This is a genomic window from Syntrophaceae bacterium (assembly GCA_013177825.1).
In the GTDB taxonomy this organism is placed as follows: Bacteria; Desulfobacterota; Syntrophia; order Syntrophales; family PHBD01; genus PHBD01.
On record JABLXX010000001.1, the window covers coordinates 803,114 to 918,456 of the forward strand.

Sequence of the window (115,343 nt, forward strand, 5' to 3'; positions counted from 1 at the left end):
TCTGGGGAAGGGGGATCCCCGGGGTCGCTTCAGCGGAAACGCCGGAACTACCAATGTGTACCGGATGGCCGGTCCCTTCTGGGCGGCGGCGGTCCTGCTTCTGGACGTGGGGCGGGCCGTGGCCGCGGCGATTCTGGGAATGATGTTCCTGCCCCCGGAACAGGTCCCCTGGCTGGGGCTCGCGCTGGTGGCGGGCAACCGGTTCCCCTGCTTCCATGGTTTCCGCGGCGGAAAGGGCGTGGCCGCCTACCTGGGATTCGCAGGAGCCCTGGCACCCTGGGCGGCGGTCCTGGCGGCGGCGCTCTGGGTGTTTGTCTTCTCGGTCGCTCGGGTGCCCTTTGTGGCTTCCTTTTTCATGATCGCCGCCTTGGCGGCGGGGGAAGGACTGGCCGCCGGAGGGTCTGCAGGAACCGCGGTCGCCGTCACGGCGACGGTTCTTCTGATCCTGGCGGGCCACCGGCGGAACCTGCGGGAAGTCCGGGGAGGACAGAAGGCGGAGGCTTCCGCGATCGAGTCGGAGACAGGAAAAACCGGCCCGGAGGCGGGCTGACGGGAGGAACATCATGAAGAAAGGGGACGTGCCACAGGACGACATCCGCCATTTCCGGACCGCCCGCAAGGCGGCCTATGCCGTGGACGAGGAGGGGCATTACACGACCGTTCCGACCACCGGCTGGGACGTGGAGGAGGTGATCCTGTACCAGGCCATCGAAGAATTCGAGGAGCAGGCGGAGGCGTGCCGGCAGCGCGTCGCCCTCGGGGAGGACTCGCCCATCGCCTATTTCATGTTCAAGCGCTGCATGGATCCGACGGTCCTGGCTCAGGCCATGGGCCTGCCGCGATGGCGGGTCAGGCGCCACTTGAAGGGAAAAGTCTTCGACCGGCTGGGAGAGGGGATGCTGAGGGAATACGCCAGGGTCCTGCGGGTCCCCCCGGACGCCCTCAAGCCGTTCCGGCCCGACGTGCTGGAACGGGAGACCTACGAGCTGCCCCCCGGTCTCTCCACCGATGATCGGGAGGCCGGACGAACCCCCGGCCCGGAATCGACGGCCCGCAAATCTTCCCGAAGGAGCATCCCTTGAAGCACGTCATCGACTTCGAACACCGTCATTACGGGCACTGCGAGAGCGGCGTCGTTTCGGGTCTTCTCCGGCACAGCGGGCTCGACCTCTCGGAGGCGATGGTTTTCGGGCTCGCCAGTGCCATCATGTTTGCCTACATCCCGTTCCTCCGGATGAACAACATGCCCACCATCTCCTACCGGATCCTCCCCCGGACCATCATCAGCGGCATCCAGAGCCGCCTCGGCGTTCCCTTCCGGAAGCGGACCTACCGGGACCCCCGCCGGGCGATGGAGGAACTGGTCGATTTCATGCGGAGAGGTCAGATCGTGGGGCTCCAGACCTCGGCGTACTGGCTCACGTACTTCCCCCCGGAGATGCGATTCCAGTTCAACGTCCACAACCTGATCGTATTCGGGGTCGAAGACGGAGAGTTCCTGGTGAGCGATCCCGTTTTCGAGCATCCCGTCCGCATCCCGGCGGCGGACCTGGAGAATGCCCGTTTCGCCCGGGGCGTCATGGCCCCGAAGGGTTTCGTCTACCACCCCGAAGGGGTCCCGTCGTCGGTCGACCTGCCGGTCCTGATCCGGAAAGCGATTGCCCGGACCCTCTTCATGATGCTTTCCTCGCCGCCGCCCTTCGGGATCCGCGGGATCTTCTACCTGGCCCGGAAGATCGAACGGATGGAGCGGAGCAAAGACGGCCGCTATATTCGCCTGTTCCTCGGGCACATGGTGCGGATGCAGGAGGAGATCGGAACCGGGGGGGGAGGCTTTCGCTTCATGTATGCCGCTTTTCTCCAGGAGGCGGCGGATATCCTGCACTCGGCCCTCCTGGGAGAGGCGTCCTGGAAAATGACCGAGGCAGGGGACCAGTGGCGGACCTTCGCCCTGGCTTGCGCCCGGATCATCCGGCAGCGCGACGGTGCTCCGGATCTGAAGGAAATCGCTGCACTGCTCCGCCGCTGCGGCGAGGTGGAGCGGGACGTGTATGTCCTGCTGAAAAAGGGAATCTGATTTCAGCGCGGGGGATTGTCGATGCGCATCGCCCTGGTCCAGCCGGCGGGGTCCAACTGGGTCCGGGGCCGGCGGGACATGGCCGCCGTGGCCAACCGGATGGCTCCGCTGGGCCTCCTCTCCATTGCCGCCTGGCTCGAGCGAGAGGGGCACGAGGTGTCCGTCTTGGACTGCCTGGGGCCCGGTGCCGCGCCGGGTGCGGAGGCGGTAGTCCGGAGCCTGCTTGGATTCCACCCCGACCTGGTGGGATTCTCCACCACAACATCCAGCTTTCTCGACGGCCATGCCCTGGCGGTGCGCCTGAAGGAGGCCGATCCGGGGATCCGGACCGTCTTTGGGGGCGTTCACGTATCGGCCGTCGGCGGGGCGCTCCTGGAGCGATTCGCGGCCATCGATTATCTCTGCCCCGGCGAGGGGGAGGTCACGCTGGCGGCACTGGCCGGTGGCGGGGATCCACAGGAGATCGACGGCCTCATCCGGCGCGACGGGGAACGCGTCGTCGCCAACCGGGACCGCAAACCGCTGGAGGACCTGGATTGCCTTCCTTTCCCCGCTTATCACCTGCTCCGGGGGTTTCCGAGGGGCTATAACCTGCCTCTCTTCAGCCACATCCGGACGCCGGGGGCCACCCTGGTGACAAGCCGCGGCTGTCCCTACCGCTGCAGCTACTGCGACCGGTCCGTCTTCCGGCAGTCCTACCGCATGAACTCGCCGGAATACATCCACGAGCACCTGGGCCACCTGCGGCGGCATTTCGGCGTGCGCCATGTCAATATTTACGACGATCTTTTTACGGCCCATCGCCCGCGGATCGCCGAACTCTGCCGGCTTCTGTGCTCCCGGCCCCTGGGGATCCAGTTCAACTGCGCCGTCCGGGCGGGCCATACGGACAGGGAACTGCTCAAGATGCTCAAGGAGGCGGGGTGCCTGATGGTTTCCGTGGGTGTCGAGTCGGGGGAGCCGGAGCTCTTGGCCCGTCACAAGGCCGGGGTGACCCTGGAAGAGATCCGTGAGACCGTGGCCATGATCCGGGAGAGCGGTCTTCGGGCAAAGGGGCTGTTCATGATGGGACTCCCCGGCGAGACCGAGGAATCGATCCGGAAGACCAGCGACTTCTGCCTGTCCTTGGGACTGGACGACATGAACATGGCCAAGTTCACCCCGTTCCCGGGAGCGCCCGTCTGGAGCACCATCCGGGAGGAGGGGACCTTCGAGGAGGACTGGCCGCTGATGAACTGCCTGAACTTCGTCTTCGTTCCCCGGGGCATCGCCTCGCGGGATCGCCTCGACGAGCTGTACAACCGGCACGTGAAGCGGTTCTACACCGATCCAGGCTGGCGGCGCCGTTTGATTCGCCGGACATGGCAGCACCGCTGGAGCCTCTGGTACCTGTTCATCCACCTGCCCCAGTTCTGGACGGCGAAGAACTCCTTTGAACCGAAGGGAGAACCGCCCTCGTAACCCGCGGCAAATCGCTCCGCCGTCTCATCGGCCGACAGGGGCGCTATTTCGTCCGGTTCTCGATAATGTATGCGGCCAGGGCGTTGAGGGAGGCAAAGACCTTGACTCCCAGTTCCTTGTTGTCGATCTTGACCCCGTAATCCTTCTCGATCATCATCACCAGTTCGAGCACGTCGATGGAGTCCAGACCCAGGTCCCCACCGACCAGCGCACCAGCTTCGTCGATATCCTCCGGGCCCACATCCATCAGGCCCAGTGTGGAAATAATCTTCGTTTTCAGTTCCTGCTTCAGATTGTCCATTTCCTTCTTTCTTCTCCTTGCCTTGAATAACGTTGCACCTTCGCGGGTGCATTACTCTTCTCCGTTCCGACCGTCCAGGGGCTTCGTGACGGTGCGGCCGTTCCGGAGGAAAATCTTTCCCATGGCCCTCCCGGTGACATGCTTCGTGAGCAGCCGGATGTACTGCGCGCCCGCGAGCCACGCCCCGGCGAGGAACATCAGGTGGGACAGCCCGTACGTCAGGGGTCCCCCGATGGCGACGATCAGGGGTTCCCGGAACCAGGCGGCCAGCACCCCGAAGACGGCCACCGCCGGCCAGCCGATGATGTAACTGAGGCCGACGAGGAAAAGGCCGGCCCATACCCGGGGTGAGGGTTTTCTGCGAATTTCCCGCAGGTCCGCGGGATGCTCGAGGGCGTCCCGGACATACTCCGTCCGGGCCAGGCGCTCCGCGATCTTCCGGATCATGCCCAGACCTGTCTTCTGCGCGTCACCGGGACACTCGGACGTTCTGAAAGGCGAAATCGAACTCCTGCCAGGACCAGAAAACCTTGCGGTGATAAACGTAGGGATGAATCGTCAGCTTGCGAATGGATCTCGTGCCCGGGACCTGCTTGAAGTGCATCAGGACGCTTTTGGTTGCCCGGCCTTCAAGGGGCACCCCCCTGCTCCCGGCACTGTACATGGTCGTCTTTTCGCTCCCGCTATAGAACGTGACTTCCGACACGTTGTGTTCCTTTCCCTCCGAATCGGTAATCCGGGACTTGGTCCAGCGGTAGGCCTGATCGTACAGAGCCACGCTGCGGATCGAATCCTCCGTCATGTTGGTGATGTCCACCCGGACCAGGAGGTCCTTGCCTGCTGATTTCACGCTGATCAGCTCGAACAGGACATCGTTGCCCTCGTGGGAACCGATGGCGTGCGGATTTCGCCGGACCGGAGCCGGTGCGGCGGGCTTTTCGACATCCCGGGACGGCTCCGGTGACGGCAGGATCCGGGCGAAGAAGCCGTCATCCTTGTCTTTCTCCTCGGGAGGAGGCTTGGCAGCCGGTGTGCGGTCAAGGGGTCTTCGATCTGCGGGTTTCCGTTCGGCCGGCCTGTAATCCGCCACCCGTTTCCCGTCGTTCGCGCTCTCCTCCAGGACAGTCCGCACCCGGAACGCCATCTTCACCCGGACGCTGTCCCCCTCGTTGATGAAGGAAATGAGGCGCACGGACAGGATCCGGGCCTCCGTCACGGCCTGGTGGGACGACTCGTTGGTGACGGTGAAATTCGTCACTTCCGTGGTGGATGTCGAGTGTTGTGTCTTGGCGTCGTTTCTTACCTCCGCCAGCTTGTCGATGATCGCCAGCGCCGAGGCCTCGGCCGGCGTCTGGGATCCCCGGGCCGTCGCCAGCGCGGTTTTGAAGATGATGGATTCACGGACCCGCTTGGTGTCGTGGACGGCCTGCTGGGCATCCCGGAAGGCCCGGTCCGCCTCTTCTTTCTGGGATTGAACGGTGGCCGCCTCCTGGGATATCTTGTCCAGCTCCAGTTCCCGGCGTTTCAGGATGGACGACTGACTTTCCTTGTCTGCCTGGGCCTCCCGAATCCTCTTCTGGAGGGAGGCGATGCGGTCCTGGTAGGACTTGACCTGCTCCCGGAGCCCTTCCTCGGCGGCGGTGTTCATCTGCGTGGTCTCGCGGATCATCCGGTAGGCGCGGTCGAGGTCATGTGCGGTGGGGGTATAGCGGTTCTCGACGAGGAAATTGTCCAGGTCCTTCTTGCTGGTCACGACGACCGCCCGGATGCCCCGGGAGGCCGGCGGTGGCTTGACGCGCCCCGCCTTTGGCGCCTGGAATGGATAGAGCTCGTAGCGCTTCAGCCGGAGATAGGTCGTTCCCCGGGCTCCCTTTTCCATTTCGTAGCGGAGGGGCTCCTCGTTGTTCCACTTGGCTGTACCCTCCTCGATGGCGCGGATAAAGTCCACCGACAGGACCGTGTTAATGACCTTCGAAAAGGATTGGATGTAGGTTCCCATGTAATGGGCCATCAGAGGGGAGGAGGCCTGATCGGCCAGGGCCTCCAGCGTATGGGCCTTGTCCTTGAAGCCCCGGGTGAACAGGACCGCCACGGCGGCCTCTCCCTGCTTCTCGGTCTGGAGCCATTTCTTGAGGGATGCCTGCTGGGCCTGGATGTCCTGGTTGTAGCGGGCGATCTGGCTGTCCAGGTTTTCGATGCCGGTCCGGATGGTTCGGACGTTTTTCTGCTGCTCTTCCCGTTCCGAAAAAACGGCCTGGTATCGGCTCGTCAGGTCGTCCCGTTTCTTCTTGGCCCGGATGAACTCGCGGTTCGCATTGGAGACCGCCTTCTTGTAGGTGGAGTCATCCCGCTCTTTTTCATCCTCCGCGGACTTCAGATTCGCCCTTTCCTCCTGGGACGTCGAAAAGCCCTCCCGCTTGTCCACCTCCGAGCGAATGGTCTCCCTGACTGCGCCGGAATCGTCGGAACGGAGCGTCACCCATTTGCTCAGGGGAATGGAGGTCGCAGCGAGGGCCGGTCCTGCCAGGAGCAGTATGAACAGGACCAGAATCCTTTTTCGGAATTCAGAAGGCATCGACGATGGTCCTTTCCTGTCTTGTACCCGGTAACGGGCTGGAAATTCGAAAAACCGCAGGGACCCAATACCCCTGTACGGGGGGTGATCCCTTCCTCCGGGCAGGGCGTAATCTAATGGATCGATTGCCTGATGTCAAATCATTTTCAGCGATTACGGGGGAACAATCCTGTTGACAGTGGTTATGGTGCATGTTAGGAATGACGACCTTTGGGAAAGCAGGCAACGGCGCGGTTTTGAGCCTCTGCCACGGGCCGGAGGCGCCAGTGGGCGGAGCGGGCCGCCGATACATTTTCGGGAACCCTGCGGCAATCCTTCGCAGGGACGTGAGGAGGCATGAATGACCTTTCAAGAGCTTGTCCTGGCCCTCGAGCACTATTGGGCCGGCAAGGGCTGCGTCATCCAGCAGCCCTATGACCTGGAGGTCGGTGCGGGAACCTTCAATCCGGCCACGTTTCTCCGCTCCCTGGGGCCGGAGCCGTGGAACGTGGCCTACGTGGAACCGTCCCGGAGGCCCACCGACGGGCGCTACGGGGAAAATCCGAACCGCCTGCAGCATTACTACCAGTACCAGGTGATCATGAAGCCCTCTCCCCTGAACATCCAGGAACTTTATCTGGATTCGCTCCGCAGCTTCGGGATCGATCCCCTGGACCACGACATCCGTTTTGTGGAAGACGACTGGGAGTCCCCCACCGTCGGGGCCTGGGGGCTTGGCTGGGAGGTCTGGCTGGATGGGATGGAAATCACCCAGTTCACCTATTTCCAGCAGGTGGGGGGCTTCGATCTCAAGCCCGTTTGCGCGGAGATTACCTACGGCATCGAGCGGATCGCCATGTACATCCAGGGGGTGGACAACGTCTACGACCTGAAGTGGAACGAGTCGGTCACTTACGGCGATGTGCATCACCGGGGTGAAGTGGAGTGGTCCGTCTATAATTTCGAGAAGGCCGATACGGCCATGCTGAGGACGCTGTTCGACATGTACGAGGCGGAGGGAATCCGGGCCGCAGGCCAGGACCTTGTCCTGCCGACGTACGACTGCTGCCTGAAGTGTTCGCACACCTTCAACATGCTCAATGCCCGGGGGGCCATCAGCACCGCCGAGCGGACGAGTTACATCGGCCGGGTACGCAACCTTGCCCGGCTCAGCGCCGAGGGATACCTGAAACAGCGGGAGACAATGGGATTCCCTCTGCTGGACCGGAAGTGGAACGCTTCCTGAGCGGGCAGTTCTGATCATGCCGTTGAACCAGGCTGGAAAAATAAGCCCGAAAGCCGAATATCCGGGATCCTGAGTCGTGGGGCGTGTCGTCCGGCGTGTCGGATGACGCGAAGGACAAAGGATGAAGGAAGTGAGGCGGTTGGGCGTTTCCCGTCAGCCTGTGGGGAGCGGTTACGCGGATACGCTGGATACGGGAGATAAACATGGGCAAGGAATTGCTGCTGGAAATCGGAACGGAGGAAATCCCCGCGGGCTTCCTGCCGAAAGCCATCGCCGATCTCGAAGAGATGAGCCGGAAGGCCTTCGCCGGCGAGAGAATTTCTCACGGACCGGTACGGGCTCTCGCCACGCCGCGCCGCCTTTGTCTGACCGTGGCGGATGTGTCGGAACGGCAGGAGGACCAGCTGGTGGAGAAGATGGGGCCGGCCCGCAAGGTCGCCTATGACGAGGCTGGAAATCCCACGAAGGCCCTGCTCGGGTTTGCCCGGGGACAGGGGCTGGACGTCGCGCAACTGGAGGTGGTTTCCACGGAGAAGGGCGAGTATTTCTGCGCCCGCAGGAGGATCGCCGGGGTGGAGACGGCATCGATTCTCCCGGGCCTCCTGGCGAAGCTGCTGGTTTCCATTCCCTTCAAGAAAACCATGCGCTGGTCTTCCTTCGACCTTCGCTTTCCAAGGCCCATCCACTGGATCGTGGCCCTGTTCGGCGGCGAGGTGGTGCCGTTGACCGTCGAGAACATCGTGAGCGGCCGGGAAACCCGGGGACATCGCTTCGTAAGTCCCGATCCGGCCCCCGTGAAGGGGTTCGATGACTATCTGGAGGTCCTCCGGAACAAGTGCGTGATCGTCGATCCGGAGGAGCGCAAGCGCATCATCCGGGAGGAGAGCCGCAAGGCGGCCGCAGCCGTCGGCGGGCAACCCCTGGAGAATGACGATCTCCTGGATACGGTGACGTTTCTGGTCGAGTATCCGACGGTCGTGTGCGGCAGTTACGACCCGGCCTACCTGGCCCTCCCCGGAGAGGTGCTCATCACCTCCATGATGTCCCATCAGAAGTACTTCCCCGTCGTGGACGCAGGGGGAAAGCTCCTGGCCCACTTCCTGACGGTGAACAACACGCCGGCGCGGGACCCCGCTGTGGTTACCCGGGGCAATGAGAAGGTCATTCGGGCCCGCCTCTCCGATGCCCGGTTCTTCTTCGACGAGGATCAGAAGATCCCCCTCGACCGGCGCGTGGAGGATCTCCGCAAGGTCGTGTATCACAGCCTGCTGGGGACGTCCTTCGACAAGGTGGAGCGCTTCCGGGCGCTGGCGTCGGTCATCGCCGGCCGGGTCTGCCCGGCAAAGAAAGAGACCGTCGACCGGACGGCCTGGCTCGCCAAGGCGGACCTGGATACACAGATGGTCGGGGAGTTTCCGGAGCTGCAGGGCGTCATGGGACGGGAGTACAGTCTGCTTGCGGGCGAGGAGCCCTCCGTGGCCCGCGGGATCTACGAACACTACCTTCCGGTGGTCGCCGGCGGTGACCTGCCCGGGACGGACGAAGGGGCCGTCGTCAGCATCGCCGACAAGCTGGACACGATCGTCGGCTTTTTCGGAGTCAACGTCGTTCCCACGGGAACGGCCGATCCCTATGCCCTGCGCCGGCAGGCCCTGGGCATCCTGAACATCATCCTGGAAAGGGGCTACGCCCTCGACCTCGGCGATCTCGTGGACGAGAGCCTCTCCATCCTGGGCCCCCTGGTGAAGCGGCCCCCGGCGGAGGTGAAGGCCGACGTCCTGTCGTTCTTCCAGGCCCGTTTCCAGAACCAGCTCATGACCCAGGGCTACGCCTATGACGTGGTCGACGCCGTCCTAGCCGCCGGGGCGACCGACGCCGTGCAGGTCCTCCTGCGGGTCAAGGCCATGGACGTCTTCAAGTCCCACGAGGCCTATCGGCCCCTGGCGACGGCCTTCAAGCGGGCGGGCAACATCATCCGCGACTTTCAGGGAGGGAGCGTGGATCCCTCTCTTTTCGAGGGCGAGGAGGAAAAGACGCTCCATGAGGCCTTCCTGTCCATGAAGGAAAAGGCCCAGTCGGGCATCTCCCGGCACGATTATATGGCGGCCCTTTCGGAAATGGCCGGGATCCGCGGACCGGTGGATGCCTTCTTCGAGAAGGTTCTGGTCATGGCGAAAGACGACCGGATCCGTTTCAACCGCCTGTCGCTGCTCAGCGAGATCTCCTCCTTTTTCCGGCAGGTGGCCGATTTCTCGAAGATTGTTACGGAGTCGTGAAACGGGGGAAGAAGCCCGGAAGGGACGGCGGATTCCCGCGTGCCTTGACCCCGTTTCCATGGGGAGCAACAATGCCGGTGCCCGCGGATCGGCCGCGGAGCCGGCCTTGACAGAAAAAGGAACAGCCGGTCTGCAGGCGTCCGATCGGGAATGCGTGCGGACCGGCGGGAGTGAATAATATGGCGTCGGATCCCGTCAGCAGCAAAAAAATCTCCGAGCTCGAAGAGAAGCTCATCCTCCGCAAGCAGCTTCAGGACATCACCAACCGCATCCATGCAGCCCAGAACCTGAAACAAATCCTGGTGGACCTGAAGGACGGCATCCTCACGCTGTTCGACGCCCATTCCGTCACGATCTATGTCGTGGACAAGATCCGCAACGAAATCTACTCCATGTTTCTCAGCGGAACGGAGCTCAGGGACATCCGCGTTCCCATCAGCAACAAGAGCATCGCCGGCTTTGTGGCCAACACGGGCAAGACGGTGAACATCGCGGACGCCTATGACGTGGAGGAACTCGGGAAGATCGACAAGAATCTGAACTTCGACCCGAGCTGGGACAAGAAGACGGGGTTCCGGACCCGACAGATCCTGGCCATGCCGGTTCTGTACAGCAATACCGTGATGGGGGTGGTCCAGATCATCAACCGCAGGGGCGCGACGGGCAAGTTTTCCGAGGATGAAGAGAATTTTCTGAAGGAAATCGCCCAGGTTCTCGGAGTCTCCTTCTTCAACCAGGAGCGGTTCGCCAGGAGGCGGAAGACCAAGTTCGACTATCTCGTCGTTCGTGGACTTCTGAAGGAGGAAGAACTGGATGGCTCCTGGGACGAGGCCCGGGAACAGAAGGAGACCATGGAAAACTTCCTGATGAAGAAGTTCAAGGTCTCCAGGGAAGACATCGGGAAATCCTACGAAGAATTCTACCGCTGCCGCTTCATCCAGTTCAACGACAAGCTCCCCATTCCGGGGGAGCTCCTGAAAAACCTCAAGCCCGAATACCTTCGCCGGGAGCTGTGGGTGCCCATCGAGAAGATCGACGGCCAGATTCATGTCATCGTCGACGACCCGAACAACATCCTCAAGCGGGACACCATCGAAAGCCTCCTGAAGACCAAAGCCGTCAAGTACGACGTCTCCCTGCCGGAGGACATCATCAAGTACATCGCCCAGTTTTTCCATTCCACGGTGGACGAGACCTCCATCTCGGAGATTCTGGGCAGGATGGACGCCCCGGATGAGGAGGCGTTCGAGGAGGGTGAGGAGGTCGTCACCGAGTCGGACAGCGCCATCATGCAACTGGTGAACAAGATCATCAACGATGCCTACCACCGGCGGACTTCGGATATTCACATCGAGCCGAACGTGACCAAGAAGAACGTGGAGATCCGCCTTCGCGTCGACGGCGACTGCGGTCTCTACCAGACCGTTCCCTTCAGTTATCGGAACGCCCTCGTTTCAAGAATCAAGATCATGTCCAACCTGGACATCACCGTGAAGCGGATCCCCCAGGACGGCAAGATCAAGTTCCGCCGTGCCGGCGGCGACGAGATCGAGCTCCGCGTCGCCACCATCCCGACCCAGGGCGGGGTGGAGGACGTCGTCATGCGCATCCTCGCCAAGGGGGAGACCCTTCCCCTCGAGGCCATGGGCATGCTGCCCCGGAATTACAAGGAACTGGTCAACTCCTGCGAAAAGCCCTACGGGATGGTCCTGGTGGTGGGACCGACCGGATCCGGGAAGACCACGACCCTCCACGCGGCGCTGAAGCACATCAATACCCCCGACCGCAAGATCTGGACGGCCGAGGACCCGGTGGAAATCACCCAGTACGGACTCCGGCAGGTCCAGGTCCAGCCCAAGATCGGCTTCGATTTCGCCGCCGCCATGCGGGCCTTTCTCCGGGCCGATCCGGACGTGATCATGGTCGGGGAAATGCGCGACTTCGAGACGGCCAAGACGGGCGTTGAGGCCTCCCTGACGGGTCATCTCGTCTTCAGCACCCTCCATACGAACAGTGCGCCGGAGACGATCACCCGCCTCCTGGACATGGGGATCGATCCCCTCAATTTCGCCGACGCCCTCCTGGCCATTCTGGCCCAGCGACTGGTGCGGACCCTCTGCAAAAACTGCAAGGAGGCATACCATCCGACCCAGGCGGAGTTTGAGGAGATCGTCATGAGTTACGGGCAGGAGGATTTCGGGAAACTCAATGTGCCCTACAGTGAAGGTCTGACCCTTTATCGGCCGAAGGGATGCCCCGCCTGCGACGGGTCGGGATACAAGGGCCGGATGGGGATCCACGAGCTTCTGCTGGGGACGGACGAAATGAAGCGGCTCGTTCAGAAACATGCCACCATCGAGGAAATGCGGGCTCTGGCCATGGACCAGGGGATGACCACCCTGCTCCAGGACGGCATCCAGAAAGCCATCCAGGGAGTGACCGATTTCAAGCAGGTCAGGAGAGTTTGCATCAAGTAGCCTGCCAAGGGCTTGAAATGATAAAAAGATTGTAACTGCTGGCCGTTTTTTGTATATTTTTGTGAATTTTTCTCGTGCATGAGATCTCGCAGCGCAGGCGGAATCAGGGGCGCACGCCGGGAAGAATCCACAGGCGGCCGGTTTAGGAGAGGCATGATGCAAGCGGGCAGGGGAGTGCAATGAGCAAGTGGAAGGGTTCGTTCGCGGCCGATGCCGCAATCGGCCTTGTTCTGACCGTCCTGGCGCTTCTGGCCCTTTATTTTCAATGGGGTCCCCTGGAACGGATCAATTACGGCGCTTACGACCTGGGGCTCTCCCTGCGGCAGAATCCCTCCGCCCGGACGGCTCCCTCTCCCGTCGTCGTCGTGGCCATCGACGATGCCAGCATCGCCGGTATCGGCCGATGGCCCTGGCCCCGCCACTACATTGCCCAGATGATCTGGTTTCTCCGGCAGGCCGAGGCCAAGGTCGTAGGGGTAAACATCATCTACTCCGAGCCGGACCTGAATCAGGGTCTGATCGAAATCCGGAACATCCTCAAGGAATTCGAGAGCGGCGCCGCCCAGGCCGGCCAGCTCTTCACCATGCTGAAGGAAGCGGAGAGCCGCCTCGACAACGATGCCCGGCTTGCCGCGAGCCTGGATGAGAGCAAGCGGGTGGTCCTGCCCCTGTATTTTCAGCTCGGAAACGCCTTCGGCGGCGAACGGAAGGACATGCCGGAGGTGCTGAAGCGGAATTCGGTATCCATTCCCGGCCTCGCCAGCGGGTTGACGGCCGTCGAGATCACGCCCCCCATCCCGGAGTTTGCCGAGAAGGCCGCGGCCCTCGGCCATCTGAATATCATGGCCGACCGGGACGGCGCCGTCAGGACCGAGCCTCTCCTGATCAACTACGAGAACCGCTTTTTCCCGTCCCTGTCGCTGCAGCTCACCCTGAAATACCTGAATTACGACATCAAGGACCTGACCGCCCGGGAAGGACTCCGCATCGGCCGCCTCGTGATCCCCGTCCAGCCGGATAACCGCATGTTTGTGAGCTATTCCCAGCTCCCCACGGTCTATTCGTTCGTGGACGTGGTCGGCAACAAGGTTCCGCCGGAGGCGTTCAGGGACAAGATCGTCCTCATCGCCCTCAATGCGGTGGGTATGGGAGCGCTCCAGGTGACCCCGCTTGGTCCGAACGTCCCGTCTTTTGTCGGGCTCTCGAACGTGATCACCGACATCATCAACAACCGTGATTTTGTGGTTCGTCCCGACTGGGCCTTCTGGGTCGAGATCGCCGTGGCGATTCTCTTCGGCCTCTTCCTGGCCTTCGCCATTCCCCGCATGAAGGCCTGGCTGAGCGCCATGATTTCCCTGCTTCTGCTCGTGGCATGGTGCGGAACGTCCATGTTCCTCCTCGTGTCACAGGGGTGGTGGATCAAGATGTTTTATCCCGCCGTGCTGCTCCTGGCGGGCTACATCGTGATCGTATCGAAGCGGTTCCTGTGGACGGAGAAGACCAAGGAGCACATGGAGGCGGACGGCATCGAAACGAACAAGATGCTCGGGCTGTCCTTCCAGGGCCAGGGAATGCTGGACATGGCCTTCGACAAGTTCCGGAAGTGCCCCGTGGAGGACGAGTCGGTGAAGGAACTTGTCTACAACCTGGGCCTCGATTTCGAGCGCAAGCGGATGTTCAACAAGGCTGTGGCGGCCTACGAGCATATCCGTACCGCCGGTGCCTTCAAGGATGTGGACGACCGCATCCGGAAGCTCAAGGTGGCCGGCGAGACAATGATCTTCGGTCTCGGCGGAGCCAAGAAGGACGGGACCGTCCTGATCGACAGTGCCGAGACGAAACCCACGCTGGGCCGGTACGAGGTCGTGAAGGAGCTTGGACGCGGCGCCATGGGGACCGTATACTTGGGGAAAGATCCCAAGATCAACCGGGAGGTGGCCATCAAGACCCTCCGGTACGAGGATATCGACGAAGAGCAGCTGGCGGAAGTGAAGAAGCGTTTCTTCCGCGAGGCCGAGGCCGCCGGGCGGCTGTCCCACCCGAACATCGTCACGATCTATGATGTCGGCGAGGACTATGAAATCGCCTATATGGCCATGGAGCTTCTCTCCGGCTCGGATCTGACGAAATACTGCCAGAAGGAAAACCTCCTGCCTCTTCACGAGGTGGTCCGGATCGTTGCGGCTACGGCGAACGCCCTCGATTACGCCCATGAGCACGACGTCGTCCACCGCGACATCAAGCCGGCGAACATCATGATCCTCAAGAACGGCGAGGTCCGGGTCGCCGACTTCGGCATCGCCCGGGTGGTCACGACTTCGAAGACCCAGACGGGAGTGGTCCTGGGGACGCCCAGCTACATGTCGCCCGAGCAGATTGCCGGCCAGAAGGTGGACGGGCGGTCCGATCTGTTTTCCCTGGGGGTTGTGCTATTCGAGCTGCTTACGGGTGCCAAGCCTTTCCAGGGAGACAGCATTGCTACCCTGATGTTCAACATCACGACAGGGGTGCCCCCCCGGGTGGTCGAACTGGTTCCGGACATATCGCCCGCCCTTCAGGCCGTTCTGGACAAGGCCCTGGCCAAGGATCGCGAACAGCGGTACCAGAAGGGCTCGGAAATGGCCGAGGACCTTGTGCAGGCTCTTAAATCGTAAGGAGGAGACTCGCGGATGCTCCGGATTGCCGGACGGACCGATCAGGGACGCGTCAGGGCCAATAACGAGGATAGTTTCTATGTCCGCGAGGACAAGGGCCTCCTCGTCGTGGCCGACGGCATGGGAGGGCATGCCTCCGGGGAGGTTGCGAGCCGGATAGCCGTAGACATCATCCGGGATTATTTCGACGATGCGGCGGGCGCGAAGGCCTTCGTCGGTGATTTCGATCCGGGTTTTCTGGAGGGAACGAACCGGTTGGGAGCGGCCATCCGGCTGGCCAACATGGCCATTTTCGAGGCAGCAGGCAGCCAGGCAAAGTATGCCGGCATGGGAACGACGGTTGCAGCGGTGCTTATTCAGGACAACCGCATGGGTATCGCCCACGTGGGGGACAGCCGCGTCTACCTGGCCCGGGCCGGGGACCTGGCCCAGCTGACGGACGATCACTCCCTGGTGGCGGAACAGGTCAAAAGGGAGATGATCAGCCCCGAGGAGGCCCGGGAGGCGGAGAACCGAAACATCCTGACCCGGGCGTTGGGAATCGCTCCGGAGGTCAAGGTGGATCTCAATGAGATGACCCTCGCCGACGGGGACCGGATTGTCCTCTGTTCCGACGGGTTGAGTACCATGGCTTCCGATGAGGACATCCTGGCTGTCGTCCGGACGGCGGAGGATTTGGAGAAGGCCTGCAGCGAGCTGATCGGGATGGCCAACGACCGCGGCGGCCGGGACAACATCACCGTGGTTCTGGCTGAAATCAGGAAAAAGAAGGGGCTGGTCGCGTCCATGTGGGACGTTTTGACATCATGGTTCAGGAGGTGAGGTATGGCAAGGGTTCTGCTGAAGTTCAAGGAGGCCTTGATCAAAGAGATCCCGCTTGACAAGCCTGTGACCACCATCGGCAGAAAGGCGGAAAACGATATCGTCATCGACAACCAGGCCGTCTCGGGCTTTCATGCCAAGATCCTGGCCGATGGCGAGGCATTTGCCATCGAGGATCTCGGAAGCCTCAACGGCACCTTCGTGAACGGGCAGCGGGTGACGAAGGTCGACCTGGACAACGGCGACATCGTTCTGATCGGGATCCACAGCCTGGAGGTGGACTGCCCGTCCCGCAGGGAAGCGGACAGGCAAAGCCAGGCCGTGCGGGGACGATCCATGGACGAGACCATGGTGATCGATCCGGCGTCGCAGAAGCGCATGCTGGAGGCCACGACCAAGGCCGAGGACGTCCTGGGAGGCTTCGTCGTCGTCGAGGGTTCCGCAGAGAAGCGGGAGTACGAGCTCAAGGACCGGGTCGTGACGATCGGGAAGGACGAGAGCGCCGCCATCCGCCTGAAGGGATTTTTCGCCCCCGCCGTAGCCGCCCTGGTGAATCGCCGCAAAGAGGGATACTTCATGACGCCCGCCAGCGGAAAATCCTTCAAGGTGAACGGGCAGGACGTGAAAACCCGGTACGACCTGAAGGATGGCGACCTCGTGGAGGTCGGCAACCTGAAGATGCAATTCTTTATCAAGGAGTGATTCCATGAAAAAAGACGCGTTCGTCAAGTTGGCGCTGATTGCAGCCGCTCTTCTTGTGCTCCCGGCTCTGACGGGGTGCATGGTCAAGGAAAGCACATACCTGAAAAAGGTTGCGGAACAGGAGGCCCTTCAACAGAAGTACAATCAGCTGGACAAGGAAAAGGCCGATCTCCTCCAGAAGAAAATGGAGTGCGACCGCGACCTGAAATCATCCTCCGACGAGTTGAAGCGGAGCATCGCCGAACTCCGGCAGAAGAACGCCGATCTCCAGTCGCTGCAGAAGAAAAAGGAGGAGATCCAGACGGAAAGCCAGGCCTATAAGGACCTTCTCCGGGAAATGAAAGGTGAGATGGCCCGGGGGCAGGTGACCATCGAGGAGCTGAAGGGAAAGCTGACACTCGGTCTGGCGGACCAGATCCTCTTCGACTCGGGCCAGTCGGAGGTGAAGAAGGACGGCCTGGCAATCCTCAAGCGGATCGTGGACATCCTCGGCAAGGTGCAGGACAAGGCCATCCGCGTCGAGGGGCACACGGACAACGTGAAAATCTCGGGACGGCTGGCCCAGCGTTTCCCCACCAACTGGGAGCTTTCGGCCGCCCGGGCCATCAATGTCGCCCGTTTCCTTGAAGAAAACGGGATCGACCCGAAGATCCTGTCGGCCGCTGCCTACGGTGAATACAAGCCCGTCGCGGACAACAGCACGCCGGAGGGCCGCCAGAAAAACCGGCGGATCGCCATCATTCTCCTGCCGAAGGACTGAAGCGGGAGGCGGACGAAGATCAATCATGAAGGGGTTGGAGGTGAGGGGGAATGCCGGGCACCCCGCCTCTGACCCCTTCCTGTTTTCGAATCAGGGAGCATCATAGACGAGCCATGCCGGGAAAAACGATCACCGAGAAGATCATCGGCGACCACCTGGTCGAGGGGCGATTCGGCCCCGACGAGGAGATCGCCATCCGCATCGACCAGACCCTGACCCAGGACGCCACGGGAACCATGGCCTACCTGCAGTTCGAATCGATGGGCATTCTCCGGGTCCGGACAGAGCTGTCCGTCAGCTACATCGATCACAACACCGTGCAGATCGGTTTCGAAAACGCCGACGACCACCGCTATCTCCAGACGGTGGCCCGGCGCTACGGCATCCACCTCTCCCGGGCGGGAAACGGGATCTGCCACCAGGTGCACCTGGAGCGGTTCGGCCGCCCCGGGAAGACCCTGGTCGGCTCCGACAGCCACACCCCGACCGGAGGCGGGCTGGGCATGCTGGCCATCGGTGTGGGCGGGCTGGACGTGGCGCTGGCCATGGCCGGGGAGTCCTTCTGGCTGACCTGCCCCCGGGTCGTCGGGATCCGGCTGTCCGGGAAGCTCAGGCCCTGGGTCTCCGCCAAGGACATCATCCTGAAAGTACTGGAGATCTTCTCCGCCAAGGGGAACGTCGGCACGGTCTTCGAGTACGGGGGGGAAGGCCTGGCGGGACTCGCCGTTCCCGAGCGGGCGACCATCGCCAACATGGGAGCCGAGTGCGGCGTCACGACCTCCGTCTTCCCCAGCGACGAGCAGACCCGGCGCTTTCTCGCGGCCCAGGGACGGGAGTCCGCCTGGGTCCCCCTGGCGTCGGATCCCGACGCTGCATATGAGCGCGTGGTCGAGATCGACCTGTCCGCGCTGGAGCCGCTGGCAGCCAAGCCCCACAGTCCCGACAACGTCAGCCCCGTCCGGGAGATCGCCGGGATCGGGGTGGACCAGGTCTGTCTCGGCAGCTGCACAAACTCTTCCTACCGCGACCTGGCGACGGTGGCCCGCATCCTGAAAGGCCGGTCCGTCCATCCCGACGTCAGCTTCGTCATCGCGCCGGGTTCCCGGCAGGTCCTGGAAAACCTGCTCCGGGACGGCTACCTGGAAGACCTGCTCGCCTCCGGCGCCCGGCTCATGGAAAACGCCTGCGGCTTCTGCATCGGTAGCGGCCAGAGTCCCCGGTCGGACGCCGTTTCCCTGCGGACCTCGAACCGGAATTTCTTCGGCCGGTCCGGGACGAAGGACGCCCGGGTTTACCTGGTGAGCCCCGAGACGGCGGCGGCCGCCGCACTCACCGGCCGCATTACGGACCCCCGGGAGCTGTCTGTCCCCTACCCGGAGATCGCTCTCCCGGAACGGTTCCACATCGACGATGCGCTGATCCTGGTTCCTCCAGACGCCGGCGCGACCCGGACGGTGGAGGTCTATCGCGGTCCCAACATCGGGGAGCCGCCGGCGAACACGCCGCTTCCGGAGGATCTCCGGATGGAGGCGACCATCAAGGTGGGGGACGCCATCACGACGGATCACATCATTCCGGCGGGGGACCGGATGAAGTACCGGTCGAACATTCCCAAATATTCGGAGTACGTCTTCGAAATCGTGGACAGTGAGTTCCACCGGAGGGCGCGGAAGATCCAGGGCGAGAGAAGGCAGAACGCCATCGTCGCCGGCGTTTCCTACGGCCAGGGCTCGTCCCGGGAACACGCCGCCATCTGTCCCATGTATCTGGGGGTGCGGGCCGTCATCGCGAAGTCCTTTGAGCGGATTCATGCGGCGAACCTGGTCAATTTCGGGATCCTGCCGCTCGTTTTCGCCGACGGGCGGGACTACGACGGCGTCGATCAGGGAGACCGCCTGGAGGTACCGGCGATCCGGAAATCCCTGCTGGAAAACGGATCGCTGGTGGTGGAGAATCGGACGAAGGGAACCTCTTTCCGGGTGACCTGTGACTTGACAGACCGCCAGAAGCGGATGATCCTGGCCGGCGGGGCCCTGAACCTGCGCAACGGCTGAAGAACGGGAACGGGACTCCCGGCGGGAAGCGCCGACCCGGGTCCGGGAAATCAATAAAGAAGTGGAGATGTCGTACATGGCCAAGGCAGGAAAAATCGTCGTAAAAACGCCCCTTGTCGAGATGGACGGGGACGAGATGACCCGCGTCATGTGGGCGATCGTGAAGGAGAAACTGCTGTTTCCCTTCCTGGATATTCCCCTGGATTACTACGATCTGCACCTGAAACACCGGGACGACACGGACGACCGCGTGACGGTGGAGGCTGCCCGGGCCGTGGCGAGGCTGGGCGTCGGCGTCAAGTGCGCCACCATCACCGCCAACGAGGACCGCGTCCGGGAATATTCGCTGAAGAAGGCCTGGAAGAGCCCCAACGCCACCATCCGGGCCTTCCTGGACGGGACGGTGTTCCGGACGCCCATCCTCGTCAAGAACATCCGGCCCTCCGTGGCTTCCTGGAGACGGCCCATCATCATCGGGCGCCATGCCTACGGAGACGTCTACAGCGGAGTCGAGATCCGCGTCCCCGGAGAGGGGACAACGGAGATCGTGTTCACCCCCTCTGACGGCGGGGAGCCTCTCCGGAAGACCATTCACGCCTTTACGGGCCCCGGCATCATCCAGGGAATCCACAATACCGATGCCTCCATCGAGAGCTTCGCCCGGGCCTGTTTCACCTATGCCCTGGACCGGAAGGTGGATGTCTGGTTCAGCACCAAGGACACCATTTCCCAGACCTACGATGCCCGGTTCCGGGAGATCTTCCAGCGGGAGTACGACGCAAACTGGAAGCAGGCCTTCGAGAAGGAGGGAAGGGAGTACTTCTTCACCCTCATCGACGACGCGGTGGCGCGGGTCATGAAGTCCGAGGGCGGGATGCTCTGGGCCCTGAAAAATTATGACGGCGACGTCCTGTCCGACATGGTCGCCTCCGCCTGCGGCAGCCTGGCCATGATGACCTCCGTCCTCGTGTCGCCCAGGGGCTGGTACGAGTTCGAGGCGGCCCACGGGACGGTGCAGAAGCACTATTACAAACACCTCAAGGGGGAGGTGACGTCCACCAACTCGATGGCCCTCATCTTCGCCTGGACGGGAGCCCTCCGGAAACGGGGGGAGATGGACGGGACCCCCGACGTCGCCGCTTTTGCCGACGCCGTGGAGAAGGCGGCCATCGGGACCATCGAGGACGGAGTCATGACGGGCGATCTCCTGGTCCTGGCCGATTCGGGGCCGCAGAACCGGAAGGTGACCACCGAGGGATTCATCGACGCCGTGGCGGAGCGGCTGGCGAGGGAATGGTAGTCTTTCCTCCGAGGCCTTCCCGGCAGGGAGTTCCATGGAAAAGCCGAATCTCCGGGACATGACGCTGGACGAGCTGGAGGCCTTCATCGCCGGGATGGGGAAGGAGCGCTACCGGGCCCGCCAGATCATGAAGTGGATGTACAACACGCCGGCGGCGTCCTTCGGCGAGATGACCACCCTGTCGCGTCCGTTCCGGGAGCAGATGGAGGTTCAGGCCTCCCTGGACCAGCCGGAGATCGCCGGCGAGCAGGTCTCCCGGGACGGGACGAAAAAAATCCTCTTCCGGCTTCGGGACGGGCGGTTCATCGAGAGCGTCCTGATCCCGGGAAAGAACCACTGGACCGCCTGCGTGTCCACCCAGGCGGGCTGCGCCATGGGCTGCCGGTTCTGTCTGACGGGGAAGACGGGGCTTGGGCGCGATCTCCGGCCGTCGGAGATCACGGGGCAGTTGACGCGCCTGAAGTTTTTCACTCCCGAGGGGCCGGACGTGAAAAACATCGTCCTCATGGGAATGGGAGAGCCCCTCGCCAACTACGGGAACACGATCAAGGCCCTGAAAAACCTGACCTCCGATCACGGGCTGGGATTCTCAACCCGGAAAATCACGGTGTCCACCTGCGGCCTGCCGCCCCAGATCGTCCGGCTCGGGGAAGAACTCTGCGTGAACCTTGCCGTCTCGCTGAACGCGCCGGACGACCGGCGCCGTGATGAGTTGATGCCAGTAAACCGGAAGTACCCCCTGGATGTTCTCCTCAAGGCGTGCCGCGACTATCCCATGCCGGGGCGGCGGATGCTGACCTTCGAATACATCCTCATCGGCGGTGTCAACGATGCACCGGCCGACGCGGAGATGCTTGCCCGGCTTCTCCGGGGGCTCCGCTGCAAAATCAACCTGATCGCCTTCAATGAATTCCCCGGCTCCCCCTATCGAAGCCCCTCGGAAGAGGCGGTGCAGACCTTCCGGGACATCCTCATCCGCCGGCATTACACGGCTATCCTCCGGGCCAGCAAGGGAAGCGACATCCTCGCCGCCTGCGGCCAGCTGAGCGGCCGGGCGGCGGACGAGGGCGGACCTCCGCCTTCTCAATCCTCCAGCGCATAAGGCAGCGATTCCCGGATACTTTCCGGGATCCGGCCGTAGGCTCCCTCGAACTCCTCCAGGAAGGCCTGCCGTCCCCGGAAGAAATCCTCAACCTTCTTTCTCAATACCGCCGGATCTTCGTACAGCCTGGAGGCGACCATCATGTCCAGGTTCGCCCGGTCGCACTGGATGGGGTAGGAATATCCCAGAACGTCCGCATCGGAACTGAAGCGGATCTGGCGGCGCACCAGGTCGTTGTAGGACGCCAGGGACTGGCGGAGGGTGACCTTCCGCTCGAAGGCGCCGATGGTGCCCGTGTTGGCCAGGTAACACCGGACGGGGTTCTTCATCAGGATTTCGTAGAAGAGCAAGGCGTGTTCCAGCCGGTTTCCCGTCAGGAAAGGGTCGAGAAAGATCTCCCGCTTGAACTTGCCCGCTTCCTCGGGATTGCCGCCGCTCGATTCGATCGACTCGCCGTAGAGAAACTGCATGACCGCCTGCTCGGGGGTGAGGCGGGAGAGGGCGTTGGCGAGGGGATTCCGGGTCAGGATGATGATGTTGTGGATCCGGTCCGCCCGGAGACCGGGACTGGCGATCTCCAGGTTGGCCCGGGTGACGATGGCCCGGCCGTTGCCCGTCTTGGACGTATCCCGGAAATCGGGAGTGTAGGGATATTTCGTGATGGCCACGTTTTCCAGGAAGGCGTCCCGGGACTCGGCGGCCCGGAGGATCTCCGGCTGGCTTTCGTCAAGGCCTTCCGTCTTCACGTAGAGCCCGCCCATCTCGAAGGCCTCGTAACCGCCGTCGTGACTGAAGGTCCCGCCGTCATCGCCGATCATCTCCGAAGACTCCCGGGGCAGGCGGGCGAAGGAGCGGCAGAGGGTGGTGGTTTTTCCCGTGGCGGTGAGGCCGGACACGGCGGTGACGACCTCCGTCAGCTCCGGCCGGTCCGTCTCGGGGCAGAAGACCCACAGCATGTCCCGGCGCGCCCCGGCGTGAAGGAAAACGCCCGTCCGGTCGATGGCCTTGACGCGCCAGTTCTCGAAATGGAACACGCCTTTCTTTCCCTCTCCAAGGTACATGGTATTGCGGCAGATCTTGACCTGCTCCCCCCGGCGGCTTCCCATCATCAGGCGGACCGTCAGGTCCTTGTCGAGGAGCTTCCGGCAGCGGTTGAGCCGGAAGGCCTCGTCGGTGAAAAAGAGGATTGTGTAGGTCGGATCCTCCACCTGCCGCGGTGTCGGGGAGTCGTCGAAGAGGAGCTTCAGGCCGTAGGCGATCTGGGTAAAGGGCTCCGGGATCAGGAAACGGCAGGACACCCCGTCCCGGCCGTCGCCGACGAATACGTCCAGGGAGACGATCCGCTCCGTCCGGAGGCACGAGACCGCCTGCTCCGCCAGGGCGTTTTCCTCCTCTCCGAAGGCGTCGTCGACGCTGTTCTTCGTGTGCGGGGCCGACCGGTTCATGGGCTCCGAATCGGAGGCCAGGGAGCCGTAGGACGTGCGGACGACGTCCTCCTGACGCATCGCGATATCCTTGATCTCGGAGAGGGAACGGCCCTCCAGTAGCCGTCCGTCCCTCCGGGCTTCTTCGAAAATCCGCCGGGTCGCATTTGTGAAAATGTTCATTCCATACCTCCAGAGTTGACAACAGCTGGTATCCTGTCATACCGGTAGCAGCGATGAAACCGTTTCTCTCTTTCCTTTCCAGACTGCCGATGAAGCCGTCCACCCGGGACTTTCTCCGGGAAGCGGAAACGGTGCCGGGCTTCGGGTTCCTGGACTTCGTTCATGGATACGTCTACGGCCGCTGGCCCGCTCTGTACGTTGGCATTGCAACGGGGTGCCATCCCCTGGCCCGGACACTCGGTCCGCCCGCCCGGTGGCTTCTCGATCAGTATGAGCGGGCCGCCCGGAGCCCGGGCGCCGGCGCCCGGGAAAACGGCAGTCCCCGGGCCAGGGGAGGCTTTGCCGACGTGTATCACGGCAAGGTGATGCCGCTGGAGGGCGCGTCCCGCCTCGTGTCCGTCCGGCGGGAGGTTCGCCTTGCAGGTCTGGAATCGGTCGTTCCCTATCTCGTGGCCCGTGATCTGATCCTCCGGGAGCCCGACCGGATCGTCGCCCTTGAGTGCCCCTGCCGGGCCTATCGTGCCGACCCGTGCAAACCCCTGGACGTTTGCCTCGTTGTCGGGGAGCCCTTTGCCTCCTTCGCCCGGGAGCACAACCCGCGGAAGAGCCGCTGGATCAATCAGGAGGAAGCGGCATCGATCCTGAAGGCGGAGCACCAGCGGGGGCACGTTCACCACGCCTTCTTCAAGGACGCCATGCTGGACCGCTTCTATGCCATCTGCAACTGCTGCTCCTGCTGCTGCGGAGCCATGGGGGCCTACAGGGACGGGAGCCCTATGCTGGCCTCCTCCGGGTATGTTTGCAGGATCGACGAGGGACTCTGCGCCGGATGCGGGACCTGCGTCGGAACCTGTCCCTTCCGAGCGATTAGCCTGGACGGCGAAGCCGCCGTTATCGATCCGGTCTCCTGCATGGGATGCGGAGTCTGTGTCGACGGCTGCCCCACCGGGGCCCTGGCCCTGGTTCGGGATTTTTCCCGGAGCGATCCCCTGGAAATCCCCTGAAGCGGTCAATTCTGCGGCCTTTTCAGTCTGTTTCCCACATTCTGCCGGCCCGGTCAAGGAAGACCCGGATGGAGCGGGCAATTGGGGACTTCTTTGGTTTCCCCGGATGTGATAGGATGTGCCATCCACGCCCGGAAAGGAGGGTGAGCCATGGCGGAGAGCAACAAGCTGCCCGATACGTGGTGGAAATGCAGCAACTGCGGCAATACGATCCAGGTGGAAAAACCGCCGGAGGAATGTCCGGCGTGCCGACAAAAGTGCGAATTCCTGAATGTGACCTGTTATCAGCCCGACTGCGGTTTTACCGGGATCGATCCACGGCTGAAGTGATCCCGGCGGACGGGCGGTCGGACGGGACGGGAGAGGAAAGACACCAGGCCATGCAATGAGGTGAGATGATGACCGTTGAGCACGTGGAAGGGGAAAACCTGGGAAGCATCATGCTGTACGCCCTGAGCACCTGCGGTTGGTGCAAGAAGACCAAAGCGCTGCTGGGCGAGATGAAGGTGGCCTATGATTACACGGATGTGGATCTTCTGGGCAAGGAGGAGAGGCGGGAGGCCATGGAGGAAGTGAAGAAATGGAATCCCGCCTGTTCGTTTCCGTCCATGGTGATCAACGGGAGCCAGTGCATCGTCGGCTTCAATGAAGCCAAGATCCGGGAAAGCCTGAAAAAATGAATCCAGCGGATATTGAAAAGGTGTGCGCCCGCCTGAGACGGGAGGGCGAAGCCGCCGGGTATCATTTGAATTCCGACGAAGCCTTTGTCCGGGACCTTGTGGAAGGGCTTCTCACCAACGAGGAGCGCTACGGCTACCGGGCCTGTCCCTGCCGTCTTGCCTCCGGGGTGCGGGAGGATGACCTGGACATCGTCTGTCCCTGCGACTACCGGGATCCGGACCTGAACGACTTCGGCGCCTGTTACTGCGCCCTCTATGTGTCCGACGAGATCCTCAACGGAACCCGCGAACTGGAATCGATTCCGGACCGCCGTCCTCCGGGAGGTCCGGGAGCAGAGCCTACCGCTCCGGAGCCGGCAGCAGCTCCGGCCGGAGTTCTGGCCCATCCTGTCTGGCGGTGCCGGGTCTGCGGCTACCTGTGTGCCCGCGAGGAGCCTCCGGGTGTTTGTCCGATCTGCAAAGCCAAAAAGGAACGCTTCGAGAAGTTCATGTGAGTCCGGTTTTCGCTGTGCCGGGAGCGGCGGGTACATCCCGTTCCGCGGACCGGACGGCGGGTGAACTGACAATCCGCCTGAGAATCTCCAATAAAAAAGAGGGGCGATCCCGGACCGCCCCTCTTTTTTCAGATTGCCTGCGAAACCGGTTTTAAACGCTTCCGTTTCCCGTTTTTGCCTGTTCTTTTTCCTTGCCCTTCAGCCGGACGGCCTTTACGAACCGTTTGCTGTAATAAGGTTCGTCCAGATTGCTGATGCTGACCTCGCGCTTCTTTCCCGCCGCCGCGTGGATGAACTGATTGTTGCCGATGTAAATGCCGACATGGCCGAAGGCGCGGCGCGTATTGAAGAAAACGAGATCTCCCACATCCAGGTTGTCCTTGTCCACATTCATCCCCACCCGGGACTGCTCACGGGCCGTGCGGGGCAGGTTGACGTCGAAGAACTGGTAGATCTTGGCCACGAAGCCTGAGCAGTCGATGCCGCGCACGGTCGAACCGCCGAACCGGTAAGGAGCGCCCAGAAAACCTTTGACGACCTTGACGAACAGCCGCTGCTCTTCGGGATCTTTCCAGTTCCCAAGAAGCTCGGCGCTGGAGATCATATCCTTCTCAACCTCGGCGACGTCCTCCTGAGAATCCGCCGTCAGGCCGTCGTCCTCTTCCATCTCGCCCTCGTCCCGAATGGCGGCTGCCAACCGGCGCGACTCATCCCGCTCGGAATGCTGTGCACCCGATGCTGCCCTTGCCAGAACGATCCTGTCCCCGGGTTTCAGTCTGTTTGCCCGGAGATGATTGAGTTTCTTGAGTTGCGCCAAGGGGATGCCGGTTTTTTTGGAAATGCCGGCGAGCGTGTCGCCCGACTTGATCGTGTAGGTCTTTGTCTTGGCCGTTGCCGTCTTGCCGGCGGTAGAGACCTTGGTGCTTTTTACCGAGGCCCTGGATGCTCGTTTCGAACTTTTCGAAGGGATGGTGAGAACCTGGCCGGGCTTGAGCCGGTCAGAGGAGAGATTGTTGGCCTGTCGGATGGCGTCAACGGAAACACCGTGCTTTTTCGCGATGCTGTATAGGTTGCTGCCGGACTTGACCCGGTACGTCGAGTCGGCAAGGCACTCCGTATGGATTGCCAGAACGGAGAGCAGGACGATCAGTCCTAGTGATGAATAGAGCTGCCGTCTCATCATGGAAGTACCTCCTTCTTGGAAGTCGGGGGATGCCCCACTAAGAGGCGGTGCACAGGTTTCGGCAGTGAATGAACTGTACACGCATTGATGTGTGGGCACCCTTGTATCCGAATAAGCATCCCAAGTCAAATTTTTTTTGGTCCCATCCCTCCTCGAAAGGCAGAAAGCTCTGCGATTACGAAGAATCCTGCTATGCAAACGAGGTGTCTTGAGGTATGAAGGGACCCCCGGCGACGCCATCGGGCGGGCCGGGATATCGTTTCGGGCGGATCGGCGGGACATGAGAAAAAGGACGAAGAAAAAACGGAACAGGAAGTGGATCTGGCTGCTCCTGGCGATTCCCGTCGTGTGGATGACCGGCAGCATCGGTCTCTCCTTTGTCTGGCCCGACGTCTCGAAGCTCCGGAAGACGAACCCCGTGAAAACATCCTTTATGGAATATCGGGAAGACGAGTGGAAGAGCGAGGGGAAGAACATCCGGATCCGCCAGCGCTGGGTCCCGCTGGGGAGGATTTCCCCTTACGTGATCAAGGCGGTGATCATTGCCGAGGATGACAAGTTCTGGCGACACGAAGGATTCGACTACGCCGCCATCCAGAAGGCCGTCGAAAAAGACCTGAAACAGCGAAAGTTCAAGGTCGGCGGCAGCACCATCAGCCAGCAGTTGGCGAAAAACCTGTTTCTTACTCCGTCGAAGAACCCCGTCCGGAAGGTTCGCGAAGCCGTTTACACCTGGCGTATGGAGCAGAATCTGTCGAAAAAGCGGATCATCGAACTGTATCTCAACGTTGCTGAATGGGGGCAGGGAATCTTCGGAATCGAGATGGCCGCCCAGCATCATTTCGGGAAGTCCGCAGCGGCCCTGTCGGCCATGGAGGCGGCCCGCCTTGCCGCTGTCCTTCCCAATCCGCGCCTCTACAGCCCCACCGGGAATTCACGGTATGTAACCTATCGATCCGAAAAGATATATGGAATCATGGTGAGGCGGGGCATCGTCATCGAGGAATACGAGGAGGTTCTTCAGGATCCCCGGGAGACGGGCATCGACCCGGCGGCAGGGGCACCCGTAACGGTCGGGCAGGACGAAAAGACAACGGCCGCATCTCCCGCGAATCCCGTTCCGGGGAACTCCGGGAGTCCGCCGGCCCCTGTGCCGGAGGCATCGACGCAAGGGCAGAAACCGCCGTCGGCAAACCTTCCCGGGGAACCGCAGCCGCCCCGCCATGCGGGACCGTGATTCCCTCGTCCCGTCCCGGCCCATCGCACGCCTCGATGTCGTTAACATATTAAAAATGATTGAGAATCATCCTCGCGAGCAATGGGGTATCCGGATGTCACCGGTTGAATAAACCTTGACAAGGGGTGGTGATTATGGTTTATCACACGACCTATTTCAATTTCCGGGAAATGACACGATGAAAAAAACACTAACGAATACAACGAATAAGAAGAGAAAGAGGACCCACGGTTTCCGGGCTCGCATGTCTACCCGGGGGGGCCGGCAGGTCTTGAGCAGGAGGAGAGCCAAGGGCAGGAAGCGCCTGGCGGTGTGACACCGGGATACGGACGAGGAGAGCAGGGTGGCGGAGCCCGGCGGGTGAAATCATCCGCAGAGCATGACCAGACAAACCTTTCGCAGAAACGAGCGGATTCGCAGGAAAAAAGAGTACGATACCGTTTACCGCCAGGGGATTCGCCGCCACTCGGCTCACTTTACCGTCATAACAACCCGTTGTTCCTCCGGTGTCAGCAGGCTGGGACTCACCGTCAGCAGGAAAGTTGGAAACGCGGTCAAACGGAACCGCATCAAACGGCTCTTGAGAGAATTTTTCAGGCTCAACCGATCCAGATTTCCCGTTCCCTTAGACATTGTTATCATTCCGAAGCGGAACCTGCCGCCGCTTACGTTCGCCGATGTGGCAAGGGAACTGGAAAGTCTGCTGATTTCGAGAACTGATGTCTGACCGTCCAATCAGAAACTCGCTGGCCAAGGCCTTTGTCCTTGCCATCCGGTTCTACCAGACCGCCATTTCACCCTTCCTGGCCCCCTCTTGCCGTTTCCACCCGAGCTGTTCCGAATACGCCCGTACGGCCATCGAACGGTACGGCCCGTTCCGCGGAACCTGGCTCGGTCTGAAGAGGCTGGCCCGTTGCCATCCATTTCACCCCGGCGGGTTCGATCCCGTTCGGTAACAGCCCATCGAGAGGCCAATCATGGACAAGAAAACCATTCTCGCTATTGTCTTATCTGTGCTGGTAGTACTTATCTATCAGATATTTTTCATGAAACCGCCTGCAAAAACACCGCCGGCGGCGCAGACGGCAACCAGACAGGAAACGCCGGCGGCGGGCAAAACGACGGGAGCCGCCCCCGCTGCCGTTACAGCCGCGCCGAATGCAACAGCGACCCAGGCCACGGCATCACTGCAGCCGGCTTCCGCTCCGGAAAAGGATGTCCGCGTCGTAACCCCCCTCTATACTGCTGTCTTCTCGACCCGGGGAGCTGCGCTCAAGTCATTGAAGCTGAAGGGATACCGCGAGACGATCAAGCAGGACTCGGATCTCATTGAACTGGTGGACGTGAAGACGGGGATGCCGCGTCCCCTGACGATGACGTTTCCCGAGTCGGATCTGAACGTGCCGGCGGAAAGCCCTTTCGAGGCGAACGCTGCGTCCCTGGATCTGACGACCGTCCGGGAAAGCCGTTCCCTGACCTTCAGCGTCACCTATCCGGGGGAGATCCGCATCGACAAGACCTTCACGTTTCATCCGGAGAAGTATGTCATCGACTTGGAGGTGAAGGCGACCAACCTGTCGGGGCGACCCCTGACCCAGAACGGATCCCTCAACTGGACCCAGTACGTGGATCCCAAGACGGAAACGGATAGTTACACACATGTGGGCCCCATCACCATGGCGGACAAGAGCGTGGAGCTCCAGGAGCTCAAGAAGCTCGATACGACCCGCCTTCTGGGGCCGAACATCGCCTGGACGGGTTTCGAGAGTAAATATTTCATTGCTGCCATGATTCCCCAGAATCCGTCCCTGTCCGCCGTGTCGCTCTCGAAGGACGGACGGGACATGACAACGGTGAGTCTCCGGGGGCCCAAGAATCTCATCCCTCCCGGACAGGCGGGATACTTTATCTACAACGTGTTTCTAGGTCCCAAGGATCATGAGCTTTTGAAGGCCCAGGGTGTAGGGCTCGAGGACTCGGTGGATTTCGGCTCCTGGCTCAAGTGGCTGGCCATGCCGCTCCTGTGGGTCCTGAAGTTCATCTACAAGTACCTGCCCAATTACGGAATTGCCATCATCGTACTGACTCTGATCATCAAACTTATTTTCTGGCCGCTGGGAAACATCAGCTACCGGTCCATGAAGGAGATGCAGAAGCTGCAGCCGAAGATGAAGGAGATACAGGAGAAGTTCAAGAACGACCGGCAGCGCCTCAGCCAGGAAACCATGGCCCTGTACAAGGCCCACAAAATCAACCCCATGAGCGGCTGCCTTCCCATGCTCATCCAGATTCCCGTCTTTTTCGGGCTCTACAAGGCGCTGATGTACGCCATCGAACTCAGGCATTCGCCGCTCATCTGGTGGATACAGGACCTCTCGGCGAAGGATCCCTATTACATCACCCCGGTCATCATGGGCGCAACCATGTGGCTTCAGCAGAAGATGACCCCCTCCACGGGCGATGCCATGCAGCAGAAGATCATGCTGTGGATGCCCGTGATCTTCACGTTCCTGTTTCTGAACTTCCCTTCGGGTCTGGTCATCTACTGGCTCTTCAACAACATCTTCAGCATCGGCCAGCAGTACTACATCAACAAGAAGGTCGCGTAACGAGAGGTGTCCATATGGAAACACTCGAAATTGAAGCAAAAACCATCGACGAGGCGATCGAGAAGGCCTGCCGGGAATTCGATGTTCCCCGGGAAAAGCTGAACATCGAGATCATCTCCGAGGGCGTGTCGGGATTTCTGGGATTCGGGCAGAAAAAGGCGAAAATCAGGGCGGGGCTTCTCTCCATTGACCGGGCCCTGGAGGAGGTTTTCCTGGACGAAAGGCCGGAACGGGCCCGCAGGGACAAGCCGCGAGAGAAGCCCCATGTCCGGGAACCCGAGGTCCCGGTGCCGCCGTTACGGGTGACGGAGGTTGAAAAACCTGCGATCCGGCCGGCGGCGGATGCCCCCATGGAGCATCAGGATGCCCAGCCGGCGAGGCCTCCTGTTGTCTTCGATGCGGAGTTCGCACAGAAAGCCAGGGAACTTCTCACGGGAATCCTCGTCCGGATGGACCTGGAGTATCCCGTGACCGTCGAAGAAACGGAAACAGCAATCCGTCTCAACATTCAGGGAGAGTGCAGCGGCCTTCTCATCGGCAAGCACGGACAGAACCTGGACGCCATCCAGTACATCGTCAACAAGGCCCTCCACAAGGGAAGCAACGGGGGCAAACCCGTCGTCATCGATATCGAGGCCTACCGGAAGCGGCGGGAGGAGTCCCTCGTCACCCTGGCGGCCAAGCTTGGCGAGAAGGTCAAGAAAACCAGGAAAGCCGTCACGGTCAGCAACATGAACGCCCATGACCGGCGGATCATTCACCTGGCCCTGCAGAACGACTCGGCCCTGGTGACGAAGAGCCGGGGCGAAGGGGAATACCGCAAGATCGTCATCATGCCTTCCCGGAAGGGCCGTCCTCTCCGGAACGAGGGCTGAACACCGGACGGAGCCGCCGTGTCTGCAACCGACACCATTGTCTCCATCGCCACCCCGCCGGGAGCGGGAGCGATCGGCATCATCCGTCTCAGCGGACCTGAGAGTCTGCCCATCGCGAAGAGCTTCTTTCAGCCGTCGAACGCCCGGGCGCAGTGGAAAAGCCATCACCTGCTGCACGGCCGCGTGCTTTCCCACGCGGGCGATTTCCTCGACGAAGTACTGCTCTGCTGGATGCGCGGGCCCCGTTCCTGCACAGGCGAAGACGTCGTGGAGATCCATTGTCACGGCGGCCCGGTCATTCTCCAGTCGGTCCTGGCGGAGGTGATTCACGCCGGAGGCCGTCCCGCGGAGCCCGGCGAGTTCACGAAACGGGCCTTTCTGAACGGCCGCATCGACCTGGCCCAGGCGGAGGCCGTGGCCGACATGATCGCCGCCCGGACCGAAGCAGCCCTGAAGGTTGCCGCCTCCCAGCTGAAGGGAGAGCTGTCCCGCCGCATTGAATCCCTCCGGAACAGTCTGACGGATGTGCTTGTTTACCTGGAAGCGGAGATCGATTTCAGCGACGAAGACCTGGAGCCGGTTCAGCCGGAGGCGCTTGCGGAACGCGTGATGGCCATCCGGGACGGGGTCGGGAATCTGCTGGATACCTGGAACGAAGGCCGGCTCTACCGGAACGGGGCCTCCGTGGTCATTGCCGGGCGGTCCAACGTCGGCAAGTCCAGCCTCCTCAACCGGCTCCTGGGGGAGGAGCGGGCCATCGTGACGCCCGCGCCGGGTACGACCCGGGACTTCATCGAGGAATGGATTTCCCTGGAGGGGATCCCGGTGAAGCTGGCCGATACGGCGGGCGTCCGGGACACGGAAGATCCGGCCGAGACGGAGGGCATCCGGCGGGTATGGGAAAAAATCTCCGCCGCCGACCGGGTGATCGTTCTCCTGGACGGCAGCGAGCCGCTGACGGAAGAGGACGGGCGGATCGCCCGGGAAGTGGGCAGTCGGAAAGGGTTTCCGGTGATCAACAAGGCGGACCTGACGCCCATGATCGAGACGGAGGAAGTGGAGGCGCTCTTTGACGGGCAGGTTCCCCTGTGGATATCGGCAAAACGGGGCGACGGCATCCCGGAGCTGATGAAATCCCTTCACCGTTTTTTCCTGCAGAGCAGTGGTTCGGGGGAATTCGAGGGACTCCTGTCGAATGCCCGCCATAAGGCCGCCCTGGAGGGCGCCCAGTTTTTTCTCTCCCAGGCTGCATCCGCTCTTGCGGCGGGATGCTCGCCCGAAGTCGCCGCCTGTGATGTTCAGGATGCGCTGGACCGACTCGGGGACGTGGTGGGAAAGACGACGGTGGAGCAGGTGCTGGAGCGGATATTTTCCACGTTCTGCATCGGAAAGTAGGAACGCCCGGGAAGCGGATGCGGAACCGGGCCGGAAGGACGGATCGTCCGCCTGCAGCCACAGGCGACGGATGGATACGGCAAAAGCGATTGCAAGGAGATCCGGAAATGACAGCAGGGCAGGTGCAGGATCGGGAAGAGGACCACGTTCATCTGGAGTTGGATCAGGTATTTGAATTCATCAGCGGCTCCTACTCGCTGGCGGAGGAAGGCCGGTTGCCGTACAAGGGTCGCGAGGTTCTGTACACGGTCGGGGTTGCTGTGCTTGACCGCTCATGCTGCGGGAGCGGAGGATGCCGCTTCCTGAGCGTACCCGGTTATCTTCTCCGTTGGCAGTACCGGACCGGCGAGGCCGGCCGACCGGTGAGCCGGGTCGAACCGATCCTGGACGAGAGCGAGCGGACGGAGGTCCGGAGGCTCCTGGAACGGGCCTTTCCCCATTCACAGGTGAACTTCCTTCCCTGACGACGGATGCGCTTCCAAGCGTTACGTTCCATAAGGAACAGGCAGGCGTGCGAGGCAAGGGCAGAGATTTTCGGAAACCGTCATGATCGCGGCGGGATGCCGGAGAAGGCGGCCAGGGTGTTCCGGCCGGACGGGCGCCTTGAAATAAACGGCGGGGGTATGCTAGGGTCCATGACCACGATCAAAGAGGAAAAAAGATTGGAGTCCCTTCAAGACACGGCGCGAAACCTGCGCATCCGAATCCTGCGTATGCTCCATGAGTCGAAATCGGGGCACACGGGTGGTTCCCTTTCCGCGGCGGACATCATCACCGCCCTGTACTTCCAGGTTATGAGACACCGTCCGGAAGATCCGCACTGGGAAGGGCGGGACCGCTTCGTCCTTTCCAAGGGCCATGCCGCGCCGGCGCTCTACGCCGCCCTCGCCCTGTCGGGCTACTTCGAGGAAGGCCTCCTTGGCACCCTCCGCAAGGTTCACAGCTGCCTCCAGGGACACCCGAATGCCCGCTGCACCCCCGGTGTGGACGCCACCTCCGGCTCCCTGGGGCAGGGGCTGTCGGTGGCCAACGGCATCGCCCTGGGGCTGCGCCTCGATGGGAACGAGGCTTCCGTGTACGCACTCTTGGGGGATGGCGAGGTGCAGGAGGGACAGGTCTGGGAAGCCGCCATGACGGCGGCGCACCGCCGGCTCGGGAAGGTGCTGGCGATCGTCGACAACAACGGGCTGCAGATCGACGGCTTTGTCAAGGACGTGAAAGGGATCGAGCCACTGGCCGACAAGTGGCGGTCCTTCGGATGGGATGTCCGGGTCGTGGACGGCCACGATTTCGGTTCCCTGCTCCCGGCCCTTGAATCGGTGAAGGGAAAACCCCTCGTGGACACTCCAACCATGGTGATTGCGCGGACCGTGAAGGGCAAGGGAGTCTCCATTTTCGAGAATCAGGCAAAATACCACGGCGTGGCGCCCTCGGACGACGAGCTGTCGAGGGCGCTGCAGGAACTGGGGGCGGCATGACGGAAACCCTGGGCATACGGGAAGCATACGGCGAGGCCCTGGTGGAGCTGGGGCGGGAGAACCGGGATATCGTTGTCCTGGACGCGGATCTTTCCGGATCCACCATGACGAAGCTTTTCGCCCGGGACTACCCGGAGCGTTTCTTCGACATGGGGGTGGCCGAGCAGGACATGGTGGGTACCGCCGCGGGGCTCGCCCTGGCGGGGAAGACTGCCTTTGCCAGCACCTTCGCCGTCTTCGCCACCGGCCGAGCCTGGGAACAGATCCGCCAAGCCGTTGCATATCCGCAGCTCAACGTCAAGATCGTGGCGAGCCACGGCGGCGTCTCCGTCGGGGAGGACGGGGCGAGCCACCAGATGACGGAAGACCTGGCCCTCATGCGGGCCATGCCGAACATGCGGGTGATCGTGCCCGCCGACGCTCATGAGACCAGAGCGATCATCCGGGTCGTCGCCGAGACCCCGGGGCCGTTCTACGTGCGTACCTCCAGGATGAAGTTCCCCGTGATCTACAAGCCCGATGTATCCTTCCGGATCGGCCGGGGGGACGTGCTCCGTCCCGGGTCGGACGTGTCGATCATTGCCTGCGGATACATGGTGCATCAGGCCCTCCAGGCGGCGGAATCGCTCCAGGCCGGGGGAATATCCGCCCGGGTGGTGAACATGCCGACCCTCAAGCCCATCGACGAAGGGCTGATCCTGGCCTGCGCCCGGGAGACGAAGGGCATCGTCACCGCCGAGGAGCATTCCATCATCGGCGGCCTGGGCAGCGCCGTCTGCGAGGTCCTGGCCGAAAACCGTCCTGCACCCGTCCGGCGCGTGGGAGTGCGGGACCAGTTCTGCTCCTCCGGCACGGCGGCAGATCTGTTCAAGGAATATGGACTGACGGCCGAGGATATTGCCCGGACCGCGGAAGAAATGCTCCGGACCTCGCCCTGATTCCCGGCTCCCATTTTCCGAATGCCGGCCTCGGCCGGTAAGAATCCCCTTGATTCTCCCCTTCCGTTGTGGGAAATTCGCGCCTGATTCTGAGGGGGCTCTTATGATAAACATCCATCCTTTCCTGATCGGCCGGCGACGCGTTGCCGGGATCATCTTTGCAACCATCCTCTTGTTTTCCCTCTGTCTTGCCCTGTCCGGCTGCGCTACCAAGGTCCGGGTGAACATGCTGCAGCCTGCCGAGTTTCATCAGGCATCGCTGACCAAGTCGGTGGCCGTTGTCCCATTCAGCGGACCCAACGGCGCCGACTTCGCCGCCGAGATCGAGGGGGTCCTGGCCAGCATCAACATCGACGACCGGCCCTATTTTTCCCTGGTAGACCGTCAGTCCCTCGACCGGATCATCAGCGAACAGAAATTTTCCCAGAGCGGGCTCGTGGATCCGAATACGGCCGCCCGGTTGGGCCGGATGGTGGGAGCCCAGGGAATCTACACGGGTGCCGTGACGGCCTCGGAGGTGAAGGACCATCGCTACACGGAGCAGCGACGGGAGTGCATCAAGTACGAGGAGCAAAAGAAGGACGCCAAGTGGTATGAAGCAGCCAAATGTCTCAAGTATCGAGATTATACGGTCCGCTGTCTGAAACGGGATGCGGTCTTTTCCGTCACACCCAAGCTCATCGACGTATCGACGGGCCGTGTCCTCTATTCCCGGAACCTGGGCGATTCGGCCAGTTCCTCCGGCTGCGACGATAGATCGCCCGCCGTGGGTCGGGAGGAACTCCTGGAGAAAGTGAAGGGAACGACAAAGGCCAGGTTCCGCAAGGATGTGGCCCCCTTCTATGTGACGGTGGAGATCGGGCTCATGGATACGACCGACGGGATCCCCACCGCGGAGCCCAAGGACGCCCTGAAGAGGGGGATCGAGTACGCAGACCGGGGCAGACTCGACGCGGCCTGCGAGCTTTGGGGCTCCGCGCGGATCCAGGCCCCCGCCTCGCCGGCCCTGCTGTATAACCTTGGTGTCTGCGCAGAGAGCCGAGGCGACGCCGAGGCCGCCCTGTCCCTCTACCGTCAGGCCGACAAGCTTTTGGGAAAGCCCGATGACGACATCACGGCGGCCCTGAACCGAGTGTCCGCGGTGATCAAGAACCGCAAGAAACTGGAGCAGCAGCTGCGTCCGCAGGGTTGAGCCGGTCCGTTTAAGAGAGGAGGGAGGCACGTATGCGCAGGGTTTTTGGGTGGATGATCGGTTTGTGGATCCTGTTGGCGGTACCGGGCATGAACGTTGAGGCGGCCGCCCAGCAGAAATGCGTCCATGCCGACGGGGAAGCGGTTGTCATCAATAACGACCAGCCCTCGGCCCGGCTGGAGGCCATTGCACGCGCCAAATGGGCCGCCATTGAGAAAACCGTCGGCATCGACGTCAAGGCATCGAGTTTCGTGTCCAACTTCACCCTGGTAGAAGACGTCATGAAGACGAAGGTCGGCGGTTCCGTCAAGAGCTTCAAGGTTCTCGGGCAGAATCGCCAGGGCGAGACCCTGACGGTCACCATCAATGCCTGTATCGAACCGGCAAAGGCCCAGGATGCCATCTCGTCCGAACTGGCCCTGAACAACGGCATCGCCCTGTTCATTCCGGCCCGGAAGCCCTCCGCCTCGGGCGGGGATCAGTTCGAGGAGACCAACATCCTGTCGGAGAAGCTCATCGGAAAGCTGACGGACCAGAACTTCAAGGTCATCGACGCGGCGCCTTCCGTTCCGTCCGATGCCGTGGCCATCGAAAGAATGGCGAGAAGCGGCAGCACCATGGCCGTCCGGAGCATGCTCTACAAATATCTTTCCAACGTCGTCATCGTCGGGAAGATCGATTACACGATCTCGACGAAGAAGGGAGAGGATATCGGCTACGGCCTGTCCATGCCATTCAACAACGTGACGGTGCGCCTTACCTATCGGATGCTGGCGAAGAACAACAGGACGGGGAACATGGAGGTCCTGACGGCCGACGCCGTCTCCGGCAGGGGGCTGGCGAACAACGTCGAAGACGCCGCCGCCCGCGGTATGGAGGACCTGGTGGAGAAGCTGTCTCCGAAGGTGCTCGATACGGCGTTCAAGTTCATCCGGGGAAACGTCAGGAAAGTCCGCGTGAAGGTGAACGGCGTCAAGGACCTGGACACGAACATCGAAGTGAAGGGGGCCCTCCAGAACACCGTGTGGGTGACCGATGTCGAGGAAAATGAAATGGGCGAGTTCACTGTAAGCTACCCGGAGAATTCCCTGTATCTGGCCAACAGCCTCCGTCAGAAAGGGGATTTCACCCTCGTGAACTTTACTCCCTATTCGCTCACCTTCAACTACCATCGCTGAAGAGGGCCTCATGTACCGGAGAGCATGGAAAATTCTGTCCCTGGCGATTCTTCTGGCCGGCTGCGTCGCGGGGGGGACGGCGGTGCAGATCGATTCCGCCGCGTTCCTTCCCGACCAGGGATCCAAGGAGATTGTGCCAAACGTCTGCAGGTCTCTCTATGACACGGCCTCCACGCGTGTAGCCATCGCCCCCTTTTCGAACAATACGACATTTGACTATGCGAAAGAGGTTCAGGTCAACGTGTCTGGAGCGTCGGAACGACAGGTCCGGGGCGCCGCCGCCGGCAGGGCGACACGGCGCGGAGCCGGCGTCGTCTGGGGGACCGATGAGCGTCGTCGGTTTCAACAGGACACCCGGATGACCCAGCAGGAGATGAACTCGAAACTGAGCGAGTCTCTGGAAGACGCCGTCCTGGACCAGATCAGGGGAATCCCGGGAATCCGCGTTTACGCCCGGAAGGAACTGAGCAAGGTTTTCGATGAAATGAAACTCCAGCAGTCGGGTATGGTGGATCAGGCCACGGCGGTCCAGCTCGGGAAACTGGCCGGGGCCAGGTTCATTGTCACCGGGTCCTTCAACAACATCGCTCTCTCTTATCGGAGTACCGAGTCCATCCAGAAGGGTGGCCGCGACATCGGTCGGCGGGCCGCGGACCAGCGCAAGGGAGACGACGCACTCTGGGCGGCCCTGGCGGGTCATGCCGTGGCGGCGGTTGCCGAAGCCGCCGAAGGCTGGACGGTCGAGGCGGAAGTCCTGGTTCGCGTTCTTGATGTGGAAAGTGGAGAGGTGATCTTTTCCAAGCGGTTCGCCGGCAAGGAGGGCCTGGGAAAGATTCCGTATCCGGGCTTTGCCGAGGTCGTCGGCGGAGTCAAGAAGGCGGGGACGAAGAACCTGGAGGACCTGAGGCCGGCCCTCTCCAGGCAATTCTCCGCCCGCGGCTACATTTTCCAGACGAAGACCAGCCCCGACGGGAAGCAGCGCATCGCTCTCGTCAACCTGGGAAGCAAGGCGGGCGTGACGGAGAGTACACAGCTGTCCGTCTATGCCTTCGCGGAAGTGGAGGACCCCATCAGCGGCCAGAAGACCTGCGACCAGTCCCGGCTGCCGGTGGTCCTGAAAATGACGGACCAGATCCAGCCGGACAAGGCCTGGGTCAGGATCGAGGGGGAACCGGACTGCGTAAAGCGGGTGAAGGCCGGGCAGTTCGTGCAGACGCGGTGATTCCGGCGAGCCGGCCCGTCATGCCTCCCGGATGAAGTGGGGCATGTTTTCCGGAAGCGGCAGGATCAGCTCGAAAAACCCGGCGTAAACGCCGTTGCGGTACCAGGGGGACTGGAAGATCAATCTTCGGGTCCCTTTCTTTTCCACGGTGTACACGTTCTGTTCCCGCTGCTCCATGATCGTCCGGAGCTTAGTCCGCGCCGGCTCGGGGTGGCAGTCGAGGACGTTCGAGCCTACCAGCGCCTTCCCTCCCTGCGATTCGAAAGAGCGGTCCGCCCGGTTGTTCATGTAGAGGATCGTTCCCTTTTCGTCGCAGACCGTCAGGGAAAAGGGCAATCCCTGGAGCCACGGCTCCAGGTTCTTCAGGAATTCTTCCGGCACAGCGTTCTGACCTCCCTGATGGAACGGGCGACGGATTTCCCCTGTCGTTCATGCGTTTTCAGAAACGGGGCCGGCCGGCGTTGAATCTCCGCCAGGCGCGTTTCCTCCGGTGGACCCTGCCTTCGCCCCGTTGCCCGGGTTCTCACAACTCCGACGTGCAGTGGGGACAGCGGACTGCCTTGACGGGGATCTCGGTGCAACACTTCGGGCATTCCTTCGTGGTTGCTTCCGCCTGGGCTTCCCTTTTCAGCCGGTTCATCCCCCGGATGAGCAGGAACACCGAGAAGGCGACGATAACGAAACTGAGGATTGTATTGATGAAAAGACCGTAGTTGACGGTCACCGCGCCGGCCTTCTTCGCCTCCGCCAGCGCTGCATAGGGACCCGCCACGGCCCCGTCCTTCAGAACCACGTACAGGTTCGAGAAGTCCACGTTGCCCATGAGCATCCCGATGGGGGGCATGATGACATCATCCACCAGGGATTTCACGATCGCCCCGAAAGCCGCTCCGATGATGATGCCCACCGCCATGTCCACGACGTTGCCCCGCATGGCGAATTCTTTGAATTCCTTCAGCATGATCTCCTCCTTGAGGTTGAAGGCATGCCGGCTGAAAAGCAGGCAGGAGTCGGGCGGTCAGGATTTTCCCTTCCGCCGTTTCAACAGATCCGCCCCGGCTCCCCAAGCCCTGCCCGCCTCCGGACCCACCGTCCAGTAGCGGTTGTCCGGCATGGTCAGGAGCAGGGGGTTGATCTTGCGGATGTCCGGCTTGCCGTCCGTCAGGCAGGCATCCTCGATCCAGGAGGAGACGATCTCGCCGATGAACCAGTCGTTGGTCGGCAGATCCATGGTCTGGACCAGCCTGCATTCCAGGCAGAGAGGACAGGCGTCGATCAGCGGGGCGGTTTTCAGGACCCCGAAGAAGCACTCGAAGACGCCGGACTTGTCGGTCTTGCTTCCTGACACCAGGCCACAGTAATCCGTTTCTTCCATCATGTCGGCCGATGGGAAATTCACGCTGAAGGTGCCGTTTTCAAGAATCCCTCTGGTCGAGTGGTGTCCCCGGTTGACGCCGATGCCGATCCAGGGAGGGTCCGCATTCACCCGGGACACCCAGCCCAGCGGCATGAAGTTGACTCTTCCCTCCACCATCGTCCCCAGCAGGGTGACAGGGTTCGGGTATAAGTAAACGTTGGTGCCGATGGACACCTTTCCCATGACATGGCCCTCCTTGGGAGTCCAATACGGCAGTCGCCGGACTGACCGGATATGTTGCAATTATCCTTTAAATCAGCTAGGAGTCAAGCAATACCATGCCTTTGCAGGATGATCCCCGCCGGTGGTGATGCCTTGTCCGACATGATTCTTCGTACCGTCAACCTGACCAAGCGCTACGGGACCCGCCTGGCCGTAAACGGCCTGAACATCGAGGTCCGCCGCGGCGACGTCTTTGGGTTCCTGGGGCCCAACGGTGCCGGCAAGAGCACGGCCATCCGGATGATCCTCCGCCTTGTTTTTCCCACGGAGGGCGACGTGGAGCTGTTCGGCCGTTCTCTTAACAGGGAGGGCCAGCGGGTTCTCGACCGGGTTGGAGCCATCGTCGAAAAACCGGCCTTCTACGGCCACCTGTCGGCATACCGGAACCTGGAGATCCTCGGGGGGCTGCGGCGACGTATGCCCCGGCATCGCATCCTGGAGGGGCTGGAGCGGGTGGGTCTGCTGGACCGGGCGGATGACCGGGTGAAGACCTTTTCCCATGGCATGAACCAGCGCCTGGGGCTGGCCCTGGCCCTGCTTTCAGAACCCGAGCTGATCATTCTCGACGAGCCCACGACGGGGCTGGATCCGCAGGGTGTGAAGGACGTCCGCGACCTGATCCGGGAGCTTGCCCGGGAACGGGGCATGACGGTCTTCCTCTCTTCGCACCTCCTCCATGAGGTGGAGATGACGGCAACGCGCATGGCCGTCATCCACCAGGGCGTTCTCCGGGTCGAAGGTGCCGTCCGGGAGCTGCTGGGGGACGGCGAAGCGGTCGTGACGGTCCGCACGGACCGGCCGGAGGAGGCTGCCCGATGGATCGAGGCCCGGGGTGGATACCCGTCGCCGGAGCCCCGCGGGGACGGCTTTACGCTCAAGATGGAGCTCGGCCGCATCCCGGACCTGAACCGCGACCTCGTCGAGGCGGGATTCCGGGTACAGGCCCTGATCCCGGAGCGCTCCCTGGAAACCTATTTCCTGAACCTGGTGGGGGATTAGAACATGGGCCGGCTGGTCTGGTTCGAGGCGGTCAAGACGTTTACCAAGCTCAGGACCTATATCGGGTTCCTGGCCTTCGGCATCCTGGTTCCCCTTGTCGTGGCGGGCCTCCGGATGGGGGGCCAGAGGGCCTTTGAGCGCAATCTCCTGGCCGCCCTGGAGCAGGACTTCATCATCGGCGGAAACGTCCTCAACGGCTGGTTCTTCGGCTTCTTCTTCCTGGGCGCCCTGTGGGTCCACGTGCCCATCGTCCTGACCCTTGTGGCGGGGGACCAGATCGCCGGCGAGGGGAACGCCGGGACGTTCCGGTTCCTCCTGCCCCGGGCGGAGTCGAGGAACCGGATCATCGTCGCGAAGTTCCTGGTCACGCTTCTTTATACGGCCTTGATGGTGCTTTTTATCGGCGTCCTCACCCTGGGGCTCTCCCTGGCCGTCTTCGGAGGAGGGGATCTCCTGGTTGTGAAGCGGGGGCTTACAGTCATCCCGGAGGCGGTCCTGCCGGCCCATTTTCTCCTAGCCTGGGGCCTCGCCATCCTGAGCATGTTCGTCGTCTCCGCCATGTGCTTTCTTTTCTCCGCCTTCACGGACAACTCCATCGGCCCCATCGTGGCCACCATGGCCGTCATCATCATCAGTCTCATCATCATCACGCTGCCCTTCGAGCTGTTCCAGGCCATCCGGCCCTGGCTTTTCGTGAACTACTTCGATACCTGGCAGAAGGTCTTCGCCGATCCCGTCCCCTGGGATGAGATCATGAGAAACGTCTGGATCCTGCTGGGCTTTACGGTCCTCTTCTTTTCCATGACCCTGGCCTGGTTCAACCGCAAGGACATCCTGTCATGATGAATCCGAAAAGAATGTCACCCATGCTTCTCGCGGCGCTTGTTCTGGCGGCCGTCCTCGGGTCGGGATGGGTGCCGACGCCTGCGGGGGCCGCCGGGCCGGATCCGGTCAGGACGTTTACGGAGGTTGTCCGTCCCTACGAAGGCATCCGGGATTACACGGTCCGGATCCAGGCGAAGATCCGGATTCCCGATTTCCGGGTTCCCGACTTTGCCGCCAGGGTCTACTTCAAGCAGCCCGACCGCTTCCATCTGGAGACGAAGAACTTCGCTCCCCTGCCGCGGGGGGCCGCCCTCTTCGACCCGGCACGCTTCCGGCCGGAGAAGAACCGCATTGTCTGGCTGGACGCCGAAGCGGCGGACGGTGTTCCGGCGGATGTGTTCCGTGTGGAGCCTCTGGAGGAGAAGGGGCGGATCCGGTCGCACCGGGTCTGGGTCGGCGGGAGTCCGAAACGGATCCTTCAGGTGGAGAGCCTTTCGGTCCAGGGAGGCAAGGCCCTGGCCAGGATCCGTTATACCCTGGTCCGGCAGGGAGACGAAAGTCTCTGGCTGCCGCAGCGGGTGGACGTGCAGCTGACCTTCCCGGAGAGAGGCGTCCGTTCGCCTGAAAATCCCTTTTACAGCCAGGACAGCCCTGTCTCCCGGGGCATGGCCCGCCTGGAGAACATGCCCGCGGAGGGATCCGTCGCAATCACCTATGCCGGCTGGACCTGGAACACGGGTCTGGACGACGCGCTGTTCAAAAAGAAGTGACCGCGCCCGGGTGGCCGGATTGCGCCGGTGATCCCGCGCCCTTCGGATCCGCCTTCGGGAGTCGGTCTTGCGTTCATTAAAAGAATGAAAAGGAGGAACGGATGAAAAGAGGGTGGCTGGCGATTTCGGTGCTGCTGGTTTTCTGGGCGGGGACGGCCCTGGCAGGGGAACAGATGATCATCACGTTTCAGGACGGGAGGACGCAGAGTTTCGATACGGGCACGATCCTCCGGATCGAGTTCCAGACGGCCGGCGCATCGTCCGGTTCGATGCCTGCGCTGACGGGTTGCTGGACGGGTCGCTTCCGGGGGACCGACACCAGCGGCTATGCCATGGACATCAACCTGAGGGAAACAGACGGCCGGGTCGAAGGGGGATACGCTTACTACCACCGGGGACAGCAGAGACAAGTGACTGCGGTCATCGCGGATGCCACGATCACGGGTCGAGTCCTCCGGGGGACCTGGAGGCAGGTGTCGGGCATCCCCGCAGAAGGACGTTTCGAATGGACATGGCTGCCGGGATCCGAGTGCCAGGCGTTCGAGGGGAGCTTCGACGGGACCCGGTTCTGGCGGCGGATGACGCGGCAGTAGGCGGGCGATGGTGATCCCCGGTCCCCGTTTGCCCGGGTTCACCGGCTCGTTCAGCACCTGAAGCGTTTGGAAGAAAGGAAGGCATGAATGGGAGCCGACGGACATTCCCACACCCATTCCCACTTCGGAGACCTGTCCTCCCGGACGTCCTTCCGCCTGTTTCTCTCCCTGGGCATCACGCTTGTGTTCGTGGCCGTCGAGGCGCTGGCGGGGCTCTGGGCGAACAGCCTGGCGCTCCTGTCGGATGCCGGGCACAACCTGACGGACGCCGTCGCCCTGGGCCTGAGCTGGTACGCCGTCCAACTCGGCAACCGGCCTGCCCATGCGGGCAAGACCTTCGGCTACCATCGGGCGGGCATTCTCGTCGCGCTGTTCAATTCCACCACCCTGGCCGTGATCGCGCTCAGCATTTTCTATGAAGCCTGGCACCGATTCCTGTCGCCGCCGCCGGTACAGGCGGGCATTCTGATCGTCGTCGGAGCAGTGGCTTTCCTGGTGAATGCCGGAACGGCCTGGCTGGTTCGAGAGGGCAGCGAGCACGACCTGAACCTGAAGAGCGCCTTTCTTCACCTGATGGGCGATGTTTTTTCGACGCTCGGGGCGGTACTGGCGGGCGTCGTCATCTTCTTTACGGGGCTGAACTGGCTGGATCCCCTGGCGAGCGTACTGATCGGCGCGCTGATCCTGTGGAGTGCCTGGAGCATTCTCCGCGACGTGCTGGACATCCTCCTGGAGGCCACCCCCCGGGACGTCGATATGGACGGGGTCGTCGCCGATCTGCTGGACGTCTCCGGCGTGCGCGGGGTTCACGACCTGCACGTATGGAGCATTACGCAGAGCATGCGGGCCCTCTCGGCGCACATCCTGACGGACGACATTTCCATCAGCGGCGGGGCGCTCATTCAGCGGGCTATCCAGGAAAGGATCGGCCTCAGGTACGGTATCGCCCATGTGACGCTGCAGTTGGAGTGTGCCGGCTGCGAACCCGACCGGCTCTATTGCGACCTGAACGGATTGAATCATGCTTGCCGGGGGGCCGGCGGGGAAGCAGGGGAACTGCCGGGAACCGGGCCTTGACGAAGGCTCCGGCGGGACGGCCTGGCGGCGTCAGCGGATGCGGACGGGATGCGGGATGGCGGAAGACGGGCGGCCGGGTCCGGAGAGATAGCGATCATAGATGGAGCGGACGACGTCTTCTCCCAGGGACAACAATTCATTGGCATGGAAGCCCACGGGATTGCGCTTCCGGTAGTCTCTGACGGGGTAGTCTTCCAGGACCCTCCGGCGGTTCAGCACCAGGATCTCTTTTTCCCCCTGCCGGCGGATCTCCACCAGGTATCGGTTCCGGGCGCAGTATTTCAGGAACCGGCGGACCTTTTCCAACAGCCGGCGATGATCCAGCAGGTCCGGATCGAGATGAGGCAGGACGTGCGCCCTGACCCGCTCGTGGATGTCCCGGACGATCTCCTCCAGCGCCGCCAGGAATCGCTCCTTCTCCACGGCGACCGTTTCGGCGGCGCCGTCCTGAATCTCCGCCAGGCGCTTCAGGTAGTAGGCCGCGATCTGGCTGAAGGTGATCGTGTGGAGATGCTGGAGGGTATCGAAGAGGAGGAGGTTGAATTCCTCCTTTGGCTTCCTGGCGAAGAAGGGCCTCCCCACCCGGATGAAAACGTCCTTGGAGCCCCGGACGAGGCGGTCCACCTTCACGTTGATCGGCAGGATATAAACCTTTTCCCGGGCGTTCTCGAAGGCGCCCTCCACCACCTGGAAGGCGGCGCTCCGGATCTTCTTGAGTCCACCGAACCCCCAGGTCGTTCCCTCCGGGAAAATCAGCGTGGATAATCCCCCGGCGGCGGCCTCCCGGAATTTCCCGACCTGCTCGTCGATGGCCTGGTGCAGGGCTTGCCGTTTCGTGTCGAGGTGTTCGATGAAGGGCCGCTCGATGGACGTGAGCTGCATCGTCCGGAAAACGGCCAGGGGCAGTCCCGTCCGGTCCAGGAGCAGGAGGATGGAGCGCAGAAATCGGTTCCCCTGGGCGAAGTTCATGGAGAGGTAGCGTCCGCCGAGGAAATCGTTCTTGGCCATGATCAGGAAGTCGGGCTTGGGATGCAGGGCGTAGTACACCCGGGAGAGGGAAGGGATCTCGTAATAGCTGTCGTGGGTGACGGTGATCAGGGCCGGAGTCGGGATCTCCCGGAGGTTTTCCTTCCCTTTCAGGTGCGGCCTCTGGCGCATGATACGGGAGGCCAGGAAAAATGCGAAGATGACGAAATTGTAGAAAATACCCTTGTGTTTGCTGGACATGGTTTCTATTGCCGGGAGCCTCATGCACTTCCGGTATCGGCAGTCCGGCCCGGCGTCAGCCCTCCTCCATCCCCTCGATGAAGGCCAGGACGTTCTGTCCCAGCACACCGTGGTTGTATCCGCCCTCGAGGATTCCGAAACAGCCGCCCCCGTGCTCCCGGGCCGCCCGGCGGACCATCTTCCCCATGTTCCGGTAGTCTTCCGTGGCCAGCAGTCCGCCCCAGTCCTCCAGGTGGTTGTCGAACCCGGCGGAGACGCCGATGAGGTCCACTTTCTCGGCGAAGAGCTTCTGTTCGACTTCCCGGAGATACTTCGTCCGCTCCGCCGCGGACGGATTGTGGATCGTCACGTAGCCGCGGCCGCCCAGGATATTCACCGTTCCGTCGCCGAAGTGGAGGTCGAAATCCAGAACGTGGGCCTTTTCGATGAGTCCCTCGCGCTTGAGCTTCTCCAGGGCGATGGCCATGTTGTTGAAGTAGCAGAACCCCCAGGCGCTGCCGGAGGAGGCATGGTGCCCCGGAGGCCGGATGAGGGCGAAACAGGGCTCCGTCAGGCCGGTCATGGCCGCCTGGACGGCGCCGCCGGCGGCCAGGGCGGCAATGTCGTAGAGGCGCTCGCGGCGCACTTCCTCAATGTGGGACGGGGTGTGAACGGCGGCGATGTCCTCCGGGGACGCCGGGACGGCTTCGACAAGCTCCGCTTTGCCCCGGATCGCTTTCAGGACGGACTCCACGCGGCCCGTGGCGGCCGCGGGATCTGCAACATAAGATTGATGGAAATCCTTGTGAAAGATAACCTTCATGACGATGCCTCCCCGGGGTGAGGCTCAGGAGGAATGCCTCCTGTGCCGAGCTGTCGCCGCCCGTCTTCTCTTCAGACCGGCCCGGCGGGGTTCAACGGTCTTTGGATTCCTCCCACAGAAGGTCCATTTCCTCCATGGATGCCGAGGCCGGAGATTTTCCCCGGCGGCCCAGCTCCCGTTCGATGAACCGGAAACGGTCCCTGAACTTCGCGGTGGCTGCCTCCAGCGCCTCTTCCGCTTCGACGGAGGCGTGGCGGGCCAGGTTCACCACCGAGAACAGGAGGTCGCCGATCTCTTCGCTCACCCGGTCCGGGGAGCCGTGGGCAAGAGCCTCCTCCAGTTCCTTTGTTTCCTCACGGACCTTGTCCAGCACGCCGGCGGTATCGGTCCAGTCGAAGCCGACCCGGGCGGCCCGCCGTCCCGTCTCCTGGGCCTTCCGGAGGGCCGGCATGGAGCGGGGGATTCCGTCGAGGATCCCTCCGGGCTCGCCGTTGACCGCCTTCTCGCCCTTCTTGATTTCATCCCAGTTGGTCTTCACCTCCGCGGCGTCGCGAACGGTGACGTCCCCGAAGACATGGGGGTGGCGCCGGATCATCTTTTCCCGGATCTCCGCCGTCACATCCGCCAGCCGGAAAGAGCCGTCCTCTTCGGCGAGAACGACCAGGAAGAGGATCTGGAACAGCAGGTCGCCAAGCTCCTCCCGGAGCGCCGCCGGCTCTTCTCCGGCCAGGGCGTCCAGGACCTCGTAGGCCTCGTTCAGGAGATAGCGGCCGAGGTCTTTCTTTCCCTGGGCCCGGTCCCAAGGGCATCCATCGGGGGAGCGCAGGGTCCGGATCAGGTCAAGGAGCGCATCGATACCGTTTGGGTCAGGCGTTGAAAACGCGCCGCTCCGTCCTCCTCCTGTGCCGGTCATTGAATGGATTCTCCCCGCAGCGGCCGGGCTTGTTCGTGTTTCCGAATTTCCCAGGCTCCGGGGGGGACCCTAACATATCCGCCCCGGGCTGACAACGGGTCGTTTCCAGCCGCCGGAGTCCGCTGGGAATGAAGGCGGAAAGCCTGAGAAGGGTCCCCGGGTTCGGTCACGCCCGGTGAAGGGGATGGGTTCGGGGGCAGTTTCCCTTGACAGTCCCCGGACCGGTCTGTTAACCATGGTATCCATCGGGGCGACGGACGGCCCGGCGCCGTTCTTCCCTTCCGCCCCCTTCCGGAACTGGAACCTGACCCATAAACCTGTGCGCCAGCGGCCTATCCCGGAGGCTCTTCGATGGACATGAAGCGGGATTATTACGAGGATATCCGGCTCTTCGGGAGCGTCGTGGTCCTCTTCTGGTCTCTCCTTCTGCTGGCTTTCCTCTACACCCTGCCCCTGTATCTGCCCGCATACCGCTTCTATCTGCTGAACCTGATCCTGGTCCATGTGATCCTGGCTGTGGGGCTCAACATCCTGGTCGGCTACACGGGCCAGATCTCTCTCGGACATGCGGGATTCTTCGCTATCGGCGCCTACGCGACGACCCTGCTCATGGCCAGGCTGGAGGTTCCCTTCTTCCCCGCCCTCCTGTCGGCGGCCTTTATCGCCGCGGCCTTCGGCTTCCTGGTGGGACTCCCGGCGCTTCGCCTGGAGGGCCCCTACCTGTCCATCGCCACGCTTGGGTTCGGTCTCACCATCACGCATGTCATCGGGCACGCGGAGGTCTTCGGCGGGCGAACGGGGCTCCAGGCGCCGCCCCTGGATCTCGGAATTCCGCAGCTAGGCTGGAGCTTCATCCTGGAGACCGATCTGGGGAAATACTACCTGATCCTGACCATCGCCGTCCTGATGGTAACCGGCGCCGTCAACCTCATGAAGACCCGGGTGGGCCGCTCGTTCGTGGCCATCCGGGACAGCGACATCGCCGCCGAGGTCATGGGGGTCAACCTGATGGCCTACAAGACCCTCTCGTTCGCTGTCAGCGCATTCTATGCCGGCGTTGCCGGGGGGCTTTTCGGGTTCATCCTGGGATTCTTCAATCCCGAGCCCTTCAACCTCATCCTGTCCATCGTGTTCCTCGTGATGGTCGTCGTAGGAGGCCTGGGATCGACCTTTGGATCCATCGTAGGGGCGACGCTCATCACCTGGCTGCAATACGATCTCCTGAAGAACATCCGGGAAATGCCGCTGGCGGGCCCGTTCCTGCTGGATCTGTCGGACCGCTGGTTCACCGTCGTCGGCCTGGAAAATTTCAACAGCATCATCCTCGGTCTCGTCATGATCGCCATTGTCCTCTTCGAGCCCCTGGGGATGTTCGGAGTGTGGCTCCGCGTCAAGAAGTATTGGAGAACATGGCCGTTCTGAGGTGCCTATGATCGGACAGCTGATTGTCGAGGGACTCGCCATCGGGGCCTGCTACGGCCTCTTTGCCGTCGCCGTGGTGATTATCTACAAGACCTCGGAGGTGATCAACTTCGGCCAGGGCGAAATGGCCATGTTCGCCACGTTCGTGGCGTACCATATGCTCACGTACTACGGCGCTCCGTTCTGGGCGGCCTTTCTTCTGACCCTGGGGTTCGCAGCGCTCCTGGGGGCGGCCGTGGAATTCCTGTTTCTCCGCCCGGCGAAGAATCCGAGCATCCTGGGGCTGATCGTCATCACCCTCGGGGCCGAGATGCTGCTCATGGGGCTCGCCAGCTGGAAGTGGGGGGCCGAGCAAAAGTCCTTCTCGCTGCCGTGGTCCTACATGTCGATTCACGAGCCCGTTCCGGGCATCATCATCAGTGACTGGGCCATCGCCGTCTTCCTGACGGCCGGGACGATCGCGGGCCTCCTGTACGTCTTCTTCCGTTTCACGAAGCTCGGCATCGCCATGCGGGCGACCCAGCAGAACCAAAACGCCGCCAAGATCATGGGCATCCGGACCGAGCGGGTCTTCGCCTTTTCCTGGGGGCTCAGCTCCATCATCGGGACCGTTGCGGCGATGTTCTTCGCCGCCAGGGCGACCCTGGACCCGGCCTTCATGATGGAGCCCTTCCTCCGGGCATTCGCCGCGGCGGTCCTGGGGGGGCTGACGAGCATTCCCGGTGTGCTCGTGGGGGGGGAGATCCTGGGACTGATCGAAAACCTCTTCGGATACATGTGGCCCCAGTGGAAGCCCATCGTCGCCTTCGTCATCATCGTGCTCGTCCTGTGCATCCGCCCCAGCGGTCTCTTTGCCCGGCATTTCGTGAAGAAGGTGTAGGATGAAGGCGGATCGCAAGAGAATGCGGCGACCAGGTGTACAAAAAAGGGGCCTGGCGGTCCTCGGGGGACTGGTGATTCTGGTTACATTGCTCTGGATGACCGCCGCCGCATCGGAATCGGAAGAGGCATCGACCGGTGAAATCAGTGCCGTCGAGCAGGCGGCCCGGGCGTACCTGGAAGCGGAGGCCCGGCGGGACTTCGAGGCCGTCTGGGCGTTCCTGGCGCCTTCCTCGGTGTATCGCGACACCCATGATTACCGGTCATATCGGGAGGAGGCCGTCCGGTCCCCGGTCCGCATCGTGCGCTTCACGATTCTCCGGGTGACCTCTCTCCGGCCGAATCACGACCCGGCCCGGTTTCCGAGAGTCGAGCGATTTGCCGAGGTGGAGGTGGACCTGGTGCTTTTCTATACCGATACGGAGACCCGGACGGATGTGAATTACCGCTTCACGTTCATCCGGGAGGGAGGGAGGTGGTACAAGGGGTAGTCGTCCGGGACGGTCCCGCATGACGTCTTCAGGCTCGGGCTCGATGGGGCCCCGGAGGGGCGACAGGGTTCTTCGAACTCTTCATGGAAAAGGAGGGTATCATGGGTTCGAAACGTTTCTGGATGGTTCTTGGGATGGCGGCCTGCGCGGTACTCCTGGTGTCGGCCCCCGGCCTGGCGGCCAAGCCGGGCTTCGACAACAAGGAGATTCGCATCGCCCAGTGGGGTCCCCAGACGGGACCCGCTGCCCCCTGGGGCAATGTGGCACGAGGGAGCCGGCTGCTGTTCGATCTGGTCAACGAAGAGGGGGGGATCCACGGCCGGAAGATCAAGTACTTCATCCGCGACGACCAGTACAACCCGGCTCAGACGGTCGCCGTGGTCAAGGACGTGGTGGAGCGGGAAGGTATCTTCGCCTTTGTCGGAGGCACCTCCGGGGCCAGCGGACTGGCGGTCAAGGACTACCTGGCGGCCAACAAGGTCGTCTGGGTTTCGCCGGCGACGAGCATCAAGGAATACGTGATGCCGGTGAATCCTTACATTTTCGCCCTGATGCCCCTTTACGACGACGAGGCGAGCATCCTGACCAGGTACGTGGTGGAGAAGCTGAAGATCCGGAAGATCGGCGTCCTCTACCAGAACGATCCCTACGGAAAGAACGGCCTGAACGGCGTGAAGCAGCGCCTGGCCCACCTGAAGATCGCCGCGGTGGCGGAGGTGCCCGTCGAGGCAGGTGAGAAGGACCTGGCTTCCCAGATCATGAGGTTCAAGAATGCCGGGGCCGAGGCGGTCTATCTCCAGGTGAATCCGACCTCGGCGGTTATCGCCCTCAAGACGGCCGCCGCTGTCGGCTTCAAGCCGCAGTGGGTGGCATCCTCCACCCTGTCCGACTATGCGCTGATGCACAAGATTTCCGGCGGCCTGTGGGAAGGGGTCATCACCGGCGCCTTTACCGAGCCCGTCGATTCGGCCCTGCCCCTGATGACGAAGTATCGCGAGGCGGCCAGGAGGCTGGATCCGAAGGAGCGATGGGCCCTTTTCTATCTCGGGGGCATCGTCTTCGCCGAGCCTCTCGTGGATGCCCTGAAACGGACCGGCAAAAACCTCAGCACCGATGCTTTCGTCCGAGCCCTCAACTCGACGAAGGACTTCAAGGGCGTCGGTCCGACGATCACCTGGACGAAGAGCCAGCACCAGGGGAGCGATTCCATCCAGATCTGGCAGTGCGGCCCCAAGGGCGCTCTGAAGGTCCTGCAGGGATGGACCGCCAACGATCTGGCACGGTGGAAAAAGAAATAATCCCGATGCGGGGAAGGCTGCGGCCTTCCCCGCATCGATGGTCCGGCCGGCCGGGCTGCGGGTGACGGGAGCATGAGCATGGACCACTTCCGGGTGGAAAACCTCTCCATTGCCTTCGGGGGTCTGAAGGCGGTCCACGAAGTGGGCTTTCGGGTCGAGAAGAACCGGATCTTCTCGATCATCGGGCCCAACGGGTCGGGGAAGACCACCATCTTCAACCTGATCAGCGGCATCTACCGGCCCGACGGGGGAAAGGTGTTCCTGGAGGGCGAGAAGCTGACGGGGCTGTCGCCGGACCGCGTCGCCCGCCGGGGTGTCGCCCGGACCTTCCAGAACATCGAACTCTTCTCCAATGCGAGCGTGATGGACAACCTCCTCCTGGGGCGGCACATCCACATGAAGACGGGGGTCTTCTCCGGGGCCTTTCTCTGGGGGCGGCGGTCCCGGGCGGCCCGGGAGGAGATCAGCAACCGGGAGGTGGTCGAGCGAATCATCGATTTCCTGGACCTGCAGTCCGTCCGGAACCTGCCGGTGGCGAGCCTACCCTACGGCAAGCGGAAGCTCGTGGAGCTTGGGAGGGCCCTGGCCCTCGAACCGAAGCTGCTTCTGCTGGACGAGCCCTCGGCGGGCATGAACACGGAAGAGAAGGAGGACCTGAACCTCTGGATCCGGGACATCCGGGAGGACTATGGAGTGACGATCCTGCTGATCGAGCACGACATGAACATGATCATGGGGATCTCCGACCGGATTCTGGCCGTCAACCAGGGGCAGGCCATCGTCGAGGGGACCCCGCAGGAGGTGCAGAGCCACCCGGAAGTGATCCGGGCGTATCTGGGGGAGGCCGATGCTTAGACTCTCCAACGTCGAGACCTGGTACGACCTGATCCGGGCGCTTCACGGGATCTCCTTCGAGGTCCGGGAAGGGCAGGTCGTGGCGCTCCTGGGATCCAACGGGGCGGGGAAGTCGACGACCCTCAAGACGATCATGCGGCTACTCTACGGCCAGAGAAAGGAGCAGCCCGAGAAGGGGACCGTCGAGTTCCGGGGAGTGCGCATCGAGCGGAAGAATCCCGACGAGATCGTCCGGATGGGGATCAGCTATGTCCCCGAGGGACGGGAGGTCTTCCCGGAGCTGACGGTGCGGGAGAACATCCTCATGGGGGCCTACACACGGCGCGACGGCCCGGCGGTCCGGGAGGACATGGAGCGGGTCCTTCAGCTTTTTCCCGTGCTTCGGGAGCGGCGGGAACAGCAGGCGGGTTACCTGAGCGGCGGAGAGCAGCAGATGCTGGCCATCGGGCGGGCCCTCATGAGCCGGCCGAAGCTTCTCATGCTGGACGAGCCGTCCCTGGGGCTGTCGCCGCTCCTCACGAAGGAAATCTTTCACATCATCCGGGACATCAATACCCGGGAGGGGGTGACGATCCTGCTGGTAGAGCAGAACGTCCACATGGCCCTGCAGTTTTCGCAGTTCGCCTACCTGATGGAAAACGGGCGCATCGTCCGGGCAGACCGGCCGGAGATTCTCCGGGAAGATGAGGACGTGAAAGAGTTCTATCTCGGCGTGGCCCGGGAAGCGTCGGTGAAGGGATACAAGCGCTACCGGCGGAAGGTGAGGTTCCGGTGACCGGACAGGCGAACAGCATGGTTGATACCCTCCCCAAGGCCCTGGCGTCCGTCGCCGCGAGGCAGCCCGGACGGGCAGCCATGCGACGCAAGGACATGGGGATCTGGCGCGACATTTCATGGGCCGGATACCTGCGCCAGGTGCGTCTCGCGGCGCTGGGCCTCCACGCCATCGGGGTCCGCCGGGGAGAGCGCGTGGCGATCATCGGGGAGAACCGGCCGGAGTGGCTTTACAGCGCCCTGGGGACTCTTGCCGCAGGCGGGACCTTTGTGGGGATCTATACGACGAATCCCGTTGCCGAGTGCGAGTACGTGGCGGGTCATTCGGAATCCGTCGTCTACATCTGCGAGGACGAGGAGCAGCTCGACAAGGCCCTGGTCTTCCGGGAGCGGACCCCGAAGCTCCGGAAACTCGTGGTGTGGAACATGGAGGGGCTCCGGCATTTCCGGGATCCCATGCTGATGAGCTTTGACGAGCTGCTCCGGGAGGGAGAGCGCCTGGACGGGGAACAGCCGGACCTCTTTGACCGGCTTGTCGGGGAAGGCCGCGGCGGGGACGTCGCGGGGATCATCTACACGTCCGGCACGACGGGGCCTCCGAAAGGGGCCATGCTGTCTCATGAAGGCTATCTGTGGGTGGGAAGGAAGGCCGGCGAGATCTGCCGGGCCGGGAAGGACGACGAGACCATCTCCTTTCTCCCGCTCAACCATGTCTACGAGCAGATCTTCGACCTGATGGTTCATCTGACCGTCGGGCACACGGTCAATTTCACGGAGAACACCGATACGGTCATGGCGGACATGCAGGAAGTATCGCCGACCCTCTTCCACGCGGTGCCCCGCATCTGGGAGAAATACTACTCGGGCATCGTCCTCCGGATGGCCGATGCCACGCGCCTGAAGCGCGCCGCTTACGGGGCTGCCGTACGGATCGGCTCGCGGCACAACGAGGAATGCCTGGCGGGACGGACTCCGTCCTTCCTGATGCGACTGGCCTACGGACTGGCCTATTTCGCGGTCTTCCGTAAGCTGAAGGAACGGCTGGGTTTTGACCGCGTCAAGCTGGGATTTTCCGGAGCCGCCCCCATCTCCCACAACATACTCAAGTACTTTCAGGGCATCGGAATCCCCATCCGGGAAGGATACGGCATGACGGAGACCACGGGGATCACCCACATGTCCGATGAGCGTCATTTCAAGCTGGGCACGGTGGGAAGGCCTCTCCCGGAAACGGAGGTGAGCATTTCGGAGGACGGCGAGATCCTGGTGCGCCACCCGGGCATCTTTCTGGGATACTGGCGGGATGAGGAAAATACTCGGGAAGCCCTGCGGGACGGGTGGCTTCACACGGGAGACGTGGGGGAAATCGACGACGAGGGCTATCTCCGGATCACGGACCGGAAAAAGGACCTGATCATCACGGCCGGGGGGAAGAACGTCGCTCCCCAGTACATCGAGAACCTTCTAAAGTTTTCTCCTTACATCAACGATGCCGTCGTTATTGGCGACGGGCGGAAATACCTCACGGCGATCATTGTCATCGATGAGGAGAACGTCGTGAAATTCGCCCAGGACCGGAAGGTTTCCTACACGACCTTCGCCAGTCTCACGCGAACGGAGGAGGTAACGGCGCTGATCCGGGAGGAGGTCGGCAAGGTGAACGACCAGCTCGCCCGGGTGGAGAACATCCGGCAGTTCCGGATTCTCGACAAGAAGCTGTACACCGAGGATGGCGAAGTGACCCCGACGATGAAAGTGAAGCGGAAATTCATCAACACGCAGTATGCCGACCTGATCGAGTCCATGTATACCGATTGACGGTGCGTTTTTCCCCCTCCGGGCATGACCTCCATTGCAGGCGATGCGAGCCCGATCCGCAGTGCATAAATAGTTGTAATCACTAAGCGAAAAAAACTACTCCCGTTTCAAATTAAAGGGTTGAATTTTGATGGCAAATCGGGTACAGGGACACCGTTGTTCTTCCGCTGTCCGTGACGGTAATTCGATGGATCTCTCCGGAGATCCGCATCCATCCGTTGATTTTTTCAGTGGAATCCAAACCTTGGACAAGAGGTAGCGTCGTGGTCCGGGTTTTGGAGGAGCGGATCCTTCGGGGAAAATCTTTTCGGTAGCACCGCCTGAAATGCGTCTATTTTTTCACCACGTGAGAGGAGGGTAACATGGCAGAAGAGAAAAAAAAATTGACAAGGGCTGAGAGACTCGAGGCCGAAAGGGAGAAGAATCTGCAGCATTGGCTGGCGCAGGATGAGATCCTGTTCAAGCACCGGGAGGAGGCCTTTGACATCGGCGGCGCCGATCAGGTCGCCCGGCTGGCGAAGCAGAACAAGAAGCCCATGCGCGATCTCATCAAGCTGCTGATCGATCCCGGAACGGAATTCTTCGAACTGGGGCTCGACGCCGGTTACGACATCGGCAAGAAGCGCCTCTATGGCGGAGAGATCTACGAATCGGAAAAGCGTGGTCACATTCCCGGAGGCGGCGTCGTCACGGGCATCGGCACGGTCATGGGAAAGGATTGCATGATCTTTGCCAACGAAAACCGCTACGCCGCAGGCACCTATTTCCCCATTACACTGAAGAAGCACATGCGGGCCCAGGCGATTGCCGAGCAGTGCGAGCTGCCCTGCGTCTACCTCACCGATTCAGGCGGCATCAACCTGCCTCTCCAGGTGGGATGCTTTGCCGACGACGGCCACTTCGGCAGCATGTTCTACAACATGTGCCGCATGTCAGCCAAGGGGATCCGGCAGTATACCCTCTCCACGGGCGGCAACACCGCGGGCGGCGCCTACATCGTCTACCTGGCCAGCGAGTCCATCATGATCGAGAAGATGGCCTACGCCTTCCTGGCAGGTCCCCCCATGGTCAAGTCGGCCATCGGCGAGACCGTCTCCATGGAAGACCTGGGCGGCGCATACGTCCACACCCAGCATTCCGGAGGCTGCGATCACTTTGTCCGGACCCAGGAAGAGGGTGTCGCGAAGCTCCGGGCAATGATGGAGTTCGAACCGACATCGAAGCTCTACATCGACCGCCGGGAGACCCGGGAGCCGAAGTTCGATTTCAAGGAAATGATGCGGGGGACCCCGACGGACACGTACCAGTACATCAACATCAAAGAGACGATCAAATGCCTCGCCGACGACAGCTACTTCTATGAGTACAAGCCCACCTACGGCCCCGGCCGCGGTGATTCCATCATCGCCGGCAAGATGTGGATGAAGGGAATCCCGGTCGGTGTCATCGCCTCCAACGCCAGCGGCGTCATTTACATCGACGCGGCCCGGAAGGCGACGGAGTGGATGATCCGCTGCGGCAATTCCAAGCTCCCCGTTCTCTTCCTCCAGGGCTCCCCCGGCTACATGGTCGGCAAGGCCGAGGAGTGGGGCGGCATCGGCAAGTATGGTTCCGACATGGTCCGGGCCTGCACCTGCCTCGACACCCCGAAGGTCACCTACGTCATCGGTCCCGACCACGGCGCCGCCAACTACGGCATGTGCGGCCGGGCGTTCAAGCCCCGATTCGCCTTCACGAACATGCGGGGCCGCACGACCGTCATGTCCGGCGAGACGGCGGGCTTCATCGTCGAGACGGTTCGCCGCAAGAACATCGTCGACAAGGGCGGCGCGGTGAACGAGGAAGAAATGGCCGCCTTCCGCAAGATGATGCGCGACCGGTATGATGCCGAGGGTCATCCCTTCTACACCGGGTCGCTCCTCTTCCACGACGGCGTGATCGCCTTCAGCGAGGCCCGGGACAAGATCACCCGTGCCTTCGAGGTCTCACTGCGCGTGCCCATCAAGAAGTCCGACTGGGGCGACTTGAAGGTGTAATCCCGATCCGGGAAGAAGGGAGGAGGAAAACATGTCGGACGTACTGCTGAAAGAAAGAACCGAGGATGGCATCCTGATTCTCACTCTGAATCGGCCCGATGCCATGAACTGCTTCAACTTCGACCTGCTGGCGGTGCTGGCGGACACGATCCGCGAAGCCAACTTCGATTTGGATCTGCGCTGCATCATCATCACCGGCTCCAAGGCCGGCGACGATCCCAAGAAGTGGTCCTTTTCCACGGGGGCCGATCTGAAAGAGCGACGGACCCTGACCCAGGACCAGGTGCGACGGTTCATCTTCACGATTCGCAACACCTTCACGGCAGTGGAGCAGGTCCGCATCCCCGTCATCGCCGCCATCAACGGCTTTGCCTTCGGCGGCGGTACCGAATTGGCGCTGGCGTGCGACATCCGCATCGCATCGTCCAACGTCCTGATGGGACTGACGGAAACGTCCCTGGCGATCATTCCGGGTGCCGGCGGCACTCAGAGGCTTCCGCGGATCGTCGGGATGGCGAAGGCGAAAGAGCTGATCTTCACGGCCCGGCGGTTTGGTGCCCAGGCAGCCCTCGATATCGGGCTGGTGAGCAAGGTCGTGGAGCCCGACAAACTGATGGAAGCGGCCCTGGAACTGGCCAGGGAAATCGCCAAAAACGGCCCCATCGGGGTCGCTCAGGCGAAGTTCGCCATCAACTACGGCATGGAAGCCAGCCTGGGCGTAGCCCTGCCGCTGGAATCCAAGGCCTACGAAGTGACCATTCCCACGAAGGACCGGCTGGAGGCACTGGCGGCTTTCGCGGAGAAGCGGAAACCCGTTTTCAAGGGCGAGTAATCCATGACCGGCGTCGTTCCTTTCCTCCGCTGCCGCCAAGGGAGGGACGGCGCCGGTCAGTCGGAACCCGCAAACCAATAACCACCAAATCTGAGGAGGAGGGTAGTTTTTTATGGCGACAGAGTACGATTACTGGAAGATTTTCCCCCGGATGCCCAAAAAGGTGTCCATCGGGGACATCACGATCCGTGACGGTTTCCAGCACGAGGAGAAGTTCATCTCCACGCAGGCGAAGATCTTCTACGGACAGGAAATGATTCTGGCGGGCTGCCGGGAACTGGAAGTGACCAACCTGGCCGCCGCCACGACGCCCCAGTTCGTGGACGCAGCAGAGGTCATGAAGGCCATGCGGAGCGACGAGTTCCGGAAGCGGGCTTCCCGCCAGGGCATCGACCTGGACAAGGACGTCTGCCTGACATGCGTCACGATCCGGGAACCCTCGGTGGACATCGCCATCCGGATGAGGAAGGAAGGGTACGGTCCCGACCGGATCCTCATGATGGTCTCCACGGATCCGGAGCACCACTTCGCGAATTCAGGGACGACCCTGACCCACTACTGGCGTGAGGCAGAGCGTTGCATCCAGAAGGCTCGGGATGCCGGGATCAAGATGGTCGGCACCGTCAGCACCATCTGGGGGAGCCCCATCAGCGGCGCCACGGAGTTGAAGGACGCCGTGGAGTTCACGAAGCGCTGGTTCCAGATCGGCGCCCATGACATCGAGCACGCCGACCACGACGGCTCCGCCAACGCGGCCGACGTGTACCGTTATTTCTCCATGGTCCTGGACGCGATGCCCAACCCGGAGGCTCATCTGTGCCACCTGCACGAGACGAAGCGCATTGCCTCTTCATCCGTCCTGGCGGCCCTGCAGGCGGGGATCACCCGCTTCGAGGCCACTTTGGGCGGCCTGGGCGGCCAGCCGGCCAACTTCCTCGATGACTGTCCCATCCGGGGCACCGGAGAGTACTACTACGACGACCCGCGCTTCGTCGGTTTGGTCACCATGGAGGATCTCCTGGTCCAGATCGATGAGCTGGGCATCGAGCACGGCTATGATGTAGATCGCGTTCTCTGGCTGGGCAGGAAGATGGAGAAGACGACGGGCCGTCGGCTCCGCTCCGAAGCCATTTACAACGGGCGGACTCAGAAGGCGGGTCATATGAAGTTCGCCCGCCCGGGCCTCAAGAAACTGATCGATAAACTGGGCGAGAAGCCTGGACAGCGGACACCCCAGGACTGGACGGCCGAAGCCGTTCTGCCGGAACCCTGGGGACCGGCGGATCCGATCTGGAAGAAATAACCATCAACATTGCACTGGGAGAGGGGGAACTTGGCGTTCCCCCTCTCACCATAAGAAATTGGTCCTTATCAAATTCGTTGAGGAGGTAATCCCATGGCAGTAGAAGTTGTGGCCCCGATGCCGGGGACCATTGCGGAGATTCTGGTGAGTGTCGGTGACGATGTGAAGGCGGATGAGGAGTTGATCATCCTGGAAGCCATGAAGATGGAAAACCCCATTGTGGCCCCGGCGGACGGAAAGGTCACCGAGATCAAGGTGGAGGAGAAGGACAAGGTCGACACCAATCAGGTCCTGGTCGTTCTGGGGTAGCCTATATCCCTGGATTAAAGATAGAAATCCCCCGGTCCGGATATATATGGGCACGGGGGATTTCTATTTATGGGCCGCTGAAAAACGCCCATCTGCTTCGTTCCCCTCATCCTGTGCCGTTCGACGTACTCAAAGTACGCCTCGCGGCCCATGATATCGGGCGCCTCGCATCTGAAATGTGAAAAGGGGAACAGATCTCAAACTTGTCCCCCTTTTCCGTGTCATGTTTTTTCCAAGACTCACCGGATCATTTGACGGGCCATTCGCCCCGCTCCTTCAGGACGTCCCGGTAAACCTCCAGCGCTTCGTTGACGGCGGGCATGCCGGCGTAGGTCGCCACCTGGAAGAAGATCTCCGCCAGCTTCCGGGGATCGCAGCCCACGTTCAGGGCGGCATTGACGTGCAATTTCAACTCGCCCGTAGCCCGGAGGGCTGCCAGCATGGCGCAGGCCGCCATCTGCCGTTCCGGCAGGGTCAGCACCGTCCTGGAGTAAAGGTTTCCCGTGATAAACCGGGAAAAGTCGTTGGCCAGATCCTTGTCGAACTGGCGCCACATCAGGTACGGGGGATCCATCTTGACCCCCTTGCCGAACAGCCTGGTCGCTGTCTCCTGGGTTTTCTTGTTGACGTCGTCGCTCACGCTTCCTCTCCTTTCTCCTTGAATGCAATTCCACCGGGTGCGGTTCCCGGCTTTTATTCATGCCACTCTCCTGCTCCCGGCATGGGAAAGGCGTTACGCTTCTTTCCGGTACTCCCGGAAACCCGTACCGTGGGAGCTGCTATCTCGATTTTACCTGGAAATTGTCTTTGTCCCGGTCCTGGAGATAGACATGGGAGTACTGCTGGACGGGAATCTTCCCGAAGAAATCTTCGCCTTCCAGGCGACACGCAGGACAGGCATGGTGCGGGATGATCACGGCGTAGATCCGCTTCCCCGTGTCCGCCTGTGAATCGATCAGAACGAGACCGCCGCAGTCCTCGCAGATGCGGACCGTTTCCTCCTGGTGTTCGGAGATGCCGTCCGTATCGTAATAGATACCCTTTCGCCGCCGGGTGTATCGGGAATCACCGACCATCTTCTTCTTCAGGGAATGCCTGCTTTTCCAGAGCCGGTGGATCTCCGCCACGTCCCGCTCGATTTTCCGCGTCAGTTCGTCCGACTGGCGCAGGGACTCGGCATGGAAGTCGGGTTCCCGGACGGAATCGTAATCGAGGCCGGCCATGGCCAGGATGATGCCCATGTTCACGTAGGGCAGGGCCTTCTCGATGGAGTACCCGCCTTCCAGAACAGCGATGTCGGGGGACAGCCGGTCGTTCAGAAGGGCGTATCCGCGGGCGCTGAAGCGCATGTTCGTGATCGGATCGCTGTAGTGATTGTCCTGGCCCGCAGAGTTGATGATCAATTCGGGCTGGAAATCGTCCAGGATCGGCAGGATGGCGTTTTCCAGCGTGTAGAGAAATCCCTCGTCGGATGTCCGGGGAGGCAGGGGGATGTTGATCGTGTATCCGAGGGCGTTCGGTCCCCCCATTTCCTCCGGGAAGCCCGTACCCGGGTAGAGCGTCCGGCCGTCCTGGTGGATGGAGATGCACAGGGTGTCGGGATCGTTCCAGTAAATGTCCTGGGTGCCGTCGCCATGGTGGCAGTCCGTATCGACGATGGCGACTTTCCGGATGCCGTAATGCTTCCGGATATATTCCACCATGACGGCCTCGATGTTGATGTTGCAGAATCCCCGGGCGCCGTGCACGACCAGCATGGCGTGATGGCCCGGCGGGCGGACGAGGGCGAAGGCGTTGTCCACCTCTTTCCTCAGCACCTTGTCGGCCGCGGTGATGGCTCCGCCGGCGGAGATCAGGTGGGATTCGGTGATGACGGAGCGGGCGTCGGGGACGCAGATGTGAGCCCGGTTGATGTCCTCGACGGTTGCCATGCCCGGCTTGAACTCGAGAATGTTCTCGAAATCGAGCAGCCCTTCCTCGAACACCTGGTCCTGCGTATAGAGGAGCCGCTCTTCCCGCTCCGGGTGGGTGGGGGAAATGGCCCAGTCGAAGGCGGGGAAAAAGATGAGCCCCGTTTTTCTCGGTTTCTTCGTCATGCTTTCCCCCCTTCGGTAAAACCGGCGATCAATCCCGGCTTGACCTGCACCTTGACACGGATGTTCTTCCCGGTCGTATAGAACTGCTTGACCATGTTGAATTCCATGTCTTCAATCACTTCGATCTCCAGGTCCTCTTCCCGCGCTCCCATGGCCATGACTTTTTTGCGCAGCCGATCCTGCCCGATCCGGATGGCATCCGCCCGGGTGAAGCGGGCCGGGATCGCCTCCTGGTAACCGTCTTCCGCGATGGTCAGGAGCTGCTGTTCCGTGTCGGCAAGGAGCGTCATCTCGGCAGTGGTGCGGGCCAGCGCGGCGCCGATGGCATTGGCCACTTCGGCGTGCTCGGGGATCTGTGCGGGGCAGCCAAGGAGTTCCGCCATTCGCGGAGCGATTGCTCCGGCGGGACCTCCAACCACGAACAGGGTCTTGGGAATCAGTTTCTTGCCTTCCAGGATTTCGTGGATCGTGTAAACGGGCTTGTTGTTGACCTCTTCGACCATGGATGTCACCGCCGCCGAGACGATTCGGCAGGTCTCTTCGTAAACGGCCCGGGCCGCATCCTCGATCCCCATATTCAACTGCCGGCCGATGTCTTCCATGGCCCTTCGGGCCAGTAACGCATCACCGATATCGGTCATTCCCAGGACAATCATGGCGTCCGTCGGCGTCGGGCAGGGGCCTCCGCAGGCATAGGCCGGTCCTTCCCGTACGGGTCCGATCTGCAGCCGGCCGTCCGTAACGCTGACAAGGCTGTCTCCTCCCACGCCGATGGACTTCGTCTTCAGCCCGCGAATCAGGGTTTTGTGGCCTTCAATGGTGACGCCGAAGGGTTCCAGAAGGGGTACACCGTCGGCGAAAAGGGCGATGTCGGTTGTCGTTCCGCCCATATCCAGGGCGACCGCATCCCGGCGGCAGCGGGCCATGCTGAGGATGCCCATGATGCTCGCTGCCGGCCCGGAGAGAATCGTCTGGACGGGAAATTCGCGCGAATGCTCGATATCGAAGGTCCCTCCGTCCGCCTTGAGGATATAGATGGGAACGGTGATGCCCTGGTCGCGGACGAAGCCTTGGATCTGGGTGATAAAGGTGTTGTACCGCCGCCAGATCGACTCGTTGAGGTAGGTGGTGGCGATCCTCCGTGGAAAATTCAAATGACCCGACAGCCGGTGTCCCATGGAGATGTGTCGATAGGATCCATCCAGAAGATCCCGGACCACGGTCTCCTGTTTCGGGTTCCGGGTGGAGAACTTGCCGACCACTCCAAGATGTCTGATCTCTTTTTCCTGAAACCGCCTCGACGCTTGGGCGACCTCCTCCGGGTCGATGGCCGCCATTTCCGCCCCCCGGTGGTTCGAATAACCGCGAATATGGATACTGTCCTCATGAACGGGCAGCAGAGACGGCGGCAGTCCGGGACCGCTGATGAGGATCATTCCGACGCGGTCCGTTTTCTTCTGGACAATGGCGTTTGTGGAGATGGTCGTGCTCAGGACAACGCGTTCAAGTTTCTCTGGCTGTTCATCCCGGAGGAGGTTGGTCGTGACGGCCAGAAGCGAATTCAGGAGGTTTTTCTCGTCGGTTGGAACTTTTGTCTTGCGCTTGACAACCAGATTTTCAATCAGGACTGCATCGGTATGCGTTCCCCCAACATCAATGCCCAAGATCATTGGTTCCCCCCTCGGGGAGTGAGCCCCGCATTTCAGTTTCGGCTGTATATACCGATAAAATTGACTTGACAAGGCAAAAAAAAAGCGTATCGTTCGTGCCCAATGACCTGTGACGTCAAGGATCACAGAAAGATTGAAAGTCTCATGAAAGGAGGTGAATAGGTAGATGAAGAGGGTCTTCGCTATCGTTCTTTCCCTGCTATTCTGCGTGTCGTTATCCTTCGCAGTGGTTGGCTGCAAGAAGGCAGAAGAGCCGAAACCCGCAGAGGTGAAGCAGGCAGCTCCGGCTCCGGCTCCGGCCCCGGCCCCGGCTCCGGCCCCTGGTGCGGCTCCCGCAGCCCCCGGCGCGGCTCCCGCAGCCCCCGGCGCAGCCCCGGCAGCCCCGGCAGCCCCGGCAGCTCCGGCAAAGTAGTTCCCTAAGATCAAGAGTGAATGAACGAACCGGGTATCCGCCCTGCGGATGCCCGGTTTTGTTTTTCCAGGCAGGAAATCGCGATGATATGACCAAAGCATTCTGATTGACTCGACATTTCTTTTCTTCCTTGTCTCCCTGCTCTTCCCTGTGGTAGTATTGCTAACCGGCTATAATGGGTGAGTGGGTCCGGATTCTGACATATTGCCAATGAAGAAAGGAGGGAGCATCATGTCCAACAGAACGACGGATTTACTGACGGGACTGCTTATTGGCGGTCTGATTGGCGCCGCGTTGGGCATCCTCTATGCCCCGAAGAGCGGCAAGGAGACGAGGGAGGATATCGGACGGAAATCGGAAGAATGGATGGCCAAGGCGAAAGAAGAGTATGAAGAAGCCGTTGAGCGGAGCAAGAAAATTTATGAAGCCACGGTGAGCCGTTTGAAGTCCATTGAGGAAGTGGCGAAGGAAAAGGCCGGCGATGTGGAAGGAAAGGTTTCAGAACTGGCGGCACAGGGTAAGGCCAGCCTTCAGGAAAATACCGGCCGATTGAAACGGGCTATCGATGCCGGCGTGGAGGCCTTCAAGGAGGAAAAGGGAAAGACCACCTGATTGTAAAAAAGCATCCGGAGTTTCATGAACATGCTGGAAATCAGTCTGATCATCATCAGCGGTGCTTTTCTCCTGTTCGTCCTTTTCCTGATTCCCTTCCTGCTTCAGATTTGGAGGGCGGCGAAGAATATTACCCTATCTCTGGAAATCCTCAACCACAGTCTTCCCGGGATTCTGAAGAATCTCGAAGAGACGTCCGCGAGTGTCAACCGGTCGACGTTGCTGGTCACTGCGCAAGTGGAAACACTTGCCATCTATATGCAGAAGTTTCATGGGCTCCTGGCCATTCTGGCGGAAGTGGAATCGATACTTCGCGGACGCCTGAGGCACCCGGTTGTTCGTTCATTGTCGACTCTCGCAGCGGCGGCAAGAGGTGTGCAGGCATTCTGGAGGGTCCTTCGTGCGCCGGATGGAAGCCGATCCCGTCGTGAATCCGCCTTGCCTGAATAAAGACGCGAACCAGGCGTCTGATAATCCATTCCGGTTTTTCCCATGGCAAAAGTAACGTATGGTCCAGGAACGGGCCGCTCCAAAAGTCGCATGGCGACGAAAAGCGGCGCGACGACGGGCCGTTCCCCTGAAGATCTCGTCCGGGAGTTGAAAAGAGATGCAGAACGAGCCCGGGATGAAGGGTATCGGGAACGATCGCTGGCCATCCATGGACTGGTCTGTGCCAAGTGCGGCCGGTCCTTTGATGCGGCCAACCGACATCTGCTGACGGTTCACCACCGGGACGGAAATCACCACAACAATCCGGCCGATGGAAGCAACTGGGAGAATCTCTGTATTTACTGCCATGAAGATGAACACAGCCGCGGGCTCCTTGGCGATTACCTGGAGGGAAATTCCGGCGGTTCCGAGGCCGGACTGGTTTACAGGGATGAAAGGCAACCATCCGCCGGGTCCTTCGGCCTCCTCGGGGACCGTCTGAAACAGGCCTTCCAGAAAACGAAAAAGTGAGTCTCCGAAACTCGTTTTTTCTCCGCAACCGATCAACATTCCTGAATAATCATTGATCATATTTCCTTGCTTCTCGAACCGTCTTGTAGTATGTGCATCAACGTTCGGATGGCTTCAAAGCGTCCGGGCTTCCGCGGTTCTCTACAATGAACGAGTTGTCCGGTACGAGCGAATAAAATCAAGAAAGGGAGGTAGGCTTCAGTGGACGTAATTGCACAAGGAAGCGGAAAGATCTTCACGGATCCGGATGCGGACAAGGCGCGGTCATTCTTCCGCACCAAAAACCGCAAACTGGAAAGCAAGGTTATGACCGTGAAAGATGCGGTCGAGAAATTCGTACATGACGGAGATTACCTGGTTCTCGGCGGTTTCGGCGCGAACAGGATCCCGGCGTCGGTGGCTCACGAGATCCTCCGGCAGGGAAGGAAAAACATGGGGTTTGCCGGTCACACGTCAACCCATGATTTCCAGATTCTGTGCGCAGGCGAGGTGTTCAACAAACTGGACGTGGCGTACATCGTCGGTCTGGAGGCCCGCGGTCTCTCTCCCAATGCCAGAAAGTACATGGAGAGCGGCAAGGTGGACGTAAGTGAATGGACGAACTATTCGCTGTCCGTCCGCTTCAAGGCCGCTGCGGCCGGCGTTTCTTTCCATCCGGCCCGGAATGTCATGGGAACGGATACCTTCAAGTTCAGCGGCGGAAAAATCATTGCCTGTCCCTTCACGGGAACGAAGTACATCGCCCAGCCGGCCATTTACCCGGATATCGCGGCCATTCATGTCCATGAGGCCGACATTTACGGAAACTGCCGCGTCCGGGGCATCACCGTGTCGGACTTCGACGTGGCACGGGCCGCCAAGCGGCTCATCATTACCTGCGAACGCCTGATCACCAATGATGAAATCCGGCGTGATCCAAGCCTGACGGTGATTCCTTACTGGTGCGTCGATGCGGTCTGCGAGGTTCCTTTCGGCAGCTATCCCGGAAACATGTATGGCGAATACTTCTCCGATGAAGACCATCTGCGGGAGTGGATGAAAGTCGAGCAGGATCCTGACGAGTTCAAGAAGTTCCTCGACAAGAACATTTACAGCTGCAAGGATCACTTCGACTACATCGACCGGAACGGAGGCATTCGGAAGATGCAGATGCTGCGCCAGAAGGAATTCATGTTCATCGGCGCCAGGTCTTAGGGAAAGGAGGAAACAGAGCAAATGGCTGATTACAATACAATGGAATTGATGATCTGCACCGCCGCCCGTGAGCTGGAAGACGGTGCTTCGGTCGGCGTCGGTACGGGTGCACCCTGTGCGGCGGCGATGCTGTCCCAGAAAACGGGATCCCCCAACCTCACCATTCTGTTCGAGGCGGGCGGAGCAGCTCCCCTGATTCCCGAGATGCCCATTTCCGTGGGTGATTCCCGGACGACCTGGAAAGCCCTCATGGCAAGCGGCATGTGCGAGATCATGGAAACGGCCTGCCGTGGAATGCTGGACTACACCTTTCTCGGCGGTGCCCAGATCGACATGTACGGAAACCTGAATTCCACGCGCATCGGGCCGGACCACCAGAAGCCCAAGGTCCGCTTCCCCGGGAGCGGCGGCGCCAACGATTTCGCCTCCTTCTGCTGGCGGATGATGGTCATGACCCCGCAGGATCCCAAGCGTTTCGCCGAGAAATGCTCTTTCATCACCACTCCCGGGTGGCTGGAAGGCGGCGATTCCCGCGCCAAGTCGGGTCTCCCTCTAGGAGCCGGACCCTATAAGATCATCACCAACATGGCCGTGATGGATTTCGAGCCCGAGTCCAAGCGGATGCGCATTGTTGCCGTCAATCCCGGCTATTCCGAGAAGGACGTGCAGGACAACTGCGGTTTTGAGCTTCTGAAGGCTCCCAAGATCATCGACAACCCGCCCCCGACGGCGGAGGAACTCCACATCCTAAGGGATGTCATCGATCCTTACCGTTACGTCATCGGCCGGTAAGCGAAAGACGGATTCAGTAAGGAAGGAAGAGAATACAAAGGGCCATGGCGGCATCAGCCGTCATGGCCCTTTTGTCTGACAGAACCGGGAAGGATCGACCATAGGACGTGCGCACCGGGATTCATCATTGTCGATGACACCGGGAGGAGTTATCCAACTGTTCGAGGGAGGACTCTCTCAACGGCTGATGATCCGGTGATTGTTCGCGCTGGTGACGGTTTTGTCCCCGACGGACGTTCCACAGACAACGCAGGTGTAATCGTACTTGTCGCCTTCCGACAGAACGAGGAGCAGCCGTTTTCTTACGGGTACGGCCTTCCGGCAGACGGGGCAGAAGAGCTGCGTCGCATCAAAATCCCTGAACTGTTCACCGGCCATGGAATCAGCATTTCCTCCGGATGGTCAGTCTTCGTCCGGTACGAATCGGACATTTTCCAGCCATGCCGCCGCCTCGCTGTCGCTTGGAGCCCGGTAATCCCCACGGGGGGACAGGGATCCGCCGGAACCGACTTTGGGGCTGTTGGGGATGCAGGATCGCTTGTACTGGCTCGTCTTGAAGAAGCGCTGCAGGTAGACGGTCAGCCATTTCTTGATCTCGCCGATGGAATAGCCGCGCTGTTTCTCCGGCGGTACATCGGGCCAGAGCCCCCGGTTCTTGTCCCGCCACGTGCAGTAGGCCATGAAGGCCACTTTGGCCGGCAGATAGCCGTAACGGGTAATGTAGAAATTGTTGAAGTCCTGCAGTTCGTACGGACCGACGAAATCTTCTGTCTTCTGTGCGGGACCGCCGTTTTCCTCGCCGGGGACAAGCTCCGGGCTGATCTCCGTGTTCAGGATGTCCAGCAGGATATTGCCGGTTTCCGCGGAGAACGGTCCCGATTGGGCTACCCAGCGGATCAGGTACTGAATCAGCGTCTTGGGAACGCTGGCATTCACGTTGTAATGGGACATGTGGTCGCCCACGCCGTAGGTGCACCATCCGAGGGCCAGTTCACTCAGGTCTCCTGTTCCCACGACCATGGCCTCCCGCATGTTGGCCAGGCGGAAAAGATGGGATGTCCGTTCGCCGGCCTGGATGTTCTCGAAGGTGATGTCATAGACTTTTTCCCCTTCCATAAAGGGGTGTCCGATGTCCCGCAGCATTTGGAGGCAGCTGGGACGGATGTCGATCTCGTTGGATTCGACCCCGAGTGATTCCATCAGCACGTGGGCGTTCCGGTATGTCCTGCCGGTGGTGGCGAAGCCGGGCATCGTATAGGCCTTGATGTTCGTCCGGGGTAGCTCCAGCAGATCCATCGTCCGGGCGGCCACGATCAGGGCATGGGTGGAGTCCAGCCCGCCGGAGATCCCGATGACGACGTTCCGTATGCCCGAGGCCTTCAGGCGCTTGGCCAGTCCCTGGACCTGAATGTTGTAAGCCTCGTAGCACCTCTGATCCCGTTTGCCCGGGTCCGCCGGGATATAGGGATAGCGGGCGTACTCGCGTTCCAGGAGGATTCGCCCGTCCGGCTCCTCCAAAAGGAAGGGGATGGTGCGGAATTGCTGAATGCGGTCCCGGTTGGCCCTCGCATTCTGTCCGAACGTCGTCATGCGCATCCGGTCCTGGACCAGGCGGTCCATGTCCACGTCGGCGAAGATGATCTGTGGATGCCGTGCGAACCGCTCCGATTCGGCCAGCAGGTTTCCGTTTTCGTGAATCATGGCGTGGCCGTCCCAAGCCAGGTCCGTCGTCGATTCACCGGGTCCCGCCGCCGCATAGAGGTAAGCGGCGATGCAGCGGGCGGACTGGTTGGCGGCCAGGCTCTGGCGGTATTCGGCCTTCCCGATCGTGATGTTCGAGGCGGAGAGATTGCAGATAATCGTGGCGCCGGCCATGGCCGCGTAACTGGACGGAGGAACGGGGACCCAGACGTCCTCGCAGAGTTCCGTGAATAGTTGGAACCCGGGATTGTTGGCGGCCCGGAACAGCAGGTCGGCGCCGAAGGGGATGCCTTCCTGCCCGCAGAGATCCACCGTCCGGGAGAGGGCCGTTTCCGCCGGGGCGAACTGTCTGGCCTCGTAGAATTCCCGGTAGTTCGGAAGATAGGATTTGACGGCTACACCCAGGATGCGGCCCCGATGGAGGACGATTCCGCAATTGAACAGGCGGCAGTCCACTCGCAGGGGCATCCCGACGACGATGACCGGCCGCAGTGCCGCCGTTTCGTCCAGAACCCTCTGGAGGGCTGTCCGGGCACTCACGAGGAGCGCGTCCTGGTGGAAGAGGTCCTCGTTGGAATACGCCGTCAGACCCAGCTCGGGGAACAGGGCCAGGGCGGCCTTGCCCTCATGGGCCTTGCGGGCCATCTCGATGGTTTTCTCCGCGTTGAAGGACGGATCGGCAACCTGAACCTCCGGTATGCAGACCGCCGCGCGAACAAAACCATGCCGATACAGGTTGAAGAAACGATCCCGGGTCTCCATGCTTCCCTTTCGATTCATTCCTGGATGCACTTTCCTTAAACGTCTTTTTCCAGGTATGCGTAGGCGCTGTGGTTGTGAATGCTTTCGAAGTTTTCGGCCTCCACACTGTACCAGGTGAAATTGTCGATCCTGTTCAGCTGCATGGCCACATTCCGGACCACGTCCTCCACGAACATAGGGTTTTCGTAGGCTTTCTCGGTCACGAATTTTTCGTCCGGCCTCTTCAGGAGGGAATATACCTCTCCACTACCCGACTCCTCGACGATCCGGATAAGGTCTTCAATCCAGAAGAACTTGCGAAACCGCACCTTGACCGTCACCATGCTTCTCTGGTTGTGGGCGCCCCGATTGCTGATCTCTTTGGAGCATGGACAGACGGTATTCACGGGCACCACGACGGACACAAGAAAATCGGAGCGACCGCCGCCGTTCTGCCCGCAAAACGTGCAACTGTACTCCATCAGGCTCTTTGCCCCGGTTACCGGGGCTGTTTTCTCGATGAAGTAGGGAAAGGAGATCTCCATATGGGCCGATTCGGCCCGCAGTTTCTCCCGGACTTTTTCCAGGATGACGTGAAACGTTCGAATGTTGATCCGTCCGCGGAACTCATTCAGGATCTCCACAAAGCGGCTCATGTGGGTACCCTTGAAATGATGCGGGAGATTCACATACATGCTGATGGTGGCGTTCACCTGCTGGGTGCCGAGGGCTTTGTCGAGGACGATGATGGGGTACTTGATGCCCTTGACGCCCACCTTCCGGATGTCAATCTTCCGGTGATCGTGCTGGTTCTGAACGTCGATCATGAATGCCGCCGGTTCGCCCCGTTCTGATATGTGGCCCGGGCGTCTTCCGATTCCCAGACCGTGACCCGGGAGACACGGACCCGGTCTGAATCGATTCCGCCCGCGAGGCGGTCATGAATCCATTTTGCCAGGTTTTCCGATGAGGGGTTGGTTGCCGCGAAAAAATCCATTTCGTTGAGATGCTTGTGATCCAGCATCTCCAGCGTCTCGTCCGTCCGGCGTTTGAGAAGCCGAAAGTCGATAAGCAGTCCTTCCCCGTCCAGAGATTCCCCTGCAACTGTCACGTCCACACGGAAGTTATGTCCATGAAGTGATTCACACTTTCCTCCGATATTCCGGAGGGTGTGAGCGGCGGAAAACGAACGGGTGATGGTCACTTCATACATGATCGGTCCTTCCCGGGGCGGCATCCCTTTCCTGATCCGGAAGCAGGTTATCTGCCGGAAACCGGTCTTTTGGAAGGGATGTTCGGGATCATTACCGTAGATGGAATTTTCTTGTAAAGGAAAAGTTTGGTGATATCTGTAACATCGGTGTATATACAGCGATCCGTGTCGGCAGTTGCCGTCGTGTTGCCCCGGGGACGGATTTCGCGTGCAAACGTGGATCCGGTGAATTTCCCCGGTGACCCGGAAAAAAGGCGGGTAATTTCCCCCCGGGCCGGCCGCTCCTCAAGGAATCCGATGAGGCCCTCCGGGGAGAGAGCACGGCATTTCTTGAGCTTTCCGCCGATGCGAGACGGTGTCGTTCCATTGGTATGCCGATTGCATAGCCATTTGCGACTTTCAAAATGAGAAAAAACAAACAGCATGGATGAAAAGGAGGTGGTAGGGGGGAGCCAGTTTGCAGTCATTCCATTCGGCATCAAACATGAACCAGAAAATTCAAGAAAAGGAGAAATGATATGCTGAAAACGTTCCGCAAGAAGAATCAGAAAGGTTTCACCCTGATCGAGCTCATGATCGTCATCGCGATCATCGGCATCCTGGCAGCCATCGCCATCCCGCAGTTCACCGCCTACAGGACCAGGGGTTATGAGGCGGCGGCCAAGGCGGATGCGAAGAATGCCTACACGGCGGCCCAGGCGCTGTTCTCCGACTCTCCGGGTGCCACCGCTGACATCGCGGCCCTGCAGTCCTACGGCTTCAAGTCCACGAACCTCGTCACCACGACGGTCACCGCCGGGACCCAGTCCGGCCTGGGCCTCACGTCGGTTCACGCCAGCGGAGGCAGGACCTACACGGTCACCGCAGACGGCGCGATTTCACCCTGATGTAGCATCCACGATCATAGAAAAGGGGTAGGGCATTCGTCTTACCCCTTTTTTATTTCCCCATTCCCGGATTTCTTCCATTATGCGAATATCAAACGAGAAATCGCTGCCGCTCCTGCTCTGCCTCTTCCTGACGCTGGCCGTTGTGGCCGTCTACAGCCAGGTACAGACCTTCAAGCTTGTCCGATACGACGATATGGTCTATGTGGCTGAAAATCAGCATGTTTTGGCCGGGCTGTCACGGGAGGGTGTCCGGTGGGCCTTCTGGAATGACGAAGCGGGTTTCTGGCACCCCCTGACCTGGCTGTCCCTGATGGCGGATGCCCAGCTCTACGGGCTCTGGTCCGGGGGATATCACCGGACAAGTGCCCTCCTCCATCTGGGAAGCACCCTTCTTTTGTTTCTGTTTCTGTTCAAGATAACGGGCGCTCCCCGGAGGAGCGCCGCCGTGGCGGTGCTGTTCGCCCTTCATCCCCTCAACGTGGAGCCGGTAGCCTGGGTCGCCCAGCGAAAGGACGTCCTCTCCATGTTCTTCGCCATGGCGACCTTGCTGGCCTATGGTTTCTATGCGAAACGTCCCCGCGTATCCCTCTATTTCGTGGTCCTGGTTCTTTATTTCCTGGGGCTGATGGCCAAACCGATGATTGTGACCCTGCCGTGCGTGATGCTCCTTCTCGACGTCTGGCCCCTCCGGAGACTGTGCCTGTTCCGTCCGTCCGGCCCTTCCGGCGTGGAGGATCAGGGATTCCCGGAGGTCCGGCTCCATAAGGCGATTCTGGAGAAGCTGCCCTTGTTCCTGCTTTCGGCGGCGGCCTCAATTCTTGTTGTCCTCACGGAGCAGAAAATCGGAGCCCTGTCCTCCCTGGATGCCGTTCCCATGAGCGCCCGGATTGCCAATGCCGTCGTGTCCTATGCCCTTTACCTCGGGAAGATGCTCTGGCCCGTCAACCTGGCTTTTTTCTATCCCCATCCCGTCACGGTGTCCGCGGGCCCGTTTGTTCTTGCCCTGGCCGTTCTGGCTGCCGTCACCGCCCTGGTCGTGTTCAGAGGCCGGCGTTTTCTCTATCTCCCGGTGGGGTGGCTGTGGTATCTGGGAGCACTGGTGCCGATGATCGGACTGATCCAGGTGGGGCCCCATGCCCTTGCCGACCGCTATACATACCTGCCGATGATCGGAGTGTATATGGCGATCGTCTGGGGCGCCGCGGACGCAGCCGTGGCATGGAACGTACGGAAACCGGTTGTGATCTCAGTCTGCATGGTTGTTCTTGCCGCTCTGGCCGCCGGCTCATGGATGCAGCTCCGGCACTGGCAGAACAGTTTCACCCTTTTCGAGCACGCCCTGCGCGTGACGGAAGGAAACTACATCGCCGAAAACAATCTCGGCCTGGCCTGGTATCACGAGGGAAAGATGGATGAGGCGTTGACCCATTTCCGGGCGGCTTTGGCGATGAATCCGGAGTATTCCCTTGTTTACAGCAACATGGGATCCGCGCTGTTTCAAAAAGGCAAATACGGCGAGGCGGAGACGTACCTCCGCGAGGCGGTCCGCCGTTCCCCTTCCGAGGGCGGTTATCACCACAACCTGGCCAGCACCCTCTTTCAGCTTGGGTCCTATGAGGAGGCGGCCGGGCAGTACCGGGAGGCCCTTCGGCTGGGTCATGAAAAGGCGGAGACCTACAGCGGGCTTGGGATGGCTCTCCTGAAAACGGGACATCGGGAGGAAGCGATCCGGATGTTCGGCGAGGCCCTCCGGATCGATCCCAGCCATGGCCGGGCGCTCGAACAGTGGAACCGGCTGAGGGAGCCATGAGCGTTCCCACCCCGCTCCCGCATCTGAAAACCTGGATCCTCATCGGACTGGCGGCGCTGGTCCTGCTGTCCTTCCAAGGTGTATTCCAGAACGGATTCATTCATTACGACGATCATGTCTATGTCACCGACAATCCGCACGTGCGGGGCGGGCTGTCCGCAGAGGGGATCCGATGGGCCTTCACGGCGACCGACGCGGGATTCTGGCACCCCCTGACCTGGCTCTCCCTCATGGCGGATGCCCAGCTGTTCCGGCTCAATCCCGCCGGATACCACGGGACGAGCCTTCTCCTTCATCTCCTGACGACGGCCCTCCTGTTTCTCGTCTTATCCGGACTCACCGGGCGGGTCTGGCCGAGCGCCTTCGCGGCGGCGCTCTTCGGCGTCCATCCTCTCCAGGTGGAGCCGGTGGCCTGGGTGGCGGCCCGCAAGGACGTGCTCTGCGCGTTTTTCTGGGTTGCCGCCATGGGGCTTTACGGCTGGTATGCCCTGCGGCCGGGTATTCTTCGTTATGGGGCCCTGGCGGCGGTCTTTTTCATGGGGCTGATGGCCAAGCCCATGGTCATGACCCTTCCCTTCGTTCTCCTTCTCCTCGATGTATGGCCGCTGAACCGTCTGGACTTCGGCGGCGGGAAAGGGTTTGCCGACCGGGGGGAGACAAGGCGCTTCCGGCCCGCCACCTGGAAATCCGCCTTGCTGGAGAAGGTACCCCTGCTGGTGATGGCGGCGGGCGTTGCGTCGGTGACCTTCTTTGCCGAAGCCAAGGTCGGCGCCCTGAAGCCCCTGGAGGCGTTTCCCCTTTCGGAGCGCCTCGGAAACGCCCTGGTCTCGTACGTGCGCTATCTGGGCAAGACGCTCTGGCCGGCCGATCTGTCCATCCACTATGCCCATCCCGGCGTCTGGCCGCTGTGGATCATCCTCGGATCGGCCGTTCTCCTGGCGGCGATTACCCTGGCGGTCCTGATGGGATTCCGGAGACGTCCTTATCTGACGACGGGCTGGCTCTGGTTTCTGGGCACCCTGATCCCCGTTATCGGGATCGTGCAGATCGGTTCCCATGCCATGGCGGACCGTTACGCCTGTCTCCCCTCCATCGGACTGTTTCTGATGGTTGCCTGGGGCGGAGCGGATTGTGTGAAAGCCTGGTTTCCTTCCCGCGCCCGGCTTCTTTCGGCTGCAGCCGTTCTGCTTCTGCTGCCGGTGCTTGCGGTCATGGACCGAAATCAGGTAACACGCTGGCGGGACGCCGTTTCCATCTTTCGTCATGCCGCCCGGGTAGAGCCGAACAACGCCCTGGTGCAGAACAACCTGGGGGCCGCCCTGACCCGGGCCGAGAAGAGCGCCGAGGCGATCGGCCCTTTGCGGCAGGCGCTGAGAATCAGGCCGGACTACGCAGAAGCGGCCTTCAACCTGGGGGCCGCGCTGGCGGAACAGGGGGACCGGGAAGAGGCGCTTCTGTGGTATGACCGGGCTCTGGAGCTCCATCCCGGTTTCGCGGAGGCGTATAACAACAAGGGGATTCTGGCCGCGGAAAGCGGTCGCTTCAGCGAAGCGGCCGAACTGTTTCAAAAAGCTCTGACCATCCGGCCGGATTACCGGGAGGCCAGATCGAACTGGGCGAGGGTAATGGCGGAGCGCCGGCGTTGACCGGTCCGCCTTCTGCTCGGGAGTGGATCCTTGCATGAATGAATCACCGGGTCTTCGTGGCGGTCTGTGGGAATCCTTCACCTGGCGCCACGCGCTATTCGTTTATCTTCTTCTGACAGGCGTTCTGTTTGCCGACGTCCTCTTTACGGGCGACGACGTCGTTCTCTCGGCAAAATACCTGGACCTGTACGCCGGGGAGATGTCGGGGATGGAATTCCAGCTGCGGGAGCTGGCGCAGGGAAATCTGCCGCTCTGGAATCCTCACGTTTTTTCGGGGACGCCGAACCTGTCCACGCCTCTGTACCCGTCCAACCTGCTTGGCCTTTTGCTCGCCCCGGCCAAGGCCGTCAACGGGCAGATCGCGCTCCATGTCTTCCTGATCGGCTTTTTCATGTACCTCTGGGCGTCCCGTCGGGGGTTGCACCCCCTGGCCTCGCTGGCAAGCGGCGTCATGATCATGTTTTCCGGCTCATTCTATCTGCATGTTTATGCGGGGCACATGGGCAACCTCTTCGCCATGGCTTGGGTACCCCTGCTTTTTCTGGCCGTGGACGCGATCCTGGATCGCCCGTCCCCCGGCCCGGTTGCGGGCGGCTCCGTGGTTGCGGCCATGCAGATCCTCACGGGCCAATACCAGTATGTCTACTACACAGCCCTGGCGGCCTCGGTGTACGTTCTTCTCCATCTCCGGTTCATCACCCCGCCGGGGAGGCGCTGGACGGCCCTGGGCGCCCTTTGCGCGATCCCGGCGGGAGCGGTTGCCTTGAGCGCGTTCAATCTTTTCCCCAGCCTGTCGGCCAGTACGGAGAGCGTTCGTTCGGCCGGGGTTTCCTACGAATTCGCCTCCATGTTCAGCCTGCCGCCGGAAAACCTGCTGACGCTGGTGATCCCGTTCTTCTTCGGGGACATGACATCGATCCCTTATTGGGGCCGCTGCTACCTCTGGGAGATGTGCCTTTTCGCCGGGATCACAGGGCTTGTGTTTGCGGTTTACGGAGCCGTCTGCGGAGAGAAGGACAAGCGCCGCCATATCCCGATCATGGTGCTGATCATGGCGATCCTGGCCCTCGGGGTTCACACGCCCCTCTTCTCCGTTCTGTTCAACTGGCTGCCCGGATTCAGTTCCTTTCGCGGGACCTCGAAGTTCGCGTTCCAGGCCGTTGTCTTCGTCGCTCTCCTGGCCGGGATCGGACTGGACGGCCTGATCCGCCGGCGGGCATTCCCCAGGGCGGGGATCCTGCTGGCGTGCCTGGCGGGCCTCGGTCTCCTGTCGTTCTCCCTCTGGCTGTTCCATGTCTCTTCGGACGGAACGGCGGAAGGGCTCTGGATGCGGCTGGTACTTGGGATCACCGGAACGGGGGAATCCTATCTTCCGGCGTCGCTGTTTCAGAACGCGGCGTTCGTGGCGCAGACGGCGGGCTTCGCCGCCCGGGGCGTCCTGATTGCGGCAACGGTCCTGCTGGCCGCGGCTCTCCTCCTCTGGATCGCCAACAAGGATTCCCGGGCGGTTTATCTCCTGCTGCTCCTGATCCTGCTGGAGGGGTTTGTCTTTGCCTGGGTCAGTCGTCCCGTGTTTCACTACCGGGAGACGTTCATCCCGGAGTTCCGGAAGTTCTATGCGGCCAGAGCCGGCGATTACCGGGTACTCAACCGGGTGTTGCCCAATTCGGCCATGTCGACGGGGAGCCGCGACATATGGGGATACGGGCCGATGGTGCTGAAGCGGTACGCCGAGTTCATGGCCGTTACCCAGGGGGTGGATCCCGACAGGGCGTCAACCTACCTTCCCCTGCACGCGTACCATCCGCTCTGGGACCTTCTTCGCGTCCGCTTCATCCTGATGCCGGCCAAGGATGGAATAGCTGTCCGGGAGATGGAATCCGGCATCCCAAGGGTCCAACTGCTGACGGATTGGAAGACGGCGAAGACGAGGAACGAAGTGCTCGCGCTTTTGACCGATCCGGCCTTCGATCCCAGGAGAACCGTGATCCTGGAGGAATCCCCGGGGATTATCGGGGGATCCCCCTTGCCGGTCGGGACCTGCTCCATCCGGGATGACGGGGGGGGCCGCATGATCGTCAACGCGAAAACGGATCGGGCGGCGATTCTTCTCATTGCGGAGAATTACAGCAACGGCTGGCGGATCGAGTCCATGGGGCAACAACCGCCGGCGCCGTACAGGCTTGTACCCGCCGACCATACCCTGATGGCGGTTTCCCTGTCCCCGGGAGAGCACGCCTTTACGGTTCGGTACCGGCCGCGCTCGTTTGTCACGGGGACGTGGATATCCGCGACGGCCTGGATTCTTCTGGCCGGGTGGGCGGCGGCAGCGGGAATCCGCCGCCTCCGCAGGGTGCGGCCATGAAGAAGGGTGAGACGATTCGCCTCCGGGAAGGCGACGGGCGCTATGGTAAGGGCGGGATCGGGAGACGCGTCGAAACCGTCCTGGCACTGTCGATTTTCCTTCTGGTCCTGATCGTTTTCGGCCAGACGGGCGGTTTCGACTTCATCCATTTCGACGACAACGTATACGTGACCGGCAACGCCCATGTCCGTTCCGGTCTGACCGGCCCCTCCGTTGCATGGGCCTTCTCGACCCTCGAGGAAGGGTTCTGGCATCCCCTGACATGGCTTTCGCTGATGCTGGATGCCCGGCTGTACGGTGCCTGGGCGGGCGGGTTCCACTGGACGAACGTCCTGCTCCACGGGCTGTCCGCGATCATCCTCTTCCTGACGCTGTCCCGCATGACAGACGCTCCATGGCGGAGCGCCTTCGTGGCGGGCCTCTTTGCCGTTCACCCACTTCACGTCGAGTCCGTGGCGTGGGTGGCCGAGCGGAAGGATGTTCTCTGCGGCTTTTTCTGGATGGCCTCCCTGGCGGCCTATGCCTGGTATGCGCTCCGCCCCGGTTTCTGGCGATACGGACTCCTCCTGGCCGTATTCCTTCTCGGGCTGATGGCCAAGCCGATGATCGTCACCCTGCCGTTTGTCCTTCTTCTCCTCGACGCCTGGCCCCTCCGTCGTGATGCGGCGCTCCTGGGAATTTTAGGGAAGAGGGAATTCAGCAAGGCATCCTGGTGGTGGCTGATCCTGGAAAAAATCCCGCTGCTGGCGATTTCCGCCGGGTTTTCCGCCTTGGCCTATTGGGCCGAATTCCGGGCGGGTGCTCTCGGCCCCGGCGACGTCTATCCCATTGCGGATCGGGTGGCGAACGCCCTGGTTTCGTATACTTCCTATCTCCAGCACCTGTTCTGGCCGACAGGCCTGGCTCCCTTCTATCCGCATCCGGGCCGATGGCCGGAAGGCGAGGTTCTTCTCTCCGGGATTGTACTGGCGGTCATCAGTAGCGCTGTTTTCGCCCTGGCGAGACGGCGTCCCTGGCTGGGCGTAGGCTGGCTCTGGTATCTTGGCACCCTGGTGCCGGTAAGCGGGATCGTCCAGATCGGCAATATCGCCATGGCGGACCGGTTTACCTACATCCCCCTGATCGGTCCGGCCGTCATGCTGGCGTGGGGCGTTTCGGATCTGCCGGGGCGGTCCGGCGCAGGCAGAAGGGTTGCCGTCCTGGCGGGCATGCTCCTCCTGGCTGTCTGTGCCCTGCTTTCTCGGCATCAGGCGGCGTACTGGGAGAATACGGAGACGCTCTTCCGGCATACCCTCGCGGTGACGGAGAGGAATTACAAAGCGCACCATGCCCTGGGGCTGGCTCTTCACGAACGGGGTCTCTCCGCCGACGCAATCCGCCACCTCGGGCTCTCCCTTGAACTGCGGGAAGATTCCCGTGCCCGCAATGACCTGGGCGTCGCGCTGATGGGCGCGGGCCGGTTCCGGGAGGCGGAAGCACAGTTCCGGAGGGCGGTCGCCCTTCGTCCCGCCACGGCGAAATACTGGAACAACCTGGGCGCCGCCGTGGCCTCGCAGGATCGACCGTCCGAGGCGGTTCCCTTGTTCCGGGAGGCTCTCCGGCTTCGGCCCGATTACGGGGAAGCCCGGCGAAACCTGGAGCAGGCCCTGGGTGTGCCGCCGGGAGCTTCTCCCCCAATCCGTCGGAAATAACACCGATTCTTTTCTGTGCGGAGATTGAGAGGCGGTGAAACCGTCCGCTCCTTCAGGAAGCGGTTCCGGACGCTTTGTTCCTCTCCGCAAGGCAGGCGAGGACTGTACGGAGGATCTCCTCGACGGTGATGACCTGCATGCACCGGTTGTCGTTACAGGGAGAGAACCGGTGGTTGAAGGCGTTCACGCAGGGGCTGCAGGCCAGCTTCGCATATATTGTACGGGGACGTCCCCCGATGGCACCGAAGAGGTGCGGGGTTTCCGGTCCGAAGAGGACGACGTTGTCGATGTCCGTCATGGAGGCGAAGTGGCCGGGACCGCTGTCGTTGGTCACCAGGACGTCGGCGAGTGTATACAGGACCAAGAGCTCCCGGAGCGTTGTCCTGCCGGCCAGCGTTACGGCCCGCCGGGATCCGATCCGGCTGCAGACCGCCTCTGCCGATGCCGCTTCCGACGGGGCGCCGGTTATGATCAGCCGCACATCCGGTCTCTTCTCGAGAATCTTCCGTCCCAGGGCGATAAAGTTTTCCGTGGACCACTTCCGCAGGGGAAGAAGGTCGCCGGCGTTGGGATTCAGGAGGACCAGCGGACCGCTTCCCGCCTCCCCCCAGATGTCCGCCAGTCGCTTCTCCAGCCGCCCGGTTTCCTCCTCGGTCGGCCGGAAACGGGGGGCCGTCACGGCAAGGTCCCTTTCCGGAATCTTGGATAACGGGATCTCTCCCGGTGACCTTGCCAGCGCCTCCACCAGGAGCAGGTAAGCCTTGGCCGTGTGAAAGTACGGATTGTACTGAACCCGGTGGGTCATCAGGTCGCCGCGATAGGGGGCCTCGCTGGTGAACCGATGCAGGCCCACCCGGCGTTCCGCGCCGGTGAGGAAGGAAATGATGGCCGAGGCGCGGGCAAAAAATTCGAGGTCCACCACCGCATCGATCCGAAGCTTTCGGACCCGGATCAGGGCGGAAAGGATGTCCCGGGAAAAGGTGAGAAAATCACGGTTCCGGATGATCAGCACGTTTTCCGCTGGCAGGAGGTCCAGGATAAAAAGGATCTCCCGGTTTTCCTCAAACACCATGAAATATACGTTTTCGCGGCCGGCCTGATCGATGGCCCGTCGAAGGGCGCTGTAGGCCAGCACGGTTGCCCCCTGCTCGATGAGCTTGATGAAAAGGATCTTCCGCACCGGCGGAGGAGACAAAGGGCGCGGCGCGAAGGCATCCCACAGGCGCCGCAGCATCGTGAGGAAAAAACAGATTCCCTTTCCGGTCCAAACATCAATAATCCGTATCGTTTCCGCTTTCAAGGCACCTTTCCTGTCCGGGACCGGGGGGTAGGCGGGGTGGAGGTCCCGGAATCTGCTTGCGCCTTTCATACGGGAATCCTTGAGGAAAAGCAATCGGGAACATTTTCTCTTGACACCCTTTGGTGAATCGGGTACTTGTTCACCAACTGACCGATGGTCAGTAAATGACCGTCATTCATATTCATGACTTACGGTCATTGATCTCCGGGGAACCAACGTGGGACTTGAAGAGAGAAGAAGACGGGAGAAGGAAAACCGGAGGGCGGCCATCCTCAAGGCGGCCAGAAAGCTCTTTTTTGAAAAAGGTTTCAAGCCGGTAACGGTAGAGAGCATCGCCCAGAAGGCCGAACTCAGCAAGGGGTCCATCTATCTGTACTTCAACAGCAAGGAGGAGATCTACACGCAGATCCTCCTGAGCGACATCGACAAGTTTCACAAAGGAATCGCCAATCTGTTCCGCACCGGGGAAACGGCGTCCGATCTTCTCGTCGAGTTGGCCAAAATCTACATCAATTTCTTCCTGGGCGACAAGGAGCTGTTCCGGATTCTCATGACCTTCATGCTCCATACGGAGCACATGAATCTTCCGGAAGAACTGAACCGCCACGTTGTCAAGACCACGAACAAAACCATCAGCGTCATCGAGAAAATCTTCCAGTACGGGGTGGACCGGGGAGAATTCCCGCCCACGATGAATCTCCGCCTGAACCGTGACGTCATATGGGGTCTTCTCAACGGAATCATTTCCCTTCACCTCTTTACCGGGTTGGAAGGCCGGAGAGAGGAGCGCATTCGCTCTACTGTCGAGGAAGGGATACGGGAGGTCATCCGCGGTCTGACGACCCCGGAAACAGCAGCGGAAGACCAGATGAAGACGGCTGCAGGCGGAAGAACGGACCGGTAGAAGCAACGCCGGCACCCCGGACGTACAGAAAGGCGGAAACGTCGTTTTCAGTAAACGTAACGGACATTTGGGAAGGAGGTTGTTATGAGCAAGCTGGTAAACGGGAGAGATCAGCAGTTTGTCCTCTTTGAACAGTTGGGGATTGAAAAACTGTTCGCCACTGAGAAATTTTCCGCTTTCTCCAAGGATGACATCATGATGATCATCAAGGAAGCGGAGAAGCTTTGTGCCAACGTTATCGAACCCACGTACAAGGAAGGGGATCACGAAGGCTGTACGTTCAAGGACGGCAAGGTCTACGTACCGAAGTGCTTTCACGAGGCCTACAAAAAATACAACGAGGGTGGCTGGCTCGCCATGATTCGTTCCCCCGAGGTTGGGGGACAGGGGCTGCCCCATACGGTGGGCAATGCATGCGCCGAGCTGATCTCGGCGGCCAATTTCGCCTTCTGGATGTATCCAGGCCTTACCAACGGCGCCGCCGCCCTGATCGATACGTTCGGGACGGAGGAGCAGAAGAACAAGTACATGTACAAGATGTACGAAGGCAAGTGGGGCGGAACGATGTGCCTAACCGAGCCCGGTGCGGGCAGCGACGTCGGTGCCCTGAAATCGACGGCCAAGCGCCTGCCCGACGGCAAGTACCTCATCACCGGGACAAAGTGCTTCATCTCCTGCGGGGATCACGACCTGACGGACAACATCATTCACCCTGTCCTGGCGCGCATCGAAGGAGATCCCCCGGGGACGGCGGGCATTTCCATCTTCATCGTGCCCAAGTACAAGGTGAACGACGACGGTTCGCTGGGCGAGTTCAATGACGTGAAAACGGGAAACATCGAACACAAGATGGGCATCAAGGGCAGCGCCACCTGTACGCTGAATTTCGGTGAAGACGGAAAGTGCATCGGCGAGCTTCTCGGCAAGGAGCGCGAGGGAATGCGGGTCATGTTCCAGATGATGAACGAGGCACGGATGGAAGTGGGCATGCAGTCCCTGGGGCACGCCACGGCAGCCTTTGAGAGCGCCCTCGCCTACACCCGGGAGCGCATCCAGATGACGCCTGTCTGGGAAATGAAGAACCCCGATGCCAAGGCCGTTCCGATCATCAAGCATCCCGACATCCGGCGGGACCTGATGTGGATGAAATCCTACGTGGAAGGGCTCCGGGCCCTGAATCTCTATGCATCCTTCTGCCTGGACATGTCCCATGTGACGGAGGGGGCGGAGTCCAAAAAGTGGTTTGGCATGCTGGAACTCCTGACCCCGATCTGCAAGGCCTTCTCCTCCGACATCGCACTGATGGTCTGCTCCAAGGCCGTCGATGCCTACGGCGGATACGGCTACTGCAGCGAATATCCCGTGGAACAGTACATGCGAGACGTTAAGATCGCGGCTATTTACGAGGGGACCAACGGGATCCAGGCCCTCGACCTGGTGGGCCGCAAGCTGGGCGCCAACAAGGGCGCAAACGTCATGAACCTGGCCGGTGAGATCATGGCGACCATCGGCAAGGCGAAGGCTTCCAAAGAATTGCAGAAGTACGCCGGCAAGCTGGAAGAGGCGGGGAACGCCCTGATCGACCTGACCATGGCCTTCGCCGGCTACGGCAAGAGCTCGAGCTTCCTGCTGCCCGTCCTGAACGCGTCCCCCTATCTGGAGATCTTCGGAGACGTGGTCCTGGGCTGGCTGCTCGTCCAGGCGGCGGTGATCGCGGATGAGAAGCTGAACGCCCTGTACGAGGCTAACGGTGCCGACAGCATCGGAAAGCAGCGCGCGCTGGTTCATACGAATCCCGAAGTGGCCTTCTACCAGGGCAAGATCGCATCGGCAAAATTCTTCTCCGTGGAAATGCTCTCGACGGTCAAGACCCGCTGCGAACTCATCAAGGAAGGGGAGAAGGTGCCCATCGAGATCGCCGACGAGTGCTTCTCGGCGTAACGATCCGCTCTACCGATTTTCACAAGGAGGAAAGACATGTCATATCAGATCAAAAAAGCCGCTGTTCTGGGAGCCGGGGTCATGGGGGCCACCATCGCCGCCCACCTGACCAATGCGGGGATCGAGTGCTGTCTGCTCGACATCGTCCCCTTCGAGCTCACTGAAGCCGATAAAAAAGCCGGTTTGACCGAGAAGAGTCCCGCCTGGCGGAACCGCTTTGCCGCCAGCGGGCTGGCCGGCGTCACGAAATCCAAGCCGGCGAGTTTCTATTCCAGGAAAAACGCCGCCATGGTCAAGGTCGGCAACTTCGAGGACAACCTGAAGTGGCTGGCCGATGTCGACTGGGTCATCGAAGTCGTCATCGAAAACCTGAAGATCAAGCAGGACCTGTTCGCAAAGGTCGAGAAGATCGTGAAGCCCGGCTGCATCGTCACAACCAACACCTCGGGTCTTCCCATCAAGGACATCACCGCCAACTTCAGCAAAAAGCTGAAAGAGCACTTCCTGGGAACCCACTTCTTCAATCCCCCCCGGTACATGAAGCTCCTGGAGGTTATCCCCGGCAAGGAGACGAAGAAGGAAGTTGTCGAGTTCATGATCAAATTCTGCGAGGAAGTGCTCGGGAAGGGCGTTGTAGTCTGCAAGGACGTCCCGAACTTCATCGGCAACCGCATCGGTGTCTTCGACATCTCCAACGCCATCGCGCTGATGGTCCAGAAGGGCCTGAAGATCGAGGAAGTGGACGCCGTCATCGGCAAGGCCGTGGGTCGCCCCGGCACAGCCGTCTTCGGAACCCTGGACCTGGTCGGTCTCGACACGGGCTACCACGTCATGAAGAACCTCTATGCCGCCGTGCCCGACGATGAGTCCCGCGAGCTCTTCATCCCCGCGGGCTTCATGGACAAGATGATGGAGAAGAAGTGGCTCGGCAACAAGACCAAGCAGGGCTTCTACAAAAAGACCAAGGACGCCAAGGGCAAGAAAGCCAAGCTGGTGCTGGACTACAGCACCCTCGATTACGTGGCGCCCACGAAACCGAAATTTGAGTCCGTCAGTGCGGCCAAGAAGGCCTCCGATCTCGGCATTGCCGAATCGATGAAGATCGTCTTCAACGGGAAAGACAAGGCTGCAGACCTGATCCGGGAATACCTCTGCAACAACTTCATTTACGCCGTGAACCGGATTCCCGAGATCGCCGACCGCGTCGTGGAGATCGACAACGCCATGAAGTGGGGCTACAACCACGCCCTCGGACCCTTCGAGACGTGGGATGCCGTAGGCGTCCGCAATGCCGTGGACGTCATGAAGAAACTCGGCAAGAAGGTGCCCAAGAAAATCGAAGACATGCTCAAGGCGGGCTGCGAGTCCTTCTACGACAAGAAGGCCGACGGCCTGTACTACTATGATTTTGCCAAGAAGGGCTACGTCAAGCTGGAGGACAACCCGAGGGTCATTCTCCTGCCCGCCCTGAAGGAGCAGAACAAGGTCGTCGCGGAGAACGCCTCCGCCAGCCTCATCGACATCGGCGACGGCGTGGCGTGCCTCGAGCTCCACACGAAGATGAACGCCGTGGACGACGGCGTGATCGAGATGATCAACAAGAGCTGCGACATCGTCGAGAAGGACTTCCTCGGCATGGTCGTCGGCAACCACGATCCCCGGGCCTTCTCGGCCGGCGCGAACATCTTCAAGGTCCTCCTGGCCATCCAGCAGGGCGACTGGGATGTCCTGGAAGCGCTGGTTGCGAATTTCCAGAACGCCAACATGAGGATGAAGTACCTCTCCAAGCCTGTTGTGACCGCCCCGGCCGGACTGGCCCTGGGCGGCGGCTGCGAGATTGCCATGCACGGCGCCCGCTGTCAGCCCTGCGGTGAGACCTACATGGGCCTCGTCGAAGTCGGCGTGGGCGTAATCCCCGCGGGCGGCGGATGCAAGGAAATCCTGGTCCGCGTTACCGAAGGTTTGCCCGACGGCGTCGTCGAAGCGGGCCTGAACCTGCAGTTCCACATGGCCAAGGCCTTCGAGAACATCGGGACGGCCAAGGTCGCCACCAGCGCCATGGAGGCCATGGAGCTGGGGTACATCCGCAAGACCGAGAACATCAGCCTCAACCGTGATCAGCAGATCTGGGATGCCAAGCAGGTCGTTCTCGGCCTGTCCAAGTTCTACAAGCCGCCGCGGCCTGCACTCATCCCCGTGATGGGCGAGAACTTCCGCGGAATGGCCAACGGCGTCCTGTACAACATGCGCCACGGCAACTACGCCTCGGACTACGACGTCCACGTCGGCCGGAAGGTGGCCTACATCCTCTCCGGCGGCGACTGCAACGAAGGGACCTACGTGACGGAGCAGGACATCCTGGATCTCGAAAAGGAAGCCTTCCTCTCCCTCTGCGGCGAGAAAAGGACCCAGGACCGGATCATGCACATGCTCTCCACGGGCAAGCCGCTCCGGAATTAGAAGCAATTTCAACAAAGACGCGGGCGTACTCGCCCGTGCATCCTAAGGAGGAATATCATGACTGATGCTGTGATTGTTGAAGCGGTCAGAAGTCCTGGTGGACGTTATAAGAGGGGCGGCCTTGCCGCAACGAGAGGGGATGAAATTGGTTTCCAGGTAATCCGGGGCCTCATGGCCCGGGTCCCCGCAGTGAAGCCGGAAGACGTGGACGACCTGATCGTCGGCTGCGCCTTTCCGGAGGCCGAGCAGGGCATGAACTACGGCCGGGTGCTCGCCATCGGTGCCGGACTGCCGATCAGCGTGTCCGGCATGACGATCAACCGCTTCTGCTCCTCGGGCGTGCAGTCCATCGCCGACGCCACGGCGAAGATCCGGGCCGGCTGGTCCGATATCATCATCGCCGGCGGCTGTGAGACCATGTCCCACATCCCCATGGGCGGCAGCATTTTCCGCCCGAACCCCGACTGGAACTTCGATGGCGGCCAGCCCAACGTGTATGTTTCCATGGGCATCACCGCGGAGAACGTGGCGGTCAGCTACAATGTCTCCCGGGAAGACATGGACAAGATGGGCGTGGAGAGCAACCGCCGGGCTTACGAGGCCATCAAGGCCGGGAAGTTCAAGGAAGAGATCATTCCCATCGAGGCCTTCAAGTACAAGAGGGACAAGAACGGGAAGCGGATCCGCGACAAGGTCGTCTTCGACACGGACGACGGCGTGAGGTGGCCCGTGAAGCTGGAGGATATGGCCAAGCTGAAGTCGCCCTTCAAGGCAGGCGGTGTCATCACGGCGGCCAATGCCTCCCAGATGACCGACGGCGCGGCGTTCTCCCTGCTCATGTCGGCCGAGAAGGCCAAGGAACTGGGGCTGAAGCCCCTGGCCAAGCTGAGTTACTTTGCCGTCGCGGGCTGCAAGGCCGAGGAGATGGGCATGGGCCCGGCCTACGCGATTCCCAAGGTCCTGAAGATGGCCGGTTTGACCACGAAGGACATCGATGTCTTCGAGGTCAACGAGGCCTTCGCCTCGCAGGCCATCGCCTGCTGCCGTCTCCTCGGGATCGAAGACCGCTACTGGGCCGGTGACATCAACCCGAACGGCGGCGCCATCGCCTTGGGGCACCCCCTGGGAGCGACGGGCGGCAAGCTGACGGCCCAGCTGCTCCACGAGATGAAGCGCCGGAAGGCGAAGAAGGGCATCGTCTCCATGTGTATCGGCGGCGGCATGGGTGCGGCTGCGATCTACGAGATGCTGTAACCGTCACCCATCGTGTTTCCAACGGAGCGTCCCCTTCGCGTGAAGGGGACGCGACCGGTGGCCTTATAAGAAAAGCCGCGGCCCCGTGCCGCGGCTTTTCTGTTTTGTCCCGGCGGCCCCTGTGTTATATCGCTGTTGTCGTCAGGGGCTGCGGGCCGGCGGCAATTCACGGACGTCCGGGAGGAATCGAATCATGAGAATCGGGTTTGTTCAGACCAAGCCGGTTTTCGGCCACGTCGAGGGGAACGTCGAGCGGGCCGTGAAGATGATCCGCCGCTGCGACGCGGACCTGATCGTCCTTCCCGAGCTGTTCAACACGGGATACCTCTTCACCTCCAAGGAGGAGGTCCGGGATCTGTCCGAGACGGTTCCGAAGGGAAGGACAACGGAGGCCCTGCGGGCGGTCGCCGCGGAGCGGAACGTCCACATCGTGGCGGGGCTGATCGAGCGATACCGGAGGAAATGCTACAACGCGGCCGTCCTGGTGTCTCCCGGCGGCTCCGTGGAGACCTACCGGAAGATCCACCTCTTCCACGAGGAGAAGCTCTGGTTCGACCCGGGCGACCGGCCCTTCGCGGTTTACGACATCGGTTCCTGCCGGGTCGGGATCATGATCTGCTTCGACTGGTTCTTTCCCGAGTCCATGCGCATCCTGGCCCTGAAAGGGGCCGACGTGGTGGCCCACTGCGCCAACCTCGTCATGCCCTTCTGCCAGGACGCCATGATCACACGCTGCCTGGAAAACCGGCTCTACGCCGTGACGGCGAACCGCGTCGGATCGGAGAAGCGGGGCGGGAAGTTCTGCCTCTACACGGGCCGCAGCCAGATCACGGGTCCCCAGGCCAATCTCCTCTATCGGGCCGGAGCCGGCGAGGAAGAGATCGGGACCGCTTCGATCGACGTGTCCGCCGTCCGGGACAAGCGCCTGAACGCCCACAACGTGCTCCTGGACGACCGGCGCATAGAGTTCTACAGCGACTTGACGGTCCCGGGCGTCCGCGTCGGAGACGCCTGAATCTTCACGTCCACGGCGCAGCATCCCCGGCCCTCCCCGTAAACCAGGACCGGGTTCATGTCGAGGTTCCGGATCTCCGGGTGATCCGCCAGGAGGCTGGAGACCGCGGCGATCAGCTTCCGCAGGGCATCCAGGTCCGCCGGCGGCTCCCCCCGGAATCCCTTCAGCAGCGCCGCTCCCCGGGTTTCCCCGATCAGGACCCCCGCCTCCTCTTCCGTGAGCGGCGCCACCCGCAGGGCCACATCCCGCAGGACCTCCGTCAGGATCCCGCCGAGGCCGAAGAGGACCAGCGGGCCGAATTCCCGGTCCTGCCTGCCCCCCACGATGACCTCCCGGCCCGGAGGTGCCATTTTCTGGACCAGCCAGGGGCCGGACATCCGTTCCACGGCCTCTTCCAGGGCCTGTTCATCCTCCAGGTTCAGCCGCACCCCGCCGGTCTCGGTCTTGTGGAGCACCGCCGGGTCGGCCGTTTTCAGGGCGACGGGGAACCCCATGCTCCGCGCCGCCTCCACGATCTCCCGGCGGTTCCCGGTGACGGCGAACGGCGGGTGGGGGATTCCGCAGGAAGCCAGGAGAGGGAAGGCCTCCTCCGGGGGCAGGAAGCGATCCGGGCCTTCCGCCGGGGAGGAGGGAACACTGAAAAAAACGGTTTCCCGGGGCTGGCGATCGATCTCCTGCCGGCGCAGGTGATCGCGGCGGGAGACTGCCAGGGCCGAGAGGGCCTGCCGGGCGTCCGAGAAGAGCGGGAGGCTGCAGGTCTGCTTCAGGGTAAAATGAAATTTCCGGCTGGCAATGACGTAGATGACCACGGGCTTGTTGTAGCGCTCCTGCAGCTCCAGGGCGGAGCGGATGAGCGCCTGCGTCTCGGGGATGTGCGCGCTGTGCAGGTAGGTCAGGCCGAAGACCACGCCGTCCACGCCGGGCTCCTGGAGCGCCTTTTCGAGCACCTGGGTGTAGAAGCGGGTATCGAAGACGTCTCCCAGGTCCAGGGGGTTCGTCATCCGGATGACCCCCGCCCGGGTTTCCCGGCGGATCGCGTCGTACACCGCATCGGAGTATTGCGCCAGGCGGAATCCGGCGCGGTGGACCGCGTCGGCCAGGACCACGCCCTGGCCGCCGGAGCGGCAGAGGACGCCAATGCGGTCGCCCGCCATGGGAGGCAGGAGAAAGGCCTTGAAGACCTCCATCATCTCGCCCAGGGTCTCCACCCGATGCATCCCCGCCTGCCGGAAGGCGGCCTCGGCGACCTCGTCGTCCCCCGCCAGCGCGGTCGTGTGGAATTTGGCGATCTCGCGGCTGGCCGGCGTCCGGTTGGCCTTGAGGACGACGATGGGCTTCCGGGCGGTCCGGGCGATCTCCAGGAGGCGGCGGCCGTCGGAGACATGCTCCAGGTAGAGGCCGATCATGCGGGTCTCCGGGTCGTCCAGGAAGAAGGAGAGGTAATCGCACTCGTTCAGGTCCAGCTTGTTGCCGATGCTGAGAACCTTGTTCATGCCGATGTTCTCCAGCGTCAGCAGGCGCATGCTGTCCATCACGACACCGCCGCTCTGGGCGACGATGGAGGCCGGTCCCTTCATGACGGCCTCCGGTTCGACCGGGAAAAAGGGCAGGATAAGACCGTTGTCCAGGTTGACCGTGCCGATGCAGTTGGGGCCCATCAGGCGCATCCCGTAGCGGCGGAGGACCTCCCGGATCCGGTCTTCCAGGCCGCTCTTCTCCTCGTCGTATTCGCTGAAGCCGGCGGCCTGGACGACGGCGAAAGACACGCCCTTCCGTCCGCAGTCCTCCAGGACCTTGAGAACCGATCGTGCCGGGATCAGGAGCACCGCCAGGTCGGGGGAGCCGTCGATCTCCTCGATGCTCCCGTGGATCGGCCGGCCGAGGTACGATCCTCCTTCCTTGCCGACCAGGTCCATCCGCCCCGGGAATCGGAAGGTCTCGAGGTTCAGCGCCGTGAACTTGGCCAGGTTGCTGGGTGAGTCGGAGACTCCGTAGATGAGGACTCGCTCCGGGTAAAACAGCCGCGACAGTGGGTGCATCGTCTCCTCCGTTTTTTTTCCTTGAAAAAAGAACCTCCTTGGATTACATACAACGCCCTCACGGGCGGTTAACTCAGTGGGAGAGTGCTACCTTCACACGGTAGAAGTCACTGGTTCAAATCCAGTACCGCCTACCATAAAAATCAAGGGGTTACGGGTCATGCCGGAACCCCTTTTTTCTTATCTGCTACCATTCGCCATCAATGGGCCATGGAACTGGATCCGGGCGATCGTCACGCCTCTCAACGCCTTGTGGATGTGTAGCCGAACCATGGTGCTATCGTTCATCTGTCCCCAGCCCCGTCTGCAACATCCGGATAACCGCCGTTCGGAAAGCGTGCCGGCTTCCCAAGCCGAATCGCCTGGACCAGGGCGGGTGAACCGTAGATGGTCCTGACGCTCTTCTTTGTCTTCGGCGAGAAGGAGCGTCCGTGATTGAAAGTTCGTCTTATGTGAATCTGTTTTCGTTCAAAGTCAACATCAGACCATCGGTAATGCACACCTTTTGTACCCGCCGCATATCAACACCGTGTTCGGCAACGATTGGTTAAAATATGTCTTGACAGACAGGAGAAGTATATTTATAGAAGCCCGAATTCATTAAAAATTTAGACAGTTTAAGGAGGGGTGGTATGAAGAGATTCGCTGTTTCCGTATTTTTGATCATGTCGCTGTGTTTTTTGGTGTCATCGGCCTTTGGCGGCAGCGCTACAAGCCCGGGCGTCACGAGCCCCGGCGTTACCAGCCCCGGCGTTACCAGTCCCGGCGTTACCAGCCCCGGCGTTACCAGCCCGTCTAACAAGACGAACTGCAATACAGCGGCCGGCTTCCGTTTTACGAAATATAACGGAAAAGAAACATGTGTCCGTTGTGATGAGAAGTCCGGCTTCCGTTATACGACGTACAATGGCAAGGACTCCTGTGTGCGTTGTGATGAGAGGTCCGGCTTCCGTTATACGAAGTTCAACGGCAAGGACTCCTGTGTGCGCTGTGATGAGAAGTCCGGCTTCCGTTATACGACGTACAATGGCAAGGACTCCTGTGTGCGTTGTGATGAGAGGTCCGGCTTCCGTTATACGAAGTTCAACGGCAAGGACTCCTGTGTGCGTTGTGATGAGAAGTCCGGTTTCCGTTATGATGGCAATAAAAGCTGTGTAAAATAAACAGGGAGACGGGACGTTTATCCCGGTTCTCCAATGTATTTCCTTTTGTTTCTTGAGGGGTTATACCCTTAACGAATTCGAGAAGAGTTATACGGTCTAAGTCACTGGTTCAAATCCAGTACTGCCTACCATGAAAATCAAGGGGTTACGGGTTATGCCGGACCCCTTCTTTTTCGTCAGGACCCCTTCCTCAGGTTGTACTTGATCATTTTCAGCTGCAGTCCCTTGCGGCTCATCCCCAGCTCCTGTGCCGCCCGGGTGACGTTGTATCCGCAGGATTCCAGAACCGAGAGAATCATCTGCCGCTCGATCTCCTCGGAATGCTCCTTGATGAGCTTTTTGATCGGCTCCCGCTGGTCCCCTCGTCCGGATAGCACGGCCTCCTGGACCGCTGCCTTCAGCTCGGGCGGGAGGTTGTCCGCGGTCAGGCTGTCCTTCGAGGCCATGAGCACGAGCCGCTCCAGGACATTTTCCATTTCCCGCACATTTCCCGGCCAGTCGTAACGGCGGAAGATCTCCAGCAGCTCCCGGTCCGCCCCCTGGACGGCCCGCTCGAACTTCCGGTTGAACTTCTGGATGAAGAAGTCGACCAGGGCGGGCATGTCCTCGCGGCGCTCCCGAAGCGGCGGGATCCAGATCGGAAAGACGTTCAGCCGGTAGTACAGGTCTTCCCGGAAGCGGCCCTCCTTCACCTCCTGCTGGAGGTTGCGGTTCGTTGCGGCGATCAGGCGGACGTCCACCTTGATCGTCCGGAGCCCTCCCACGCGCTCGAACTCCTGTTCCTGGATGACCCGCAGGATCTTGACCTGCATGTCCCGCGAGAGCTCGCCGATTTCGTCCAGGAAAAGGGTTCCCTTGTGGGCCAGCTCGAACCGCCCGGGCTTGCTCATCACGGCCCCGGTGAAGGCGCCCTTTTCATAGCCGAAGAGCTCGCTCTCCATGAGGTTTTCCGGGATGGCGGCGCAGTTGATCTTCAGGAAGGGGTTGGCCTTGCGGGGGCTGTTGAGGTGCACGGCCTGGGCGGCAAGCTCCTTTCCCGTCCCGGTTTCACCGGTGATCAGAACCGTCGTCGTCGTCGGGGCGACGCAGCGGATCGTCTCGAACAGCTCCATCATGGCCTCCCCTCGGCCGACGATGCCCCCGTGATCCATTTCGCCCGGGCCGGGAACGATCTCGCTGTCGTCGAGGGTCTTGGTCTGGATCGCCTTCCGGATGACGTTCTTGATTTCGTCCTGCTCGAAGGGCTTCGTGATGTAATCGAAGGCCCCCTTCTTGAGGGCGTCCACCGCCGTCGCAATCGTGCCGTATGCGGTGATCATGATGACGGGAAGGGCCGGCTGGTCCTGCCGGATCGCGTCGAGAAGGGCCATCCCGTCCAGCTTCGGCATTTTCAGGTCCGTGATGACCGCCGAGACCTCTTCCCTCTTGAGGACTTTCAACGCCTCGAGGCCGTCCGCGGCCAGGAGGACGTCGAGGCCTTCCTTCCGCAGCATGGCCTGCAGGACCAGCCGCATGTTCAGCTCGTCGTCTACGATGAGAATTCTGTGCATTGCAGAACCTTTCTTGTCGGGCGGCCGGCCGGGGAGCGCCCGCCTTCATGCCGCAATCGGAAACCGGCGCCCGGGAGTTCCGGACTCACGAAGGGATGCCGACCCGGATGATGAAAATGCTCCCCCTGCCCGGGAGAGACTTGGCCCGGATATGACCGCCGTGCCCCCGCATGATCCGCTGGCAGATGGCCAGCCCCAGGCCGACCCCCCGCTCCTTTGTCGTGAAGAAGGGCTTGAAGATGTTCTTCATGTCTTCCCGGCGGATCCCCGGTCCCGTGTCCCGGATCGCGATGGCCACGGTGTCTCCCTCGTCGCTCTCGATCCTGCGGGTCCGCAGCATCAGCGTGCCGCCTTCCGGCATGGCCTCGATGGCATTCATGGCGATGTTGAGAATGACCTGGACCAGCTGTTCAGGGTCGGCGTTGACCGCCGGAAGCTCGGAACGGAGGTCCGTCTGGATGGTGATCTTTTCCGACAGGATGTTGGCCCGGATGATGTCCACGGCCCGCTCTACCACGCGGTTGATGTCCTGGGGTTTCAGGTCGGGCTGGTAGGGACGGGCGAAGTTCAGGAATTGCGATACGACCCGGTTCAGCCGGTTCACTTCCTCGATGATGACGTCCACCAGCTTCCGGTTTTCGTCGGAGCTGACTTCGGAGCGGAGATACTGGGCGGCGCCCTTGATGGAGCCGAGGGGATTCCGGATCTCATGGGCGAAGACGGGGGCCATCTCCTCCAGGAGAAGGGACTTTTCCCGCTCGAGCTTTGCGTCGAAGGCGAAGAGGGACCGGAGAAGCTCCCGGCTGTCCGGGAACAGGAGCATCAAGAGTTTCCTCAGGATCTCCCGGAGTGGTTCGATGGCGATGACGATGAGAAAACTGGCCACCATCAGGTGCGTGAAAGGCGGGGTCGTTCCCCCGGCGAAAAGCCGGAGGATCGCCCAGGCCATCAGGGTGGCCGTGACTGTGATGATCGCCAGGAACAGGGTCCTGGCCATGATTTCCCTGAGTTCCGCCATCTGGGTATGAGTGACGAACATCAGGACGAAATAGAGCAGGATGGCGATGAATATGTTGGAGAGGGGCGGGAATGCTCCGTGGAGGTGCTGGAACAGGTCGGCCAGGCTCAGGAGAAATGCGGCCGTGCAGGCCAGCGTGAGGTAGAGGAACCGCTTCTTCTCCGGTCCCGCCGTGCGGCGGATGGTGAAGAGGATCAGGGCCGCCAGGCACACCAGCAGGATCCCGATGACATAAATCTCCAGGACCAGGGCGAACGAGAAGCGCTCCCGGAAGGGCGTGAAGGACGCCGCCCCGAGGGCGATGCTGACGAGCGCCGTCACGGCGGCGTCCCGCCGGCGGAGGACATGGCGGTCTTTCACAAGGTTCTGAAAGAAGGCCACCGCCAGGGGAGGGATTCCCAGAAGCCCCAGGAAAGAGGTCGTTTCCCAGAAATCGGAGGGAACGACGCTCCCGAAGAACTGCCCCCACTTGTGGAGGAAAACGGCGAAACAGAGGGCCGCAAAGGACAGAAGGATCGGCCCCCTGTCCCTCCGCAGAAGGATGGATACGCTGATGATGAGCGAAACGGCTGCCAGAGTGAATATTTCCATGGTTGCAGGAGTGCCCGCCGGGGAACCCGGCATGCAGGAGCATGATAGGGGCAAATGGGGGAAGACGTCAAGGCGGAGGACAAAAACGCCCGCTTTCGCGGGCTGCCGGAACGTCCGGTCCGTGATGATCAGCAACGATACCCTGCCATTGCCATGGGAAGGAGACGCCCGGGAGAGGCGTTTTTATTGGCAATGGCAGGGTCGTGTATGCGTTCAGGTCCTCTAGGCTCCCTCGCCCGGGATGGCGTAGCGGAAGCAGCGGTCGGCCTGGTAAAACAGGCTGAACCGTCCTATTTTCATGGGTGATACGCTTTTCGGAGCCCGGACCTTCACCTGGATCGGCATCATGCGCAGCTCCATGTCCCCGAAATAAAGGTTTTCCAGGCTGAACCAGCCATACATGACAGGGCCTTCGCTTTCGTCCGCGCCCGCGGTGTCGGCCCGCCACAGCTGTTCGAGGCCGGTGTCGACTTCCGCATAATAGAAAACGCCGTCTTTCTCCTGCCGGGACGCGGCCTCCCATTTCTCGGTTGTCATGGCCGCTGCCGCGCTCTTTGCTGTCCTTCTCTTTTTCATGGCACCCTCCTTGGGATGAATCGTTGATCGTTGAATGAAAAATCCGTTTGTCTTTTCCCGTACAGGATCCGTGCCAATGTCCCCTGCATTCCCGCTGTTTTATAACTGTCCGTATTGCCGGTGTAATCCATGTGGCTGCGTCATGGGGCCGGCCTGTCTGCCCGCCGGTGCTGCGTAATCCGTTACGCGGTGCGTAGCGGTGTGCGCAGGACGCGAACAGCCGCTGCAGGGCCATCGGAGCCGTGAAATCATTCATTTACGGCTGTCCGCTCCGCTGAAGGAACCGCAGCCGTTGAGCGTCCGGCGGAAGAAGAAAGAAAGACAGGGAGACCCTTTGCTTCCGTCCTGCGGATTTCCTGCCGGATATTTCCATTGTGAGAACGGTCTGTTCATTGCCCTCGATGGGAGGAGCGAGTCCGACTGGCACGGATGGTGCTTTGAGGGCGGTCAAATCCATTCGGATGGAGGTTGCAGAAATGCGAAAACCGTGCATCGCCGTCGTATTTCCCGGGCAGGGATGCCAGCGGCCCGGAATGGGCCGGGACTTTCATGAGGCCTTTGCCGTCAGCCGCCAGGCTTACGAAGAGGCGTCGGATACCCTGGGGTGGGATGTGGCGGCCCTGTGCTTTGCCGATGACGAACGGATTCACAGGACGGAGTTCACACAGCCTTGCATCCTCACAACGGAGATGGCCATGTTCCGGGCCTTCCGGGAGCTGACGGGCCTGGACCCCGCTCTGTTTGCGGGCCACAGCCTGGGCGAATTCACGGCTCTCGTTGCGGCGGGCGTGCTCTCGCTGTCCGACGCCGTCCGGATCGTCCGGGAGCGGGGGCGGCTGATGCAGGAGGCCGTGCCGGAGGGCGGTGCCATGGTGGCCGTGATTGCGGGCTCCCTGGATCCCGAAGCCGTCCGCCGGGACCTGGAAGGGCTTCCGGTGGACGTGGCGAACGTGAACTCTCCCCGGCAGATCGTTCTCAGCGGACTGAGGGAAGGGGTCGAGGAAGCCGTCGCCCGCCTCCGGAACTCGCTGGACGGCGGCGAGGGGTGCCGGTTCGTCCCCCTGACGGTGAGCGCTCCCTTTCACAGCCGGTTCATGAGATCGGCGGAGGCCCCTCTCGAGGGTACCCTGCGGGAGATAAGGCCCCGGATGGATCCGGAAGCGGCGCCGCGCGTGGCTTCGAACGTCTGCGGCGGCTTTCACGAGCCCTGCGGTGAAGCCGTGATCCGGAGCCTTGTGCGGCAGGTGAGCGGGACGGTCCGGTGGGTCGAGAACATGCAGGCGGTGGCGTCTCGTGCGGACTCGATTTTCGAGATCGGGCCGGGGAGGCCGCTGCGCGACTTTTTCCGGGCTCTGGATGTCGACTGCACGTCCGTTCCCACCCTGTCTGCGGCCCGGAGGCTCTGCAGTGCGGAGGAGGGCGCCTCCCGCCTTCAGCACGTCGCGATGTCATAAAGCCGGGCAACCGGAAGAACAGAAATCATGAAGGAGAAACATGGACTTCAACCTTGACGACCGCCAGCAGATGCTCGTGGAATCCGTCCGCCGCTTCGTCCGGAGCGAGATCCTTCCGGGGATCCTCGAGAGGGAGCGAAAGGACGCCTTCCCCTGGGACATCATCCGCAAAATCTGGAACATGGGCATCATGAACCTGACCGTTCCCCCGTCCGTCGGGGGAAACGGCGTGGACATCCTCACAAGCGCCCTTATCATCCGCGAGCTTGCCTGCGGCGACGCGGGCATCGCAACGTCGGCCATGTGCAATGACCTGGCCAATGCCGTCATCGCCTTTCACGGGAACCCAGAGCAGCAGGAGTGCTTCCTCGGGCCCTTCGTCGAGGCGCCCCTGCTTGCGTCCTTCTGCCTGACGGAGCCCGGCGCCGGGTCGGACAACTCGGCCATGACGACATTCATCCGGAAGGAAGAAAGTGGCAACTACCGCCTCAACGGTACCAAGTGCTTCATCACCAACGCCTCCTTCGCCTCCCAGTTCACGGTCTTCTGCAAACTGGAAAAACCGTCGGGGCGGTTCCTGTCGTGCGTGATCGTTCCGGTCCCGGAGGCGCCGGGGGAAGGGGGCGGCAAGGCGCCGGAGCAGCGGGTGATCAACCTTCCGGGAGGCGGCCGCCTCACCGTCGGCAAGCCCGAGGACAAGCTGGGGATCCGCCTGTCCAACACCGCTTCCGTGACCTTCGAGGACGTGATCGTCCGGCCGGACCAGGTCATCGGGGACCGGAGGCTCGGTTTTTCCTATATCGTCGACGTCCTCGACTACGCCCGGCCGATGGTGGCCGCCATCGCCCTCGGCACGGCGCGTCGCGCCCTCGATCTGACCCTGGTTTACACGCGGGAGCGCAAGCAGTTCGGAAGCCGCATCTGCGACCTCCCCGTGGCCCGGGAGACCCTGGTGGCCATGTGGAAGAAGACGGAGCTGGCGGAGCTGGCCCTCCTGAAGGCGGCCGCAAAAATCCAGGAGCAGGCGTCCGACCGGGGTCTCTACGCCTCCCTGGCGAAGAACACGGCGGCGGAGGCAGCCCTGTACTGCTCCGCGGAGGGGCTGCACCTGCACGGAGGATACGGGTTCACGAACGAGTACGAGATCGCCAAGCTCGCCCGGGACGCCCATATCCTCGACATCTACGAGGGCGTCCGGGAGGTGCAGCACATGATCATGGGCCGGGAGATCGTCTGATGGCTCTGTATCTGCACGGCCTCGGGCACTATCACCCGGAGAACGAGATCACCAACCGGTTCCTGGAGGAGCTGGACATCGGCACCACGGAGGATTGGATCCTGGAGCGGGTAGGGATCCGCTCCAGGCGCACGATCCTGCCGCTGGACTACATCCGCGACACGAAGAACCGGGACATCCGGGAGGCCTACGATGCCAGCCCGCACGGAAACGCCTGGACGGGGGCCCTGGCGGCCCGGATGGCCATCGAACGGGCCGGGATCGCTCCCGGGGACATCGGTCTGGTCATCTCCGGCGGCTCCGCCCCAGACAGCTTGACCCCGGCGGAGGCGGCAACCATTGCCGGCGAGCTGGGGATCGACGCCACCTGCTTCGACCTCAACTCGGCCTGCACAAGCTTCGGCATGCAGGTGGCCTTTGTCTCCCGCATGAACCCGGAGCATCTTCCCGACTTCATCCTCCTGGTCAACCCGGAGAACCTGACGCGCTCCATCGACTACTCGGACCGGGCGTCGGCCGTGCTCTTCGGCGACGGGAGCTCCGCTGCCGTGCTTTCTGCCGCTGTTCCGTCAGGGATTGCCATCTCAAGCTGCGAAGCATCCTCGAAGCCGTCAGCCTGTGAAAAGGTGTCGATTCGCCGCACGGGCTACTTTACGCAGGACGGGAACGCCGTCCAGGGATTCGCCATCCGCAGGACCACGGAGTCCCTCCAGGGCCTCCGCCGGGACGGAGCAGATAACGGCGGCCGTCTGCTCTTCATCGGCCACCAGGCCAACCTGGGGATGCTGCAGACCGTCTGCGCCCGGGCGGGCATCGGGGAAGCCGGTCACTGGCACAACGTCGAGCATTTCGGGAACACCGGCGCCGCCGGGGCACCGTCCGTTCTCAGCCAGCGCTGGAACGACCTCCGGCCGGGGGACCGGGTGGCCATGGCACTGGTCGGCGCCGGCCTGAGCTGGACCTCCATGGAGCTGAACGTGAGGAAGACCGTATGACCTACAGGGAATTCATGGAGTGCGGCCGGTTCGATCTGGAGCATCTGCTGGCTTTTTCCCACGGAAACCTGGTGGAGGACCCGCCGGCGGGATTCGACGCCCGCCTCCCGGCGCCACCGTTCCTTATGATGGACCGCATTCTTTCCATCACCTCGGGCGGCCGCGGGGGACGCATCGTGGCGGAGCAGGACATCCGCCCGGATGCCTGGTACTTCCAGTGCCACTTCCGGAACGACCCGGTACAGCCGGGCTGCCTTGGCGTGGATGCAATCTGGCAGCTCCTGGGATTCTTCTGCGTCTGGCGGGGCGGTCTGGGGTCCGGCCGGGCCCTGGGTTGCGGGGAGATTGACTTCAGCGGCCAGATCCGTCCTTACAGCCGCCTGGTCCGCTACGAGATTGACGTGAAACGCTTCTCCCGGCTCAGGGAGTCGGAGGCGAGCATCGTGATCGGGGACGGCACCGTCTTCGTGGATGGGGAGCCGGTGGCCCGGGTCGCCGGCGCGCGGACGGGACTGTTCCGGGACATCGCCTATCGGGATTATCCGCACCGTTCCGCCCGCTCGGCGGGAGGCGCAGCCAAAGGAGGCGCATTATGAACATGAACGGCAAGCCGGTGGCCATCGTCACCGGGGGCGGGACGGGCATCGGAGCGGCCTGCTGCCGGGCTCTGGCCGCCGACGGATTCTGCGTGGGCGTCCACTACCGCAGCAGCATTTCCCCGGCGATGCAGCTCCTCGAGGAGATGGGGGACGGATTTCTCCTCCACGCCGACCTGGCCGACCCGGAGCAGGTGGAGGCCATGGTCCAGAAAATCAAGGAGATCGCGGGGAAAGTGGACGTCCTGGTGAACAACGCCGGTGTTTCCATCAATGCCCCGATCCACGGGATGAAACTCGACCAGTTCGACGCCCAGCGGTCCCTGATGCGGGGGATCTGGTACTTCACCAAGCGGGTGATCCGCCTGTTCATGCTGCGGGGCGGCGGCGGACGCATCGTCAACGTCTCCAGCGTCGTCGGCTCCACGGGGAACGCCGGCCAGATCGCCTACTGCATGGAAAAGGCCGCCATGGACGCGTTCACGCGCTCCCTGGCGAAGGAGTGCTCCGGGAGAAATATCCTGGTCAACTCCGTGGCCCCCGGATTCATCGAGACGGACATGACCGCCGGCCTCCCGGAGGAAATCCGGGCGAAGATCCTGGCGGACATCCCCCTGGAACGGATGGGACGTCCCGAGGAGGTCGCCGAGGTCGTCTCGTTTCTGTCCCGGAGGGGGTCCTACGTGACCGGTTCGGTGATTCACGTCAACGGGGGGCTCTATGGCGGCTGATGCGCTCCTCCGGACGCGGGTGCTGGAGGCGGTGCCGCACCGCCCGCCGTTCCGCTTCATCGACAACATCCATGAGCTGGACGAGAACCGGATCGTGGGCTCGTACCGCTTCCGGACCGACGAATCCTTCTACGCGGGGCATTTCCCGGGCCGGCCGGTCACGCCCGGCGTGATCCTCGTGGAAGCCATGGCCCAGGTGGGAGTGGTCGCCCTCGGGCTCTACCTGGCCATGCTCGACGGCCGGGAGGGCGCCGGGTCTCTGACGACCCTCTTCACCCTGGTGGAGGGCGTGGAATTCAAGGGAATGGTACGGCCCGGGGAACGGGTTGTGACGGTGGGACAGAAAATCTACTTCCGCAGGGGGACCCTGAAGTCCAGGGTCGCCATGACCCGCGAGGACGGGGAGGAAGTATGCTCCGGCGTGCTGGCCGGAATGGGGGTGGTGCTTCATGAAGCGTAGGGTGGTTGTTACGGGGATCGGGGTGGCCGCACCCAACGGCCACGGGCTCCCCGCCTTTGAAAAGGCGCTCCGGGACGGAATCTCGGGCATCCGGTTCATCCCGGAGCTGAAGGAGCTGAACTTCGCCTGCCAGGTGGGCGGGGTCCCGCAGGATTTCGACCGGATCCGGAAGAGTTACTTCGATTTCGAAAAGCTGATGTCGATGAACGACAACATCGGCTATGCCTCGGTCACGGCCGTGGACGCCTGGCGCGATGCCGGCTTCGAGCTGCCCGAGTCGGGGGACGACCGGGTGGACTGGGACACCGGGGCGATCGTGGGCTGCGGGATCGGCGGCATGGACACGATCGCCCGGAGCGTCGTTCCCATGGTCAACGAGGGAAAGGTGCGGCGGCTGGGAAGCCGGATCGTGGAGCAGGTGATGAACAGCGGCACCAGCGCGCGGATCGCGGGCCTGCTGGCCCTGGGGAACCAGGTGACGTCCAACTCGTCGGCCTGCAGCACGGGGAACGAGGCGATCATCGAGGCCGTCCAGCGCATCCGTGCGGGGCTCGCGAAGCGGATGCTGGCGGGGGGATCCGAGGGGGCCTCGCCTTACATCTGGGCGGGCTTCGACGCCATGCGGGTCATCTGCCGGAAGTTTAACGAGACACCCGGGGCGGCGTCCCGGCCCATGAGCGGATCCGCAGCGGGTTTTGTCCCCGGCTCCGGGGGGGCGATCCTGGTCCTGGAGGATCTGGACACGGCCCGGGAGCGGGGGGTGCGGATCTATGCGGAGATCCTGGGTGGTGCCGTCAACTGCGGGGGCCAGCGCATGGGGGGCAGCATGACCGCCCCCAATCCCGAGGGCGTCCGGAACTGCATCCGGATGGCCGTCCGGGACGCGGGCATCCACCCGGAGAAGATCGACGCCATCAACGGCCACCTGACGGCCACCTACGCGGACCCCGTGGAGGTGGGCAACTGGTCCGAGGCGCTCGGCCGGGGGCCGGGGGACTTCCCCTGGATCCAGTCCACGAAGTCCATGATCGGCCACTGCCTCGGAGCGGCGGGGGCCATCGAGTGCGCTGCCGTGGCGCTCCAGCTCAAAAACGGGTTTCTGCACCCGTCCCTGAATTGCGAGGACGTTCATCCCGGCATCGAGGCCTACGGGCACCGGATTCCCCGGGAGTGTGTCGAAGATGCGGATCTCAAGATCTTCGCCAAGGCCGGGTTCGGCTTCGGCGATGTGAACAGCTGTCTGATATTCAGAAAATGGGAGGAAAACGGAAGTCATGAGTGAACAGGAAATTTTTGCAAAGATGATCGAGATTCTCAGACCCTATGTGAAGGATGCGTCGCTCCTCGACGGTGCGACCGCGGCAACCCATATCCTGGACGATCTTAAGGTCAACTCGGCCCGGCTCGTGGACGTCATCATCGGCTGCGAGGACGCCTTCGGGATCACCATCGAGGACGACGAGGCGGACGGCATCCGGACCATCGGCGACGCGGTGTCGCTGATCCTGAAGAAAGCGGAATGAAAGGCGGCACACATACTTTCGAGGTGTGCCTGGAGAGGCAGGAGACCCGGGGCCGTCTGGCTTCCGTCGTCATGGTTCCCCTGTTTTTCCTCGGCATGCGTCTTCTCCGCTACCGGATCCGGGGTCTGCGGGAGATCCGGCGACGCTGGTCCGAGCTGCGGGGGGAGCATCCGGGGCCGTGGCTCCTCTGCGCCAATCACCTGACCCTCATCGACTCCCTGGTCGTGTCGTACGCCCTGTTCTCCCTGGCCGACCATGTCGGCCGGTTTCGGGCCATTCCCTGGAATCTGCCCGAAGAGCGGAATTTCGGGCATTCGCGGCTCCTGGCGGTTCTCTGCTATCTCGCCAAGTGCATCCCCGTGCAGCGCGGCGGCGACCGGGGAGATGTGCGGGCCGTGCTGGAGAAGTGCCTCTGTCTTCTTCGGGGAGGACGGAGCATCCTGATCTTTCCGGAGGGCGGACGGTCCAGGAGCGGCCGGGTGGAGCCGGCCCGGGTTTCCTACGGGGTCGGCAGGCTCCTCGCGGAGTCCGCGGAAACCCGCGTTCTCTGCCTGTATGTCCGGGGCGATGGGCAGGATTCCTGGAGCGATTATCCCCGCTTCGGGGAGCGCTTCACGGTGCGCATGGAAGTCCTGAGTCCCCGGGTGGAGGGGGAGGGGCTGCGCCGCCAGCGGGCCTTTGCCCGGCAGATCATCGAAACCCTTGCCCGGATGGAGGAGGACGCGCTTGGGGTACGTGGGGAACGACATCGTCGATATGAGGGATCCGGCGAATCGGGGAAAGAGCCGGGATGTGCGCTTCCAGGAGAAGGTCTTCCATCGGGAAGAACAGGAATTCGTTCGTTCGTCCGCTGATCCCGACGGCGCCCTGTGGGCGCTCTGGGCGGTGAAGGAAGCCGCCTGGAAGGCCGCGGTGAAGGCGGCCCCGGAAGATCGTCGGGGATGGAAGGGGATCCGGATCCGGCCGGATCGGGAAAGCCTGCAGTCCGTTGGAGGGGGGACGGATTGCCGGATGCTTCCGGAAGAGGACGGATCGCACGGCTCTCCCTGGGAAATCGCAATTGCCGGCGTTGCGGAAACCTTCGCCGGGCCGGTGTCTTTTGAAGTCAGACATCTGGGCGACTGCATTCATGCCATCGGTTTCCTCGGGCCGTCCGGCCCGTCCGAAAGGATCATCTGGCAGGCCGGGTCCGTCCCGGAAAGCAGGCCGGATTCATGTTCCGCCCGCAGCGGTATCTTTCGCTACCTGAATACTATACAGGACCAGAAAGACGGCGAGGCGGTCATCCGCCGGGACAAGGGTCCGCGGGGACTTCTACCGCCTCGCCTGTTCATCCGGGGCAAGCCATCCCACATCGATATCAGCTTGAGCCATGATGGGAGATTTACGGCCTGGGCGCTTCTGACGGTCCCCGCGCACGGTTTGCGGGTTGAAGGATCGTCGGGCAGCGGACTGCCGTTCGCTTCACGATGACCTCTTCCCCGTCGCCGCCGGTCGTGCTATAGAGGCCGCGGAGGTTCAGCCATGGTCCTTAAAAGTCAGATATCCCGCATCAGCATCGCCCTGGCGATCCTGATGCTCATTCCTTCTCTCATCGTGACGTCCCCGTCACTGCGATTCGTTTTGTCCGCTCTTGTTGCCGTGCTGTCGGTCCTGCCGGTGATCTGCGGGCCCATGCGCTACCGGCTGGTGGGAATCATAGCCGTCGCGGCGGGGATCGGGTTGGCGTTGCCGCTCTATCCCGCCTTCAAGGGCGACCCCTACTACGTCAAGGCAAAGGTCGTCCAGGCGGCCGCTTTCGGCATGGAAGTGGCGCGGGCGGCGGACAAGGTGGCCGTGGAGTACAACCGTACCCCCCTGAGTCTCCGCGAACTGGGCCTCGATCTGCCCAAAGGCGCAGTGGCGGACGTGAGTTTTCCGAAGGATGGCACCATTCTGCTTGTCCTGGAGGTGCCGACTCTGTCGGGCTCGATTCTGCAGTACACTCCCACCGGAACACCCGGTGCGAGACAGTGGCGCTGCTCGAGCCAGGCGATCCCCCCTGCGCTCCTTCCGGTACAATGCCGGGAAAGCGTGAATGCCCGTCCCTGACCGGCTGCCCGCAGTCCCTCTGCCGTTCATACGAAATTCATGAAATCGAGGCGGCTTTTTCTTCCGGTCTCTCCGGTGAAGGTCGCCTTTGCGGCACCCCGACGGTTCTGTCAGCATAAAAGCAAAAGTCCGCATTCTGACACGCCCGGTCGGTCCAATTTCGATCGATTCGTCGATATCCAAGCATTATCTATCGTTTACTAATACGAGACGGTGCCGGATCCCTTGGCACCAATCATGCAACATTGCCGGTCGTACCGCTTTCGGAGGACGGATCTCCCGCGGCAGAACGAGCCTGGAAAGGGACGAATGCCATGATGAACGGAACCGCCTATGAAAAGTCTCTCGAGGCCATGAACTCGACGGTATTCATCTATGGCAAGCGAGTCGAGCGCTTCTGGGAGCATCCGGTCCTCAAACCCGCCTTTCACTGTCTGCGGGAGACCTACGATCTGGCCTCCGATCCGTCCAGGGATCCCGAGCTGCATTCCCTGCTGGTGACGGAGAGCCCCCTCACGGGCAGAACGATCAGCCGGTTTCTCCAGATTATCGAATCCCGGGAGGATCTGCTGGCCAGGATGAAAATGCAGCGCGCCCTGATGCGCCATACGGGGGGGTGCTTCGGCGGCCGCTGTGTCTCCGGTGCGGTGATCAATGCCCTCTGGTCCGTCACCTGGGACGTGGACCGCGAATCCGGGGGGAAAACGTCCTATCACGACCGTTTCCGGGCCTTCATGAAGGAGGCGCAGGAAAAGGACCTGGTCATCATGGGGAACATCACCGACGCCAAGGGCGACCGCTCCCTGCCTCCACACCGCCAGGCCGATCCGGACCTTTACCTGCGGATCGTCGAACGATACCCCGACGGGATCGTCGTCAACGGCGCAAAACTCCAGCAGTCCGGTGCCCCGCTGGCCCACGAGCGACTCGTGGTGCCGACCACGGCCCTGGGACCCAACGACGAGGCCTACGCCGTAGCCTTCGCCGTCCCAGGCGACGCCAAAGGGATCATTCACGTGAACGACTCGGCCTGCGCCAACGCCAAATTCATGGCCATGCGGCCCGACGACATCGGCAATGTCACGTTCGGCATGCACCAGAGCGCCCATGTCCTGTTCGACCACGTCTTCATCCCGAACGAGCGGGTTTTTCTGTGCGGCGAGGTCAAGGCCACCCGCGACCTGGTCCATCGATTTTCCGACTTCCAGCGGTTCGCCTCGGCGACCTGCCGCGCAGGGTACATCGACCTCTGCATCGGCGCCGGAATGGCCCTGGCAGACTACAACGGCGCGGGTGGATTCAGTCACATCCGGGACAAGCTGATCGACATGAGCGTGGACAGCGAGACCCTCTACGGGCTTGTGGCCGGATCGGCGGCCCTGGCGACGGAGCTTCCCTGCGGCGTGTTCCTGCCGGAGACTTTTTCCGTCAATGCCGCCAAACTTTATATGAACGAGGCGATCCTGAAGACGGGCCAGAGGCTGGCCGAGATCGGCGGCGGGATCCTGGTGACCCGGCCCTCCTCGGTGGACCTGGAGATTCCCGGAGTCGGGGAGCTTCTGGCAAAGTATCACCAGGGGCGTGCGGGCGTCGCCGTGGAGGACCGCCTGAAAATGGCCCGTCTCTGCGAATCCCTTTCGGGACTGGCCGCCCTGACGCCGATCCTGTCCGTCATTGCCGCGGGCCCGCCGGCGACGCAGCGCCTCAATTTCCGGCTCCTGACGGACTTCGGCCGGAACCGGAGGGCCGCGGAGCGCCTGGCCGGGATCGGCCGGGAGAAGGCACCTGCATGAACGTGCGCCGGGGATCGCTTCCCGGCGCCGCAACCAACCGCCATCGCGCCCCCGGAAAGAGATCCGGACCGGAAGACCCGGGGGGCCGGTGAGAAAGGAATCTCATCCATGCAGTTCAAGCTCACGAAGGAACAGGAACTGATCCAGCGGGCCGCCCGGGAGTACGCCGAAAAGACCGTGGCACCCCAGGTGGAGGCCATTCTCGAGACCGGCAAGGTTCCCGAATCGATCCTCAAGGACCTCAAGGAACTCGACTTTTTTGCCATCCCCATCGCCGAGGAATACGGCGGGGCCGGTGCGGGGTACGCGAGCTACGCCCTGGTCCTGGAGCAGCTTGCCCGGGTGTTCCCGACCCTCTCGGTCATCATCTCGGTCAACAATGTCGCCCTGGCGGCCATCAGCAACTTCGGAACGGAAGAACAGAAGAAGAAGCATCTTCCCCCGGGCGGGCGGGGCGACGACATCCTGTCCTTCGCCTTCACCGAGCCGGGAACGGGCTCCGATCCCAAGCAGCTCACGACAATGGCGGAGCGGAAGGGCGACACGTTCGTTCTCAACGGGACGAAGCGCTTCATCACCAACGCCGGGTATCCCGGGTCCATCGTCGTCGTTGCCAAAGAAAGCGACACCGGGGCCGTCAGCGCCTTTCTCCTCAGCAAGTTCTGCGAGGGGTACAGCGTGTCGGAGCCGTGGAAGAAGATCGGCTGCTCCGGGACGCCCCTCTATGACGTATACCTCAAGGACGTTGTCGTACCCGCGGAGAGCATGCTCGGCGGACCCAACAAGGGGTTCTGGGTCCTGAAAGTGGCCCTGGCGCTGGGCAAGATCGGCATCAGCTCCATCTTCCTGGGCTGCATGCTGGCGGCCTACGAGGAGGCCCTGAAGTATGCCACCCAGAAGACCCACCGGGGCCAGCCCATCGCCAAGTTCCAGTCGATCCAGATGGCCATCTCCGACATGGCCATGAAGTACGAGGCGGCCCGCTGGCTGACCTACCGGGCCGGCTGGCTGGCGGACCAGGCGAAGGACAAGGGGGACATCCTGAAGGACTCGGCCATGACGAAGATCTTCGTCACCGAGGAGGCGGTGGAACTGGCGAAGATCGCCATGAACGTCCACGGTTCCTACGGGCTGATGCAGGATTATAAGATGTCACAGATCTGGAAAGATGTTATCTTCGGGCCCCAGGTGGAAGGCGTGTCCCCCCTCCTGAAGGTTCTCGTGGCGGGGGAGATCCTCCGGGGCTGAGCGGAGGCGATGCTCCATCCGGTTCATTTGAGAGAACCGGGCGCGGAGAGATACGGAAAACAGGCTTCGCCGGCCCTGCGCCGCAAGGGGGCGGCCATCCGCCTGGTGCGGACGGACTTTGGACGAAGCCGTAAACGATTGCGGTTTCCTGCGACGCGGGTCCCCCTTCCTCCCTCCCTCGGGAGGTGGGGGACCCTCCCAAACCAATCACTCGACGGAAAAGCATGGATAAATTCGACGTCATCATCGTCGGCGCGGGGCTGGCGGGCCTCGCGGCCGCGCACACCCTGGTCCGGGAAGGAGCGGAGGTGCTCGTCCTGGAGCGGGGGGACTACGCCGGGGCGAAGAACCTGACCGGCGGGCGCCTCTACCTGAATCCGGTGCGTTCCCTGTTGCCGGAGCTGCTGGAGAAGGCGCCCCTGGAGCGGGGGATCGTCCGGGAGGAAATCTGCCTTCTCGGAAAGACCGGCTCCTTCATCGGGAGCTATGACGCCCGGTCCGGCGCGTCCGGGCCGCCGCAGAGCGCGAGCGTCCTCCGGGCCCGCTTCGATCGCTGGCTGGCGAAGGAAGTGGAGCAGATGGGCGCCCCGGTGGTCACGAAGAGCGCCGTGGAGGAGTTGATCCTCGAGAACGGGCAGGTGAAGGGCATCGTCGTGACGGGCGAGGAGATCGGCGCCGACGTGGTCCTGGCCTGCGACGGCGTCCTGTCCCTGACGGCCGAGAAGGCGGGCCTCCGGAACCCCGGGAAGCCGGAGCATTTCGCCGTCGGCATCAAGGAAATCATCGAGCTGGATGAAGGCGTTATCGACGACCGGTTCAACGTCGGTCCCGGCGAAGGGGCGGCGCGGCTTTTCCTCGGGGAGGCCACGCAGGGCCGCTTCGGGGGAGGGTTTCTCTACACGAACCGGACGAGCCTCAGCATCGGGATGGTCCTGGGCATCGACGTCCTGGGGGGCGCCCCTGGCGAGCCCACGGCGCCGGAGATCTTCGACGCCTTCAAGAACCGGCCGGAAATCCAGTCCCTCATCCGCGGCGGCCAGACCGTGGAGTACGGCGCCCACGTGATTCCGGAAGGCGGGATGGCGGGCGTCGGCAAGCTTTGCGGCGACGGCATCCTGGTGGCGGGGGACGCCGCGGGATTCGCCCTCAACACGGGGCTCATCGTCCGGGGCATGGACTACGCCCTGGCCTCGGGCTACTGGGCCGCCCGGGCCGTCCTGGAGGCAAAGGGACGGAACGATTTCCGCGCCGCTTCCCTGGCCTGCTACGAGGCGTTCCTCCGGGACAGCTTCGTTCTCAAGGATTTCGAGACGGCCCGCCACGCCCCGGAGGCCCTCCGGAACCCGCGCTTCTACGGCCGTTACCCGGATCTCGCCATGGGCATTCTGGAAGACCTGTTTGCCGTTCCTGAAGGTCCCAAGGACAAACTCTTTTCCACCGTCCGGCGGCATCTGCCCTTGCGGGAGATCCTGGCGGTCATCCGGGACATGAAAGGCATGGTGAAGATATGAGCGGCACCCAGGGTCTCAAGGAAAAACTGGGAAAAGACGTCTTCAAGCCCGGGGCGGACAAGCACATCGCCATCCGGCCGGGCCGGGAAAAGGATCCCCGGCTGCTGCGGGCCGTGGCGCTCTGTCCCTCGGGGCTCTATGCCCGGGGGGACGACGGGGCGGTGACCCTCACCCTGGAGGGATGCCTCGAGTGCGGAACCTGCCGGATCGCCTGCGGTCCGGAGGTCCTGGAGTGGTCCTATCCCCCCGGCGGGGCGGGCATCCAGTTCCGTTTCGGTTAGGGCAGGACGCAGTCGTTCTCCCCCGGCGGGGCTGCCGGGGAAGATTTTCTCTCAACCATCGCCGCGTTTCCTCGCGGTCGATCCTTTCATCAAGCGAGTCGCCATGAATATCCTGATTGCCATGAAGCAGGTGCCCGACCTGCAGCAGGTCCGCATCCGGGACCGCAAACCCGTTCTCGATGACGTGCCCCTCCTGATGGGGGACATCGACCGCAGCGCCCTCGCTGCGGCGGTCGCCCTGCAGGAAGCCGCGGCGGGGAAGAAGATCGTTCTCTCCGCCGGTGACGGAAACCTGGAAGACACGGTCAAGGAAGCCCTCGCGGCGGGAGCCGACGAGGCGGTTCTGGTGATCGACGACCGCCTCCGGGACGCCGAGAGCGCGTTTTCGGCGCGTGCCCTGGCCGAGGCGATCCGGCGCACCGACGACGTCGGCCTGGTCTTCTTCGGCGAAGGGAGTGCCGACAACTATTCCGGCCAGGTCATGTCCCGTGTTGCCGGGCTTCTGGGTTGGCCGCAGGCGGGATACGTGCGGGAGATCCGCCTGGAGGAGGGGAAAGCCGTTCTGACGCGCTCCCTGGAAGACCGCGAGGAGATCCTGGAGGTGGACCTGCCGGCGGTGGTGAGCGTCGTGTCCGAGATTGCCCAGCCCCGGACGCCCTCCGTGACGGCGATCCTCAAGGCCGGCCGGAAGCCGAAGACGGTCTTTAGCCTTGCCGACCTGGGCCTGGACGGACCGCAGCCGAAGGCCGTGGAGACCCTGGACCAGCTGGCTCCGCAGAGCGAGCGGAAAAAATTGGTCCTGAAGTCCGTGGAGGAGCTGATGGACGTCCTCCGTTCAAAGGAGAAGCCGTGAAAAACATTCTCGTTTACAGCGACCGGCCGGAATCGGCGGCGGAACTGGTCTCGGCGGGACAGCTCATTGCCGCCGCGACGGGAGGAACACTCCGGGCCCTGTCCGTCAACGCCCCGGATCTTTCCGCCTTCCTGGCGGCCCGGGGGATCGACGTGCTGGAGGTCCGGGCGGCGGGAGACCCGGTGACCGATGCGGCACAGATGGCTGCAGCGCTGCGGGAAGCGGCGGATCGAAGCGACGCGGGGGTCATCCTCCTGTCCTCCGGCCGCCGGGGGAAGGAAATCGCCGGCCGCCTGGCCCAGGAGATCGGGGCGGGCTGCCTGACCGACGTGGGCCGGCTGGACGTTGTCGCCGGCCGGATCACCGGCGTGCGGTATGCCCTGGGAGGAGCCACGGAGGTCTTTCAGGCGGTGGCGACGGATCGGCAGGTCCTGGCCCTCCGGCCGGGCGTCTTTCCGGAGGCGCCCGAGGGAACACCCGGGTCCGTTCAATCCCTGGATGTACAGCTTCCCGCACCGCGGGTCCGGCTGCGCGCGGTGAACGCAAAAGCGGGTGACGGTGCCGACATCGAAAAGGCCGAGGTCCTTGTCGTCGTCGGACAGGGTCTGGCGGAGCAGGGGGAACTGGCCCTGGCGGAGCGGATCGCCCGGGGGCTCGGCGGAGAGGTGGCCTGCACGAAACCCGTCGCCACGGACCGCCGCTGGCTTCCGGAGGACCGGATCGTCGGCCTCTCGGGCAAGACCTGCCGCCCTTCTCTGGCGCTTCTCCTGGGCGTGTCCGGCCAGGTCCAGTTCACCGTCGGGATCCGCGACGCGGTCACGATCGTGGCGGTCAACCGCGACGACCAGGCGCCCGTGGCGTCCCTGTCCGATTATTTCCTGCCGGCGGACCTGAAAGCGGTCCTGCCGGAACTGGCCGGTAAATTCCCGGGTCCCTGAGGAGGTGCGTCCGCCGGGGAAACGAACCGGGATCCGAAATCGCTTTTCATGCCGATGGACCGAACGAAGATTCGCTCGAGGCCGTCGCCCAACACAAAAAGGAGGGGAGATCATGAAAGAGAAAGCGGTTATCACGGCAGCGATCACCGGGAGCATCCATACACCGACCATGTCGGAATATCTGCCCGTCACGCCGCAGCAGATCGCCGACGACGCCGTCAGGGCCTACGAAGCGGGGGCGGCGGTGGTCCACGTCCATGCCCGGAACCCGGAAAACGGCATGCCCGTGCCGGACGTGAACCTCATGAAGGAGATCATCACCGGCATCAAGAGCCGCTGCCCCGTCGTCATATGCATCACCACCGGGGGCGGTCTGGGGATGACGGTAGAGCAGCGGGTGGCGCCCGTTTCCCTCTACAAGCCCGAACTGGCCTCGTTCAACGCCGGCTCCGTCAACTTCGCTCTCTTTCCCGCCGTCGGCCGATACAGCGAATGGAAATACGACTGGGAGACGAAATACCTCGCCATGTCGGAAGATTTCATTTTCCCCAACACCTTCAAGACCATGCGGGAGTACTGCGGCCACTTCGCCGAGAACGGGACCAAGCCGGAGTTCGAGATCTACGACTCCGGGATGGTCGACAACGTGGCCTGGCTGATCCAGGCGGGGCATGTGAAGAAACCCGTCTACGTCCAGTTCGTCCTCGGCATCCTGGGCGGCCTGTCGCCGAGCCCGGAGAACCTGATGTTCCTCGTGGAGCATGCCAAGCGGCGCCTCGGCGAATTTGAATTCTCCGTCTGCGTCGCCGGCCGGGCCCAGTTCCCCCTCTGCACCCAGTCGCTCCTTCTGGGCGGCAACTGCCGGGTGGGGCTGGAGGACAACCTCTGGCTGGAGAAGGGCCGGATGGCGAAAAGCAGCGGCGAGCAGGTGGAAAAGATCGTCCGCATCGCCCGGGAACTCGGCATCGATGCGGCCACGCCCGACGAAGCACGAAAAATCCTGGGCCTCAAGGGGATCGACAAAGTCAGCTACTGACGACGGTACCGCTTTCGACTTTTTTCTCTTTTTACAGAGAATCAGGCGCGGATGGGAGGCCAGGCATGCGGGAGGAGGGCTTCCCTCGCGCTCAGAAGCGTTTTTTCGACCCTGCATCGTCTCACTCCGCTGCAAAGTCATAACTCGCGCCTGGGGGCGCAGAGACTGATGACTTTGCGGTCGCTTCGCTGCGACGGCAGCGTGCCCTGAAAAAGCCGCTATTCGCGCTCCGGGAAGCCCCCCTCCCCGACCGACGTTCGCGGGGGCGCGACCGGGGGTTCCCAGAGGAGCAATTGGAAAACGTTTCCGGACCCAAGGCTCATCGGTTTCAGAAGGCGAAGGGCGGAAACGTTTTCGCGACGGCGGGAATCCCCGTGGCAGCCCCCGTGCCTCGACCGATGTTCGCGGGGGTGCGACCGGAGGTTTCCAGAGGAGCAATTGGAACGTCCCTGCCGGAAGCATGGGACGGGCATTTTAAACAGCCCGTGCGGAAAAACGGCCGCAACGGCGGCACGCCCCCGTGGCAGCCCCCGCGCCGCGACGCGAAGAGAAAGAAGAGAAAGAGGAGCGGATTTGAAATCCGCCCCCTTCCTTTGCATCCTGCCGCTTGGTCTCCCTTCCCGTCCAGTGTCGAAGGGAATCAGGCATCCGCATTCCCCCCTGCCTGATTCCATCAGATTGTTGGACGACACGATCAGACAATGTGGCATCGACGGCCGTCTTGTGATATGAGCGGCAGCATTCGGACCTCCGGGAGAGGGATGCGATGCTCGAACGATGGAAGCGATTCCTGCTGGATCTGGTCACAAACGGCAGGCATGAGACGTATGACGTCGAAGCCATCCGGAAGGTCACGCTCCTGTTCACGGGCACGACGATCGGAATCGTTTTTCTCCTGGTCCAGGGAACCATCTCGTATTTCAATTCCATCGTCTCTCTCTGTCTCATCGATTACACCCTGGCCTTCATTCTGCTGCTGATCCTGGTTTATGTCCGCCGGTCCCGGAATTACCCGTTCGGGCTTTATGCAGTGCTCTTTTTCTTCACCCTCCTGTGCTGGTACCTGCTCTCCTCCGGCGGGGCTTATGAGACGGGATACGTCTGGTATTACACATATCCCCTGATCGCCTGCTTCGGACTGGGCGCCAGGAAGGGGGCGATCGCGACCGCGATTCTCACGCTGCCGACCCTCGTCCTCTTTTCCCTGGACAATCCCCCCGGCATCATCGGCAGCTATCCTGTGAATTTCAAGATACGGTTCGTGGGCTCCTTTCTCCTGGTCTCCGCGCTGGCGTATCTTGCCGAGTACGTTAGAGAAGACACCCAGCTCCGGCTGGAGGGCAAGAACGACGAACTGCAGCGTGTGATTTCCGACTTGAAACTCACCAAGGGAAAGCTGCGGCAGGCGGGGGAGGATCTGGAAAAGCGCGTAGAGGAAAGGACACGGCAGCTATCCGACGCCAACCGGAAACTGATGGAGGAAATGCAGGAGCGCGCCCAGGTCGAGGAGGCGCTCCGGGTCAGCGAGGAGAAGTACCGCGTCATCGCGGAAAACACGGCGGATGTCATATCCTTTCAGGACATGAATCTACGCTATACCTATCTGAGCCCGTCCATCATCCGGCTCCGCGGCTTCACCGTCGAGGAAGCCATGGAGCAGACCCTGGATCAGGTCATGACCCCCGAATCCTTCCAGTTCTGCATGGGCATCTTCGGAGAGGAGACGGCCCTGGAGTCCGCCGGGACCGCCGACCCGCATCGGATCCGCATCCTGGAGCTTGAGCAATACAAAAAGGACGGGTCGACGATGTGGATTGAGGTCAGCATATGCTTTGTCAGGGACAGAGACGGGAATCCCGTCGGGGTCCTCTCGGTGTCCCGCGACGTCACGGAGCGAAGGCGGGCGGAGGAGGAAAAACGTCGCCTCGAGGAGCAGTTGAGAGAAGCCCAGAGGCTGGAGGCAGTCGGGACGCTGGCCGGCGGAATCGCCCATGAATTCAACAATCTGCTGATGGGCATCCAGGGGCAGGCCTCTCTGATGCTGCTGAGTCTGGATGACGGTCATCCCCATCACAGGCGATTGAAGCAGATCGAGCAGCAGGTCGCCAGCGGCGCCGACCTGACGAAACAGTTGCTGGGCTTCGCGCGGGAGGGGCGATACGAGGTCAGGCCCGCCGACATGAACGAAATCATCGAGCGGACGTCCGCCATGTTCAGCCGGACGAGAAGGGACATCACCATTCTGAAACGGCTGGAAGAGGGGCTCTGGACGGTTCGCGTGGATCGCGGGCAGATGGAGCATCTGCTGATGAACCTGTTCGTGAATGCCGGGCAGGCGATGAGGGAAGGCGGCACGCTCACCCTGAAGACGGAGAATTCGCACGCAGACGGGGGGCAGGACCCACCTTTTGCAGTCGATGCCGGGAAATACGTGAAGCTGTCGATCGGCGATACGGGGATGGGAATGGACGAAAGGACGCGCAAGCGCATCTTTGATCCTTTCTTTACCACGAAGGACATGGGCCGGGGCGCCGGCCTGGGATTGGCGACGGTTTACGGGATCGTCCGGGGGCATCGGGGGATGATCGACGTGAAGAGCGAGCCCGGGCAGGGGACGACGTTCGACATTTATCTTCCGGCCCTGGAGATGGAGACAGCCGCCGCCGGGACCGCCGCAACGAGAAAACGGGAAGGGAAGGGGAAGATTCTCCTGGTCGACGACGAACCGATGCTGTTGGAGGTGAACCGGCAGCAGCTCGAGGCGTTGGGGTACCATGTATACACGGCTGTGAGCGGACAGGAGGCCCTGGCCGTCTATGCAGAGAATCAGGAAGAGATTGCCCTTGTGATCCTGGACATGGTCATGCCGGGCCTGTCGGGAGGCGAGACGTTTGACCGTCTTCGAGCGATCAATCCGGCGATCCGCGTCCTCCTGTCGAGCGGTTACAGCATCGAGGGGCAGGCGCAGCAGATCCTGGACCGGGGCTGCGACGGCTTTCTCCAGAAACCCTTCGATTTTGAGCGGCTATCAAGAGAGATGGGGAGAATGTTCAGCCGTCGGGAGCAACACTGAACGCGTCCTTCCCGCCGCCAGGGCCTCTCATTTCTGAAGGACCTCCCGGATGATCCGAGACAGGTCGTTGATCAGGAACGGTTTCTGGATGAACCCGTTGCAACCCCGGTCCAGAATGCTCCGGGCCTCTCCTTCGATACTGTAACCGCTGGAGAGAATGACCTTCACGCCGGGATCGA

Annotated in this window: 105 protein-coding genes, 1 tRNA gene and 1 pseudogene (2 of these 107 running past the window's edge); 82 read left to right on the top strand and 25 right to left on the bottom strand. The window is 61.9% G+C overall.

Translation table 11 applies throughout. The features are described from left to right. The 4 genes in view from HPY65_03620 to HPY65_03635 are tightly spaced (at most 21 nt apart) and all read left to right on the top strand, a layout consistent with a single transcriptional unit that may run on beyond the window. Positions 1–550, top strand: the 3' portion of a protein-coding gene (locus HPY65_03620) for a glycerol-3-phosphate acyltransferase (GenBank protein NPU83555.1). It extends 77 nt beyond the left edge of the window; only the last 550 of its 627 coding nucleotides appear in the window; the start codon falls outside the window, past its left edge; the stop codon is at positions 548–550. Between the two features lie 13 nt (positions 551–563). Next, entirely contained in the window at positions 564–1,082 is a 519-nt protein-coding gene (locus HPY65_03625) for a hypothetical protein (protein NPU83556.1), read from the top strand. Continuing rightward, positions 1,079–2,077, top strand: coding sequence for a BtrH N-terminal domain-containing protein (locus tag HPY65_03630; GenBank protein NPU83557.1), 999 nt, complete (start codon positions 1,079–1,081; stop codon positions 2,075–2,077). Before HPY65_03625 ends, HPY65_03630 begins: the two co-directional genes overlap by 4 nt. 21 nt (positions 2,078–2,098) lie before the next feature. After that, entirely contained in the window at positions 2,099–3,538 is a 1,440-nt protein-coding gene (locus tag HPY65_03635) for a radical SAM protein (protein ID NPU83558.1), read from the top strand. Positions 3,539–3,581: 43 nt separating this feature from the next. On the opposite strand, the gene HPY65_03640 is transcribed toward HPY65_03635, so the two are convergent. From HPY65_03640 to HPY65_03650, 3 genes are read right to left on the bottom strand one after another with little or no spacing between them, the layout of a single operon-like run. Next, positions 3,582–3,839 carry an acyl carrier protein gene (locus HPY65_03640; protein ID NPU83559.1) on the bottom strand — a complete coding sequence of 86 codons (258 nt, stop codon included), beginning with the start codon at positions 3,837–3,839 and terminating at the stop codon, positions 3,582–3,584. 51 nt (positions 3,840–3,890) lie between these two features. Continuing rightward, positions 3,891–4,286 carry a hypothetical protein gene (locus tag HPY65_03645; GenBank protein ID NPU83560.1) on the bottom strand — a complete coding sequence of 132 codons (396 nt, stop codon included), beginning with the start codon at positions 4,284–4,286 and terminating at the stop codon, positions 3,891–3,893. Positions 4,287–4,308: 22 nt separating this feature from the next. Next, positions 4,309–6,414 carry a hypothetical protein gene (locus tag HPY65_03650; GenBank protein NPU83561.1) on the bottom strand — a complete coding sequence of 702 codons (2,106 nt, stop codon included), beginning with the start codon at positions 6,412–6,414 and terminating at the stop codon, positions 4,309–4,311. A 340-nt stretch (positions 6,415–6,754) separates the two neighbouring features. Here HPY65_03650 and glyQ point away from each other — a divergent pair, with 340 nt between their 5' ends. The 10 genes from glyQ (at position 6,755) to rlmN (ending at position 21,786) form a co-directional block, all read left to right on the top strand. Continuing rightward, entirely contained in the window at positions 6,755–7,639 is an 885-nt protein-coding gene (gene glyQ / locus HPY65_03655; GenBank protein NPU83562.1) for a glycine--tRNA ligase subunit alpha, read from the top strand. Between the two features lie 203 nt (positions 7,640–7,842). Continuing rightward, a complete protein-coding gene (locus tag HPY65_03660) occupies positions 7,843–9,915 on the top strand; it encodes a glycine--tRNA ligase subunit beta (protein ID NPU83563.1) in 2,073 nt (690 codons plus the stop codon). Positions 9,916–10,094: 179 nt separating this feature from the next. Continuing rightward, the gene (locus HPY65_03665) at positions 10,095–12,392 is read left to right on the top strand and encodes a GspE/PulE family protein (GenBank protein NPU83564.1); all 2,298 of its coding nucleotides are present in this window, start codon (positions 10,095–10,097) and stop codon (positions 12,390–12,392) included. A gap of 179 nt (positions 12,393–12,571) precedes the next feature. Then, the gene (locus HPY65_03670; protein NPU83565.1) at positions 12,572–15,046 is read left to right on the top strand and encodes a CHASE2 domain-containing protein; all 2,475 of its coding nucleotides are present in this window, start codon (positions 12,572–12,574) and stop codon (positions 15,044–15,046) included. A 15-nt stretch (positions 15,047–15,061) separates the two neighbouring features. Further along, positions 15,062–15,868 carry a Stp1/IreP family PP2C-type Ser/Thr phosphatase gene (locus tag HPY65_03675; GenBank protein NPU83566.1) on the top strand — a complete coding sequence of 269 codons (807 nt, stop codon included), beginning with the start codon at positions 15,062–15,064 and terminating at the stop codon, positions 15,866–15,868. Positions 15,869–15,871: 3 nt separating this feature from the next. Next, on the top strand, positions 15,872–16,570 hold the full coding sequence (locus HPY65_03680; protein ID NPU83567.1) for an FHA domain-containing protein: 699 nt from the start codon (positions 15,872–15,874) through the stop codon (positions 16,568–16,570). Positions 16,571–16,574: 4 nt separating this feature from the next. Next, the gene (locus HPY65_03685) at positions 16,575–17,330 is read left to right on the top strand and encodes an OmpA family protein (protein ID NPU83568.1); all 756 of its coding nucleotides are present in this window, start codon (positions 16,575–16,577) and stop codon (positions 17,328–17,330) included. A gap of 113 nt (positions 17,331–17,443) precedes the next feature. Further along, positions 17,444–19,384: an aconitate hydratase gene (locus HPY65_03690; protein ID NPU83569.1), complete on the top strand. Its 1,941-nt coding sequence runs from the start codon at positions 17,444–17,446 to the stop codon at positions 19,382–19,384. A gap of 76 nt (positions 19,385–19,460) precedes the next feature. Next, positions 19,461–20,684: an NADP-dependent isocitrate dehydrogenase gene (locus tag HPY65_03695; GenBank protein NPU83570.1), complete on the top strand. Its 1,224-nt coding sequence runs from the start codon at positions 19,461–19,463 to the stop codon at positions 20,682–20,684. Between the two features lie 34 nt (positions 20,685–20,718). Beyond that, positions 20,719–21,786: a 23S rRNA (adenine(2503)-C(2))-methyltransferase RlmN gene (gene rlmN / locus HPY65_03700; protein NPU83571.1), complete on the top strand. Its 1,068-nt coding sequence runs from the start codon at positions 20,719–20,721 to the stop codon at positions 21,784–21,786. Here rlmN and HPY65_03705 read toward each other — a convergent pair. After that, positions 21,768–23,393 carry a phosphoenolpyruvate carboxykinase gene (locus HPY65_03705; protein ID NPU83572.1) on the bottom strand — a complete coding sequence of 542 codons (1,626 nt, stop codon included), beginning with the start codon at positions 23,391–23,393 and terminating at the stop codon, positions 21,768–21,770. The two genes, rlmN and HPY65_03705, sit on opposite strands and share 19 nt — an antisense overlap. 53 nt (positions 23,394–23,446) lie before the next feature. Between HPY65_03705 and HPY65_03710 the strand changes: the two genes are divergently transcribed. From HPY65_03710 to HPY65_03725, 4 genes are all read left to right on the top strand, one after another. Further along, on the top strand, positions 23,447–24,397 hold the full coding sequence (locus tag HPY65_03710) for a 4Fe-4S binding protein (protein ID NPU83573.1): 951 nt from the start codon (positions 23,447–23,449) through the stop codon (positions 24,395–24,397). A gap of 150 nt (positions 24,398–24,547) precedes the next feature. Next, positions 24,548–24,727: a hypothetical protein gene (locus tag HPY65_03715; GenBank protein ID NPU83574.1), complete on the top strand. Its 180-nt coding sequence runs from the start codon at positions 24,548–24,550 to the stop codon at positions 24,725–24,727. Between the two features lie 68 nt (positions 24,728–24,795). Continuing rightward, a complete protein-coding gene (locus tag HPY65_03720; GenBank protein ID NPU83575.1) occupies positions 24,796–25,077 on the top strand; it encodes a glutaredoxin family protein in 282 nt (93 codons plus the stop codon). Next, positions 25,074–25,571 carry a ferredoxin:glutaredoxin reductase gene (locus HPY65_03725; protein ID NPU83576.1) on the top strand — a complete coding sequence of 166 codons (498 nt, stop codon included), beginning with the start codon at positions 25,074–25,076 and terminating at the stop codon, positions 25,569–25,571. The genes HPY65_03720 and HPY65_03725 overlap by 4 nt, the downstream gene beginning before the upstream one ends. A gap of 151 nt (positions 25,572–25,722) precedes the next feature. Here the strand turns inward: HPY65_03725 and HPY65_03730 are convergent, their stop codons facing one another. Continuing rightward, positions 25,723–26,754, bottom strand: a complete 1,032-nt coding sequence (locus HPY65_03730; protein ID NPU83577.1) for a LysM peptidoglycan-binding domain-containing protein — start codon at positions 26,752–26,754, stop codon at positions 25,723–25,725. A gap of 280 nt (positions 26,755–27,034) precedes the next feature. On the opposite strand from HPY65_03730, the gene mtgA reads away from it, so the two are divergent. The 13 genes from mtgA to HPY65_03795 all read left to right on the top strand — a co-directional run bounded on the left by mtgA (position 27,035) and on the right by HPY65_03795 (position 38,878). Further along, a complete protein-coding gene (gene mtgA / locus HPY65_03735; protein NPU83578.1) occupies positions 27,035–27,991 on the top strand; it encodes a monofunctional biosynthetic peptidoglycan transglycosylase in 957 nt (318 codons plus the stop codon). 178 nt (positions 27,992–28,169) lie between these two features. After that, positions 28,170–28,307, top strand: a complete 138-nt coding sequence (gene rpmH, locus HPY65_03740; protein ID NPU83579.1) for a 50S ribosomal protein L34 — start codon at positions 28,170–28,172, stop codon at positions 28,305–28,307. Positions 28,308–28,370: 63 nt separating this feature from the next. Beyond that, on the top strand, positions 28,371–28,718 hold the full coding sequence (rnpA, locus tag HPY65_03745) for a ribonuclease P protein component (protein NPU83580.1): 348 nt from the start codon (positions 28,371–28,373) through the stop codon (positions 28,716–28,718). Continuing rightward, a complete protein-coding gene (yidD, locus tag HPY65_03750; protein ID NPU83581.1) occupies positions 28,711–28,947 on the top strand; it encodes a membrane protein insertion efficiency factor YidD in 237 nt (78 codons plus the stop codon). The genes rnpA and yidD overlap by 8 nt, the downstream gene beginning before the upstream one ends. A gap of 21 nt (positions 28,948–28,968) precedes the next feature. Continuing rightward, the gene (gene yidC / locus HPY65_03755) at positions 28,969–30,600 is read left to right on the top strand and encodes a membrane protein insertase YidC (protein NPU83582.1); all 1,632 of its coding nucleotides are present in this window, start codon (positions 28,969–28,971) and stop codon (positions 30,598–30,600) included. Between the two features lie 14 nt (positions 30,601–30,614). Further along, positions 30,615–31,475 (top strand): protein jag, encoded by an 861-nt coding sequence (locus HPY65_03760; protein ID NPU83583.1) that lies wholly within the window; start codon positions 30,615–30,617, stop codon positions 31,473–31,475. An 18-nt stretch (positions 31,476–31,493) separates the two neighbouring features. Then, positions 31,494–32,870, top strand: coding sequence for a tRNA uridine-5-carboxymethylaminomethyl(34) synthesis GTPase MnmE (mnmE, locus tag HPY65_03765; protein ID NPU83584.1), 1,377 nt, complete (start codon positions 31,494–31,496; stop codon positions 32,868–32,870). Positions 32,871–32,977: 107 nt separating this feature from the next. Beyond that, entirely contained in the window at positions 32,978–33,334 is a 357-nt protein-coding gene (locus HPY65_03770; protein ID NPU83585.1) for a hypothetical protein, read from the top strand. 171 nt (positions 33,335–33,505) lie between these two features. Then, positions 33,506–34,348 (top strand): transketolase, encoded by an 843-nt coding sequence (locus HPY65_03775; protein NPU83586.1) that lies wholly within the window; start codon positions 33,506–33,508, stop codon positions 34,346–34,348. Beyond that, positions 34,345–35,286 (top strand): transketolase family protein, encoded by a 942-nt coding sequence (locus HPY65_03780; protein ID NPU83587.1) that lies wholly within the window; start codon positions 34,345–34,347, stop codon positions 35,284–35,286. Before HPY65_03775 ends, HPY65_03780 begins: the two co-directional genes overlap by 4 nt. Positions 35,287–35,389: 103 nt before the next feature. Beyond that, entirely contained in the window at positions 35,390–36,478 is a 1,089-nt protein-coding gene (locus tag HPY65_03785; protein NPU83588.1) for a hypothetical protein, read from the top strand. A 32-nt stretch (positions 36,479–36,510) separates the two neighbouring features. Next, complete coding sequence (locus HPY65_03790) at positions 36,511–37,656, top strand: hypothetical protein (protein ID NPU83589.1); 1,146 nt, start codon at positions 36,511–36,513, stop codon at positions 37,654–37,656. Between the two features lie 10 nt (positions 37,657–37,666). Beyond that, entirely contained in the window at positions 37,667–38,878 is a 1,212-nt protein-coding gene (locus HPY65_03795) for a hypothetical protein (protein ID NPU83590.1), read from the top strand. 18 nt (positions 38,879–38,896) lie between these two features. Here the strand turns inward: HPY65_03795 and HPY65_03800 are convergent, their stop codons facing one another. The 3 genes from HPY65_03800 to HPY65_03810 all read right to left on the bottom strand — a co-directional run bounded on the left by HPY65_03800 (position 38,897) and on the right by HPY65_03810 (position 40,478). Beyond that, positions 38,897–39,235, bottom strand: coding sequence for a PAS domain-containing protein (locus tag HPY65_03800; protein NPU83591.1), 339 nt, complete (start codon positions 39,233–39,235; stop codon positions 38,897–38,899). A gap of 166 nt (positions 39,236–39,401) precedes the next feature. Beyond that, positions 39,402–39,839: a large conductance mechanosensitive channel protein MscL gene (gene mscL / locus HPY65_03805; protein ID NPU83592.1), complete on the bottom strand. Its 438-nt coding sequence runs from the start codon at positions 39,837–39,839 to the stop codon at positions 39,402–39,404. A gap of 57 nt (positions 39,840–39,896) precedes the next feature. Further along, positions 39,897–40,478 (bottom strand): flavin reductase family protein, encoded by a 582-nt coding sequence (locus HPY65_03810; protein NPU83593.1) that lies wholly within the window; start codon positions 40,476–40,478, stop codon positions 39,897–39,899. A 132-nt stretch (positions 40,479–40,610) separates the two neighbouring features. Between HPY65_03810 and HPY65_03815 the strand changes: the two genes are divergently transcribed. From HPY65_03815 to HPY65_03835, 5 genes are all read left to right on the top strand, one after another. Beyond that, complete coding sequence (locus HPY65_03815; GenBank protein ID NPU83594.1) at positions 40,611–41,516, top strand: ABC transporter ATP-binding protein; 906 nt, start codon at positions 40,611–40,613, stop codon at positions 41,514–41,516. Positions 41,517–41,519: 3 nt separating this feature from the next. Next, complete coding sequence (locus HPY65_03820) at positions 41,520–42,359, top strand: ABC transporter permease (GenBank protein ID NPU83595.1); 840 nt, start codon at positions 41,520–41,522, stop codon at positions 42,357–42,359. Next, entirely contained in the window at positions 42,356–43,111 is a 756-nt protein-coding gene (locus tag HPY65_03825; GenBank protein NPU83596.1) for a hypothetical protein, read from the top strand. Before HPY65_03820 ends, HPY65_03825 begins: the two co-directional genes overlap by 4 nt. A 101-nt stretch (positions 43,112–43,212) precedes the next feature. After that, positions 43,213–43,704 (top strand): hypothetical protein, encoded by a 492-nt coding sequence (locus HPY65_03830; GenBank protein NPU83597.1) that lies wholly within the window; start codon positions 43,213–43,215, stop codon positions 43,702–43,704. Between the two features lie 87 nt (positions 43,705–43,791). Then, the gene (locus HPY65_03835) at positions 43,792–44,781 is read left to right on the top strand and encodes a cation transporter (GenBank protein NPU83598.1); all 990 of its coding nucleotides are present in this window, start codon (positions 43,792–43,794) and stop codon (positions 44,779–44,781) included. A 30-nt stretch (positions 44,782–44,811) separates the two neighbouring features. On the opposite strand, the gene HPY65_03840 is transcribed toward HPY65_03835, so the two are convergent. The 3 genes from HPY65_03840 to mazG form a co-directional block, all read right to left on the bottom strand. Next, positions 44,812–46,008, bottom strand: a complete 1,197-nt coding sequence (locus HPY65_03840; GenBank protein NPU83599.1) for a hypothetical protein — start codon at positions 46,006–46,008, stop codon at positions 44,812–44,814. 55 nt (positions 46,009–46,063) lie between these two features. Further along, positions 46,064–46,810: a histone deacetylase family protein gene (locus HPY65_03845; GenBank protein ID NPU83600.1), complete on the bottom strand. Its 747-nt coding sequence runs from the start codon at positions 46,808–46,810 to the stop codon at positions 46,064–46,066. 91 nt (positions 46,811–46,901) lie between these two features. Then, the gene (mazG, locus tag HPY65_03850) at positions 46,902–47,723 is read right to left on the bottom strand and encodes a nucleoside triphosphate pyrophosphohydrolase (GenBank protein NPU83601.1); all 822 of its coding nucleotides are present in this window, start codon (positions 47,721–47,723) and stop codon (positions 46,902–46,904) included. A gap of 351 nt (positions 47,724–48,074) precedes the next feature. Between mazG and HPY65_03855 the strand changes: the two genes are divergently transcribed. The 11 genes from HPY65_03855 (at position 48,075) to HPY65_03905 (ending at position 59,740) form a co-directional block, all read left to right on the top strand. Then, positions 48,075–49,145 (top strand): branched-chain amino acid ABC transporter permease, encoded by a 1,071-nt coding sequence (locus HPY65_03855; GenBank protein NPU83602.1) that lies wholly within the window; start codon positions 48,075–48,077, stop codon positions 49,143–49,145. Positions 49,146–49,152: 7 nt separating this feature from the next. Beyond that, entirely contained in the window at positions 49,153–50,025 is an 873-nt protein-coding gene (locus HPY65_03860) for a branched-chain amino acid ABC transporter permease (GenBank protein ID NPU83603.1), read from the top strand. Between the two features lies 1 nt (position 50,026). Then, positions 50,027–50,515, top strand: coding sequence for a hypothetical protein (locus tag HPY65_03865; GenBank protein NPU83604.1), 489 nt, complete (start codon positions 50,027–50,029; stop codon positions 50,513–50,515). 101 nt (positions 50,516–50,616) lie between these two features. Beyond that, complete coding sequence (locus HPY65_03870) at positions 50,617–51,813, top strand: ABC transporter substrate-binding protein (protein NPU83605.1); 1,197 nt, start codon at positions 50,617–50,619, stop codon at positions 51,811–51,813. Between the two features lie 78 nt (positions 51,814–51,891). Beyond that, positions 51,892–52,668, top strand: coding sequence for an ABC transporter ATP-binding protein (locus tag HPY65_03875; protein NPU83606.1), 777 nt, complete (start codon positions 51,892–51,894; stop codon positions 52,666–52,668). After that, positions 52,661–53,443 carry an ABC transporter ATP-binding protein gene (locus tag HPY65_03880; GenBank protein ID NPU83607.1) on the top strand — a complete coding sequence of 261 codons (783 nt, stop codon included), beginning with the start codon at positions 52,661–52,663 and terminating at the stop codon, positions 53,441–53,443. The genes HPY65_03875 and HPY65_03880 overlap by 8 nt, the downstream gene beginning before the upstream one ends. A gap of 17 nt (positions 53,444–53,460) precedes the next feature. Then, complete coding sequence (locus HPY65_03885; protein NPU83608.1) at positions 53,461–55,260, top strand: AMP-binding protein; 1,800 nt, start codon at positions 53,461–53,463, stop codon at positions 55,258–55,260. Positions 55,261–55,622: 362 nt separating this feature from the next. Next, the gene (locus HPY65_03890; GenBank protein NPU83609.1) at positions 55,623–57,296 is read left to right on the top strand and encodes a propionyl-CoA carboxylase; all 1,674 of its coding nucleotides are present in this window, start codon (positions 55,623–55,625) and stop codon (positions 57,294–57,296) included. A 31-nt stretch (positions 57,297–57,327) separates the two neighbouring features. Further along, complete coding sequence (locus HPY65_03895; GenBank protein ID NPU83610.1) at positions 57,328–58,128, top strand: enoyl-CoA hydratase; 801 nt, start codon at positions 57,328–57,330, stop codon at positions 58,126–58,128. 112 nt (positions 58,129–58,240) lie between these two features. Continuing rightward, positions 58,241–59,431, top strand: a complete 1,191-nt coding sequence (locus HPY65_03900; GenBank protein ID NPU83611.1) for a pyruvate carboxyltransferase — start codon at positions 58,241–58,243, stop codon at positions 59,429–59,431. A 93-nt stretch (positions 59,432–59,524) separates the two neighbouring features. After that, entirely contained in the window at positions 59,525–59,740 is a 216-nt protein-coding gene (locus tag HPY65_03905) for an acetyl-CoA carboxylase biotin carboxyl carrier protein subunit (GenBank protein NPU83612.1), read from the top strand. 247 nt (positions 59,741–59,987) lie between these two features. Here the strand turns inward: HPY65_03905 and HPY65_03910 are convergent, their stop codons facing one another. From HPY65_03910 to HPY65_03920, 3 genes are all read right to left on the bottom strand, one after another. After that, positions 59,988–60,314, bottom strand: a complete 327-nt coding sequence (locus HPY65_03910) for a 4-carboxymuconolactone decarboxylase (GenBank protein ID NPU83613.1) — start codon at positions 60,312–60,314, stop codon at positions 59,988–59,990. A gap of 205 nt (positions 60,315–60,519) precedes the next feature. Continuing rightward, complete coding sequence (locus HPY65_03915) at positions 60,520–61,836, bottom strand: histone deacetylase (GenBank protein ID NPU83614.1); 1,317 nt, start codon at positions 61,834–61,836, stop codon at positions 60,520–60,522. Beyond that, on the bottom strand, positions 61,833–63,506 hold the full coding sequence (locus tag HPY65_03920; GenBank protein NPU83615.1) for a hydantoinase/oxoprolinase family protein: 1,674 nt from the start codon (positions 63,504–63,506) through the stop codon (positions 61,833–61,835). The genes HPY65_03915 and HPY65_03920 overlap by 4 nt, the downstream gene beginning before the upstream one ends. Positions 63,507–64,149: 643 nt before the next feature. On the opposite strand from HPY65_03920, the gene HPY65_03925 reads away from it, so the two are divergent. From HPY65_03925 to HPY65_03945, 5 genes are all read left to right on the top strand, one after another. Further along, positions 64,150–64,530, top strand: a complete 381-nt coding sequence (locus HPY65_03925) for a YtxH domain-containing protein (GenBank protein NPU83616.1) — start codon at positions 64,150–64,152, stop codon at positions 64,528–64,530. 30 nt (positions 64,531–64,560) lie between these two features. Beyond that, complete coding sequence (locus HPY65_03930; protein ID NPU83617.1) at positions 64,561–64,980, top strand: DUF948 domain-containing protein; 420 nt, start codon at positions 64,561–64,563, stop codon at positions 64,978–64,980. 90 nt (positions 64,981–65,070) lie between these two features. Further along, positions 65,071–65,490, top strand: a complete 420-nt coding sequence (locus HPY65_03935; GenBank protein ID NPU83618.1) for an HNH nuclease family protein — start codon at positions 65,071–65,073, stop codon at positions 65,488–65,490. 201 nt (positions 65,491–65,691) lie between these two features. Continuing rightward, positions 65,692–66,684, top strand: coding sequence for a CoA transferase subunit A (locus tag HPY65_03940; GenBank protein ID NPU83619.1), 993 nt, complete (start codon positions 65,692–65,694; stop codon positions 66,682–66,684). Between the two features lie 21 nt (positions 66,685–66,705). Next, on the top strand, positions 66,706–67,476 hold the full coding sequence (locus HPY65_03945; GenBank protein ID NPU83620.1) for a 3-oxoacid CoA-transferase: 771 nt from the start codon (positions 66,706–66,708) through the stop codon (positions 67,474–67,476). Positions 67,477–67,653: 177 nt separating this feature from the next. Here the strand turns inward: HPY65_03945 and HPY65_03950 are convergent, their stop codons facing one another. The 4 genes from HPY65_03950 to queD are packed head-to-tail and all read right to left on the bottom strand — an operon-like array spanning position 67,654 to position 71,131. Beyond that, on the bottom strand, positions 67,654–67,854 hold the full coding sequence (locus tag HPY65_03950; protein ID NPU83621.1) for a cytoplasmic protein: 201 nt from the start codon (positions 67,852–67,854) through the stop codon (positions 67,654–67,656). 24 nt (positions 67,855–67,878) lie between these two features. After that, positions 67,879–69,939 (bottom strand): NAD(+) synthase, encoded by a 2,061-nt coding sequence (locus HPY65_03955; protein ID NPU83622.1) that lies wholly within the window; start codon positions 69,937–69,939, stop codon positions 67,879–67,881. A 35-nt stretch (positions 69,940–69,974) separates the two neighbouring features. Further along, the gene (locus tag HPY65_03960; protein NPU83623.1) at positions 69,975–70,745 is read right to left on the bottom strand and encodes a GTP cyclohydrolase I FolE2; all 771 of its coding nucleotides are present in this window, start codon (positions 70,743–70,745) and stop codon (positions 69,975–69,977) included. Then, positions 70,742–71,131: a 6-carboxytetrahydropterin synthase QueD gene (gene queD / locus HPY65_03965; protein NPU83624.1), complete on the bottom strand. Its 390-nt coding sequence runs from the start codon at positions 71,129–71,131 to the stop codon at positions 70,742–70,744. Before queD ends, HPY65_03960 begins: the two co-directional genes overlap by 4 nt. Positions 71,132–71,649: 518 nt before the next feature. Here queD and HPY65_03970 point away from each other — a divergent pair. The 5 genes from HPY65_03970 to HPY65_03990 all read left to right on the top strand — a co-directional run bounded on the left by HPY65_03970 (position 71,650) and on the right by HPY65_03990 (position 79,533). After that, entirely contained in the window at positions 71,650–72,018 is a 369-nt protein-coding gene (locus HPY65_03970) for a prepilin-type N-terminal cleavage/methylation domain-containing protein (protein NPU83625.1), read from the top strand. Positions 72,019–72,100: 82 nt separating this feature from the next. Beyond that, on the top strand, positions 72,101–73,831 hold the full coding sequence (locus HPY65_03975; GenBank protein ID NPU83626.1) for a tetratricopeptide repeat protein: 1,731 nt from the start codon (positions 72,101–72,103) through the stop codon (positions 73,829–73,831). Beyond that, positions 73,828–75,477 (top strand): tetratricopeptide repeat protein, encoded by a 1,650-nt coding sequence (locus HPY65_03980; protein NPU83627.1) that lies wholly within the window; start codon positions 73,828–73,830, stop codon positions 75,475–75,477. The genes HPY65_03975 and HPY65_03980 overlap by 4 nt, the downstream gene beginning before the upstream one ends. A gap of 34 nt (positions 75,478–75,511) precedes the next feature. After that, positions 75,512–77,842, top strand: a complete 2,331-nt coding sequence (locus HPY65_03985; protein NPU83628.1) for a hypothetical protein — start codon at positions 75,512–75,514, stop codon at positions 77,840–77,842. Next, entirely contained in the window at positions 77,839–79,533 is a 1,695-nt protein-coding gene (locus HPY65_03990) for a tetratricopeptide repeat protein (protein NPU83629.1), read from the top strand. Before HPY65_03985 ends, HPY65_03990 begins: the two co-directional genes overlap by 4 nt. A gap of 52 nt (positions 79,534–79,585) precedes the next feature. Here HPY65_03990 and HPY65_03995 read toward each other — a convergent pair whose 3' ends face one another. Further along, positions 79,586–80,833 (bottom strand): glycosyltransferase family 9 protein, encoded by a 1,248-nt coding sequence (locus HPY65_03995; GenBank protein NPU83630.1) that lies wholly within the window; start codon positions 80,831–80,833, stop codon positions 79,586–79,588. A 217-nt stretch (positions 80,834–81,050) separates the two neighbouring features. Here HPY65_03995 and HPY65_04000 point away from each other — a divergent pair, with 217 nt between their 5' ends. The 5 genes from HPY65_04000 to HPY65_04020 all read left to right on the top strand — a co-directional run bounded on the left by HPY65_04000 (position 81,051) and on the right by HPY65_04020 (position 88,407). Then, positions 81,051–81,737 carry a TetR/AcrR family transcriptional regulator gene (locus tag HPY65_04000; protein ID NPU83631.1) on the top strand — a complete coding sequence of 229 codons (687 nt, stop codon included), beginning with the start codon at positions 81,051–81,053 and terminating at the stop codon, positions 81,735–81,737. Between the two features lie 84 nt (positions 81,738–81,821). After that, entirely contained in the window at positions 81,822–83,678 is a 1,857-nt protein-coding gene (locus HPY65_04005) for an acyl-CoA dehydrogenase (GenBank protein ID NPU83632.1), read from the top strand. Between the two features lie 36 nt (positions 83,679–83,714). After that, a complete protein-coding gene (locus tag HPY65_04010; protein ID NPU83633.1) occupies positions 83,715–86,138 on the top strand; it encodes a 3-hydroxyacyl-CoA dehydrogenase in 2,424 nt (807 codons plus the stop codon). 57 nt (positions 86,139–86,195) lie between these two features. Beyond that, the gene (locus HPY65_04015; GenBank protein ID NPU83634.1) at positions 86,196–87,392 is read left to right on the top strand and encodes a thiolase family protein; all 1,197 of its coding nucleotides are present in this window, start codon (positions 86,196–86,198) and stop codon (positions 87,390–87,392) included. Positions 87,393–87,582: 190 nt separating this feature from the next. Next, positions 87,583–88,407 (top strand): acyltransferase, encoded by an 825-nt coding sequence (locus HPY65_04020; GenBank protein NPU83635.1) that lies wholly within the window; start codon positions 87,583–87,585, stop codon positions 88,405–88,407. Here the strand turns inward: HPY65_04020 and HPY65_04025 are convergent. After that, positions 88,362–90,446 carry a hypothetical protein gene (locus HPY65_04025; GenBank protein NPU83636.1) on the bottom strand — a complete coding sequence of 695 codons (2,085 nt, stop codon included), beginning with the start codon at positions 90,444–90,446 and terminating at the stop codon, positions 88,362–88,364. The genes HPY65_04020 and HPY65_04025 overlap by 46 nt on opposite strands. A gap of 62 nt (positions 90,447–90,508) precedes the next feature. Between HPY65_04025 and HPY65_04030 the strand changes: the two genes are divergently transcribed. After that, positions 90,509–90,583, top strand: a tRNA-Val gene (locus tag HPY65_04030). Positions 90,584–91,158: 575 nt separating this feature from the next. On the opposite strand, the pseudogene HPY65_04035 reads toward HPY65_04030, so the two are convergent. From HPY65_04035 to HPY65_04050, 4 genes and pseudogenes are all read right to left on the bottom strand, one after another. Then, positions 91,159–91,239: pseudogene (locus HPY65_04035) on the bottom strand (hypothetical protein). 546 nt (positions 91,240–91,785) lie between these two features. After that, the gene (locus HPY65_04040; protein ID NPU83637.1) at positions 91,786–93,159 is read right to left on the bottom strand and encodes a sigma-54-dependent Fis family transcriptional regulator; all 1,374 of its coding nucleotides are present in this window, start codon (positions 93,157–93,159) and stop codon (positions 91,786–91,788) included. Between the two features lie 85 nt (positions 93,160–93,244). Further along, positions 93,245–94,768, bottom strand: a complete 1,524-nt coding sequence (locus HPY65_04045; GenBank protein NPU83638.1) for a hypothetical protein — start codon at positions 94,766–94,768, stop codon at positions 93,245–93,247. A gap of 222 nt (positions 94,769–94,990) precedes the next feature. Beyond that, complete coding sequence (locus tag HPY65_04050; GenBank protein NPU83639.1) at positions 94,991–95,344, bottom strand: hypothetical protein; 354 nt, start codon at positions 95,342–95,344, stop codon at positions 94,991–94,993. Positions 95,345–95,820: 476 nt separating this feature from the next. On the opposite strand from HPY65_04050, the gene HPY65_04055 reads away from it, so the two are divergent. The 19 genes from HPY65_04055 (at position 95,821) to HPY65_04145 (ending at position 115,164) form a co-directional block, all read left to right on the top strand. Beyond that, the gene (locus HPY65_04055) at positions 95,821–96,798 is read left to right on the top strand and encodes an ACP S-malonyltransferase (protein NPU83640.1); all 978 of its coding nucleotides are present in this window, start codon (positions 95,821–95,823) and stop codon (positions 96,796–96,798) included. 40 nt (positions 96,799–96,838) lie between these two features. Beyond that, positions 96,839–98,035, top strand: coding sequence for a hypothetical protein (locus HPY65_04060; protein ID NPU83641.1), 1,197 nt, complete (start codon positions 96,839–96,841; stop codon positions 98,033–98,035). Between the two features lie 5 nt (positions 98,036–98,040). Beyond that, on the top strand, positions 98,041–99,030 hold the full coding sequence (locus HPY65_04065) for a ketoacyl-ACP synthase III (GenBank protein ID NPU83642.1): 990 nt from the start codon (positions 98,041–98,043) through the stop codon (positions 99,028–99,030). Beyond that, entirely contained in the window at positions 99,027–99,626 is a 600-nt protein-coding gene (gene fabA, locus HPY65_04070) for a bifunctional 3-hydroxydecanoyl-ACP dehydratase/trans-2-decenoyl-ACP isomerase (GenBank protein NPU83643.1), read from the top strand. The genes HPY65_04065 and fabA overlap by 4 nt, the downstream gene beginning before the upstream one ends. Continuing rightward, complete coding sequence (locus HPY65_04075; protein ID NPU83644.1) at positions 99,623–100,357, top strand: 3-oxoacyl-ACP reductase FabG; 735 nt, start codon at positions 99,623–99,625, stop codon at positions 100,355–100,357. Before fabA ends, HPY65_04075 begins: the two co-directional genes overlap by 4 nt. Next, on the top strand, positions 100,347–100,817 hold the full coding sequence (locus HPY65_04080) for a beta-hydroxyacyl-ACP dehydratase (protein ID NPU83645.1): 471 nt from the start codon (positions 100,347–100,349) through the stop codon (positions 100,815–100,817). The genes HPY65_04075 and HPY65_04080 overlap by 11 nt, the downstream gene beginning before the upstream one ends. Beyond that, positions 100,807–102,099, top strand: coding sequence for a beta-ketoacyl-[acyl-carrier-protein] synthase family protein (locus HPY65_04085; protein ID NPU83646.1), 1,293 nt, complete (start codon positions 100,807–100,809; stop codon positions 102,097–102,099). Before HPY65_04080 ends, HPY65_04085 begins: the two co-directional genes overlap by 11 nt. Then, complete coding sequence (locus HPY65_04090) at positions 102,092–102,340, top strand: acyl carrier protein (protein ID NPU83647.1); 249 nt, start codon at positions 102,092–102,094, stop codon at positions 102,338–102,340. Before HPY65_04085 ends, HPY65_04090 begins: the two co-directional genes overlap by 8 nt. Next, entirely contained in the window at positions 102,337–103,194 is an 858-nt protein-coding gene (locus HPY65_04095; protein NPU83648.1) for a 1-acyl-sn-glycerol-3-phosphate acyltransferase, read from the top strand. The genes HPY65_04090 and HPY65_04095 overlap by 4 nt, the downstream gene beginning before the upstream one ends. Next, entirely contained in the window at positions 103,097–103,813 is a 717-nt protein-coding gene (locus HPY65_04100) for a 4'-phosphopantetheinyl transferase superfamily protein (protein ID NPU83649.1), read from the top strand. Before HPY65_04095 ends, HPY65_04100 begins: the two co-directional genes overlap by 98 nt. A gap of 51 nt (positions 103,814–103,864) precedes the next feature. Beyond that, positions 103,865–104,431: a hypothetical protein gene (locus HPY65_04105; protein ID NPU83650.1), complete on the top strand. Its 567-nt coding sequence runs from the start codon at positions 103,865–103,867 to the stop codon at positions 104,429–104,431. 314 nt (positions 104,432–104,745) lie between these two features. Further along, a complete protein-coding gene (locus tag HPY65_04110; GenBank protein ID NPU83651.1) occupies positions 104,746–106,224 on the top strand; it encodes a 4-hydroxybutyryl-CoA dehydratase in 1,479 nt (492 codons plus the stop codon). Between the two features lie 108 nt (positions 106,225–106,332). Further along, positions 106,333–107,472, top strand: coding sequence for an acyl-CoA dehydrogenase (locus tag HPY65_04115; GenBank protein ID NPU83652.1), 1,140 nt, complete (start codon positions 106,333–106,335; stop codon positions 107,470–107,472). 224 nt (positions 107,473–107,696) lie between these two features. Next, a complete protein-coding gene (locus HPY65_04120; protein NPU83653.1) occupies positions 107,697–108,983 on the top strand; it encodes an FAD-dependent oxidoreductase in 1,287 nt (428 codons plus the stop codon). Next, entirely contained in the window at positions 108,980–109,264 is a 285-nt protein-coding gene (locus HPY65_04125; protein NPU83654.1) for a hypothetical protein, read from the top strand. The genes HPY65_04120 and HPY65_04125 overlap by 4 nt, the downstream gene beginning before the upstream one ends. A gap of 103 nt (positions 109,265–109,367) precedes the next feature. Further along, positions 109,368–110,117 carry an electron transfer flavoprotein subunit beta/FixA family protein gene (locus HPY65_04130; protein ID NPU83655.1) on the top strand — a complete coding sequence of 250 codons (750 nt, stop codon included), beginning with the start codon at positions 109,368–109,370 and terminating at the stop codon, positions 110,115–110,117. After that, positions 110,114–111,055 carry an electron transfer flavoprotein subunit alpha/FixB family protein gene (locus tag HPY65_04135; GenBank protein NPU83656.1) on the top strand — a complete coding sequence of 314 codons (942 nt, stop codon included), beginning with the start codon at positions 110,114–110,116 and terminating at the stop codon, positions 111,053–111,055. Before HPY65_04130 ends, HPY65_04135 begins: the two co-directional genes overlap by 4 nt. A gap of 112 nt (positions 111,056–111,167) precedes the next feature. Beyond that, on the top strand, positions 111,168–112,091 hold the full coding sequence (locus HPY65_04140; GenBank protein NPU83657.1) for a 3-keto-5-aminohexanoate cleavage protein: 924 nt from the start codon (positions 111,168–111,170) through the stop codon (positions 112,089–112,091). A gap of 766 nt (positions 112,092–112,857) precedes the next feature. Then, positions 112,858–115,164, top strand: a complete 2,307-nt coding sequence (locus HPY65_04145; protein ID NPU83658.1) for a response regulator — start codon at positions 112,858–112,860, stop codon at positions 115,162–115,164. A 27-nt stretch (positions 115,165–115,191) separates the two neighbouring features. On the opposite strand, the gene HPY65_04150 is transcribed toward HPY65_04145, so the two are convergent. Continuing rightward, positions 115,192–115,343, bottom strand: the 3' portion of a protein-coding gene (locus HPY65_04150) for a CHASE2 domain-containing protein (GenBank protein ID NPU83659.1). Its footprint extends 2,470 nt past the window's final position; the window shows 152 of its 2,622 coding nt (coding positions 2,471–2,622); its start codon lies off the right edge, out of view; the stop codon is at positions 115,192–115,194.

Bases quoted from the DNA above. Each gene is read 5' to 3' on its own strand.
- HPY65_03670 (NPU83565.1), top strand. From the start codon at position 12,572: ATGAGCAAGTGGAAGGGTTCGTTCGCGGCCGATGCCGCAATCGGCCTT.
- mazG (NPU83601.1), bottom strand. From the start codon at position 47,723: ATGACCGGCACAGGAGGAGGACGGAGCGGCGCGTTTTCAACGCCTGAC.
- HPY65_03920 (NPU83615.1), bottom strand. From the start codon at position 63,506: ATGATCTTGGGCATTGATGTTGGGGGAACGCATACCGATGCAGTCCTG.
- HPY65_03690 (NPU83569.1), top strand. From the start codon at position 17,444: ATGCCGGGAAAAACGATCACCGAGAAGATCATCGGCGACCACCTGGTC.
- HPY65_04025 (NPU83636.1), bottom strand. From the start codon at position 90,446: ATGCACCCACTGTCGCGGCTGTTTTACCCGGAGCGAGTCCTCATCTAC.
- HPY65_04060 (NPU83641.1), top strand. From the start codon at position 96,839: ATGGACTTCAACCTTGACGACCGCCAGCAGATGCTCGTGGAATCCGTC.
- HPY65_04110 (NPU83651.1), top strand. From the start codon at position 104,746: ATGATGAACGGAACCGCCTATGAAAAGTCTCTCGAGGCCATGAACTCG.
- HPY65_03720 (NPU83575.1), top strand. From the start codon at position 24,796: ATGACCGTTGAGCACGTGGAAGGGGAAAACCTGGGAAGCATCATGCTG.
- HPY65_03635 (NPU83558.1), top strand. From the start codon at position 2,099: ATGCGCATCGCCCTGGTCCAGCCGGCGGGGTCCAACTGGGTCCGGGGC.
- HPY65_03910 (NPU83613.1), bottom strand. From the start codon at position 60,314: ATGGATCCCCCGTACCTGATGTGGCGCCAGTTCGACAAGGATCTGGCC.
- HPY65_04050 (NPU83639.1), bottom strand. From the start codon at position 95,344: ATGAAAAAGAGAAGGACAGCAAAGAGCGCGGCAGCGGCCATGACAACC.
- HPY65_04105 (NPU83650.1), top strand. From the start codon at position 103,865: ATGGTCCTTAAAAGTCAGATATCCCGCATCAGCATCGCCCTGGCGATC.
- HPY65_03890 (NPU83609.1), top strand. From the start codon at position 55,623: ATGGCAGAAGAGAAAAAAAAATTGACAAGGGCTGAGAGACTCGAGGCC.
- HPY65_03665 (NPU83564.1), top strand. From the start codon at position 10,095: ATGGCGTCGGATCCCGTCAGCAGCAAAAAAATCTCCGAGCTCGAAGAG.
- HPY65_03680 (NPU83567.1), top strand. From the start codon at position 15,872: ATGGCAAGGGTTCTGCTGAAGTTCAAGGAGGCCTTGATCAAAGAGATC.
- HPY65_03900 (NPU83611.1), top strand. From the start codon at position 58,241: ATGGCGACAGAGTACGATTACTGGAAGATTTTCCCCCGGATGCCCAAA.
- HPY65_04075 (NPU83644.1), top strand. From the start codon at position 99,623: ATGAACATGAACGGCAAGCCGGTGGCCATCGTCACCGGGGGCGGGACG.
- HPY65_03855 (NPU83602.1), top strand. From the start codon at position 48,075: ATGGACATGAAGCGGGATTATTACGAGGATATCCGGCTCTTCGGGAGC.
- HPY65_03760 (NPU83583.1), top strand. From the start codon at position 30,615: ATGGAAACACTCGAAATTGAAGCAAAAACCATCGACGAGGCGATCGAG.
- HPY65_03950 (NPU83621.1), bottom strand. From the start codon at position 67,854: ATGGCCGGTGAACAGTTCAGGGATTTTGATGCGACGCAGCTCTTCTGC.
- HPY65_03770 (NPU83585.1), top strand. From the start codon at position 32,978: ATGACAGCAGGGCAGGTGCAGGATCGGGAAGAGGACCACGTTCATCTG.
- HPY65_03675 (NPU83566.1), top strand. From the start codon at position 15,062: ATGCTCCGGATTGCCGGACGGACCGATCAGGGACGCGTCAGGGCCAAT.
- HPY65_03860 (NPU83603.1), top strand. From the start codon at position 49,153: ATGATCGGACAGCTGATTGTCGAGGGACTCGCCATCGGGGCCTGCTAC.
- HPY65_04015 (NPU83634.1), top strand. From the start codon at position 86,196: ATGACTGATGCTGTGATTGTTGAAGCGGTCAGAAGTCCTGGTGGACGT.
- HPY65_04140 (NPU83657.1), top strand. From the start codon at position 111,168: ATGAAAGAGAAAGCGGTTATCACGGCAGCGATCACCGGGAGCATCCAT.
- HPY65_03660 (NPU83563.1), top strand. From the start codon at position 7,843: ATGGGCAAGGAATTGCTGCTGGAAATCGGAACGGAGGAAATCCCCGCG.
- HPY65_03640 (NPU83559.1), bottom strand. From the start codon at position 3,839: ATGGACAATCTGAAGCAGGAACTGAAAACGAAGATTATTTCCACACTG.
- HPY65_03715 (NPU83574.1), top strand. From the start codon at position 24,548: ATGGCGGAGAGCAACAAGCTGCCCGATACGTGGTGGAAATGCAGCAAC.
- HPY65_04100 (NPU83649.1), top strand. From the start codon at position 103,097: ATGAGGGATCCGGCGAATCGGGGAAAGAGCCGGGATGTGCGCTTCCAG.
- HPY65_03725 (NPU83576.1), top strand. From the start codon at position 25,074: ATGAATCCAGCGGATATTGAAAAGGTGTGCGCCCGCCTGAGACGGGAG.
- HPY65_03975 (NPU83626.1), top strand. From the start codon at position 72,101: ATGCGAATATCAAACGAGAAATCGCTGCCGCTCCTGCTCTGCCTCTTC.
- HPY65_04145 (NPU83658.1), top strand. From the start codon at position 112,858: ATGCTCGAACGATGGAAGCGATTCCTGCTGGATCTGGTCACAAACGGC.
- HPY65_03905 (NPU83612.1), top strand. From the start codon at position 59,525: ATGGCAGTAGAAGTTGTGGCCCCGATGCCGGGGACCATTGCGGAGATT.
- HPY65_03835 (NPU83598.1), top strand. From the start codon at position 43,792: ATGGGAGCCGACGGACATTCCCACACCCATTCCCACTTCGGAGACCTG.
- HPY65_03645 (NPU83560.1), bottom strand. From the start codon at position 4,286: ATGATCCGGAAGATCGCGGAGCGCCTGGCCCGGACGGAGTATGTCCGG.
- rnpA (NPU83580.1), top strand. From the start codon at position 28,371: ATGACCAGACAAACCTTTCGCAGAAACGAGCGGATTCGCAGGAAAAAA.
- HPY65_03915 (NPU83614.1), bottom strand. From the start codon at position 61,836: ATGACGAAGAAACCGAGAAAAACGGGGCTCATCTTTTTCCCCGCCTTC.
- HPY65_03960 (NPU83623.1), bottom strand. From the start codon at position 70,745: ATGATCGACGTTCAGAACCAGCACGATCACCGGAAGATTGACATCCGG.
- HPY65_03775 (NPU83586.1), top strand. From the start codon at position 33,506: ATGACCACGATCAAAGAGGAAAAAAGATTGGAGTCCCTTCAAGACACG.
- HPY65_03875 (NPU83606.1), top strand. From the start codon at position 51,892: ATGGACCACTTCCGGGTGGAAAACCTCTCCATTGCCTTCGGGGGTCTG.
- HPY65_03730 (NPU83577.1), bottom strand. From the start codon at position 26,754: ATGATGAGACGGCAGCTCTATTCATCACTAGGACTGATCGTCCTGCTC.
- HPY65_03830 (NPU83597.1), top strand. From the start codon at position 43,213: ATGAAAAGAGGGTGGCTGGCGATTTCGGTGCTGCTGGTTTTCTGGGCG.
- HPY65_03880 (NPU83607.1), top strand. From the start codon at position 52,661: ATGCTTAGACTCTCCAACGTCGAGACCTGGTACGACCTGATCCGGGCG.
- HPY65_04080 (NPU83645.1), top strand. From the start codon at position 100,347: ATGGCGGCTGATGCGCTCCTCCGGACGCGGGTGCTGGAGGCGGTGCCG.
- HPY65_04115 (NPU83652.1), top strand. From the start codon at position 106,333: ATGCAGTTCAAGCTCACGAAGGAACAGGAACTGATCCAGCGGGCCGCC.
- HPY65_03955 (NPU83622.1), bottom strand. From the start codon at position 69,939: ATGGAGACCCGGGATCGTTTCTTCAACCTGTATCGGCATGGTTTTGTT.
- HPY65_03870 (NPU83605.1), top strand. From the start codon at position 50,617: ATGGGTTCGAAACGTTTCTGGATGGTTCTTGGGATGGCGGCCTGCGCG.
- HPY65_03790 (NPU83589.1), top strand. From the start codon at position 36,511: ATGCGCAGGGTTTTTGGGTGGATGATCGGTTTGTGGATCCTGTTGGCG.
- HPY65_03695 (NPU83570.1), top strand. From the start codon at position 19,461: ATGGCCAAGGCAGGAAAAATCGTCGTAAAAACGCCCCTTGTCGAGATG.
- HPY65_03930 (NPU83617.1), top strand. From the start codon at position 64,561: ATGCTGGAAATCAGTCTGATCATCATCAGCGGTGCTTTTCTCCTGTTC.
- HPY65_03945 (NPU83620.1), top strand. From the start codon at position 66,706: ATGGCTGATTACAATACAATGGAATTGATGATCTGCACCGCCGCCCGT.
- HPY65_03795 (NPU83590.1), top strand. From the start codon at position 37,667: ATGTACCGGAGAGCATGGAAAATTCTGTCCCTGGCGATTCTTCTGGCC.
- HPY65_04120 (NPU83653.1), top strand. From the start codon at position 107,697: ATGGATAAATTCGACGTCATCATCGTCGGCGCGGGGCTGGCGGGCCTC.
- HPY65_03840 (NPU83599.1), bottom strand. From the start codon at position 46,008: ATGTCCAGCAAACACAAGGGTATTTTCTACAATTTCGTCATCTTCGCA.
- HPY65_04125 (NPU83654.1), top strand. From the start codon at position 108,980: ATGAGCGGCACCCAGGGTCTCAAGGAAAAACTGGGAAAAGACGTCTTC.
- HPY65_03865 (NPU83604.1), top strand. From the start codon at position 50,027: ATGAAGGCGGATCGCAAGAGAATGCGGCGACCAGGTGTACAAAAAAGG.
- HPY65_04085 (NPU83646.1), top strand. From the start codon at position 100,807: ATGAAGCGTAGGGTGGTTGTTACGGGGATCGGGGTGGCCGCACCCAAC.
- HPY65_03650 (NPU83561.1), bottom strand. From the start codon at position 6,414: ATGCCTTCTGAATTCCGAAAAAGGATTCTGGTCCTGTTCATACTGCTC.
- HPY65_04055 (NPU83640.1), top strand. From the start codon at position 95,821: ATGCGAAAACCGTGCATCGCCGTCGTATTTCCCGGGCAGGGATGCCAG.
- HPY65_03710 (NPU83573.1), top strand. From the start codon at position 23,447: ATGAAACCGTTTCTCTCTTTCCTTTCCAGACTGCCGATGAAGCCGTCC.
- HPY65_03980 (NPU83627.1), top strand. From the start codon at position 73,828: ATGAGCGTTCCCACCCCGCTCCCGCATCTGAAAACCTGGATCCTCATC.
- fabA (NPU83643.1), top strand. From the start codon at position 99,027: ATGACCTACAGGGAATTCATGGAGTGCGGCCGGTTCGATCTGGAGCAT.
- HPY65_04130 (NPU83655.1), top strand. From the start codon at position 109,368: ATGAATATCCTGATTGCCATGAAGCAGGTGCCCGACCTGCAGCAGGTC.
- HPY65_03845 (NPU83600.1), bottom strand. From the start codon at position 46,810: ATGAAGGTTATCTTTCACAAGGATTTCCATCAATCTTATGTTGCAGAT.
- HPY65_03985 (NPU83628.1), top strand. From the start codon at position 75,512: ATGAATGAATCACCGGGTCTTCGTGGCGGTCTGTGGGAATCCTTCACC.
- yidD (NPU83581.1), top strand. From the start codon at position 28,711: ATGTCTGACCGTCCAATCAGAAACTCGCTGGCCAAGGCCTTTGTCCTT.
- HPY65_03925 (NPU83616.1), top strand. From the start codon at position 64,150: ATGTCCAACAGAACGACGGATTTACTGACGGGACTGCTTATTGGCGGT.
- mscL (NPU83592.1), bottom strand. From the start codon at position 39,839: ATGCTGAAGGAATTCAAAGAATTCGCCATGCGGGGCAACGTCGTGGAC.
- mtgA (NPU83578.1), top strand. From the start codon at position 27,035: ATGAGAAAAAGGACGAAGAAAAAACGGAACAGGAAGTGGATCTGGCTG.
- yidC (NPU83582.1), top strand. From the start codon at position 28,969: ATGGACAAGAAAACCATTCTCGCTATTGTCTTATCTGTGCTGGTAGTA.
- queD (NPU83624.1), bottom strand. From the start codon at position 71,131: ATGTATGAAGTGACCATCACCCGTTCGTTTTCCGCCGCTCACACCCTC.
- HPY65_04045 (NPU83638.1), bottom strand. From the start codon at position 94,768: ATGGAAATATTCACTCTGGCAGCCGTTTCGCTCATCATCAGCGTATCC.
- HPY65_03895 (NPU83610.1), top strand. From the start codon at position 57,328: ATGTCGGACGTACTGCTGAAAGAAAGAACCGAGGATGGCATCCTGATT.
- HPY65_03705 (NPU83572.1), bottom strand. From the start codon at position 23,393: ATGAACATTTTCACAAATGCGACCCGGCGGATTTTCGAAGAAGCCCGG.
- HPY65_03625 (NPU83556.1), top strand. From the start codon at position 564: ATGAAGAAAGGGGACGTGCCACAGGACGACATCCGCCATTTCCGGACC.
- HPY65_04005 (NPU83632.1), top strand. From the start codon at position 81,822: ATGAGCAAGCTGGTAAACGGGAGAGATCAGCAGTTTGTCCTCTTTGAA.
- HPY65_04040 (NPU83637.1), bottom strand. From the start codon at position 93,159: ATGCACAGAATTCTCATCGTAGACGACGAGCTGAACATGCGGCTGGTC.
- glyQ (NPU83562.1), top strand. From the start codon at position 6,755: ATGACCTTTCAAGAGCTTGTCCTGGCCCTCGAGCACTATTGGGCCGGC.
- HPY65_03970 (NPU83625.1), top strand. From the start codon at position 71,650: ATGCTGAAAACGTTCCGCAAGAAGAATCAGAAAGGTTTCACCCTGATC.
- HPY65_03935 (NPU83618.1), top strand. From the start codon at position 65,071: ATGGCGACGAAAAGCGGCGCGACGACGGGCCGTTCCCCTGAAGATCTC.
- HPY65_03825 (NPU83596.1), top strand. From the start codon at position 42,356: ATGATGAATCCGAAAAGAATGTCACCCATGCTTCTCGCGGCGCTTGTT.
- HPY65_04010 (NPU83633.1), top strand. From the start codon at position 83,715: ATGTCATATCAGATCAAAAAAGCCGCTGTTCTGGGAGCCGGGGTCATG.
- HPY65_03820 (NPU83595.1), top strand. From the start codon at position 41,520: ATGGGCCGGCTGGTCTGGTTCGAGGCGGTCAAGACGTTTACCAAGCTC.
- HPY65_03685 (NPU83568.1), top strand. From the start codon at position 16,575: ATGAAAAAAGACGCGTTCGTCAAGTTGGCGCTGATTGCAGCCGCTCTT.
- HPY65_03785 (NPU83588.1), top strand. From the start codon at position 35,390: ATGATAAACATCCATCCTTTCCTGATCGGCCGGCGACGCGTTGCCGGG.
- rlmN (NPU83571.1), top strand. From the start codon at position 20,719: ATGGAAAAGCCGAATCTCCGGGACATGACGCTGGACGAGCTGGAGGCC.
- HPY65_03780 (NPU83587.1), top strand. From the start codon at position 34,345: ATGACGGAAACCCTGGGCATACGGGAAGCATACGGCGAGGCCCTGGTG.
- HPY65_04095 (NPU83648.1), top strand. From the start codon at position 102,337: ATGAAAGGCGGCACACATACTTTCGAGGTGTGCCTGGAGAGGCAGGAG.
- HPY65_04090 (NPU83647.1), top strand. From the start codon at position 102,092: ATGAGTGAACAGGAAATTTTTGCAAAGATGATCGAGATTCTCAGACCC.
- HPY65_03990 (NPU83629.1), top strand. From the start codon at position 77,839: ATGAAGAAGGGTGAGACGATTCGCCTCCGGGAAGGCGACGGGCGCTAT.
- rpmH (NPU83579.1), top strand. From the start codon at position 28,170: ATGAAAAAAACACTAACGAATACAACGAATAAGAAGAGAAAGAGGACC.
- HPY65_03885 (NPU83608.1), top strand. From the start codon at position 53,461: ATGGTTGATACCCTCCCCAAGGCCCTGGCGTCCGTCGCCGCGAGGCAG.
- HPY65_03810 (NPU83593.1), bottom strand. From the start codon at position 40,478: ATGGGAAAGGTGTCCATCGGCACCAACGTTTACTTATACCCGAACCCT.